106 protein-coding genes and 3 pseudogenes (1 of these 109 cut by a window edge) are annotated in these 112,867 nt (G+C 62.3%); 55 read left to right on the top strand and 54 right to left on the bottom strand.

Annotated features, from left to right (window positions below):
- Window positions 1–229: part of an ABC transporter substrate-binding protein coding region (locus tag NDI72_RS18185; protein ID WP_283801297.1), annotated on the bottom strand (this coding region is incomplete at its 3' end). The annotated region extends 1,085 nt beyond the left edge of the window; the window shows 229 of its 1,314 annotated nt.
- Between the two features lie 320 nt (window positions 230–549).
- On the opposite strand from NDI72_RS18185, the gene NDI72_RS18180 reads away from it, so the two are divergent.
- Entirely contained in the window at window positions 550–1,341 is a 792-nt protein-coding gene (locus NDI72_RS18180) for a GntR family transcriptional regulator (protein ID WP_283801296.1), read from the top strand.
- Window positions 1,342–1,361: 20 nt separating this feature from the next.
- Here NDI72_RS18180 and NDI72_RS18175 read toward each other — a convergent pair whose 3' ends face one another.
- From NDI72_RS18175 to NDI72_RS18150, 6 genes are read right to left on the bottom strand one after another with little or no spacing between them, the layout of a single operon-like run.
- Window positions 1,362–2,234 (bottom strand): polysaccharide deacetylase family protein, encoded by an 873-nt coding sequence (locus NDI72_RS18175; RefSeq protein ID WP_206545022.1) that lies wholly within the window; start codon window positions 2,232–2,234, stop codon window positions 1,362–1,364.
- 29 nt (window positions 2,235–2,263) lie between these two features.
- Window positions 2,264–3,277, bottom strand: a complete 1,014-nt coding sequence (locus NDI72_RS18170) for an ABC transporter ATP-binding protein (RefSeq protein ID WP_283801294.1) — start codon at window positions 3,275–3,277, stop codon at window positions 2,264–2,266.
- Window positions 3,274–4,251 (bottom strand): ABC transporter ATP-binding protein, encoded by a 978-nt coding sequence (locus NDI72_RS18165; RefSeq protein WP_206545020.1) that lies wholly within the window; start codon window positions 4,249–4,251, stop codon window positions 3,274–3,276. The genes NDI72_RS18170 and NDI72_RS18165 overlap by 4 nt, the downstream gene beginning before the upstream one ends.
- Window positions 4,248–5,129 (bottom strand): ABC transporter permease, encoded by an 882-nt coding sequence (locus NDI72_RS18160; RefSeq protein ID WP_283801292.1) that lies wholly within the window; start codon window positions 5,127–5,129, stop codon window positions 4,248–4,250. Before NDI72_RS18160 ends, NDI72_RS18165 begins: the two co-directional genes overlap by 4 nt.
- On the bottom strand, window positions 5,126–6,097 hold the full coding sequence (locus NDI72_RS18155) for an ABC transporter permease (protein ID WP_206545018.1): 972 nt from the start codon (window positions 6,095–6,097) through the stop codon (window positions 5,126–5,128). Before NDI72_RS18155 ends, NDI72_RS18160 begins: the two co-directional genes overlap by 4 nt.
- 39 nt (window positions 6,098–6,136) lie before the next feature.
- A complete protein-coding gene (locus tag NDI72_RS18150) occupies window positions 6,137–6,838 on the bottom strand; it encodes a creatininase family protein (protein ID WP_206545017.1) in 702 nt (233 codons plus the stop codon).
- 142 nt (window positions 6,839–6,980) lie between these two features.
- Here NDI72_RS18150 and NDI72_RS18145 point away from each other — a divergent pair, with 142 nt between their 5' ends.
- The 4 genes from NDI72_RS18145 to NDI72_RS18130 all read left to right on the top strand — a co-directional run bounded on the left by NDI72_RS18145 (window position 6,981) and on the right by NDI72_RS18130 (window position 11,308).
- Window positions 6,981–7,550 carry a MarR family winged helix-turn-helix transcriptional regulator gene (locus NDI72_RS18145; RefSeq protein WP_206545016.1) on the top strand — a complete coding sequence of 190 codons (570 nt, stop codon included), beginning with the start codon at window positions 6,981–6,983 and terminating at the stop codon, window positions 7,548–7,550.
- A gap of 3 nt (window positions 7,551–7,553) precedes the next feature.
- A complete protein-coding gene (locus tag NDI72_RS18140) occupies window positions 7,554–9,143 on the top strand; it encodes an ABC transporter substrate-binding protein (protein WP_283801289.1) in 1,590 nt (529 codons plus the stop codon).
- A gap of 153 nt (window positions 9,144–9,296) precedes the next feature.
- Window positions 9,297–10,265: an isoaspartyl peptidase/L-asparaginase family protein gene (locus tag NDI72_RS18135; protein WP_206545014.1), complete on the top strand. Its 969-nt coding sequence runs from the start codon at window positions 9,297–9,299 to the stop codon at window positions 10,263–10,265.
- Complete coding sequence (locus tag NDI72_RS18130; RefSeq protein WP_283801287.1) at window positions 10,262–11,308, top strand: ketopantoate reductase family protein; 1,047 nt, start codon at window positions 10,262–10,264, stop codon at window positions 11,306–11,308. The genes NDI72_RS18135 and NDI72_RS18130 overlap by 4 nt, the downstream gene beginning before the upstream one ends.
- A gap of 34 nt (window positions 11,309–11,342) precedes the next feature.
- On the opposite strand, the gene NDI72_RS18125 is transcribed toward NDI72_RS18130, so the two are convergent.
- Genes NDI72_RS18125 through NDI72_RS18105 form a run of 5 tightly spaced genes read right to left on the bottom strand, consistent with a single transcriptional unit; the run spans window position 11,343 to window position 15,302 of the window.
- Window positions 11,343–12,416 (bottom strand): ABC transporter ATP-binding protein, encoded by a 1,074-nt coding sequence (locus NDI72_RS18125; protein WP_283801286.1) that lies wholly within the window; start codon window positions 12,414–12,416, stop codon window positions 11,343–11,345.
- A 36-nt stretch (window positions 12,417–12,452) separates the two neighbouring features.
- Window positions 12,453–13,289, bottom strand: coding sequence for a tripartite tricarboxylate transporter permease (locus tag NDI72_RS18120; protein ID WP_283801284.1), 837 nt, complete (start codon window positions 13,287–13,289; stop codon window positions 12,453–12,455).
- Window positions 13,290–13,293: 4 nt separating this feature from the next.
- Window positions 13,294–13,800, bottom strand: a complete 507-nt coding sequence (locus tag NDI72_RS18115) for a tripartite tricarboxylate transporter TctB family protein (protein WP_283801283.1) — start codon at window positions 13,798–13,800, stop codon at window positions 13,294–13,296.
- A 6-nt stretch (window positions 13,801–13,806) separates the two neighbouring features.
- Window positions 13,807–14,760, bottom strand: a complete 954-nt coding sequence (locus NDI72_RS18110) for a Bug family tripartite tricarboxylate transporter substrate binding protein (protein ID WP_283801282.1) — start codon at window positions 14,758–14,760, stop codon at window positions 13,807–13,809.
- Window positions 14,761–14,792: 32 nt separating this feature from the next.
- Window positions 14,793–15,302 carry a MarR family winged helix-turn-helix transcriptional regulator gene (locus NDI72_RS18105; protein WP_206994633.1) on the bottom strand — a complete coding sequence of 170 codons (510 nt, stop codon included), beginning with the start codon at window positions 15,300–15,302 and terminating at the stop codon, window positions 14,793–14,795.
- Between the two features lie 98 nt (window positions 15,303–15,400).
- Here NDI72_RS18105 and NDI72_RS18100 point away from each other — a divergent pair, with 98 nt between their 5' ends.
- Window positions 15,401–17,047, top strand: a complete 1,647-nt coding sequence (locus tag NDI72_RS18100) for an alkaline phosphatase family protein (RefSeq protein ID WP_283801280.1) — start codon at window positions 15,401–15,403, stop codon at window positions 17,045–17,047.
- Here NDI72_RS18100 and NDI72_RS18095 read toward each other — a convergent pair.
- The 3 genes from NDI72_RS18095 to NDI72_RS18085 form a co-directional block, all read right to left on the bottom strand.
- A complete protein-coding gene (locus tag NDI72_RS18095) occupies window positions 17,044–18,384 on the bottom strand; it encodes a sensor histidine kinase (protein WP_283801279.1) in 1,341 nt (446 codons plus the stop codon). The genes NDI72_RS18100 and NDI72_RS18095 overlap by 4 nt on opposite strands.
- Window positions 18,381–18,968, bottom strand: a complete 588-nt coding sequence (locus NDI72_RS18090) for a putative pterin-binding protein (protein WP_283801278.1) — start codon at window positions 18,966–18,968, stop codon at window positions 18,381–18,383. The genes NDI72_RS18095 and NDI72_RS18090 overlap by 4 nt, the downstream gene beginning before the upstream one ends.
- Before the next feature lie 211 nt (window positions 18,969–19,179).
- Window positions 19,180–20,163, bottom strand: coding sequence for a hypothetical protein (locus NDI72_RS18085; protein ID WP_283801277.1), 984 nt, complete (start codon window positions 20,161–20,163; stop codon window positions 19,180–19,182).
- A 222-nt stretch (window positions 20,164–20,385) separates the two neighbouring features.
- Here NDI72_RS18085 and NDI72_RS18080 point away from each other — a divergent pair, with 222 nt between their 5' ends.
- Window positions 20,386–21,471: a response regulator gene (locus NDI72_RS18080; RefSeq protein ID WP_283801276.1), complete on the top strand. Its 1,086-nt coding sequence runs from the start codon at window positions 20,386–20,388 to the stop codon at window positions 21,469–21,471.
- Between the two features lie 327 nt (window positions 21,472–21,798).
- Here the strand turns inward: NDI72_RS18080 and NDI72_RS18075 are convergent.
- Both NDI72_RS18075 and NDI72_RS18070 read right to left on the bottom strand, forming a co-directional pair.
- Window positions 21,799–22,497: pseudogene (locus NDI72_RS18075) on the bottom strand (RES family NAD+ phosphorylase).
- 5 nt (window positions 22,498–22,502) lie between these two features.
- Window positions 22,503–22,916: an antitoxin Xre-like helix-turn-helix domain-containing protein gene (locus tag NDI72_RS18070; RefSeq protein WP_283801275.1), complete on the bottom strand. Its 414-nt coding sequence runs from the start codon at window positions 22,914–22,916 to the stop codon at window positions 22,503–22,505.
- Window positions 22,917–23,120: 204 nt separating this feature from the next.
- Here NDI72_RS18070 and NDI72_RS18065 point away from each other — a divergent pair, with 204 nt between their 5' ends.
- From NDI72_RS18065 to NDI72_RS17995, 15 genes are all read left to right on the top strand, one after another.
- Window positions 23,121–23,870: a GntR family transcriptional regulator gene (locus NDI72_RS18065; RefSeq protein ID WP_283801273.1), complete on the top strand. Its 750-nt coding sequence runs from the start codon at window positions 23,121–23,123 to the stop codon at window positions 23,868–23,870.
- Window positions 23,871–23,942: 72 nt separating this feature from the next.
- Window positions 23,943–24,629, top strand: a complete 687-nt coding sequence (locus NDI72_RS18060; protein ID WP_283801271.1) for an N-acetylmannosamine-6-phosphate 2-epimerase — start codon at window positions 23,943–23,945, stop codon at window positions 24,627–24,629.
- Entirely contained in the window at window positions 24,622–25,509 is an 888-nt protein-coding gene (locus tag NDI72_RS18055; protein ID WP_283801269.1) for an ROK family protein, read from the top strand. Before NDI72_RS18060 ends, NDI72_RS18055 begins: the two co-directional genes overlap by 8 nt.
- Before the next feature lie 14 nt (window positions 25,510–25,523).
- A complete protein-coding gene (locus NDI72_RS18050) occupies window positions 25,524–26,855 on the top strand; it encodes an extracellular solute-binding protein (RefSeq protein ID WP_283801268.1) in 1,332 nt (443 codons plus the stop codon).
- Window positions 26,856–27,022: 167 nt separating this feature from the next.
- Window positions 27,023–27,889 carry a carbohydrate ABC transporter permease gene (locus tag NDI72_RS18045; protein WP_283801267.1) on the top strand — a complete coding sequence of 289 codons (867 nt, stop codon included), beginning with the start codon at window positions 27,023–27,025 and terminating at the stop codon, window positions 27,887–27,889.
- On the top strand, window positions 27,890–28,711 hold the full coding sequence (locus tag NDI72_RS18040) for a carbohydrate ABC transporter permease (RefSeq protein ID WP_283801266.1): 822 nt from the start codon (window positions 27,890–27,892) through the stop codon (window positions 28,709–28,711).
- Window positions 28,712–29,005: 294 nt separating this feature from the next.
- Window positions 29,006–30,028: a Bug family tripartite tricarboxylate transporter substrate binding protein gene (locus tag NDI72_RS18035; protein ID WP_206548502.1), complete on the top strand. Its 1,023-nt coding sequence runs from the start codon at window positions 29,006–29,008 to the stop codon at window positions 30,026–30,028.
- A gap of 125 nt (window positions 30,029–30,153) precedes the next feature.
- Window positions 30,154–31,671: a tripartite tricarboxylate transporter permease gene (locus NDI72_RS18030; protein ID WP_283801264.1), complete on the top strand. Its 1,518-nt coding sequence runs from the start codon at window positions 30,154–30,156 to the stop codon at window positions 31,669–31,671.
- Window positions 31,668–32,705, top strand: coding sequence for a Gfo/Idh/MocA family protein (locus NDI72_RS18025; protein ID WP_283801263.1), 1,038 nt, complete (start codon window positions 31,668–31,670; stop codon window positions 32,703–32,705). Before NDI72_RS18030 ends, NDI72_RS18025 begins: the two co-directional genes overlap by 4 nt.
- Complete coding sequence (locus NDI72_RS18020; RefSeq protein ID WP_206548505.1) at window positions 32,702–33,214, top strand: tripartite tricarboxylate transporter TctB family protein; 513 nt, start codon at window positions 32,702–32,704, stop codon at window positions 33,212–33,214. Before NDI72_RS18025 ends, NDI72_RS18020 begins: the two co-directional genes overlap by 4 nt.
- A gap of 4 nt (window positions 33,215–33,218) precedes the next feature.
- On the top strand, window positions 33,219–34,058 hold the full coding sequence (locus tag NDI72_RS18015; protein ID WP_283801261.1) for a sugar phosphate isomerase/epimerase family protein: 840 nt from the start codon (window positions 33,219–33,221) through the stop codon (window positions 34,056–34,058).
- On the top strand, window positions 34,055–35,533 hold the full coding sequence (locus tag NDI72_RS18010; protein WP_283801260.1) for an enolase-like domain-containing protein: 1,479 nt from the start codon (window positions 34,055–34,057) through the stop codon (window positions 35,531–35,533). Before NDI72_RS18015 ends, NDI72_RS18010 begins: the two co-directional genes overlap by 4 nt.
- Before the next feature lie 4 nt (window positions 35,534–35,537).
- Window positions 35,538–36,566: an NAD-dependent epimerase/dehydratase family protein gene (locus NDI72_RS18005; RefSeq protein WP_206994615.1), complete on the top strand. Its 1,029-nt coding sequence runs from the start codon at window positions 35,538–35,540 to the stop codon at window positions 36,564–36,566.
- The gene (locus NDI72_RS18000; protein WP_283801259.1) at window positions 36,553–37,275 is read left to right on the top strand and encodes a TetR/AcrR family transcriptional regulator; all 723 of its coding nucleotides are present in this window, start codon (window positions 36,553–36,555) and stop codon (window positions 37,273–37,275) included. Before NDI72_RS18005 ends, NDI72_RS18000 begins: the two co-directional genes overlap by 14 nt.
- A 16-nt stretch (window positions 37,276–37,291) precedes the next feature.
- Window positions 37,292–38,344 (top strand): dihydrodipicolinate synthase family protein, encoded by a 1,053-nt coding sequence (locus tag NDI72_RS17995; protein WP_283801258.1) that lies wholly within the window; start codon window positions 37,292–37,294, stop codon window positions 38,342–38,344.
- A gap of 27 nt (window positions 38,345–38,371) precedes the next feature.
- On the opposite strand, the gene NDI72_RS17990 is transcribed toward NDI72_RS17995, so the two are convergent.
- The 8 genes and pseudogenes from NDI72_RS17990 to NDI72_RS17950 all read right to left on the bottom strand — a co-directional run bounded on the left by NDI72_RS17990 (window position 38,372) and on the right by NDI72_RS17950 (window position 48,244).
- Entirely contained in the window at window positions 38,372–39,325 is a 954-nt protein-coding gene (locus tag NDI72_RS17990; protein ID WP_283801257.1) for an oligopeptide/dipeptide ABC transporter ATP-binding protein, read from the bottom strand.
- The gene (locus tag NDI72_RS17985) at window positions 39,322–40,305 is read right to left on the bottom strand and encodes an ABC transporter ATP-binding protein (protein WP_283801256.1); all 984 of its coding nucleotides are present in this window, start codon (window positions 40,303–40,305) and stop codon (window positions 39,322–39,324) included. Before NDI72_RS17985 ends, NDI72_RS17990 begins: the two co-directional genes overlap by 4 nt.
- A 1-nt stretch (window position 40,306) precedes the next feature.
- Window positions 40,307–41,182, bottom strand: a complete 876-nt coding sequence (gene ddpC, locus NDI72_RS17980) for a D,D-dipeptide ABC transporter permease (RefSeq protein ID WP_283801255.1) — start codon at window positions 41,180–41,182, stop codon at window positions 40,307–40,309.
- The gene (locus NDI72_RS17975) at window positions 41,182–42,198 is read right to left on the bottom strand and encodes an ABC transporter permease (RefSeq protein WP_113156750.1); all 1,017 of its coding nucleotides are present in this window, start codon (window positions 42,196–42,198) and stop codon (window positions 41,182–41,184) included. The genes ddpC and NDI72_RS17975 overlap by 1 nt, the downstream gene beginning before the upstream one ends.
- Window positions 42,199–42,293: 95 nt before the next feature.
- On the bottom strand, window positions 42,294–43,853 hold the full coding sequence (locus tag NDI72_RS17970; protein WP_206994610.1) for an ABC transporter substrate-binding protein: 1,560 nt from the start codon (window positions 43,851–43,853) through the stop codon (window positions 42,294–42,296).
- Window positions 43,854–43,883: 30 nt separating this feature from the next.
- Complete coding sequence (dsdA, locus tag NDI72_RS17965) at window positions 43,884–45,167, bottom strand: D-serine ammonia-lyase (protein WP_283801254.1); 1,284 nt, start codon at window positions 45,165–45,167, stop codon at window positions 43,884–43,886.
- Window positions 45,168–45,234: 67 nt separating this feature from the next.
- Window positions 45,235–47,111: pseudogene (locus NDI72_RS22110) on the bottom strand (ABC transporter ATP-binding protein).
- 164 nt (window positions 47,112–47,275) lie between these two features.
- Window positions 47,276–48,244 carry a LysR substrate-binding domain-containing protein gene (locus tag NDI72_RS17950; protein WP_283801251.1) on the bottom strand — a complete coding sequence of 323 codons (969 nt, stop codon included), beginning with the start codon at window positions 48,242–48,244 and terminating at the stop codon, window positions 47,276–47,278.
- Between the two features lie 141 nt (window positions 48,245–48,385).
- On the opposite strand from NDI72_RS17950, the gene NDI72_RS17945 reads away from it, so the two are divergent.
- The 6 genes from NDI72_RS17945 to NDI72_RS17920 all read left to right on the top strand — a co-directional run bounded on the left by NDI72_RS17945 (window position 48,386) and on the right by NDI72_RS17920 (window position 56,203).
- Window positions 48,386–50,311: an ABC transporter substrate-binding protein gene (locus tag NDI72_RS17945; RefSeq protein WP_283801250.1), complete on the top strand. Its 1,926-nt coding sequence runs from the start codon at window positions 48,386–48,388 to the stop codon at window positions 50,309–50,311.
- A gap of 75 nt (window positions 50,312–50,386) precedes the next feature.
- The gene (locus tag NDI72_RS17940) at window positions 50,387–51,424 is read left to right on the top strand and encodes an ABC transporter permease (RefSeq protein WP_113157133.1); all 1,038 of its coding nucleotides are present in this window, start codon (window positions 50,387–50,389) and stop codon (window positions 51,422–51,424) included.
- A complete protein-coding gene (locus tag NDI72_RS17935; protein WP_206544987.1) occupies window positions 51,421–52,293 on the top strand; it encodes an ABC transporter permease in 873 nt (290 codons plus the stop codon). The genes NDI72_RS17940 and NDI72_RS17935 overlap by 4 nt, the downstream gene beginning before the upstream one ends.
- A 9-nt stretch (window positions 52,294–52,302) precedes the next feature.
- The gene (locus tag NDI72_RS17930; protein WP_283801248.1) at window positions 52,303–53,961 is read left to right on the top strand and encodes a serine hydrolase domain-containing protein; all 1,659 of its coding nucleotides are present in this window, start codon (window positions 52,303–52,305) and stop codon (window positions 53,959–53,961) included.
- Between the two features lie 17 nt (window positions 53,962–53,978).
- Window positions 53,979–55,094 (top strand): mandelate racemase/muconate lactonizing enzyme family protein, encoded by a 1,116-nt coding sequence (locus NDI72_RS17925; protein ID WP_283801247.1) that lies wholly within the window; start codon window positions 53,979–53,981, stop codon window positions 55,092–55,094.
- Entirely contained in the window at window positions 55,091–56,203 is a 1,113-nt protein-coding gene (locus NDI72_RS17920; protein WP_283801245.1) for an aminotransferase class I/II-fold pyridoxal phosphate-dependent enzyme, read from the top strand. Before NDI72_RS17925 ends, NDI72_RS17920 begins: the two co-directional genes overlap by 4 nt.
- A gap of 59 nt (window positions 56,204–56,262) precedes the next feature.
- Here the strand turns inward: NDI72_RS17920 and NDI72_RS17915 are convergent, their stop codons facing one another.
- The 5 genes from NDI72_RS17915 to dctP all read right to left on the bottom strand — a co-directional run bounded on the left by NDI72_RS17915 (window position 56,263) and on the right by dctP (window position 61,364).
- Complete coding sequence (locus tag NDI72_RS17915) at window positions 56,263–57,162, bottom strand: hydroxymethylglutaryl-CoA lyase (protein ID WP_283801244.1); 900 nt, start codon at window positions 57,160–57,162, stop codon at window positions 56,263–56,265.
- A complete protein-coding gene (locus tag NDI72_RS17910) occupies window positions 57,159–58,436 on the bottom strand; it encodes a hydroxymethylglutaryl-CoA reductase, degradative (protein WP_283801243.1) in 1,278 nt (425 codons plus the stop codon). Before NDI72_RS17910 ends, NDI72_RS17915 begins: the two co-directional genes overlap by 4 nt.
- Window positions 58,437–58,450: 14 nt before the next feature.
- Complete coding sequence (locus NDI72_RS17905) at window positions 58,451–59,764, bottom strand: TRAP transporter large permease (RefSeq protein WP_283801242.1); 1,314 nt, start codon at window positions 59,762–59,764, stop codon at window positions 58,451–58,453.
- Window positions 59,761–60,264 (bottom strand): TRAP transporter small permease subunit, encoded by a 504-nt coding sequence (locus tag NDI72_RS17900; RefSeq protein WP_283801241.1) that lies wholly within the window; start codon window positions 60,262–60,264, stop codon window positions 59,761–59,763. Before NDI72_RS17900 ends, NDI72_RS17905 begins: the two co-directional genes overlap by 4 nt.
- Before the next feature lie 65 nt (window positions 60,265–60,329).
- Window positions 60,330–61,364 (bottom strand): TRAP transporter substrate-binding protein DctP, encoded by a 1,035-nt coding sequence (dctP, locus tag NDI72_RS17895; RefSeq protein WP_283801238.1) that lies wholly within the window; start codon window positions 61,362–61,364, stop codon window positions 60,330–60,332.
- 128 nt (window positions 61,365–61,492) lie between these two features.
- Here dctP and NDI72_RS17890 point away from each other — a divergent pair, with 128 nt between their 5' ends.
- The 3 genes from NDI72_RS17890 to NDI72_RS17880 all read left to right on the top strand — a co-directional run bounded on the left by NDI72_RS17890 (window position 61,493) and on the right by NDI72_RS17880 (window position 64,529).
- Window positions 61,493–62,899, top strand: coding sequence for an aminotransferase-like domain-containing protein (locus NDI72_RS17890; protein ID WP_283801237.1), 1,407 nt, complete (start codon window positions 61,493–61,495; stop codon window positions 62,897–62,899).
- A gap of 181 nt (window positions 62,900–63,080) precedes the next feature.
- On the top strand, window positions 63,081–63,794 hold the full coding sequence (locus NDI72_RS17885; RefSeq protein WP_283801235.1) for a pentapeptide repeat-containing protein: 714 nt from the start codon (window positions 63,081–63,083) through the stop codon (window positions 63,792–63,794).
- Window positions 63,795–64,529, top strand: a complete 735-nt coding sequence (locus NDI72_RS17880) for a pentapeptide repeat-containing protein (RefSeq protein ID WP_283801234.1) — start codon at window positions 63,795–63,797, stop codon at window positions 64,527–64,529. It abuts the gene before it with no gap.
- 28 nt (window positions 64,530–64,557) lie between these two features.
- Here the strand turns inward: NDI72_RS17880 and NDI72_RS17875 are convergent, their stop codons facing one another.
- Entirely contained in the window at window positions 64,558–65,382 is an 825-nt protein-coding gene (locus tag NDI72_RS17875; protein WP_206546859.1) for an IS5 family transposase, read from the bottom strand.
- A gap of 445 nt (window positions 65,383–65,827) precedes the next feature.
- On the opposite strand from NDI72_RS17875, the gene NDI72_RS17870 reads away from it, so the two are divergent.
- Complete coding sequence (locus NDI72_RS17870) at window positions 65,828–66,565, top strand: hypothetical protein (RefSeq protein WP_283801299.1); 738 nt, start codon at window positions 65,828–65,830, stop codon at window positions 66,563–66,565.
- A 59-nt stretch (window positions 66,566–66,624) separates the two neighbouring features.
- On the opposite strand, the gene NDI72_RS17865 is transcribed toward NDI72_RS17870, so the two are convergent.
- From NDI72_RS17865 to NDI72_RS17830, 8 genes are all read right to left on the bottom strand, one after another.
- Window positions 66,625–67,503, bottom strand: a complete 879-nt coding sequence (locus NDI72_RS17865) for a DUF1684 domain-containing protein (RefSeq protein WP_283801231.1) — start codon at window positions 67,501–67,503, stop codon at window positions 66,625–66,627.
- 65 nt (window positions 67,504–67,568) lie between these two features.
- On the bottom strand, window positions 67,569–68,885 hold the full coding sequence (locus NDI72_RS17860; protein ID WP_283801230.1) for an acyl-CoA thioesterase/BAAT N-terminal domain-containing protein: 1,317 nt from the start codon (window positions 68,883–68,885) through the stop codon (window positions 67,569–67,571).
- A 104-nt stretch (window positions 68,886–68,989) separates the two neighbouring features.
- Window positions 68,990–69,904, bottom strand: coding sequence for an Ldh family oxidoreductase (locus NDI72_RS17855; protein WP_283801229.1), 915 nt, complete (start codon window positions 69,902–69,904; stop codon window positions 68,990–68,992).
- Window positions 69,901–70,620, bottom strand: a complete 720-nt coding sequence (locus tag NDI72_RS17850; RefSeq protein WP_113156766.1) for a GntR family transcriptional regulator — start codon at window positions 70,618–70,620, stop codon at window positions 69,901–69,903. Before NDI72_RS17850 ends, NDI72_RS17855 begins: the two co-directional genes overlap by 4 nt.
- Window positions 70,621–70,641: 21 nt before the next feature.
- A complete protein-coding gene (locus NDI72_RS17845) occupies window positions 70,642–71,457 on the bottom strand; it encodes an ABC transporter permease (RefSeq protein WP_206544974.1) in 816 nt (271 codons plus the stop codon).
- Between the two features lies 1 nt (window position 71,458).
- Window positions 71,459–72,262, bottom strand: a complete 804-nt coding sequence (locus tag NDI72_RS17840; RefSeq protein WP_283801227.1) for an ABC transporter ATP-binding protein — start codon at window positions 72,260–72,262, stop codon at window positions 71,459–71,461.
- Window positions 72,262–73,281: an ABC transporter substrate-binding protein gene (locus NDI72_RS17835; protein WP_283801225.1), complete on the bottom strand. Its 1,020-nt coding sequence runs from the start codon at window positions 73,279–73,281 to the stop codon at window positions 72,262–72,264. Before NDI72_RS17835 ends, NDI72_RS17840 begins: the two co-directional genes overlap by 1 nt.
- 220 nt (window positions 73,282–73,501) lie before the next feature.
- Window positions 73,502–74,338 (bottom strand): LysR family transcriptional regulator, encoded by an 837-nt coding sequence (locus tag NDI72_RS17830; protein WP_283801223.1) that lies wholly within the window; start codon window positions 74,336–74,338, stop codon window positions 73,502–73,504.
- Between the two features lie 145 nt (window positions 74,339–74,483).
- Here NDI72_RS17830 and NDI72_RS17825 point away from each other — a divergent pair, with 145 nt between their 5' ends.
- The 14 genes from NDI72_RS17825 to NDI72_RS17760 all read left to right on the top strand — a co-directional run bounded on the left by NDI72_RS17825 (window position 74,484) and on the right by NDI72_RS17760 (window position 86,205).
- Window positions 74,484–75,314: an MBL fold metallo-hydrolase gene (locus NDI72_RS17825; RefSeq protein ID WP_283801222.1), complete on the top strand. Its 831-nt coding sequence runs from the start codon at window positions 74,484–74,486 to the stop codon at window positions 75,312–75,314.
- Window positions 75,311–76,051, top strand: a complete 741-nt coding sequence (locus NDI72_RS17820; RefSeq protein WP_283801221.1) for a carbohydrate ABC transporter permease — start codon at window positions 75,311–75,313, stop codon at window positions 76,049–76,051. Before NDI72_RS17825 ends, NDI72_RS17820 begins: the two co-directional genes overlap by 4 nt.
- Window positions 76,027–76,233, top strand: a complete 207-nt coding sequence (locus tag NDI72_RS17815) for a hypothetical protein (RefSeq protein ID WP_283801219.1) — start codon at window positions 76,027–76,029, stop codon at window positions 76,231–76,233. Before NDI72_RS17820 ends, NDI72_RS17815 begins: the two co-directional genes overlap by 25 nt.
- Window positions 76,230–77,075 carry a carbohydrate ABC transporter permease gene (locus NDI72_RS17810; protein WP_206544968.1) on the top strand — a complete coding sequence of 282 codons (846 nt, stop codon included), beginning with the start codon at window positions 76,230–76,232 and terminating at the stop codon, window positions 77,073–77,075. Before NDI72_RS17815 ends, NDI72_RS17810 begins: the two co-directional genes overlap by 4 nt.
- A gap of 31 nt (window positions 77,076–77,106) precedes the next feature.
- Window positions 77,107–78,357: an extracellular solute-binding protein gene (locus tag NDI72_RS17805; protein ID WP_283801218.1), complete on the top strand. Its 1,251-nt coding sequence runs from the start codon at window positions 77,107–77,109 to the stop codon at window positions 78,355–78,357.
- A gap of 55 nt (window positions 78,358–78,412) precedes the next feature.
- Entirely contained in the window at window positions 78,413–79,477 is a 1,065-nt protein-coding gene (locus tag NDI72_RS17800; RefSeq protein ID WP_283801217.1) for an ABC transporter ATP-binding protein, read from the top strand.
- Entirely contained in the window at window positions 79,474–80,118 is a 645-nt protein-coding gene (locus tag NDI72_RS17795; protein WP_283801215.1) for an HAD family hydrolase, read from the top strand. Before NDI72_RS17800 ends, NDI72_RS17795 begins: the two co-directional genes overlap by 4 nt.
- A 16-nt stretch (window positions 80,119–80,134) precedes the next feature.
- Window positions 80,135–80,800, top strand: coding sequence for an HD domain-containing protein (locus NDI72_RS17790; protein ID WP_283801214.1), 666 nt, complete (start codon window positions 80,135–80,137; stop codon window positions 80,798–80,800).
- A gap of 313 nt (window positions 80,801–81,113) precedes the next feature.
- Window positions 81,114–82,481 (top strand): NADP-specific glutamate dehydrogenase, encoded by a 1,368-nt coding sequence (gdhA, locus tag NDI72_RS17785; RefSeq protein ID WP_206544963.1) that lies wholly within the window; start codon window positions 81,114–81,116, stop codon window positions 82,479–82,481.
- Window positions 82,482–82,644: 163 nt separating this feature from the next.
- On the top strand, window positions 82,645–83,235 hold the full coding sequence (locus NDI72_RS17780; RefSeq protein ID WP_113156779.1) for a TetR/AcrR family transcriptional regulator: 591 nt from the start codon (window positions 82,645–82,647) through the stop codon (window positions 83,233–83,235).
- Window positions 83,232–84,011, top strand: a complete 780-nt coding sequence (locus NDI72_RS17775; RefSeq protein WP_113156780.1) for an enoyl-CoA hydratase/isomerase family protein — start codon at window positions 83,232–83,234, stop codon at window positions 84,009–84,011. Before NDI72_RS17780 ends, NDI72_RS17775 begins: the two co-directional genes overlap by 4 nt.
- 1 nt (window position 84,012) lies before the next feature.
- Entirely contained in the window at window positions 84,013–85,503 is a 1,491-nt protein-coding gene (locus tag NDI72_RS17770) for a class I adenylate-forming enzyme family protein (protein WP_283801212.1), read from the top strand.
- A complete protein-coding gene (locus tag NDI72_RS17765) occupies window positions 85,496–85,849 on the top strand; it encodes a MaoC/PaaZ C-terminal domain-containing protein (protein WP_283801211.1) in 354 nt (117 codons plus the stop codon). The genes NDI72_RS17770 and NDI72_RS17765 overlap by 8 nt, the downstream gene beginning before the upstream one ends.
- Window positions 85,846–86,205, top strand: a complete 360-nt coding sequence (locus NDI72_RS17760) for a hotdog family protein (protein ID WP_283801209.1) — start codon at window positions 85,846–85,848, stop codon at window positions 86,203–86,205. The genes NDI72_RS17765 and NDI72_RS17760 overlap by 4 nt, the downstream gene beginning before the upstream one ends.
- 4 nt (window positions 86,206–86,209) lie before the next feature.
- On the opposite strand, the gene NDI72_RS17755 is transcribed toward NDI72_RS17760, so the two are convergent.
- From NDI72_RS17755 to NDI72_RS17725, 7 genes are all read right to left on the bottom strand, one after another.
- Window positions 86,210–86,971, bottom strand: coding sequence for an alpha/beta fold hydrolase (locus tag NDI72_RS17755; protein ID WP_283801208.1), 762 nt, complete (start codon window positions 86,969–86,971; stop codon window positions 86,210–86,212).
- 2 nt (window positions 86,972–86,973) lie between these two features.
- Window positions 86,974–88,026 (bottom strand): branched-chain amino acid ABC transporter permease, encoded by a 1,053-nt coding sequence (locus tag NDI72_RS17750; RefSeq protein WP_206544958.1) that lies wholly within the window; start codon window positions 88,024–88,026, stop codon window positions 86,974–86,976.
- A 1-nt stretch (window position 88,027) separates the two neighbouring features.
- A complete protein-coding gene (locus tag NDI72_RS17745) occupies window positions 88,028–89,059 on the bottom strand; it encodes a branched-chain amino acid ABC transporter permease (RefSeq protein ID WP_283801206.1) in 1,032 nt (343 codons plus the stop codon).
- Between the two features lie 97 nt (window positions 89,060–89,156).
- The gene (locus tag NDI72_RS17740) at window positions 89,157–89,879 is read right to left on the bottom strand and encodes an ABC transporter ATP-binding protein (protein ID WP_206544957.1); all 723 of its coding nucleotides are present in this window, start codon (window positions 89,877–89,879) and stop codon (window positions 89,157–89,159) included.
- Window positions 89,872–90,636 carry an ABC transporter ATP-binding protein gene (locus NDI72_RS17735; protein ID WP_206994586.1) on the bottom strand — a complete coding sequence of 255 codons (765 nt, stop codon included), beginning with the start codon at window positions 90,634–90,636 and terminating at the stop codon, window positions 89,872–89,874. The genes NDI72_RS17740 and NDI72_RS17735 overlap by 8 nt, the downstream gene beginning before the upstream one ends.
- 68 nt (window positions 90,637–90,704) lie before the next feature.
- Window positions 90,705–91,877 carry a substrate-binding domain-containing protein gene (locus tag NDI72_RS17730; RefSeq protein WP_206552873.1) on the bottom strand — a complete coding sequence of 391 codons (1,173 nt, stop codon included), beginning with the start codon at window positions 91,875–91,877 and terminating at the stop codon, window positions 90,705–90,707.
- A gap of 382 nt (window positions 91,878–92,259) precedes the next feature.
- Window positions 92,260–94,113: a cation:proton antiporter gene (locus NDI72_RS17725; protein ID WP_283801204.1), complete on the bottom strand. Its 1,854-nt coding sequence runs from the start codon at window positions 94,111–94,113 to the stop codon at window positions 92,260–92,262.
- Window positions 94,114–94,349: 236 nt separating this feature from the next.
- On the opposite strand from NDI72_RS17725, the gene NDI72_RS17720 reads away from it, so the two are divergent.
- Window positions 94,350–95,828 (top strand): serine hydrolase domain-containing protein, encoded by a 1,479-nt coding sequence (locus NDI72_RS17720; RefSeq protein ID WP_283801203.1) that lies wholly within the window; start codon window positions 94,350–94,352, stop codon window positions 95,826–95,828.
- Window positions 95,829–95,871: 43 nt separating this feature from the next.
- Here the strand turns inward: NDI72_RS17720 and NDI72_RS17715 are convergent, their stop codons facing one another.
- The 5 genes from NDI72_RS17715 to NDI72_RS17695 form a co-directional block, all read right to left on the bottom strand.
- Window positions 95,872–97,866: a CocE/NonD family hydrolase gene (locus NDI72_RS17715; RefSeq protein WP_283801202.1), complete on the bottom strand. Its 1,995-nt coding sequence runs from the start codon at window positions 97,864–97,866 to the stop codon at window positions 95,872–95,874.
- A gap of 65 nt (window positions 97,867–97,931) precedes the next feature.
- The gene (locus NDI72_RS17710; protein WP_206552856.1) at window positions 97,932–99,584 is read right to left on the bottom strand and encodes an ABC transporter ATP-binding protein; all 1,653 of its coding nucleotides are present in this window, start codon (window positions 99,582–99,584) and stop codon (window positions 97,932–97,934) included.
- Window positions 99,577–100,410: an ABC transporter permease gene (locus NDI72_RS17705; RefSeq protein WP_206994582.1), complete on the bottom strand. Its 834-nt coding sequence runs from the start codon at window positions 100,408–100,410 to the stop codon at window positions 99,577–99,579. Before NDI72_RS17705 ends, NDI72_RS17710 begins: the two co-directional genes overlap by 8 nt.
- The gene (locus tag NDI72_RS17700; RefSeq protein WP_206994581.1) at window positions 100,407–101,408 is read right to left on the bottom strand and encodes an ABC transporter permease; all 1,002 of its coding nucleotides are present in this window, start codon (window positions 101,406–101,408) and stop codon (window positions 100,407–100,409) included. Before NDI72_RS17700 ends, NDI72_RS17705 begins: the two co-directional genes overlap by 4 nt.
- Before the next feature lie 66 nt (window positions 101,409–101,474).
- Window positions 101,475–103,076 carry an ABC transporter substrate-binding protein gene (locus NDI72_RS17695; RefSeq protein ID WP_283801199.1) on the bottom strand — a complete coding sequence of 534 codons (1,602 nt, stop codon included), beginning with the start codon at window positions 103,074–103,076 and terminating at the stop codon, window positions 101,475–101,477.
- Between the two features lie 203 nt (window positions 103,077–103,279).
- On the opposite strand from NDI72_RS17695, the gene NDI72_RS17690 reads away from it, so the two are divergent.
- Window positions 103,280–104,074 carry a helix-turn-helix domain-containing protein gene (locus NDI72_RS17690; RefSeq protein ID WP_283801198.1) on the top strand — a complete coding sequence of 265 codons (795 nt, stop codon included), beginning with the start codon at window positions 103,280–103,282 and terminating at the stop codon, window positions 104,072–104,074.
- Between the two features lie 10 nt (window positions 104,075–104,084).
- Here NDI72_RS17690 and NDI72_RS17685 read toward each other — a convergent pair whose 3' ends face one another.
- A complete protein-coding gene (locus NDI72_RS17685; protein ID WP_113156813.1) occupies window positions 104,085–105,053 on the bottom strand; it encodes a sugar-binding transcriptional regulator in 969 nt (322 codons plus the stop codon).
- A gap of 207 nt (window positions 105,054–105,260) precedes the next feature.
- Between NDI72_RS17685 and NDI72_RS17680 the strand changes: the two genes are divergently transcribed.
- From NDI72_RS17680 to NDI72_RS17650, 7 genes are all read left to right on the top strand, one after another.
- Window positions 105,261–106,589, top strand: coding sequence for an extracellular solute-binding protein (locus NDI72_RS17680; protein ID WP_113157140.1), 1,329 nt, complete (start codon window positions 105,261–105,263; stop codon window positions 106,587–106,589).
- 67 nt (window positions 106,590–106,656) lie between these two features.
- Entirely contained in the window at window positions 106,657–107,565 is a 909-nt protein-coding gene (locus NDI72_RS17675; RefSeq protein ID WP_222474159.1) for an ABC transporter permease subunit, read from the top strand.
- A 3-nt stretch (window positions 107,566–107,568) separates the two neighbouring features.
- A complete protein-coding gene (locus tag NDI72_RS17670) occupies window positions 107,569–108,492 on the top strand; it encodes an ABC transporter permease subunit (protein WP_283801197.1) in 924 nt (307 codons plus the stop codon).
- Between the two features lie 28 nt (window positions 108,493–108,520).
- Complete coding sequence (locus tag NDI72_RS17665; RefSeq protein WP_283801196.1) at window positions 108,521–109,279, top strand: glycerophosphodiester phosphodiesterase family protein; 759 nt, start codon at window positions 108,521–108,523, stop codon at window positions 109,277–109,279.
- A complete protein-coding gene (locus NDI72_RS17660) occupies window positions 109,276–110,805 on the top strand; it encodes an alkaline phosphatase D family protein (protein WP_283801194.1) in 1,530 nt (509 codons plus the stop codon). The genes NDI72_RS17665 and NDI72_RS17660 overlap by 4 nt, the downstream gene beginning before the upstream one ends.
- On the top strand, window positions 110,802–111,494 hold the full coding sequence (locus NDI72_RS17655; protein WP_206994575.1) for an HAD family hydrolase: 693 nt from the start codon (window positions 110,802–110,804) through the stop codon (window positions 111,492–111,494). The genes NDI72_RS17660 and NDI72_RS17655 overlap by 4 nt, the downstream gene beginning before the upstream one ends.
- Before the next feature lie 65 nt (window positions 111,495–111,559).
- The gene (locus NDI72_RS17650) at window positions 111,560–111,829 is read left to right on the top strand and encodes a DUF1515 family protein (RefSeq protein ID WP_283801192.1); all 270 of its coding nucleotides are present in this window, start codon (window positions 111,560–111,562) and stop codon (window positions 111,827–111,829) included.
- A gap of 23 nt (window positions 111,830–111,852) precedes the next feature.
- Here NDI72_RS17650 and NDI72_RS17645 read toward each other — a convergent pair whose 3' ends face one another.
- Both NDI72_RS17645 and NDI72_RS17640 read right to left on the bottom strand, forming a co-directional pair.
- Window positions 111,853–112,155 carry a hypothetical protein gene (locus NDI72_RS17645; protein WP_283801191.1) on the bottom strand — a complete coding sequence of 101 codons (303 nt, stop codon included), beginning with the start codon at window positions 112,153–112,155 and terminating at the stop codon, window positions 111,853–111,855.
- A 566-nt stretch (window positions 112,156–112,721) separates the two neighbouring features.
- Window positions 112,722–112,867: pseudogene (locus NDI72_RS17640) on the bottom strand (IS5/IS1182 family transposase); the annotation flags it as partial.

Raw genomic sequence — 112,867 nt, 5'->3', positions numbered from 1 at the left:
CCGCCAGCGCGGGGATCACCTGTCCGTCCGCATCGATGGCGGTGAAGCTTTCATACATGTTCGAGATCACCTGACCGGCGATCAGCTCCGAATAGGTGATCGGGTCGATCATGGACGGATCGGCTGCGATGTTGACGCGCAGATCGGCCGCCATGGCGCTGCCGGATCCTGCCAGAATGGCGGTGGCCAGCGCCGTCGCGCCGAGTGCTTTCTTCAGATCGATAGGCATGTACTCACTCCCCTCATTCAAGCTGCCCGATATGTTCAGGCAAAGAGATATCGTCGGCAGAGCCGGTTCGGTCTGCCGCAAATTCCTGTTCATCCAGTTGAGCGTCGTCGCTGCCTGGCGGCCGCCGTTTCGGCAGCCTGCCTTTAGAGCAACAATGTCGAGCCGGTATCGCCCCTCACCGTTTCCGACAACGTCCTCTGATCCTGTCTCCGGTTTGACGTTAGACTCGAAACGCGGTTTTCGCAATATGCATATGCATTATTGCGAAAGGGCGCTCTCGCACCCTCGACAAGGCCGGAAGGGGGAACTAAGGCTGGGGCATGGGCAAGCTCGAAAACACGCCGACAAAGCGAGCGAAGAATGGCGCGGGACGACGCGTCACGCTGCATGAGAAGATCCAGACGGATCTGGAAACCCGCATCCTTTCAGGGCAGTGGCACACCGGCTATCGCATCCCGACCGAAAAGGAGTTGAGCGAGCACTACGCCTGTTCGCGCATCACTGTTTCCAAGGTGCTCATGCTTCTGGCGCAGAAGGGGCTGATCGAGACGCGCAAGCGCGCCGGCAGTTTCGTCCGGCGTCCCATGGCGCATTCGATTATCCTGCAGATCCTCGACCCGGCCAGCGTTGCCGAGCAGATGGGACAGCCCTATCTCTATGAGTTCATCGACCAGGTGGAGCGCGAGGCAGATGCGGATGATTGCGCGCATCTGCGCACGCAGCAGGACGACCGGGACAATGTGCTCGCCGTCCGCTGCCGGCACCATATCGGGGATCGGATCTATTGCTATGAAGAGCGTCTGATCAATCTGGACCTGTTGCCCGAGGCCCGGTCCGTGGATTTTGAGACGACACCGCCCGGCGACTGGCTGATCGACCATCTGCCGTGGCGTTCGGGCGATGTGGAAATCGGTTCTGCGCTTGTCGACGAGACGCTGTCAGACCGGCTCGCGCTCGCCCCCGGCGCTGCGGTCATGAACATCGAACGCGTGATCCACGCCAATGGCGCGGCGGTGTCCTATGGCATGGCCTGGTACGCCGGCGACATGACCAGACTCAAGGCGCAGTACGACACCGCTCCGCTCACTCTGGCTGGATCACCGGCGTCGTAAGCTGCCGGAACCTGGGCTTTTTAATCGGCCACAAAACGCGCAATGTCGGCGTGGGTCGCGCACCACACATCGTCATGCGATTTGATGTGGGCGATGAGCTCTTCAAGGATGAAAATCCGTGATCGATAGCCACTGACATGGGGATGCATCGTCAGGAGGAATAGCCCGCCTTCGGCATAGGCGCGGTCGAATTCGCGCTTGAAGATGTCGAGAACATCCGTGGGCGGCGTATAGGGGCGCAGCGCCTGAAAGCGGTTCATGTTGAAATAAACCGCATCGTCGCGGATCCACTCCACGGGGAGTTCCACGATGCCGGTCGGCTCACCATTCTCCACGATCTCATATGGATCGTCATCGGCCATCAGCGAGCTGTCGTAGAGGAGCCCGAGTTCGCGCTCGATCTCCAGCGTCACATCCGAGAAATCCCAGGAAGGCGTCCGCATGCCCACTGGCCGGATGCCCGTGATCTTCTCCAGCGTGTCGGCGGCGCGCAGATGAAGCTCGCGCTCCTTGTCGGCGGGAACCTTCGTGTTGAGTTCGTGGATCCAGCCATGGAGGCCGACTTCATGTCCTTCGGCGACAACGCGGCGCTGTTCGTCCGGGTAGAGCAGCGCACAGACGGCTGGAACGAAGAATGTGGCGGGAACGGAATTCTTGCCAAGAACATCAAGGATGCGTGGAACGCCGACGCGGTTGCCATATTGTCCCTGCGACATGCGGCCGATGGATTCGCCGCCGTCACGAAGCTCGTTTGTCTCGTGATCGCTGTCGAAGGAAAAGGCGACGGCGCAGCGCGCGCCATTCTTCCAGCTTTGGGGTTTTAGAGAACGGCCTGCGCGGACCTTGTTCACCTTCGAGCGCCAGATTTCCTCGCTCCATTCCCAGGGTTCCATGTTGTTCTCCGATTGAATGATGAAAACGATCAGCAGGCGGTTTCGAGCGCCGGCACGAGATGGCAGGCGGCCCGTCGGCCAATGCCGGTTGTAACGAGCGCGGGGCGAACGCTTTTGCATTTTTCCAGTGCTACCGGGCACCGCGCGTGGAAATGACAGCCGGGCGGCGGGTTCTGCGGTGAGGGAAGCTCGCCTTCGATAGGCTTGAAGACGACATCGATGTCGTCATCGATTTCCAGCTTGGGCACGCTGTCGAGCAGAGCCTGCGTATAGGGGTGTTGCGGCGTTGCATAGACTTCGTCGGTCGCACCTTCCTCCACGATGCGGCCGAGATACATGATCGCCACGCGGTCGCAGAGATGACGCACCACCGAAAGGTCGTGCGAGATGAAGAGAAGCGTCAGATTGAGCTCTTTGCGCAGCTTCATCAGAAGATTGATGATCTGCGCCTGAATGGAAACGTCCAGCGAGGCAACCGGCTCGTCGCAGACGATCAGGTCAGGCTGCATGGCAAGCGCGCGGGCAATGGCTATGCGCTGACGCTGACCACCGGAGAACTGGTGCGGGTAGCGGGTCGCAAAGTCCGGGTCGAGGCCAACCGCCTCCAGCGAGCGGCGCGTGTAATCCGCAGCATTGGCCCGTGTGGTCAGCCCGTGGGCGATGGGCCCTTCCGAAACCGTGTCGACGATGCGCATGCGCGGGTCGAGCGAGGCGAAGGGATCCTGAAACACCATCTGCACGCGCGTGGTGATTTTGCGGGGGCGCACGCCATCGGACATGACCGGCGCATCATCGAGCAGGATGCGCCCCTCGGTCGGCACATGGATGCCCGCGATCATGCGTCCGAGGGTGGATTTGCCACAGCCGGATTCACCCACGAGGCCAACAACCTCGCCCCGCGCAATCGTCAGATTGACGCCGTCGACCGCGTGAACCGAGCGCGGCGGCTTCTGCACGCCAAGCCATGTGGCGACCTTGTCGCCGAAGGTGATGCCGGGGGAAAATCGCTTGGCGGCATCCTCGACCGTGAGAAAGGCGTTCATGCCGCGCTCCTTTGCGTTTCGGGATGATGGCAACGGAAGGTGCGGTCCGCCTCCTGGCTTTCCGGCGGAACTGTTGCGCACAGGGCGTCCGCTCGCGGACAGCGGGGAGCGAAGGCGCATCCTTCCGGCAGGTTGAGAAGCGAGGGTGTCGCGCCGGGGATCTGGGTCAGGGGCTGGCCGGGTTCGGTGCGCGATGGAAGCGAATCCAGAAGCCCTCTGGTGTAGGGGTGTCTGGGCGCACGCAGAACCGCCCCCACCGGACCGGATTCGACAATGCGCCCGGCATACATGACGGCGATGCGGTCCGCGATGGAAGAGACCGTCGCCAGATCATGGCTGATCCAGATCATCGCCATTCCGAACTCGGTCACCAGCGTTTTCATCTCCGCAAGGATCTGCGCCTGAATGGACACATCGAGCGCCGTCGTCGGCTCGTCTGCGATGATGACCTTGGGCCGGTGCAGAAGCGCGATGGCAATGGCGACGCGCTGGCGCATGCCGCCGGAGAACTGGTGCGGGTAGGCGTCGAGACGGGTTTCGGGAGAAGGGATGCCGACGCGGGAGAGCACTTCGATGGAGCGGGCGCGGGCGGCTGCCTTCGATACGCTCTCATGGGCTTCGATGGCGAGCCGCATCTGTGTGGCGATGCTCAGGACCGGATTGAGCGTCATCATCGGGTCCTGAAAGACCATCGCGATCTCCTTGCCGCGGATGCGGCGCAGGCCCTTGGTCGACATGCCGACCAGATCGCGTCCTTCATAGCGCACCGAACCCTCGACGATGCGGCCCGGCTCGTCGACCAGCCCGATCAGGGAGAAGCCGGTGACGCTTTTGCCGGACCCGGATTCGCCGACGAGGCCAAGGACCTCGCCGCGCTGGAGCGCGAATGAAACACCGTCGACGGCCTTGGCGGTGCCCGCCATCGTGGGGAAGTGCGTTTTCAGGCCGGAGACTTCAAGCAGTGGTGCGGTCATCGTTTCAGCCTCGGATTCAGTTGGTCGCGGATCTGATCGCCCACCAGATTAATGGAGACGATGAGAATGATCAGCGCGACACCGGGATAGATCGAGATCCAGTAGCGACCGGACAGCAGATACTGGAAACCGTTGGAGATGAGCATGCCGAGCGACGGCTCGGTGGGCGGCAGTCCAACGCCAAGGAACGACAGCGTGGCTTCGAGCGCGATGGCGCTCGCTACCTGCACGGTGGCCACCACGATCAGCGGCGGAAGCGAGTTGGGGAGGATGTGGCGCAGGACCACGCGCCGCGCGCTGAGCGGTGTCGAGAGTGCAGCCTCCACATAGTCCTTGTGGCGTTCGGCCGAGGCTGCGCCGTGGGCCGTGCGGGCAAAGTAAGCATATTGCGCGAACACCAGCGCCATGATGAGCTGCCATGCACCCTGGCCAAGCAGGGCCGCGATCACGAAGGCAAGCAGGATTGCGGGGAACGATAGCTGCAAATCGATGATGCGCATCACGATCGCTTCGAACCGCCCGCCAAGATAGGCGGCGGATGTGCCGACGACTGCGCCAATGCTGAAGGCGATGGCGCCGGCCAGCAGCCCCATTTGCAGGGAAATGCGCAGCCCATACAAAATCGCGGACAGGAGATCGCGACCCTGAGAGTCCGTGCCAAGCAGATGCAGCATGCCGGTGGTGCCGACATAGCCCGGCGGGCGTCTTGCATCGCGCAGAACCAGACTTGCCAGATCATAGGGGTTCTGGGGCGCTACCAGCGGAGCGAAAATCGCCAATATGGCGATCACGAGCACGACGATTGCCGCGATTGTCGCCGTTCTGTTGCGTGTGAACTCGTGCAGAAAGCGGCCGAGCAGCGTGTTGCGGGACATCATGCGCGCGCCCTCCGAAGTCTGGGGTCGAGCACCGCATAGGCCATGTCGACGAAGAAGTTGATCAGCACGAACAGCAGGGCGACAAGCATCAGATAGGCGACCATCACCGGACGGTCGAGCGAGGTGATGCTGTCGATGATCAGTTTGCCAAGGCCCGGCCACGAGAAGATGGTTTCGGTCACCACGGCAAAGGCCATCGTGGAGCCGAGCTCAAGGCCGAAGATCGTCACGAGGGGAATGGCGATCAGGCGCAGGACGTGGCGCACCAGCACGGTTCTTTCCGATATGCCTGCCGCCCGGGCGAACTTGATCGTGTCTGTGAGCATGATCTCACGCGTTCCGGCTCTGGCCAGACGGATCATCATGGCGAATTTGAAAAGCGCGAGGTTGATCGCCGGCAGCAGCATGTGCTGCAAACCGTCCACCGTCAGGAAGCTCCATTCGATGCCGAAAAGCGATGCCGTCGCGCCCCGTCCACCGGCAGGCAGCCAGCCTAGCTGCACGGCAAAGGTCATGATCAGAACCAGGCCGATCCAGAAGCTGGGAACCGAAAAGCCGAGGATCGAAAGACCCATGATGATCTTGGCGGCGGGCGTGTCGTGCTTGTAGCCCGCATACATTCCAAGCGGAATGCCGATCAGGCTTGCACCGACGACGGCGAACAGAACCAGTTCGAGCGTGGCGGGCAGGCGCGACAGGATCAGTTCCGTCACGGGCATGTTGTAGACGAAGGATTCTCCGAAATCGCCATGCAGCATGCGGCCAAAGAAGGTGAAATATTGTTGCCATAGCGGCTGATCGAGCCCGTATTGCGCGATAACCTGTGCGCGGATTTCCTGCGTGGCGTCGGGCGATATCAGCACGTCGATCGGATTGCCGACCGCAAATACGCCGCAGAACACCAGCACGGACATGGCGATGATGACGATCATCGCCTGCCACACGCGCTGAATGATGAAACCGATCATGTTGCTTTTTGTCCCCTCGCTTTATCGGTTTTGCTTCAGTCAGTCCCAGGCGCCGTCCAGAAGCTCTCTGGCCTCGCTGATGGCCACCTCCCAGATGGCCGTCATCTCCTCGTCTGGGCGCTGGTAGAAACCGTGATAATTGCCGTCGCCAAGGAGTTCGCGCTTGCGTCCGGCATCGACCCGGGCGAGCCGCGCATAGTCGATGCGGGGCTTCTGCGGTTGCGGCATCTCGACGCCCGCAAGGCGGGTCCACGGGAAGTTTTCCATCCATGACGCATGCGATGCGGCCGGGTCGGTTTCCTGAACCTTCGCCCAGACCTTCGGTGCGCGCCACCAGTCATGGAACTTCACGCTGGCGTCCCGATGGGCGTTCAGCCATTCCGAAACGAGCGCCGTGACGGGCGTGTTGCCGCCGTGACCGTTGACGATGAGGATGCGGCGGAAGCCCGAGCGATACAGGCTGTCGAGCAGGTCTTCGACCAGCGCGACATAGGTTGAAAGCCGAAGCGACACGGTGCCGGGATAGTCGGCAAAGCTGGCCGCGAGGCCGTAAGGCACGACCGGAAACACGGGTATGCCGAGAGGAGCGGCGGCCTCTTCGGAAACGCGCTCGGCGAGGATCATGTCCACCGCCAGGCTCAGATAAGCGTGCTGTTCGACGCTTCCGAGCGGCAGAACGCAGCGGTCATCCTTCGCGGCTCGTTCCTCGACCTGCATCCAGTTCATTTCGGCAATGCGCATTGGGCACCTTGTCTGCTTCTTGTTGTTTATGGCTCGGTCCTGTCGACCGCTTTTAGTTTCATACGGAACAATAAAAAGATATTGACGGCGACTAAACGTTGCGTCAAGTTCCATATGGAACAAAAACACGAAAGGAAATTTCGTGAACGATCATCGGGAGGCGGGCTCCGCCACGCGTGGATTTAGTGATTTGGTGATGGGCGGCGGCATGACCGAAAGCGCCACAGGCGCTGTGGACGAGCTGGTCGGCGTCAAGCTGTGGGAGAACCCCTGCTGGTTCTCGTTCCGGCTGAACTACCTCGCCCTCGGGTTCAACATTCCCGTCTACAACTGGATCGAGAAGGAATACGGCCTGCCGCGGCCTGAATTCGTCGTGGTTTACTCGATCGGGCTCAAAAGCGGCATCGCAGCGCGCGACATCTGCTCGTCTTCGGGCTTTCCGCGCAACACGATCAGCCGAGCCGTCCAGAAGCTTTTGGACAAGGACATTATTCTGCGTGAAGTCGCGCCAGACGACCAGCGCAGTTTCGTTCTGCACCTGACTGACAAGGGGCGGAAAATTTTCGACGAAACACTCCAGCCGATGGTGGAGCGCGAGAACACCATTCTCGCCAAACTCACCCAGGCTGAACGTCTGATGCTCTCCGAGCTTCTGGCGAAAATGGTCGTCGATTCAAAGAACTGGCCAACCAGCATCAATCCAGAGGAGTAGGAGATGAAGTTCACACCGCAGTTTCGTGCAGCAGCACTGGCCGCAGCCCTGATGACGGGTGTTTCCGGTCTTGCCATGGCTGACGATCTCACCATTGGCGTGCGCGCCGGACCGCTGTCCATCGATCCGCATTTCACCGCCGCTGGCACCCATGCCGAAGCGATGAAACACATCTACGATACGCTCGTGAAATCGGGCAATGGTCTTGAGCTGGAGCCGGGGCTGGCCGAAAGCTGGACCGCAATTGACGACAGCACCTGGGAGTTCAAGCTGCGGCAGGGTGTGAAGTTCCACGACGGTTCCGACTTTACCGCCGAAGACGTGAAATTCTCCATCGAGCGCATTCCCAATGTGGCCGGTCCCAACCCGACCACCATCTATGTGCGCCGCGTTGCCTCGATCGAAATCGTCGATCCCTACACGATCCGGGTAAAGACGGACGGGCCGGCTCCCACGCTGCCGAATGATTTCATTCGCCTCTTTGTGGTTTCGCACACGGCTGCCGCTGACTTTTCGACCAAAGACACGGCCAATGAGGGCTTCAATTCGGGCAAAGCCGCGATTGGCACCGGGCCTTACAAGTTCGTTTCCTGGACGCCCAAGGAAGAGCTGGTTCTGGAGAAGTTTGACGGCTACTGGGGCGGGACCGAACCCTGGGACAAGGTTGTCCGCAAGGAGATCCCCAACGATGCGTCTCGCGTGGCGCAGCTGAAGGCGGGGCAGGTCGATATCGTTGCGCGCGTTCCGGCCGCAGACGTGCCGGTGCTTGAACGCGATTCAGCGCTCAAGGTAACGCGTGAAAACAGCGTCTACCTGTTCAATGTAGAATTCGACTTCCGTGAAGACAGCCCGCAGATCACGGCGAAGGACGGTTCCAGACTGGACAAGAACCCATTCCTGGACCCGCGCGTGCGTGAGGCCATCGACCTCGCCATCGATCGTGAAACCATCACCGAAATTGCGATGGAAACGATGGGAACGGCGCCGAGCCAGCTCGTGACGCCGAACATCTTTGGCTACAACGATGCGCTGCAGGTGCCGGAGTACAACGTCGCCAAGGCAAAGGAACTCATGGCCGAAGCCGGATATCCGGATGGTTTTGCGGTGACGTTCTCCTTCACCAATGACCGTCTGCCGAGCGACAAGGACGTTGGCACGACGATTGCCCAGATGCTTGCCAGCATCAACATCAAGGCCGACGCCAATGCGGCTCCGGGAGCGGTGTATTTCCCGGCGAAGACCCGTGGCGAATTCTCGTTCACCATGTCTGGCTGGGGCACGCTGACAGGCGAGGCGAATTACACGCTCTCCTCGCTCGTTCACACCAATGATCCCGAGACGAAAATGGGCGCGTTCAATGTTCGCGGCTATTCCAATCCGGATATGGACCGGTTGATCGAGGAAGCGGCAGCCGAGATGGACGAGGGCAAGCGCCGCGAGCTTCTTGAAGAAGCAAACGCACTGGTGGCGACGGATCGTCCGAACCTGCCAATCGCATCGATCGTCAGCGCCTGGGCGATGAAGAAGGATCTTTCGATCACGCCGCGCTCCGATGAGGACACGCTTGCGATGAACATCCGCCCCACCGAATAAGGCGGACAGAATTCCGGCCGCAGACTCCCCTGCGGCCGGTGGCTCTGGGTGCACTTTCGCCATCGCAGTCAACACCAACGTCACCTGCGATGCATTCGCCCCAACCCGGCTGTCTCTTGGCGAGTGGTCGGGTATTTTTTTGAGGAAATGACAATGAAGCCTGTGGCACTGGCGATACATGGCGGTTGCGGCGTCATGGCCAAACTCGATCTGAGTGAAGAGGAGTGGGAAGCAGCGCGCGCGGATCTGGCCGCCTCATTGCGCGCCGGTTGGGCGGTGTTGCAGGCCGGCGGCTCGGCGGTGGACGCCGTGGAGGCAGCCGTGGTGGTGATGGAGGATTCGCCCCATTTCAACGCCGGTTACGGCGCTGCCCTCAATGAGAATGCGGAGCACGAGCTCGACGCTTCCATCATGGACGGGGCGGATCTGGATGCCGGCGCGATATCGGCGGCGAGCCGCGTTCGCAATCCCGTGAAGGCGGCGCGCGCGGTGATGGAGAAAAGCGGAGCCGTGCTTCTCACTGGCGCGGCAGCCGACCGGTTTGCCGAGCGTTGTGGGCTCGACATCGTCTCACCCGATTACTTTACGACCGAACGCCGCCGCAAAGCACTGGCATCGATGAAGGCGCATGCAAAGGCTGGCACCTACGCCGCAGCCTCCGAAGCCGAGAAGCATGGCACGGTCGGCGCCGTGGCGCTCGATGCCGCAGGGCATCTGGCTGCCGCCACCTCGACGGGCGGCTACAACAACAAGCCGGAAGGGCGGGTCGGCGATTCCCCGATCATCGGTGCGGGCACTTACGCGCGCGATGGTGTCTGCGCGGTATCGGGCACGGGCCAGGGCGAGTTCTTTATCCGGCATGTGGTCGGGCACGAGATCGCAAGCCGGATCGCCTATCTGGGCGAGACGCTCGAAACCGCAGCGGACAGGGTCATTCGCGAAGACCTGAAATCCTACGGCATCGGCGCGGGCGCCGTGGCCGTCGACGGCGCGGGCAACATCAGCGCGCCTTACAACACGGACGGCATGTTCCGGGGATGGGTGACGCGCGACGGTGGGCTGCATGTGGCAAGCCATGATGCCGTCTTCTTCATCGAGACGCTGGAGGTAAGCGGATCATGAGCGAGCCGATCCTGATCTGGGGCGCAGGGGCGATAGGGGGCACGCTTGGAGCCTACTGGGCGCGCGCCGGCCATCCGGTTCTGATGGTCGACCTTGTTGCCGATCACGTGCGTGCAATTTCAGCCGAAGGGCTGAGCATCGAAGGGCCTGTGGCGGAGTTCCGCCAGCAGGTCGACGCGGTGACGCCCGATGCACTTACGGGTGTGTTCAAGCGCATCGTTCTGGTCGTGAAAGCGCAGCACACAGCCGAAGCCTGCCGCATGCTCCTGCCGCATCTGGCCGAGGACGGCTTTGTCCTTTCGGCGCAGAACGGGCTGAACGAGCTGGAAATCGCTTCAATCGTTGGCCGCGAGCGGACCATGGGGGCGTTCGTCAATTTCGGCGCTGACTGGATTGGCCCCGGGCGCGTGCTCTACGGCAATCGTGGCGCGGTGGTGGTCGGTGAGGTCGATGGCTCCATCGGCGAGCGCACACGCGCCATGCATGCCCTGCTGCGAGACTTCGACCCCGACGCCATCCTCACGGATGACATCTGGTCCTATCTGTGGGGCAAGCTCGCCTATGGGGCGATGCTTTACGCAACGGCGCTCAACAATGACAGCATGTCGGACAATTTCGCCGATCCGCATCGTTTCGCGGTTTTCAATCGCCTCGGGCGTGAGGTTTGCTCCGTCGCGGCGGTGCAGAATGTGAAACCGAGAGGCTTCAACGGTTTCGACCCGTCTGCCTTCACGGCGGGAGCGGGCGAGGCGGAAGCGCGTCGTTCCATCGCGGATCTGGCCGAGTTCAACCGGTACACGGCCAAAACCCATTCCGGCATCTGGCGCGACCTTGCGGTGCGCAAGCGCCGCACCGAGGTCGATGCCCAGCTCGGCATAATCTGCGAACTGGCGCGCGATTCGGATATCGCCACGCCGGTTCTGGCGGAGATGATTGCGCTGATCCACCGCATCGAAGACGGCAAGCTCGAACAGGGAAGCGAAGCCTTCGATCTGCTTCTGGACGTCGCGAGAGCCGCGGAAGCCGAGAAGCCGGGAGCCTAGTGCACCTTCCCTGTCTCAGGCTCAAGCGACACGATCACCCGACCCTGCGCCCGTCCGCATCGAAGATGTGCAGCGCATCCGGCGCGACCTTCAGAGGTAGGAGCGCGCCGGTTGGCGTGTCGAGAGCAGGGGGCAGGGTTGCGACCACCTTGTGTTCGCCAAGCAGGCCGGAGACAACCACTTCCGGGCCCGTCATCTCTGCAATTTCGGTGCGTGGCGCGAGGGTGGCCTCCTCGGCATTTTCCGCCATATGAAGCGCTTCAGGGCGAATGCCGATGATAATGGGCTGGTTTTCTTCCAGAAGGCCGGAAGATGTCGCGGGAAGATCGAAGGCCGTGTCCGTGCCTTCCACAATCGCCCTGTTCCCGGCAACACGGGCAGGAAGCATGTTCATGGGCGGTGAGCCGACGAACTCGGCGACATATCTTGTCGCAGGCGTGTTGTAGATTTCCGCCGGGGTTCCGAACTGCTCGACACGGCCGTTGCGCATCAGGGCAACCTTGGTTGCGAGCGTCATGGCTTCGATCTGGTCATGGGTGACATAGACCACCGTGGTCTTGAGCATGGCGTGCAGCCGCTTCAATTCGGCGCGCATTTCCATGCGCAACTTGGCGTCCAGATTGGAAAGCGGTTCATCGAACAGGAAGACTTTCGGCTTGCGGACAAGCGCGCGCCCGATGGCGACACGCTGGCGCTGACCACCGGAAAGCTGACCGGGTTTTCGGTCCAGCAGGTTTTCGATCTTGAGCAGGCGCGCGGCCTCCTGAACGGCGGCGGCGCGCTCTTCCTTCGCCACACCGCGCATTTCCAGACCGAACCCGATATTGCGCGCGACGGTCAGGTTTGGATAAAGCGCATAGGACTGGAACACCATCGCGATGTCGCGGTTCTTCGGCGCAACACCCAGAACCGAGCGGTCCTCGATGCGTATGTCGCCGGCAGTCGGATCGGCCAGTCCCGCAATCATGTTGAGCAGGGTGGATTTGCCGCAGCCCGAAGCGCCGAGAAGCACAAGGAAATCACCGCTCTCCAGGCTGATGTCAATGCCCTTCAGGGTCTCCACACTGCCGTAATTCTTGCGGATGTCGACGATTTCGAGTTCGCTCATGGCGAAGTCTCCCTCAAGGCTGTTTCAAGCTGAAAATCATAATTGCGGGGGGTGGTTGAGCACCGAACCCGGCCCCGGCAGGAGGCCGATGAAGGTTCCCAGAACGCCGGAGCGGATAAGGGTTCGCCAGTATCGCAGCGTTCCGATGATGCGCGAAAAATCGAGTGTGTTGCGCCCGAGATCCAGCCGGTCCGTCTTGAGGATGCCCTGCTCGAGAAGCAGCAGAGACTGGCCGATGCCGAAGATGCCAAGCACCAGCGCGACAAGATCGAAGCCGTTCTGCATCGGCCAGAAGCCAAAGGTGAAGCGCGCGCTCAGTGTCGGACCGTCAATGCCGATGGTGGACAGGAAAAGTCCGACGCCGAGGAGAAGAAGGCCGCGTGCCAGTTGATCGCGGAAGGACACGACGACGAGCGTGACGCCGAAAAGTGCCGCGACCAGATATTCCGGCGGCCCGAAGCTTGCTGCCACGTGTGAGAGGAGCGGCGCGAGCATGATGAGGATGACGATGCTGACGAGACCGCCGCCGAGGGAACCCACGAGTGCTGCGGAAAGCGCGGTCTGCGCCTCACCGCGCGCGGTGAGCGGAAACCCGTCAAAGGCGGTGACGATGGAGGAGGGGACGCCCGGTGTTCGCAACAGGATTGCGGGAACCGCGCCACCGAAATAACCGCCGCAGAACACGCCGAGCAGAAGCGAGAGCGCCACGGACGGTTCCAGCGAAAAGGTGAAGGGAAGGAGCACCACCATGCCCACCATCGGGCCGAGCCCCGGCAGAACGCCCACGATGATGCCGACCGTGGTGCCGATGACCAGCGCAACGATGTTTGCGAACGAGAAGGCCTGGCTGAAGCCCTGTGCAAGAAATTCCATGAGTTCAGGCCCCGATCATTTCAAACAGCCAGGGTGCTGGAAACCAGATGTCGAGAAAGGTTTTGAAAGCCAGATGCACGGTCAGGGTCATGATAGCGGCGATGGCGACGGACTGCCAGGGACGCCGATAGACCATCAGGAGCCCGATGAGCACAGCCAGAAAGGTTGCGGCGGAAAGGCCAATTGCAGAAATGCCCAGCGGATAGAGGCACATCAGAACGAACAGCGCCGCGGCGCGTCCGGGGAAGCCATTCCCATCCACATGGAAGGGCAGGCCGACACGGTGGCACAGCAGGCGCAGGATCGCGGGAACGGCCGAGAGAGCCGTTCCCGCCAGAACGATCATCGGGAAGATCAGCGGACCCTTGTAGAAAGGATCCGGACCGGACCGGTCGACCAGCCAGGGCGACAGGATGAGAAGTACGGCGGCTGCCAGGCCGATCCCGGCAGCCAGCGTTTCATGCCCTGACGGCGCTTCTGCCGCGCTGTCTTCGTCCGTCCGGTTTGTCATGGGTGACTATTCCATGATCCCGAGATTTTTCATGGTCGTGCCGAATTCGGCCAGCTCGCGATCCATGCGCGCGCGCGCCTCATCGGGCCCGCTGGAATGCGGCACGACACCGACATCCTCGATCACCTCGGCCACTTTCTCGTTCTTCATCGCGGAGAAGAAGGCCGCGGAGAGCTTGTTGACGATTTCCTTGTCGGTCTGCTTGGGAACAAAAGCGCCGAACCAGATCGAATAGGCGTCACCATAGCCCTGTTCGGACACGTTGGGCACATCGGGATAGGCCGGCAGGCGGTCGGGGACCATGGCTGCCAGGATCTTCATCTTGCCGGCGTCGATGTAATCGGTCAGGCCCGGCGTTGAGAAGGTGATGACATCGGCATCGCCCTGCACGACCAGAAGCGGGTTGAGCTCTGAATAGGCGGTCTCCTTCCACTCGAAGCCGCCGGTTTCGGCCACTTTCATGGCAATCAGGGTCGGCACTGCTCCAAGGCCCCAATGCGCCAGACGCAGTTCGTTCTTCTTGCCGTATTCGGCGAGCTCATCGAGATTGGAATAGGGAGCGTCAGCGCGCGCGGCCAGCGTGAAGGGGCTCGACCACACCAGGCCGAGCGGCTGGAGGTCATCGTTTTTGTATGGCGTCTTGCCGCGCAGCACCTGTGTGATCATCGGGCCAATGGAAACCAGTCCCATCGTGTAGCCATCGGGACGGGCGTTCGCCAGATCGGCAGCGCCAAGCACCGCGCCGCCGCCGGGCTTGTTGACCACCTTGACCGGCACGCCAAGTTCATCCGACATCACCGGCGCGATTGCGTTGGCGACCAGCGTGGACGGATCGTTCGGCGCGGGCCACGGAATGATGATCTGGATCGGCTTCGACGGCCAGTCGGCCATGGCCGCCCCCATCGAGACGCCGAGAACGGCGGTTGCAGCGAGCGCTGCGCGTAACAACTTACCAAACATGTTTTCCTCCCATTTCGTTTTTCAGGCCCGTTTCAGGTTTCAGCCTCCTCGGCCGGGCGGGCAGCCCGGTGGCTCATCATTGGCTGCAGCTTGTCGAGAAGCGAAAACAGGGTTTCAAGTTCGCCCGGCGTCAGCGCCGCCACGACAAGCTGGTTGCGCTCAAAGGCGCGTGCGAGAATGCGCCGGTGCACATCCGCGCCTTCGCCGGTCGTGCGCAGGCGGATCGTCCTCTGGTCGTCCGGATCGGGTTCCGCCTCCACGAGCCCCTTTTTCGCCAGCACATTCACGACGCGGCTCAACTGCCCCTTGTCGATGAGCAGGGCGCGGGCCACTTCGAAGAAGCGCACCGGCTCCGATGCCGCGATGATACCGAGCACCCGCCACTCCACGATGCGAAAGCCGAATTCCGTCGCAAGCCATTGCTGCGCGATGCGGTCGCCCGCCGCGCCAAGCATGGCGACGCGGAAGGTGAGCAGATCACGAATGTCGCCGATCCGTGGATGGAGCGCGACGGTCTCGTCTGGTCCTATCGATGCTGGCATGCTGCCTGCCATTGCTTTCCACTCGATATCGTTGCGTTTGTCAACGATATCGTGTTTAGTTTTGTTGTCTTTGTCAACGGTCTATCGAGCGGAGTCCCATGTCGGGTAAGCCCGGGAACATCCTTTTCATCATGTATGATCAGCTGCGGTTCGATTATCTGAGCTGCGCGGGGCATCCCTGTCTGGAGACACCGAATTTCGACCGGGTTGCATCCATGGGCGTGCGGTTCACGCGGGCCTATGTGCAGTCGCCCGTGTGCGGCGCTTCGCGCATGAGTTTCTACACCGGCCGCTATGTGCATTCCCATGGCGCGAGCTGGAACGGCTTTCCCCTGAAGGTGGGCGAGATCACGCTCGGCGACCATCTGAGGCGGCTCGGCATGGATGCGGCTCTTGTCGGCAAGACGCATATGCGGGTGGACGCCGACGGCATGGAGCGGCTTGGCCTGACGCGGGACTCGATCATCGGCGCACGGGTGGCCGAATGCGGCTTCGACATCTTCGTCCGTGATGACGGCCTGTGGGGTGAGGGGCCGGCTGGCCACTATGATACGGGTCCGCAGCCCTATAACGACTACCTCAAGGAGAAGGGCTACCCGGGCTCAAACCCCTGGCATGACTTCGCCAATTCCGCCGTCGATGACGATGGTGACATGGCGTCCGGCTGGTTCATGGAAAACGCCGACAAGCCGGCAAACATCGCGGAAGAGGATTCCGAGACGCCCTGGCTGACGCGCCGGGCGGAAGAGTTCATCGCGTCGCGCGGCGACAGGCCGTGGCTTTGCCACCTCTCCTACATCAAGCCGCACTGGCCCTACATCGTGCCCGCGCCTTATCACGACCTCTATTCCGCGCGTGACGTTATCGCGCCGGTTCGTTCCGAAGGTGAACGGCAGAACCCGCACCCGCTTTATCGCGCCTTCATGGACAACACGATCGGGAAGGCCTTCCGCCGCGACGAGGTGCGCGCGAAGGTGATCCCGGCCTATATGGGTCTCATCAAGCAATGTGATGACCAGCTTGGGCAATTGCTGGACTTTCTGGAACGGTCCGGCCGTCTGGAAGACACGATGATCGTGATTACCTCAGACCATGGCGATTACCTTGGCGATCACTGGCTGGGCGAGAAGGATCTCTTCCACGAGCAGTCGGTGAAGGTGCCGATGATCATTTTCGATCCTTCTGCGGAAGCTGACGCCACGCGCGGACAGGTCTGCGACGCGCTGGTCGAGTCGATCGATCTGGCGGCAACTTTTGTTGAATTCGCCGACGGCGAGGTGCCTGATCATGTGCTGGAAGGCCGTTCTCTGATGCCGTTCCCCCACGGTGAAGAGCCAGCGGAATGGCGGGATTTCGTGATCTCGGAATATGATTATTCCCAGACTTCGATGGCCGAGGAACTGGGCGTGCCGCCCAAACAGGCGCGGCTTTTCATGGTTGCGGACAAGCGCTGGAAGTTCACGCATGTCGAGGGATTCCGCCCCATGCTGTTCGATCTCGTGAACGACCCCCAGGAGCTGCGTGATCTTGGTGATGATGCGGAGTATGAGGACATCCGGCGTATGATGGCGGAACGCCTTGCGGAATGGGCGCGCAGGCCCTCGCAACGAACCACGAAATCCGACGCGCAGATCATCGCCGGGCGCAATGGTTCCGACGGCAAGGGCATCCTGATCGGCGCCTATGAAGAAGCCGATATAGGGCCCGAGTTCACCGAGCGATACAGGGGCAAGCCGGGGCGTTAGACCCGCGCGGCTGGCCACTCATCGGGAAGCCTCAGCGTGAAGGTGGAGCCGATCCCGGCGGTGCTGACGAAGTCGAGCCTGCCGCCGAGAAGCTCGGCGAGCTGGGCGGAGATGCTCAGTCCAACGCCGGTACCGGGAACCTCTTGGGCGGTGCTCGCCCGGAAGAAGTGGCCGAACATCTTGTCCTGCTCCTCTGCCGGAATGCCGATGCCCTGGTCCTGAACCGAAAAACAGATCTGCCGGTTCTCCGCGCGGACGCCGATCAGCACGGTCTCGGTCTCTGGCGAGTATTTGACGGCGTTGGAGACAAGGTTGGTCAGAACCTGCTCCGCCAGAAACGGGTCCGACACGAAGGAGGGCGGAACTTCGTCGCCGATCACGATGTCGATGGCCCGATCCGGCGTTTCCGTTAGCTGGCGGGCTTTTACCCGTTCCAGAAGAGCGGCGATGTCGCAGTTTCGCGGCTTCATCGCGACCTGACCGGTATCCAGACGGATGACCTCAAGCGTTGCCTCGATCAGTCTGGTCAGATCGCGCACCTCCGAGCGTACCTGAAGCGCGCGGCGTTCGATCTCGGCCTGGTCCATGGCGTCGCCGCTGCGCAGAATGCGCTGCATGGAAGAATCGATCACGGCAAGCGGGGTCCGAAACTGATGCGACACCAGCCCGACGAAACTGCGGTATAGCTCTGCGCTTTCGCGCTCGCGCGAGAGCGACATGCGAATGCGCTGTCTCTCCGCCATGGTCCGGAGCATCATGACCGAAAGGAAGATGCCGAGCGCGATGATCCCCAGGATCGACACGATGACCTGAATGATGGCCGCCTGCTGCCTGTCGAGGCGCGCGCCGGTTGCATCCCAGTGTTTGACCATGGAGCGATTGGCTGCGCGACCGAGATCCCGACTGAGGGTTTCAAGCAGTTCGTGGATCGAGAGCGCCACCGTGGCGTCGCCGAGGGCGAGCGTGTGCAACCCGGTCTCCAGTGCCCGGATGGCGCTGTCCTGCCGGGCAAGGCTCTCTCCCATGCCCAGTTCTTCCATATAGCGTGCCTGCGGACCTTCGGTGAGAAGGGCGAGACGGCTCAGGAGCACGTCATAGCGCCGCGCGATATCCACCTCGCTATCCGGAATGGAGCTTTTCTGCGAGACCGCCACATCAAGCAGCAACGCGGCCGATTGCGCCTGCGATATGGACCACAGCATGTTGTCGCCCTGGCTGCGCCGTATCTCCGCCTCGGTGTCGAGCAGGCGGATGAGGGCGAAGACCAGCAGCACCGCGAAGGCGAGGATCGTGACGCCAACCGTGACATAGGCGAAGAGGTCGCTTCCGCGCTTCATTCCACGTTCAGCCGAACGAGTTGCCAGACCCAGCGATAGTCATAGCGGATGTCCTGCAATGCGTCGTGATCGTCGCGCGGATAAACGATCCACAGAGGACCCTTGTCGCTTGGCTGGAGTCTTTGGCCGTCCATATGCGTCGCGACGAGAACATCGAAGCGCGAGAAATCTTCCATCGGAATGTCGATGATGTAGTCGTTGATGGCGCTTGCCGTCACCGTTTCTCCATCCGCCCCGAGATAATCGAGCAGATCGCGCATCAGGAAACCGTCGAAGCGGCGAACCCCGTCGGTCACAACCGTTGTTGTCTCGACGGATTTCTGCGGCAGCGCCGCCAGCATGGCCTCGTCAAAGAGCGCTCTATCATCGGCATTCGTACGTTTGATACTGCCGGTCACCGTCAGCACCACATCTCCGGTCGGGGAGGAGAGATTGTCTTCTCCGGCAAGGGCTGGCGGCAGGAACGCGACAAGCCCGGCGCCGAGAAGCGCGATGCGCGCAAGTCTTCTGATCTGCCCTGTCCGCGATGCATCCGACCGCGTTTCGCAAGCGCCGGCCATGCCGGCGAAAGTGTTTTGCGACATTGGTGTTCCCCCGTTTCACCGCCCCGCACCATCAAACTCTCAAGGACGCGCGCGTTCAAGGGCCGATGGCTGCAAGAGCGAAGTCTGATCCGCTGAGAGACGGGTTAGCAGGCATGGGTGATGAAGGGGTGAAGGTTTGGCGCGGGCCGAAATGATGCTCCGGGGCGTCCAGCGTGTTGTGGACGCCCCGGAATGGCGCTGCCGCGGGAGGTCAGCCGTTCGCGGTCGCCGGATCGGGGTTGGCGCGCGGCGGCTGATAGGACGCGGCCTTCTCCTTGAGGCTGGAGAATTTCTTCGAAAGCTGTTCAAGCTTTGCTTCCCAGGCAGGGTCCGGAACCTGCCCCTTGATGGTGCGGAAATAGACTTCCATCATGCAGGTGATGGCAAATGGCTCCAGCAGCGCCGCCTTGACCGACCATGCGAAAAGCAGGGCGAAGACAACGCCACCGGCCGACCATGCGCCGGGAATGAGATAGACGGCGAGGCCCGCAGGCGCGAGCATGATGAGGAAGACGAAGAAGGACAGCCCGTAGACGATGAGCGCCAGCCAGGCCGCATTCTTGAGCATCGGCTTGTAGTTCTGGGCATAGAGCACCAGCCCGGTCCGCGCGGATTCCCAGGCATTGTCGGAATTGGTGCGGATCGCGAATGCCAGGATGACTTCATCGATGAAACCCACCGCAATGCGCAGGAAGGCGTGAATGATCGAAACGAACTGCTGTGCGCCCGGGATCGGCAGAATGCTCACCATGCCGCGCACCAGCCCGGTGATTGCGCGCAGCACGCCCTTGACCAGCTGATCGATGCCGAAAAGCACGCTCGCCTGTACAAAGCGCCGCGAAATTTCCTCACGGGCATAGGAAACCTGCGAGCGTCCTTCGGGCAGTTCTTCCCCGTCGAGCAATTTTACAAGCACGGCGATATGGCCGGCCTTGACGACATAGAGAACATATTCCCGCAGCAGATACATCACCGCGGCGACCACGCCGAAGCCGATGACGCCGCCCCACATGGTCGTCGTCGCCTGAAAGTCGGGATCACCGAACCCGCCGATGCCCCAGCCGACGCCGGCGCCGACACCGGTGACGAGAACATAGGCCACGGCAGCGCCGAAATAGACCGCCATCCGCAGCACAATGAACGGCATTGTCCGGGCCATCAGCCCCAATGCGCGCCCTATGGAAAAATCCCACATTCCCTTGTCTCTCCGACGGTTGAATCAGTTTTGCAAAAACTATTGACGATAGGGAAGATGCGCCCCCTTCGTTTGAACGGGGATATGCCGGAGGCTTTCGAACACAACCGGTTGGACAGGCGGCATGGATGCACGGGCGCGTCATTCTTGACGGGGTGTCGTCGGAGGCTCACGCATGTCATTCTATGGGTTGGCGACAGGGAAGGGGGTACACGGGCGGCAATGGCAGGCAACGGATCGAAACCAATTATTCTGTGCGTCGAGGATGAGCGTCATCTGAGGCAGGACATCATCGATGAACTCGGGATCGCCGGCTATGAGGCGCTGGCGGCCAGAGACGGGCGCGAAGCGCTCGCCATGCTGGAGACAAGCCGCCCGGATCTCATTCTCTGCGACATCACCATGCCGCGACTGGACGGCTATGGATTGCTGGAAGCGGTGCGCAGCAGCCATCCCGGTCTGGCGGATGTGCCTTTCGTGTTTCTGACGGCGCTCGACGAGCGTGACGCCGTCATCAATGGCAAGCGTGCGGGCGCTGATGATTATCTGGTCAAGCCGATCGACTTCGACCTGATGCTTGCCACCATCGAGGCGCGGCTGCGACAGGTGGAGCGACTGGGACAGGGCGCGGGGCGCGAACTGGACGCGATGCGTCAGGCGCTGACCGACGCACGCGCCGGCACGGCTGCCGGCATGCGGCGCGTTGTCAATCTTCTCTCCTTCGGTGTCGTTCTGGTGTCGGGCTCTGGTGTTGCATTTGCCAATCGCGCGGCGCAGGCCATTCACCGGGCCGGCGACGGTCTGGTCATCGACAGGGCGCTTCGGCCTGCCTCCTCCAATCTCGCGGCTGAGATGAAATCGTTTCTGGCCGAGGCCTGCGAGGCTGCCCGGCTTGGCCGGGATCACCTTTCGAGCCTGTCGGTGCCGCGCCTCTCCGGTCAGCGCGACTTTCTGCTTACGGCCTGCGCGCTGCCCGATACAAGCGAGGCCATGAATGGAGATGCGCAGGCGGTGGTGTTCATCTCCGATCCCGAGCGCCGGCCTGCGGTTCCTGACGAACTGCTTGCCAAGCTGTTTGACCTGACACCGACAGAGGCGCAGGTCGCGCGCGCTCTGGCGCATGGTCGGCGAACCGATGAGATCGCTCAGGATCTTGCCGTGTCACCCACCACGGTCGCGTTTCATCTGCGCAATCTTTTTGGAAAGACAGGCACCCATCGGCAGGCGGATCTGATCGTGCTGCTTTTGACCGGGCTTGCATCCATCTCGGGGCCGGAATTGGAAGCAGCTCCACAGCCGCAAACTTGAAGCGCCTGGTGTGCTCGGCTTTGGGAACATCGCGGCGACCTTTCCGCGATGCTCCAGATTGTAGGCAAGTTATCGATTGTTGATTGACCCGGCAGCCCCCCGCCCCCGGGCGAAGTGAACCCCAACAGTTTCATCGAGACCACCGGAGAGCGTATCCATCTGGTCGAAGAGCGCGCCCTTCGTTTGAATAGGGCGGCTAACTTTTTTCGAAGCGCCGCCCTGTATGGCGTCAGCCGGCATTGTTGCTGGAAGTGCTGGAAACGCATCTGATCGTTCGCCCGACGACCGGCAAGGCCCCGTAACAGGGCAGTCTTTCAGGGGCGAGTCCTAGACGATCCTGAACACCGCGCCGCTGCCGGCATCGCGGTAGAAATCAACGCGTTCCCCGTTCCAGTGATAGTCGATATGGCGACCCTGCAAGGGGTTTGCCGCGTTGTCGGGGTGGAAGAGGCCGACGCATTCGCCCTCCTCATGACGAACGCTCGGATAGACGACGCCTTCCGAGCCGTCAGCGCGCAGCAAAGCGGCGAGAGACTGGCCCGCTGCATAATCGTCCGGCGCAAGCGCCAGTTCCCAGCCTTCGCCACGCAGATCGTGTAACTCAGCCCCCACATCGAGCACGATCTCGCGAAACTGGGAGGTCCAGCCAGCGGGCTCGTTCGTCGCCGCCATGAAACGGGCGTGGTGGTGGATCGTTTCGAAAAGCGCGGTTTCGAAGCCCTTCGCCACATAGAGAACGCCAAAACGCCCATCGCTGAAGCGGCTCGGCCGGTCCGGGCTCACATGGGTGAAGGGCGCCATCAGCCATGTTGCGCCGGGGCCGGCGACGCGGCGATCCTCCGGCACGAGATCCAGCTTGCCGATGGTCTCCATAATGCGCGGGTTGGTTTTCTGTTCGGCGGAGATGAGCAGCGGTCAGTCGGCAGGGTCGGCGATGTCTTCGAACAGATCGATCGGCGGAAAGATGCTGCGAATGATCCGCACCGCGCCGCGCCATGCGACGGGCGCAAGGGGAGGGGTATTCATTTCGTTCACCAGCCGCCCCGTTCGGCATCGAGATAGCGCCGCACCCGCATGAGGTCGGTCAGTTCTCCACCCAGCATGATCTCGAGCGCGGAACGGCCGCCGAAGGCTTCATTGGGCTTGCCGATCCATTGGTAGGCGCGCTGGGGCTCGCGGAAGATGAGGCGTAGCGCCTTGTGTATGCCTATCAGGTTGGAAAGCCGCGCCTTGCTGTCGCGGTCGATGCGGCCGAGTTCCCCTGCTTTCCAGCGCTGATAGGTGCGCAGCGGCAGGTCAAGCAGGGTTGCGGCCTGCTCGTCGGTGATCTCCCATAGCCGGAAGAGGTTCACCGTGGCGCGGAACATGGCTGCTGCCTCGTCATCCGTGATCGGGGCGGGCCGGAACTCCCTTGAGCGTGTATCGACCGGCTGCAGCTGCGCCATGGTATTTCTCCTTTTGGCATTAAATAGTAGATGTGATGCCAATCGGCAAGATTCATCACCCCGGAGGCATGGAGCAAAGGGAGAATGGCGTTGCCGTAAGGCCGCTCTCGGAGATCAAAAGCAGCATATAAAATAATACCAGTTCAAAACCTGTAGAAATTTTGTCATCATGCGCAGCGGACACAATGACCGAGGCAGAGCGGAATGAATGAAGCGGCACTTCTCGAATTCATACGGGGGCATATCGCCAGCGGAAACGGAGCCGAGCCGCTCTATCGCCAGGTCGAAATGGCGCTGGCGGAAGCCATTCATTCGTCGCGGCTGAAACGCGGCGCCGTGATCCCGAGCGAGCGCACCCTTTGCGCCGCACTCTCCATGTCCCGCGTCACCATCCGCCGCGCCATTGAGGATCTGGAGGCGGATGGTCTGCTGCATCGCAGGCATGGCGCAAAAACGGTGGTTTCGTCGCGGCTGGAGAAATCTCTCTCCACCATGACGAGCTTTTCAGAGGATATGCGTTCGCGTGGTCTGGAGCCCGGATGCATATGGATTTCCAAGGAAACAGGGCGTCCCTCGCCGACGGAAATGATGGCGCTTGGCATCTCGGTTGCCGATGAGGTCGCGCGCCTGAGGCGCATCCGCACCGCTGACAACACGCCCATCGCGATCGAGACGGCGACGCTGCCTCTGCGTTTCCTGCCGAGACCCGCCGAGGTGGGCGATTCCCTCTATAAGGCTCTGGAGGCCAGAGGGGCCATGCCCGTGCGTGCGGTGCAGCGCATGCAATCGACCCCGATCACACCGGAGGAGTCGCGGCTTCTCGAAGCCCCGCCGCAGACCAGCCTTCTGGTGATGGAGCGTCGCTGCTTTCTGGAAGACGGGCAGATCGTCGAGTTCACGGAAACCAAATATCGTGGCGATGTCTACGATTTCGTCATAGAGCTGCACCGCTAATACCAGTTTGAAACTGGTTGTTATCTGGTATTTTGTCTGCCTATGATATCCTCCACAGATGGAGGAGAAAGCGTGCCGAACCGCATCCTAGCGCTCGAAAACGGGCTGATCGTCTCCTGCCAGCCGGTCACCGGCGGGCCGATGGACACAGCGCCCATCGTCGTTGCCTTTGCGCTGGCGGCGCTTGCCGGCGGCGCGCAGGGGCTGCGCATCGAATCTGCCGATTATGTGAAAGCCGTGCGGGCCGCCACCGATGCGCCGATCATCGGCCTGATCAAGCGCGATCTGGACACGTCTCCCGTGCGCATCACGCCGTGGATCGAGGATGTGGAGGCGCTTGCCAAGGCGGGGGCGGACGTCATCGCCTATGACGCCACGCAGCGCGAGCGTCCCGTTCCGACGGCAGATCTGGTCCGGCGCATTCACGCGGCGGGCAAGCTCGCCATGGCCGATTGCTCGATTGTTTCCGATGCCCGGCAGGCGCTTGACGAAGGGGCCGACATGGTTGGTTCCACGCTCTCCGGTTACACGGACGGGCCGGAACCCACGGAGCCCGACCTTGAACTGATCAGCGCCATGCGTGCGCTCACGCCTCATGTGGTGGCGGAAGGCTGCATTCGCCTGCCGCGTCATGCGGGCGAAGCGCTGCAGGCCGGGGCGCGGCTGGTGGTCGTCGGCTCCGCGATCACGCGGCCCGAGCATGTCACCTCCTGGTTCCGGGCCGATATGGATGCCGGGGCGGGAGCGCGTGATGCGTGAGGCTCCGACGGTTCTGGCGCTCGACATTGGCGGCACGAAAATGCTTGCCGCGCTCGTGCGTGGAGAGACCGTTGTCGACAGCCTGAAAGTGCCGACCCCGCGCGATATGGGCGGACCCGCCCAATGGCTCGAAGCGCTCTTTGCGCAGATCGAGCACTGGAAGGGCGCCTATGGATGTGTCGGCGTTGCCGTAACGGGCATCGTGGATGACGGGCTCTGGTCCCCGCTCAACCGCAGGACGCTGGATTTTCCCGACCGCTTTCCGCTGCTTGAAACAGTTGGCGTGCTTTCCGGCACGCCAACCATCGCCGCCAATGATGCGCAGGCTGCTGCATGGGGCGAATATCGCTTCGGCGAAGCCGAGGGCAATCTCGTCTTCCTGACCGTTTCCACGGGCATTGGTGGCGGCATTGTCATGGATGGGCGGCTGAGAACCGGACTTGCCGGGCATTTCGGCCTCCTGCGGGGGCAGGACTTCGAAGGCGCCGGCGGGGATGACAGCGCGCTGGAGGATCACGTTTCGGGCAATTTCATCGCCGCTTCCGCGGCGGCGCATCAGCCGGGCGCAACGTCGAATGACGTTTTTGACGCGGCGGCCAGGGGCGCGGTCTGGGCGAACGAAATCATCGACCGTTCGGCCCGGCGCGTGGCCATTCTGTGCCGCAACATTAAGCTCAGCTTTGACCCGGACCGCATTGTCATCGGCGGCGGCATCGGGCTTGCCCCGGGGTATCGCGCGCGCATTGAAGCGCAGCTGGATCACGTTCCGGAACGGCTGAAGCCACGGCTCGTGGCGGCCCGGCTGGGGGAGAGGGCCGGCGTTGTGGGCATCGCTGATCTCGCACTTCAAAACACGACACAAAACCAAGTCAAACAATGAATGGGAGAATGGATATGAGACCTGTTGCACGATTTGCGGCCATGTTGGCAGGAAGCGTTTTTGCTGCGGGCCTGTGGGCCGGCGTGGCAAGCGCCGAGGTCACCGTGCTCGGCTGGCCGGGCGGCCCTGAAGAAACGGCGCTGCGCGCCGCAGCCGAAGCCTATAACGCGAAGGACGATGTCAGCGATGAGAACAAGGTCGAACTCCTGTTCTTCAACCGCGACGGCTTCTGGGACAAGCTGCAGGCAGATCTCGCTGCAGGGTCCGATGCGTTCGATCTGAACCTGCTCGCCACCTATTCGATCGGCCGCTATGCGCCGTTCATGGAGCCGGTGGAACTGCCCGACGGGGCGCAGGCGCTTTATGGCGATGCCGTTCTTTCGACCATGCAGTTCGAGGGCAAGCAGTATGGCGTGCCGACCGATCTTTCTCTGCATTTCATGTATTACCGCAAGGATCTCATCGATGCGCTGATGAGCGATGACAGCGCCAGGGCACGGTACGCGGAAATCAGCAAGGAGCATCTCGGCCAGCCGCTTGAGCCCAAGAACCCGGATGACTGGACCTGGGACGATTATGCGGCCACCGCGCTTTATTTCACCAAGGCGGTGAACCCGGACAGCCCGACCCGCTACGGCACCGTTCTGCAGATGAAGAACCTGCTGTTCAACATCATGGTATGGCAGTCGACCGCGCGTTCCCATGGTGGTGACTGGATGGATGCCGAAGGCAACATCACGGTCAATTCGGATGCATTCCGCGAGGGGCTTGAGCTCTACAAGATGCTCTACGACGCCGGCGCAACGCCGCGCGACTCGCTTTCCTACGAGTTTGCCGAAGCCAATGCCGCCTATGCGGCGGGGCAGGTGGCCGCCATGGTGCAGTGGAACGCGGCTGCCGCCGATCTCACCAATGCGGAAAAATCACCCGCAGTGGGTGACGCGACCGCCACCATCGCTCCACCCGCCGGGCCTGAAAGCCGGGCCACGCATATCCATGGTCTCGGTCTTGGCCTCAACAAGAACGCCGGCAACAAGGACGGTGCGAAAGCCTTCCTGAAATGGCTCTCCACCGAAGAGGCAGCCCTCATCTATGCCCGTGCGGGCGGTGCGCCGGCACTGTCGGCCGAGGCTGTCGCGGCAGTGGCGGAAGAGCGGCCGGATCTGGTGCAGCTCGGCGAATATGCCGGTGCCTATGGCTACGTCATGAATGGCGGCGCATCGGCAAATGCGCTGGCCATCTACGAGCTGCAGGCAAAGGAGTTTACCGGCTACTGGTCGGGCCAGCAGGACCTCGACGCCGCACTTGCCAATGTCGAGAAGGGCATGGCGGATCTCCTGAAATAAAGCTGGCGTCAGCCCCTCATCCTCCCCTTCTCCCCGCACGCGGGAAGAAGGGGAGGTAGACGTTGCCACTTCTTTCTTCTCCCCGTGTGCGGGGAGAAGGCGCCGGTAGGCGGATGAGGGGCAGCGCCGACCACCAAACCGATCTGGATCACAGACCAAGAAGCACCATGGAAACGACCCATCGCACCGAATGGACGCTGCTTGCCACGCCGCTGATGGCGTTTCTGCTGGTCTGTCTCGGCTTTCCGGCCATCGTCAATCTGATCTACTCGGTTTCCGAAATCAGCTTCGAGACGCTGCGCAGTCCGCAGATCTCCGGTTTCGGCAATTTCGTCGCTGTTCTCACCGATGAGGCGTTCTGGCGCGCCAATTGGTTTTCCCTGCGCTTCGGCCTGCTGACCGCTGTTCTGGAATGTCTGATCGGGCTTGGGCTGGCTGTTTTTCTGGCCCCGCTTTTCAAGAACCGCAGCTGGCCGATTGCCATTCTCATGCTGCCGCTCATGGTGGCTCCGGCCTTGATGGGGTTGATGTATCGCCTCGTTCTGCACGAGTTCGCCGGCCCCGTGCCGCATTATCTCTGGGCCTGGTTTGGAAACAGCCCGGCCTTTCTCGGTGCCAATTCGGCTTTCTGGACGCTTATCGTGGTCGAGACGCTGCAGTGGACGCCCTTCGCCTTCCTGCTGTTCCACATGGCCTATCAGGCAATTCCGGAGGAGCTTCGGGAAGCCGCTGCAATCGATGGTGCGACCGGGTTTGCCCGTTTCTGGCGCATCGAGCTACCGCTGATGTTGCCCACACTGGCGGCGGCGCTTCTGATCCGCTTCATCGATGGCTTCCGGGTTTTCGACAATGTCTACGTGCTGACCGGCAGTGGGGCCGGCGGCTCCACCACTTCGCTGTCGATCTACATTTACGAAGCCTTCTTCAAGCAGGCTGCCATCGGCAAGGCGGTCGCGGCTTCGGTCGTCCTTTTTGTGGCATCGTTCATGGTGCTTTACGGCCTCAACCGCTTTGCCCGGCGCAGGAGACGATAGATGCTCAACGCGCTCCGCTGGGCCGTGTTCGCCCTTGCCGCCTTTGCAATGAACTTTCCGCTCATCGTCACGCTTGTGACCTCGTTCAAGAGCGCGCGTGAGATCTCGACCAATCCGGGGCTGTGGATCAATGCGCCGACGCTTGAGAACTATGTGACGGTGCTCACGGTTTCGGACCGGCTGAACATTTTCCTCTATCTTGCCAACAGCTTCGCCATTGCCGCGATGGGCACGCTTCTGGCCGTTCTTCTGGCGCTGCCGGCGGCCTATGCAATCGTGCGCGGCCGTTTCGGCGAGAAAACGCTGCTGCCGCTGATCGTCAATCTGCGGGCGGTTCCGCTGGTGATCTTCGCGATCCCCATCTACATGATGTTCCAGTTTATGGGGCTGCTCGACACGCGGTTCGGCCTCGGCCTTGTGATGACCATCGTCAACATCCCGCTGGTGCTGATCATTCTCGTCAACGCCATATCGGATGTGCCTTTCGAGCTCGATGAAGCGGCCATGATCGACGGCGTGAGCCGGCCGGGGATTCTGGTGAAGATCATTGCGCCCGTCATCCGTCCGGCAATTGTGACCAGCATGATCTTCGGCTTCATCACCGCGTGGAACGAGTTCCTGTTCGGCCTGATGCTGACGACCTCGAAGGCTGTGCCCGTAACGGTCGGCGCATCGTTCTTCTTCGCCGCTTCCGGCGGCGGCGTGCAATGGGGCGTGGCCGCTGCCGTGATGATGGTCGGCGCATTGCCGCCCATGCTTCTCGGACTGGTCATGTACCGCAAGATCAGCGGAACGATGATGGCAGGCGCCGTTAAGGGATAGAGAACGGGCTAGAAGTTCCGCTCGTTCCGATGCGCCATCAATAGCCGGGACACGCCGTCTTGTCTGTCTTGCCGCTCTCTCGCCGAGGCGCGCGGGCTGCTTCATCACGCATTTTTTCCAGAGCGGGGCAGGGGGCTGTCTTCGGCCCCAGCCGCGGGCCATTGCGGGCGGGTTTGCATTCGTTTGCCGGCACATATGGCGCGCGCGTCTCGGCAGCCTGCGACAAAAGCGCTTGACAGAAAGCCAAAAGACATCACTAATTATCTAACCGTTTGGTTAGTTAGGGGAACAAAAATGAAGAGCAAGACACTTGCCGCACGCTTGATTTCTGCGGCTTTCGGAGCGTCAGCGCTGCTTGCCGCTCCGGCTTTCGCCGAGGAGTGGAAGCCCACTGAACCGGTGACGATCATCGTCCCGTGGTCCGCTGGCGGCTCCACCGATACTGTCACCCGCGTCGTCGCGGGAGAGCTGAGCAAGGCTTTCGGCCAGAACTTCGTCATTCTCAATCAGCCCGGCGCATCGGGCTCCGTTGGCACACGCGCCGTCTGGGAAGCGCCGCATGACGGCATGACCATGGCCGCCGGCGCGGCTGCCGATCTCGGGGCCTATCCCGTTTTCGGAACGCTCGACGCGAACCTCGATCAGTGGCGTCTTTACCTCCACGTGGCCAATCCGGGCCTCGTCTCGGTACGCGCCGACAGCGAGTGGGAGGATTTCGGCGATCTTCTGGAAGCCATGAAGTCGGGAAGCGAGCCGATCACGGTTTCTTCCGGCGGGCTTTCCTCCGCCACGGCGATCTCCATGCAGGCGCTTGAGAAGGCCGCGCCCGGCATCAAGTTCCGCCAGATCGTCTATGAAGGCGGCAACCCCGCCGTAATCTCCACGGTTTCGGGCGAGACGCAGTTTACCGCGCAGACGGCGACCGAGCAGGTGGACATGATCCGCGCCGGGCGTCTGCGTCCTCTCGCTGTCATTGCCGACCAACCGCTTGAGCTTCAGGGCTATGGCACGGTTCCGCCGGTCACCGACTGGCTGCCGGAGGTTGCCAGCGCGCCGAACTTCTTCGGCATCTACATTCCTGCCGATGCGCCCAAGGAAGTGCTCGACGCCATGGACAAGGTCTGGGCGGAAAAGATAGCCAATTCCGACGTCATGAAGAAGCACGCCGCCGAGCGCGGTGCGCTGTTCAAGGCGACCCATGGCGAGGAAGCCGCGAAGACCGCGCTGCCCTTCCTCTCGATCAATGCCTGGCAGCAGTTCGACAGCGGCGCTGCGCCGAACGATCCGAGCAAATTCGGCATTCCGCGCCCCGAATAGGGCTGGAATTGCGGCTCCCCCTCCTGTGAGGCGGGGGAGCCTTGACGTTTCGCCTATACGCAACCGGAAGGTATCCGCTGCCAGCTTCCTGGCCGCGCTGATCCCTCCTGTCGACAAGCATGGCCATGGACGGACTCACTCATTTCCTGAGCGCGATCGCCGAGATCGGTTTTTCCGCGCAGATCATCGTTGTTTTCTGGGCAACGCTCCTCGGCATCACCGTTGGCATGATCCCGGGCCTCACGGCCACGCTGGGCGTTGCCCTTGTGACCACGCTGACCTTCGCGATGGAGCAGAACACGGCGATCCTGGTTCTGATCTGCGTTTACATCGGCGCGATCTATGGCGGCGGACGCACGGCCATTCTGCTCAACATTCCCGGCACGCCGGCCAATGCGGCTTCCGCTCTGGAAGGTTTCCCGCTTGCCCGGAAAGGGCGCGCAGGCGAGGCGATGGCCGTTGCGACCACCGGCTCCTTTCTGGGGTCGGTCGTGGGAATGGTCGGACTGGCGCTGGTTGCCCCATGGCTTGCGGAATTCGCGCTTGATTTCACCTCCTTCGAGTTTTTCTGGCTTGCCGTCTTCGGCATTGTCCTTTGCGGCCAGCTCACCGCCATGGATGACGCGCTGAAAGGCTGGATCGCCGGTTTCTTCGGTCTGCTCGTCGCCATGGTCGGGCAGGAGAGCATCCATGCCTATGCCCGCTTCTCCTACGGCATTCGTGACCTTGAAGGCGGCTTCGGCCTTCTCCCGGTACTCGTCGGCGCGTTTGGCTGCACGGAAGTCTTCATCGTCATGCGGCAGGAAGCGACCCGCGCCGTCGCCGGCAAGGTGACGGGCGTCTTCCGCTCCGCGCTTTCCTCCTTCGGCCATGCGCGCACCTGGCTGCGGTCCGGCTTCATCGGCACGTTCATGGGCGTTGTTCCCGGTGTCGGCGAGGATATGGGCGCGTGGGTTTCCTACGCTGCCGCAAAGCGCGCTTCCAAGCGCAAGGAAGAATACGGGCAGGGCTCGACCGAGGGGCTGCTCGCCGCCGAGACCGGCAACAACGCCGCCGTGCCCGGTGCGCTGATCCCGGTTCTGACCCTTGCCATTCCCGGTTCCGCGCCGGCTGCTGTTCTGCTCGCCGCCATGATCATCCATGGCCTGCGCCCCGGACCGCTGATCATGATCACGCAGGCCGACTTCTTCTATTCGGTTGTCGCCATGGTTTTCTGGGCGAGCTGCGCCATGCTGACCCTCGGCCTTCTTCTCACGCGGCCGCTGCTGCTCATCCTGCGCGTGCGGCGTGAATGGCTGATGGGCATCATCTTCGTGCTGTGCACCGTCGGCGCATTCGCCATTGCCGGCCGCATCTTCGATGTCTGGGTCATGATCGGTTTCGGCCTGATCGGCTTCATGATGCGCGAGGCCGGTTTCCCGGTCGCGCCGATGATCCTCGGTGTCGTGCTTGGGCCGATCCTCGACAACAATCTGCGCCGCAGCCTCGCATTGACGCAGGGCGATCCGCTGCCCTTCGTAACGCGCCCGATAAGTGCGGTAATCGCTTCGCTGGTCTTTCTCATCATTATTTTCAGCCTGCCGCCCGTGCGTCGCCGCGTCGCCGCCTTCCGTGCGCGGTTTGCGCGGGGAGGTGCACAATGACGGTGCGAAACGTTCTCCTGTGCGGCTTTGGCGCGTTCGGCGCGCAGCATGCCGCCGCCTGGCGGCAAACCATGACGGCCCCGCGCCTGTTCATCAGCGATCCCGATCCGTCTGCCCGCGAAAGGGCGCGCGCCCTCGGCCTCGGGTATGTTGCGGAGGATCCGTCCGTCTATCTGGATCAGGTCGATATCGTCGACATCGTCACGCCGCCGCGTTTGCACCTGCCCGTGGCTCTGGCGGCTCTCGCGCGTGGCAAACACGTTTTCATCGAGAAGCCGGCAGTCACGTCGCTGGATGAGGCGCGGCAGCTGATGGCTGCGGTTGATGCCTCAGGCTGCGCCGTCCAGATCGGCTTCGTTCTGCGCTGTCATCCGCTCGTCGAAAAGGCGAAGGCGCTTATAGCGTCGAGGGCCATCGGCCGCCTGCTGGCGGTCGAAGGCGACTTCTCGGGATGGAAGCGCATGCGCGACGATTCCACCATCATCGAAAATGACGGCGTGCATTTCCTCGATCTCATGCGCCATCTGGCAGGCGTTCCCGTGCGCTCGGTCGAGGCCCGTGGGGTAAGCCTGCTCGGCGCGGACAAGGACGATGACATCCGCATCGATCTTGCTTTCGAGGAAGGCATATCCGGCAATCTGCGGCTTGGCGTCCTTGCCTGTGGCGAGGTGGAAGACGGGTTCATGCAGGGCGCGGTGACCACAAAGCGGCTGCGACTGATCGGCGATGCCGGCAACATCGTCATCGATTTCAACCGCAATACGCTCACGCAGGCGCAGGTTTCCTACACACCGTCGGCCGGGGGCTGGAAGGTTTCACCGGGCGCAATGACCAGCGAACAGGTGATCGGGGTTACACCGTCATCTCTTCTGGCAAAGAGCTTCGATCTGTTCGCATCCGTCATCGAAAGCGGTGGGCCGACCCTGTGCGCCGCCGATGAGGGCGCTCTGGAAATGGCGGCCCTTCTTGAAGCCATCGACCGCGCGCTTGTGCGGGAACCGCTGCCGCAGATCGCACTGGAGAAGGGAGCATGAGCATGCGCACCATCAACAGGACCGATTTCATCTCCGGCATCGTGGTGGCGGTGATGGGCGCTGCCGGGCTGGTCGGCTCGCTGCGCATGCCGCGTTTCGAGGCGCGGGGCGCAGACCCTTTCACCGTGCCCGGTCTCACGCCGGGGCTTCTGAGCGCGGTTCTCTGCGTTCTGGGCGTCGTGCTTCTGCTGCGCGGCATGTCGGGCCGGGTGTTGGCTGAAGGTGCGCGGCCAAGCATCACGGAATGGACCCGCGCCAGCGCGGCCCGCACGATCTTCACCATCGTGATGGTGCTTCTTTATGGAACGCTTCTGTTCGGCCACATGCCGTTCATCCTGGCCACGGCGCTTTTCATCTTCGTCTTCACGGTGGGGGCGGAGCTGATCGACACCGAACGAAGCCTGCCCATCTGGAAGCTCGTGATCGGTGGTCTGGTGCTGGCCGGAGTTGCGGCGTTCGCCATCGACTTCGTTTTCACCGATCTCTTCCTCGTTCGGTTGCCGGGGTGACGTGATGAAACTTTCTCTGTGCAATGAAGTGCTGCGCGATCTCTCTTTCGAGGAACAGTGCCGGTTGGCCAGCGCGCTGCGTTATGACGGGCTGGAGGTTGCTCCCTTCACCCTGTCGGATGAGCCTGCCTCCGTTCCCGCCGCCGAGCGTCGCCGTTTGCGGCAGATGGCTGCCGACCATGGCCTTGAAATCACCGGCCTGCACTGGCTTCTGACCGCCCCGGAAGGGCTCTCCCTTACGAGCGACGATGCCGCTTTGGCCGCGCGCACCCGCGATCACATGCTGGCGATGGTCGAGCTCTGCGCCGATCTGGGCGGCAGCGTTCTTGTTCACGGTTCGCCCGGACAGCGCCAGTTGCGCGACGCGGCTTCGCCCGAGCATGCGCGCGACATTGCCATGGCGCATCTCGCTGCAGCAGCGGATGCGGCGGCGCATGCCGGTGTTCTTTACTGCATCGAACCGCTTGCACCCTCAATGGACGATTTCGTGAACACGGTTGCCGAAGCGGTGAAGCTTGTCGAAGCCATTGGCTCGCCCGGCTTTGCGACCATGCTCGACACCTATGCGGCGGTGGGCGGCGAAGCCGAACCCGCAGAAGCGGTTCTGGACCGTTTTCTGCCCGGCGGCCATGTGCGCCACATCCATTTCAACGACCGCTCCAAGCGCGGGCCGGGCCTTGGCGCAGACCGGTTTGCACCAATCGTCGATTGCCTCGTCCGGCATGATTATGACGGCGTCATCGCCGTGGAACCGTTCGACTACCACCCCGATGGGCCGGGTGTTGCGGCCTTCGCCGCAGGCTATGTCCGGGGACTTTTGGAAATGCGGGAGGAGTGTGCATGAGCACGACCAAACTCAAGGTCATCGGTGGCCGCATCGGCATTGCCAATGCCTTTGCGCGCATGCCGTTCCGCTTCGGCGTGGTGACCATGGAAGCCGCTGCCAGCGCGACGCTGGAGCTTGAGGTTTTCGTCGATGGCAAGCCGGTTCTGGGCTATGCCTCCGACCTTCTCGCCTACAAATGGTTCGACAAGCGGCCGGAAAAGACGCCAGCCGACAATGTTGCAGACCTCCTCTGGGTGGTCGAGGAAGCACTCGCCGTCGCCAGAAACCTGCCGGAGGGCTCCCTGTTCACGCTCTGGCGGCAGCTTGATGAAGAAGTCGACCGTCGCGCTGTCGCAGCCGGTTTCAACAGGCTTGGCGCTTCCTTTGGCGTCTCAATGGTGGAGCGCGCCATCATCGATGCGCTGGGCAGGTCAACCGGGCAGAGCTTCTTCGGCATGGTGCGCGGCAATGCGTTCGGCATTGATGGCGGCGCGGTCTTTCCCGAGCTTGCGGGCATGCCGCCGGCCTCGATCCTTCCCGAAAAGCCACTGGAGCGCATCGGACTGCGCCATACGGTCGGTCTGGTCGATCCGATTGAGGCTGGCGACATCGCGTCGGCTGACCGGCTTGATGACGGCCTGCCCGAAACGCTTGCAGACTATATCGAGCAGGACGATCTCAGCTATCTCAAGATCAAGATTTCCGGTGATCCGGCATCGGACATGGCGCGACTGGAGCGCATCGCAGGGCTGATGGATCGGACCGGCAGGACATTTGCCCTGACGCTCGACGGCAATGAGCAATACAGCCGGCTTGAGGAGTTCGCCGCGTTGATGGACGCCATTCGCGGCAATCCGGCGCTTGATCGCTTCTATGATGCGATCCTTTTCATCGAGCAGCCGCTGGAACGCTCGGTCGCGCTTTCCGCGCCGCTCGATCCCAGGGCTCTCAAGACAATCGGAAAGCCACTTCTGATCGACGAGGCCGATGGCTGGACGAGCGCCTATCATGAGGCGATTGCGCTTGGCTATCACGGTGTGAGCCACAAGAACTGCAAGGGCGTCATCCGCTCCCTGCTGAACGCGATGATTGCCGAAACGCGCAATCGCGAAGCGGGGCCGGGCGTCTACTTCCAGTCGGCGGAAGATCTCACCTGTCTGCCGGTGGTGTCGCTTCAGGCCGATCTCGCGGTCGTGGCGGCGCTTGGCATCACGCATGTGGAGCGCAACGGCCACCACTATTTCCATGGCCTTGAGCATTTGCCCGCCGGTGAGGCGGAGGCCGCTCTGGCCGCCCATCCCGATCTTTATCGGCGCGAGGGTTCTTCCATCGTCACCGCCATCAATGGCGGCGCGCTCGACATTGCCTCATTGCAGGTCCCCGGCATGGGGTTCGCCTGCCTGCCCGACCTCGGTCAGCGCACACGCGCTGCCGACTGGACTTTCGATAGCCTCAACAAAAGCGATGCCGGACATGCCGGCACAGGAGACTGAGACCATGACCCGATCCCTGCCTGACACCGTTCTGGATGAAGCCCAGCTCGAAGACCTGCTGTCGCAGCCGAGCGACCGCCTTGTTTCCGTCCTCGCCGAGCTGGATGGCGACATCACCATTCTTGGCGTTGGCGGCAAGATGGGGCCGACGCTTGCGCGCATGGCCAAGCGCGCCGCGCCCCACAAGCGCGTCATCGGCGTCGCCCGTTTCTCCGAGCCGGGGCTGAAAGAAAAGCTGGAAGGCTGGGGTATCGAGACCGTTTCATGCGATCTTCTCGACCGCGAAGCGGTGGAAAGCCTCGAAAAGACGGAGAATGTGCTTTTCATGGCTGGCCGCAAATTCGGTTCCAGCGGCAATCAGGGCCTGACCTGGGCCATGAATGTTCAGGTTCCTGCGATTGTCGCCGAGGCGTTCAAGGACTCGCGCATCGTCGCCTTCTCGACGGCCTGCGTTTATCCGTTCGTCAAGATCACCGAGCAGGGCGCGCGTGAAGATGTGGTGCTCGACCCGCCCGGCGAATACGCCAATTCCTGCGTGGGCCGCGAGCGCATGTTCGAGCATTTCGCCAGCGTGCATGGCACGCGCGTGGCGCTGATCCGTCTCTCCTACGCAATCGACATGCGTTATGGCGTTCTGCACGATGTCGCCAATGCGGTGCAGCAGGGCGAGCCCGTGCAGATCGACAGCGGCCATTGCAATGTTATCTGGCAGGGCGATGCAAACGACATTGCGTTGCAGTCGCTGGCATACGCGGATAATCCGCCCTTTGTGCTCAACCTTTCGGGTCCGGAACTGGTCAATGTGCGCAGCCTCGCGCAGAAGTTTGGCGAGTTCTTCGGCAAGGAGCCGGTTCTGGAAGGTTCCGAGCAGGAGCGGGCATGGATCGTTGACACGAGCCTGCAGCAGAAACTCTTTGGCTATCCCTCCGTCCCGCTGCCGCGGCTGATAGAGTGGACGGCAGATTGGATGAAAGAGGGCGGCCGCTCGCTTGGCAAGCCGACCCATTTCGAGGTGCGCGATGGAAAATACTGACCGGCCCACGGCCGGCGCCGGGGCAGCGAAGAAAAACGGGTCCGGAACGGGCCAGAAGGCGACGCGCGACGCAGCGGCGACGCGCGCCCGCATTCTCAACGCTGCCTCGAAGGAGTTTGCGAAGAAAGGACTGAAGGGAACGCGCATCGACGCGATCGCCAAGCGTGCGCGCTGTAACAAGGCCCTGATTTACCACTATTTCGGTAACAAGGAGGCCCTGTTCAGCACTGTTCTGGAGAGGAATTACGAGGCCATCCGCAGCGCCGAGCGTCAGCTCGACCTGGCCCACCGCGAGCCGGTGGCTGCCATGCGGGAGCTTATCGGTTTCTCTTTCGACTATGTGAGCGCGCACCCGGAGTTCATATCGCTCATCAATGATGAGAACATGCACGGTGGCGTGCATGTGGCTCATTCGGTCAAGGCGCGGGACCTCAACAGCCCGCTCGTGGCGATGATCGAGACGATCCTGGAGCGCGGGCAGGGCGAGGGCAAGTTCCGCTCCGGCGTCGATCCCGTGCAGCTCTACATCTCCATCGCAAGCATCTGCTACTTCTTCATTGCCAACCGGTCGACACTGTCGGCGATCTTCGGCCTGCCGAAGACGTCCGAAGTGCTCGCGCAGCGCCGCGAGCACGTGATCGAGGTCATTCTGGGTTATCTGCGCCCGGAGGCCGGCGGACAGGACCTGCCTTCCATGCCGAAGGCCTGACAACGAAAGTTTCAACATGAAAATCAGCGATCTTCCCGCAACGCCGCTTGCCGCACTGCGCAAGGGAGGCGTGATCCCGGCGCATCCGCTGGCGCTTGATGCCGACCGCCGGCTCGATGAACGCCGTCAGCGTGCGTTGTCGCGTTACTACCTCGATGCGGGCTCCATCGGGCTCGCCGTGGCGGTTCACACCACGCAGTTCGAGATCCGCGATCATGGTCTTCTGGAGCCGGTTCTTTCGCTGGCGGCGGAAGAAGCGAACGCCCATGCGAGCACCCCCTTCATGGTGGCCGGCGCGGTCGGCAAGACCGAACAGGCCGTGCGCGAGGCCGAGCTTGCACGCTCCAAGGGGTATCACGCCGTGCTTCTCAGCCTGGCGGCGATGCGCGATGCGAGCATGGACGAACTGATCGCTCATTGCCGCGCCGTTGCCGGTGTCATCCCGGTGGTGGGCTTCTATTTGCAGACCGCCGTTGGCGGGCAGCCTCTGCCCTATGCATTCTGGCGACGTTTCGCCGAGATCGAGAATGTGGTGGCGATCAAGATGGCGCCGTTCAATCGCTACCGCACGCTCGACGTGGTGCGCGCGGTGATCGACGCCCGCGCGGAAGACCGCATCACGCTCTACACCGGCAATGACGATCACATCGTCTCCGATCTGATGACGAAGTTTACCTTCATGCGCGATGGTGAGCCGGTCAGCGTGCGGATCAAGGGTGGGCTTCTGGGGCACTGGTCGGTCTGGACGCGCAGGGCCGTGGAGCTGCTCGAAGAGATCCATGAGCGCCCCGACGGCAGGAGCGCCAGCGAGTGGCTGGAGTTCGACGCCCGCACCACCGACGCCAATGGCGTTCTGTTCGACGTGGCAAACGATTTTGCCGGCTGCATCGCCTGCCTGCACGAAGTCCTGCGTCGGCAGGGCCTGCTTGAAGGAACCTGGTGCCTCAATCCGGACGAGACCATGGGGCCCGGCCAGATGGAAGAGCTCGAGCGCATCTGCCGGGATTATCCCGAACTCAACGACGACGCCTTCGTTGCCGCCAATCTGGAGCGCTGGCTGACGGCCTGACTATTTGGCAAAACGGCAGGCGGCCGGCTATCCGGCCGCTGTCAGGGCAAGCTCTTCCGCGCGGCAGCATCGCACGCCGTCGATGAGCTGTTGCGGCTGCCGGCACGCCTCGGTGGCGAAGGAACAGCGATCAAAGAAGAAGCAGCCACTGGGAAGCCGGCGGTTGCTCGGCAATTCGGTGTCCTCGATCAGTTCGTCAAGCCCGTCTTCATCGAGCGTGGGAACACTGCCCAGAAGAAGCTGCGTATAGGGGTGGCGCGGGTGCGTCAGCAGGCTTGCGGCGTCGCCGATCTCGACGATCTGGCCGAGATACATAACTGCCACGCGGCGGCACATATGGCTGATCACCGATATGTCGTGCGAGATGAAGATGTAGGTGAGACTGCGTTCACGCTGCAGCTCATCGAGCAGGTTGAGGATCTGCGCCTGAACCGAAATGTCGAGCGCCGAGGTTGGCTCGTCGAGCACGATCACATCGGGATCGGAAGAGAGCGCCCGGGCAATCGCTATACGCTGTCTCTGACCACCCGAAAACTCATGCGGGTATCGGTCCAGCGTCTCCTCGCGCAGCCCCACCTTGGCGGCAAGCTCCACGGCCAGCCGCCGCAGTTCCGTCGTCGATTTGCGCTGTCGCGCGAAGACCGGCTCGGTGATCACGCGCCAGACGCGCATGCGTGAATTCAGGGATGACTGCGGATCCTGAAACACGATCTGCAATGCGGACTCGTCGCTCGCGGCCGCGCCTGAAACAAGGCCTTCGCTCGGCTGAAGAAGCCCAAGCAGCACCTGCGCGAGCGTGCTCTTGCCGCAGCCCGATTCCCCGACAATGCCCAGCGTTTCGCCGCGCTGAACATCGAGATCCACCCCATTCAGCGCGTGCACATGCGATGTGGGCCTGCCCAGCCAGTCGGAGCCTGAGGGAAAGCGGACGCTGATGTCGGAAAGCTCCAGCACGGTGTCGTGTGTTTTGCCGGCGCTCATGCCGCATGCTCCTTCTCACACAGCCAGCAGGCCGATGCACGGTTGTCCTCATCAAGCGAAAACAGCGGAGGAATGGCGCTGCAGGCCTCGAAAGCGCTGTCGCATCTTTCACGGAAGGCGCAGCCGGTCGGCATGCCGGTCAGGTTTGGAACGACGCCACGGATCGACCGCAGCGGTTGTCCCGGCTTCGCGCTCTCGGGCAGGGCGCGGATCAGAGCCTGCGTATAGGGGTGTTTCGGCGCGCGCAGCACCTCCCGTGTAGGCCCTGTTTCCACCACCGATCCGGCATACATCACATAAAGCCGGTCGCAGAATTGAGACACGACGGCCAGGTCATGCGAGATGAACAGAATGGCCGTGTTCAGCTCCCGGGCCTTCTGGCGCAGCAATTGCAGCACCTGTTTCTGAACCGTCACATCGAGTGCGGTGGTCGGTTCGTCGGCGATCAGGAGTTTGGGCGAACAGGCGAAGGCCAGCCCGATGAGAATGCGCTGTCGCATGCCGCCGGACAGCTCGAATGGATAGCGTTCGAGAATTTCCTCGGCATCGTTGATGCGCATGTCCGTCAGCAGCTTGATCGCGTGGAGCCTGGCCTCACGCTCGCTCAGCTTTGTGTGCAGCCGGATGACGCCGAGCATCTGTGCGCCGACCTTTTTGGTCGGGTTCAGGGCGGTCAGCGGTTCCTGAAAGATCATTGCAACATCGCGGCCACGCATTGATGCAAGCTTCTGCTCGCTGAGAGCGAGCATGTCCTGGCCGAGCAGGGTGATGCGGCCAGAACGAATCCTGAAGGATTCGCTCGGTAGCAGGCGCATCGCGGTCATGGCGGTGACGGATTTCGCGGAGCCCGATTCACCGACAATACCGACGATCTCTCCCTCCTGCACATGGAGGGAGACGCGGTTCACCGCGCTGACCGTGCCCTTGTAGACAGGGAATTCGAGAGACAGATTGTCGATATCCAGAACGGTCTTGCGCATGTCAGCGTGCTTTCTGGCGCGGGTCGAGCATGTCGCGCACGCCGTCGCCGAAAAGATTGAAGCCGGTGGCGGTGAACAGGATCGCAAAGCCGGGGAAGCCCGAATACCACCACTGGTCGAGAATGTAGTTTCGCCCCGTCGCTACCATCGCGCCCCACTCGGCCGTGGGCTGCTGCGCACCAAGGCCAATGAAGCTGAGCGCCGAGGCGAGGAGGATCGTGCTGCCGAGGTCCAGCGTGCCCTGCACGATCACGGGAGAGAGCGTGTTCGGCAGGATATGCCATCGCAATATGTGCAGCCGCCCCGCGCGGAACGTGTGGGCCGCCTTCACATAGGCCATCTCGCGAACGATAAGCGCCTGTCCGCGCACGAGCCGCACATAGAAGGGTATCCGCACGATCGCGATGGCAAGCGCCGCGTTGACCAGGCTGGGGCCAAGCGCTGCGGCAAGCGCCAGGATCAGCGCCAGCGAGGGAACGGAAAGAACCACGTCCATCAGGCGCATGATCGCCGTATCCGTGCGTCCGCCGATCAGGCCGGACAGCGCCCCCAGAACCGTTCCTGTGAGGCCGGCCAGAAACACGACGAAGAAACCGACGGCGATGGACTGTCGGCCGCCAAAGAGTATGCGGCTATAGATGTCGCGACCGACTTCGTCCGTACCGAAGAAGTGCGCCATCGAGGGCGGTGCCAGCCTTGCGCGCAGGTCGATGGCGTTGGGGTCGTGCGTGGCGAAAACAGGCGCGAATATCACCACGATGAGAACCAGAACCACCATGATCAGGCCTACCATGGTGAGAGGGCTGCGCTTCAGCTGGTAGCCGAAATATCCGAAGTCGAATCTGGACCTTTTGGCCGTGCTTTGTGCTTCCGCCATCAGTTGACGCTCCTGATGCGAGGATCGATCACCATGTAGAGGAGGTCGACGGCCAGATTGACGAGGACATAGGCGAAGGACACCACGACGGTGAAGCCCATCACGGCCGGGAAATCCAGTGCCTGAATGGAATTGACCACATAGGCACCCATGCCGGGCCAGGCGAAAACCGTCTCAGTGAGAACCGCCCCATAGAGAAGATCGCCGAGAGCCAGCCCCATGACTGTGACCGACGGGATGAGCGCATTGGGCAGCGCCTCCCGGAAGATGACGCTGCGGCGGCTGAGGCCATTGGCGCGCGCGGTGCGCACATAGTCCTGCTGCAGCTCTTCCAGCATGGCCGAACGGATTTGCCGGGCGACCACGCCCAGATGCACGAAGCCGAGTGTAAGTGCTGGCAGGATGATGTGGCGGAGGGCGCTGGTGAAGGCCGTCATGTCGCCGGCAAGGAGAGAGTCGATCAGAAGAAAGCCGGTTATCGTGGGTGGGCGGGGTATGTCAGGATTTATCCGTCCGCCACCCGGCAGAATTCCCAGGTCGCCATAGAACAGGACAATCAGAAGAAGCCCGAGCCAGAAGGCCGGCGTGGAAATGCCCGTCACCGCCAGTGCGCGGACCAGATGGTCGATGGGCTTGTCGCGCCATACGGCCGAGGCAACGCCAAGCGGAACACCAACGGCTGTCGCCAGCATCAGCGCCACAAGCGCCAGTTCCATCGTCGCCGGAAAATAGAGTTTGAGGTCTTCTGCAACGGGCCTGCGTGTGCGCAGGGAGGTTCCCAGATCGCCGGAGAGAATGCCCTTGAGATAGATCCAGTATTGTTCGGGCAGAGGCTTGTTGAGCCCCATGTCTTCACGAACACGCTCGACGATTTCAGGGGTGGCCCGGTCGCCCGCAACCAGCATGGCTGGATCGCCGGGGATGAGATGCGAAATGGCGAAGGTGATCATCGACACGCCGACCACCACAAGAGCAAGGAAAAGCAGTCGTTTCCTTATCACATTCAGATATTGCACAGTTCACCTTCACCTGAATTCTGCTGGACGTGACCCGTGCACCGCCCCGGAACGGCCATTTGCTCCCGGGCGGTGCATGTCGTTTCAGCCGTGCATCACTTGCTCATGCCGGCGATGTTGTAGATGTCCAGGAGCATCGGGTTGAAAACGAACCCTTCGACATTGTCGCGCATGGCGATGCGGTAGTCTTTCTGGAAGAGATAGACGTAAGCCGCTTCGTCGGTGACGATCTTCTGCACCTCGGCATAGAGCTTCTCGCGCTCTGCCTGATCGCTGCTCAGCGCCGCTTTCCTCAGGAGCTCGTCGACCTTCTCGTTCGTGTACCAGGACCGGTTGCCGGCAAGGCCGTGGCGATCGGAATCGAACCAGTAGCTGGTGAACATGTAGGGATCAGCGAAATCCGGGGTCCAGTTGCCTGTCGCCATGCCGAAATCGCCCGTGTCGAAGCGTTCGCGCATGGTGGCGTTGGCAAGCTTCTCCAGTTTAACGTTCAGCCCGATCTCGGCCAGATTGGCCTGGGTTGCGATGGCGATGGGCTCCCAGTTCGGGTCGACATCGGAGTAGAGGAAGGTGATCTCCGCGCCATCGGCCCCGGCGCTTGCGAGCAGTTCCTTGGCCTTGTCGACATTGCGGTTGTACTGGATGACGCTCTCGTCGCGTCCCCACATGCCATCCGGGATCGGGCCGTGCATCTGCTTGCCATTGCCATTGAGAATGCCGTCGATCAGCCCCTCATAGTCAACCGCATAGGAGATCGCCCTGCGCACGTCGGCATTGTCGAGCGGCGCCTTCTGGTTGTTCATGTAGAGATAGGTGACGCGCAGGCTCGGATAGTTCTGGACCGCGATGCCGTCCTTGCTCTCCAGCGCCTCGAGCTGGTCTTCCGGCAGGGCTTCGGCAATGTCCACATCGCCTGCCTCAAGCTGCAGTCGCCGTGCGGAAGCCTCACCGATGATGACGATGCGCATCTTGTCGATGGCGGGCTTGTCGCCGCCATAATGCGGATTGGGCTCCATCGTGATGGTCTGGCCGCGTTCCCAGTTGGCCAGGCGATATGGGCCCGAGCCGGCGGTGTTGGAGGCGAGATACGCCTTGCCGTCATCGTCTCCCTGTTCGGCAACCTTTGGGTTGACGATGGCAGCGCCATTGTTTGCCAGTGCATAAAGGAAGGGAGCGTAGGTCTCGCCCAGCTTGAACGAGACGGTCATCGGATCGACAACGGTCACTTCCACACCGCTCGGCAGCGCTTCCGAGGGGCCCTGACCAATGCGAAACAGCCGGTCGAAAGAAAACTTCACGGCATTCGCATCAACGGCAGTGCCGTCATCGAATTTCTGCCCGTCCTTCAGCTTGAAGGTCCAGGTGAGGCCGTCTTCAGAGGCTTCCCAGCTGTCGGCCAGGTCGCCTGTCACGCTGGTCAGTCCTTTCCCGTCCTTCGTCTCATATTTCATGAGGCGCTGATAGGCCGGGTAAGTCACGGTCCAGTCGTTGTTGTCCATCGTCACGGCAGGGTCGAGCGACTGCGGATCGGCCGGCTTGGCGATGACAAGCGTGTCGGCCGGCGCTGCCGCCAGTGTCGCGGTCGAACCGCCTGCCAGAACGGACAGGGCCGTTGCGCCGGCAAGAAACACCCTGCGCGATAATGTCAGGTTCATCATTTGCATACCTCCCAGAAATGCGTGCTTTTACATTGACGAAATCAGATCGTTTCCTCGTGCCAGAGCGACTGCGAACTCCGTTTCGGGCTGATACGCGCCGCCGGTCGTCCAGATCACACGCGTGATCTCCCTGTCGCTGTCCGGCACTTCTATCTCCCCCCCGAATTCGACAAGTGCAGCAAACCCCGAAGCGGCCGAAGGTTCAAGTCGCATCTTTTCAAGACCCCACATATGCGTGAGCCAGACCAGCAGGGAATTGTCGCTGACGGTGGCTATGCCTTCGACCATGTGCCGGGTCTCGCGGGCCACGAGCTGGGAAGCCTGCGCGACGGCCAGACCATCGGCGATTGTCCGGTTGTCCAGGCCGAAATCATAGACGCTGACCGGACGGTCCGTGCCAAGCGCCAACTGCACCAGCATGCAGGGCGATGCGACGGGCTCGACATAAATGCAGCGCACGGCGTCTCCAAAAACGCGTTTCAGACCAAATGTGACGCCACCGGGCGCGCCGCCCACGCCGCATGGCAGATAGACATGCAGCGGGTGATCGGCGTCCACGGGGATGCCGGCCTCTTCAAGCTGGTCTGCAAGTTCGCGCGCGGCCGCTGCATAGCCCATGAACAGCGTGATCGAGCGTTCATCATCGACAAAATGGCTGTCGGCCTTTCTGTCCGCCGCCTCGCGCGCGGCGCACACGGCCTGCGAGAAATCGCTGCCATGCTCCACCACGCAGGCTCCAAGCGCGGTGAGCCGGTCTTTCTTCCACTGCTTGGCGTCGTGCGACATGTGCACTTCGACGTCGAAACCGAGCCTGCACCCGGCCAGACCGACGCTGTAACCCAGATTGCCCGTCGAACCGACGAGAAGCCGGTGCCTGGCAAAGAACGCTTTCGCCTCCGGCGTCGCGAGCTTCGAAAGGTCGTCGCCATCCTCCACAAGTCCGGCTTCCCGGGCTATGTCGACGGCGTGTGTCAGTACCTCGAACACACCGCCGCGCGCCTTGATGCTGCCGGTGGTCTGCAGGGCGTAATCGCATTTTGCGAGAAGTCGCCCGCGTTTCAGCCCGATCATCCCGGCTATCCGGGGCAGTTCCCGCAGGTCCGAACGATTGCGGCCGCCATCGGCCCTGGTTTCAGGAAACAGCTGCGCCAGAAGCGGGCCATACCATTCCCACGCGTCTTCGGCCTCTTTCACCATTTCGCCATCAAGCGAGCTTCGCGCCATCGCAGCGTCGACGGGGAGGGCGTCCGGATTGCGCCACCATACCGGTGTGCCGTTCGGGAGACCGGGGGGCAAAGTCCCATCGTTCATGAGTTCTAGACCTTTCATCATTTGTCACACGGGCCGCCGGCGGGCGTTGCTCTGCTTCCCCGGACAATCAGGCCGCATGGCTTTCCGCGCGCACGAAATGCGTGTCGGAAATCCTGTGCATGGGCCGTTGCACGGGCGTGTAATCGGGAGGGCGTACGGCGCTTGGAATCTCATCGACCATCAGGGTGCGCCGTTCCGGCCGGCGGCGCGGATCGGCCACCGGAACCGAGCCCAGAAGCTTGCGGGTATAGGGGTGCTGCGGGTTTCCGAAGACGGAGCGCCTGTCGCCAATCTCGACGATCTCGCCGAGATACATCACCGCAACCCGGTGCGCCACGCGTTCCACCACCGCCATGTCGTGGCTGATGAACAGGAGCGAAATGCCGAGTTCCGCCTGCAGGTCCATCAAGAGATTGATCACCTGCGCCTGAATGGTCACGTCGAGCGATGCCACTGCTTCGTCCGCTATCAGGAGCTTTGGATCGAGGGCGAGCGCGCGCGCAATGCAGATGCGCTGCCGCTGGCCTCCGGAAAAGGCGTGCGGATAGCGGTCGAGATGGGTTTCGTTCAGTTCCACCCGTTTCAGAAGTTCCGCTGCCTTCCTGCGCATGTCTGCGCGGGACCCGCCCGCACCCTGCACCAGCATCGGGTCGATCAGCGCGCGGGCGATGGTCATGCGCGGGTTCAGCGAGGCGAACGGATCCTGAAACACCATCTGCACGTGACGGCGAAATGATTGCAGCTTCTGCGACGATACGCCGACCGTTTCCTCGCCTTCAAAGCGGATAGAGCCGGAGACGGGGCGGTCGAGATGCATCACGGTGCGCGCGATGGTCGATTTCCCGCAGCCGGATTCTCCGACAAGCGCGAGGGTTTCGCCACGCGCGATGGAGAATGAAACATTCTCGACCGCGTGAACGCGCTCGGTGACCCGGCCAAACAGGCCCGAGCGCAGGTCGAAGCGGGTGACGAGGTTCTCGACCTCCAGAAGCGGCCGGGCATCTTGGTTTTGCGAAGGCCCGGTCATGCGCCTGCTCCGGCATTGCGGTTCCGCGAGAACTCCACGAGCGGGAACTTGGCGGGCATGTCCGTTTCCGCCATGCTGCCAAGCTGTGGAACGGCGGCAATCAGTGCCTTGGTGTATTCATGCCGGGGCGCCTCGAAAATCGAGAAAACGTCGCCCTGTTCCACAAGCGCTCCGTTGTACATCACGCAGACGCGGTCGGCGACTTCTGCAACAACGCCCATATCATGCGTAATGAAGAGGGCGGACATGCCGATTTCCTCCTGAAGCGAACGCACCAGATCGAGAATCTGGGCCTGAATGGTGACATCAAGCGCGGTGGTCGGTTCATCCAGGATGAGAAGCGACGGCTTGCAGGAGAGCGCCATGGCGATCATGACCCTCTGGCGCATGCCTCCGGAGAACTCGTGCGGATATTGCTTCATCCGCCGCGCGGCATCGGGCACGCGAACGAGCTGCAGCGTTTTCAGCGCGATCTGTTCGGCCTCGCGCATCGACTTGCCCTGATGCTGGACGATGGCCTCGCATATCTGCTCGCCGACGGTGAAGACCGGGTTGAGGCTGGACATCGGGTCCTGAAAGACGATGGAGACATCCGCCCCGCGGACATCGATTATCTTGTCCAGCGGGATGCGCGTGATCTCCATGACCCGTCCCTCGCGTCCCCGCAGCCTGATCGAACCTTCGGTGATCGTGGCCCCGTCATGCTCCGTGAGGCGCATCAGGGTCATGGCCGTCACGGATTTCCCGCTGCCCGATTCCCCGACGAGGGCCAGAGTCTCGCCCCGGTCGATGTGAAACGAGACGCCGCGCACGACTTCGATCGGCGTCTTGCTTTGCGCCGCAAAGGCGATCCTGAGGTTCTCCACCTCCAGCACCCGTTCGGCCGGCATTGCCGGTTCGGCGTCAACATGGCTCATCTTTCCGCCACCTCCCCTGGACAGGTCGCATCGCGTGATCGAGGGACCGTTTTGGCCAGATCGGGAGGCGAAGAGCGGGGCTTGTCAAGAGAGCCGGAAACGGGCGCGGGCGGGAAAGTCAGGCTTTGTCAGCGTTTCCGGGCGTTATGTTTTTTTTGCATAAATCATTCTGCCGCAGCTGGCCCGGCCAAATCCTGCCCGTCGGCCGTCTGTCGTGTTTCCCATGGCGTGATGGCAGGTTCGATTCCGTGCCAGAATGTTTCGAGATGCGGGCTGCGGGAGCCCTGTCGCCGGAACAGCCTCACCTCCATGTCGAGCTGAAGTTCCGGCCCGCCGATCTGGCAGAGTTCGCCGCGTTCGATGGCGTCCCTGACGCAGCACAGCGGCAGCCAGCCCACGCCTTCGCCGGCCATCACCATGCGCTTGATGCCTTCGGAAATCGATGTCTCATACACGGTTGCCAGTGGCAGGGGGCGTTCCTGGCGCGCATGGATGAGCGAAACCAGCTTGCCCAGATAGCCATCGTTCCAGGAGTAGGCGAGATAGGGAATGCGGCTTTCCTGATCGTGGTCCAGTGAATAAAGCGGCCTGCTTTCCGCATCGAGTGCGGAGACAGGAACCAGCGGATCAATGCCGAGACACACGGATTCGAAAGGTCCGGCGGTCAGAACCGGCGGGCCCTCAGGGTGGCTGTAGACGATCGCGAAATCACTCCTGCCCATGGCGAGGGCTTCGACGCACTCGTAAAAATCGGTCGCCTGCATGCTCACCGGCAGCAGTGATCTGGAGGCATCCGCGCCCTTGATCCATTCGGGGAAAAAGAACAGCGCGATTGTGTGCAGCGCGCTGAAAGAAACCGGGTTCTGGCGGGTGCCCGCCTGCTGCTGGCAATCGTTGCGCAAGCGGTATAGCTCGCGAACCAGTTCCTGGCAGCGCGGCAGGAAGAGTGTCCCGGCCTTTGTCAACTGGACCGGATAGGTGCTTCTGTCGATGAGTTCCACGCCGACCCAGCGTTCCAGTGCCTTTATGCGGCGGCTGAAGGCCGGTTGAGAGATGTTTCGCGCTGCGGCTGCGGTCGAATAATTCCGCGACGCGACAATCTCAAGGAAGTCTTCCATCCAGATGAGTTCCAAGATGCCCTCCATGCAGTTTTTGCATAGTTCATCTATAAAGAGTATTAGACAGCCTGCAAAGCTCCCCCTACCGTTTGCGCAAAAATAAGCCCGCCCAAAGGGCATATGGTTCAGCGCAGAATCTGAATTGAGGGGAATCCAATGCTCAAGAAAATCGCCCTGTTGGCCGCCTGTGCCGTGTTTGGCCCGGTCGGAATCGGCAATGCGCAGGTCAACAATCCCGGAACTCTGGTCTTTCTCTGGACTGACGGGATCCAGTCTCTCGACCCTGCCTATATCGGCAACACGCCGAGCACCTATGCTTCCTTGAACATGTACAACCGGCTTCTTGGCTATGACGGATCGAACATTTCCGAGTTCGTTCCTTCCATCGCCTCCAAGGTGCCGTCGCTTGAAAATGGCCTGATCGAGACGGGTGAAGACGGTTCGGTCCGCTACACGTTTCCGATCCGCGAGGGGATCTACGCGCACAAGGTCGGCCTCAAGGGCGCCGACGGCAAGATCGAGTGGCGCTACTACGACGAACTGAACGAGGAGGAGCGCGGGCGCATCGAGCCGGGTTACGGTGAGATCACCGCAGAAGATGTTCGCTACAGCTTCATGCGGGCGATCCTGCAGGGCGAATCCTGGATGGCCAATGCCGTGACGGAGATGGTGACGGCAGGGACCTATCCCAATATCCGCGCCTGGGCGACGGCGCTCGCCGGTGTCGAGAACTTCGATGATCTGGACGAGGCCGGCCTTGTCGCGGTGCATGATGCGCTTGCCGAGAAGATCACCGTCGAGGACGGCAAGCTCGTTCTCACGCTGGAGAAATCCTTTCCTGCCACGCTGGGCGTGATCGCCTTGCCCTACGCCACCTCGGTGATCGACAGGGAATGGGCTGTCGACCATGGAGCCTGGCCGGGCACGGCCGACAGCTGGGTGGAGTTCCACAAGCCGGACCTTGGCGAAAGCGCCTTGTTCGAACAGGTCAATGGCAGTGGCCCGTTCATGCTTGAAGAGTGGGATCAGGGTGAAAAGCGCCTCGTGATGAAGCGTTTCGAGGGCTATATGGATGGCCCGGCGCAGCTGGAACGCGTCGTGCTGCGCTCTGTGCCCGAGTGGACCACGCGACGCCTGCAGCTCGAAGCGGGTGACGCCGATGTGGTTGCAACGCCGGTCGAATTTCTCAAGGAGATGAAGACCCGCCCGGGCATCAAGGTTCGGGAGGGGCTGCAGAACATCTTCGGGCGCAGCCTGTTCTTCATGTGGCCGGTTCAGGCCGATGGCAATCCGGCAATCGGAAGCGGCAAGCTGGACGGGGCCGGCATACCGCCGGACTTCTTCGGCGACATCGATGTGCGCAAGGGCTTCAACTACGCGCAGAACTACCGGCTTCTTCTCGAGCAGGTGAACCTCGGCAACACGGTGCAGCTGCGCGGCCCGACGGTTCGTGGCCTGATGGGCTATCGCGACGACAGTCCCGTCTACAGCTTTGATCCCGAGAAAGCCGAAGAGCATCTCCGCAAGGCCTTCGATGGCAAGCTGTGGGATGTCGGCTTCGAGATGACTGCGTATATGACTGAGGGCACGCAGTTGGCAAACGCAGCGCTTTCCGTTCTCCAGCAGAATCTGGCGCGCATCAATCCCAAGTTCCGCCTCAAGATCCAGGCGCTGCCCTGGGCCACGATCTCCGACCAGATCTACACGAACAACAATCCGAGCCTGCCCATGGCCTATATGGGCTGGGGGCCGGACTATTCGGATCCGGGTGGTCCGCTGGGCGCCGCCACCTACTATCTGGCCAGCACGGGTCTTGTTGCAGGGTTCAGCGGTGAGGGCTATCGCGAGCTGATGCGCAAGGAGTTCGACGGTCTGCTCGCAGAGGCGTGGGCGCTGAACGATCCTGACAAGCGCCGGCCAATCTATGAGCGGCTGCAGGAAATGAGCCATGAATATGCGACCACGCAGTTCCTGTGGGAGGACTACACGCATGTGGTCTCGCGCGACTGGGTGGATGGCTACGTGCACAACATGATGCTGTACGGCGCATGGGATTTCTACAAGGTCACCAAGTCTGAATAGACGCCACGATCCATGAGCCTCCGCGCGTTCAGCGCGGAGGCCGCCCGGTTTCGCTCTCCCGAACACATGGATGCCATGCTGTATTATCTCCTGCGCCGAGCGGTGTTCATTCCCGTGGTGCTGCTTGCTCTCACCCTGATGATCTTCTCCCTGCAGATGATGTTGTCGCCCGTGCAGCGGCTCGCCGCTTATGCGCCCGGGCCGGAATTTCTGAAGGGGGGCAGCGCACAGATCGCCGCTCTCATTGAGAAATACGGTCTCGATGAGCCATTTCTCGTTCAGTACAAGGAATGGCTCGGCAATGTCCTGTCGGGCAATCTCGGCTGGTCGGAGACCGCGCGTGCGCCTGTATCCGAGGCGCTGCTGGACCTGTTTCCGGCAACGGCGGAGCTGGTCTTCTTCGCCTTCATCCCCAGCCTGTTGGGGGCCATCTGGCTTGGCACCAAGGCCGGCGTTCACCTGAACAAGGGCATCGACCATGCCATTCGCATCTTCACCATCATTGGCTGGTCGTTTCCGGTGTTCGTGTTCGGCCTGATGATGCTGCTGATCTTCTACGGCACGCTGAACTGGTTTCCGCCCGGCCGTCTCAGCCAGTGGGCGGAAGTGGTCGTGGCTGGCGACGCCTTCACCCGCTACACCGGTGTGAACACGCTGGATGCGCTACTCAACGGCAATATGGCGGTGTTCTTCGACGCTATACGGCATCTGATCGCGCCGGTCATAACGCTCACCTATGTCAACCTCGCCAGCATGACGCGGGTGATGCGCACCAGCATGCTGGAGACCCTGCGACAGGACTATATACGCACGGCGCGCGCCAAGGGGCTTCCCGAAAAGGTCGTTCAAAACAAGCATGGGCGCAGCAATGCGATGCTGCCCGTGGTCACCATCGCCGGCATGGAGCTGGCCTACATGATGGGGGGCGTCGTGATCACCGAAACGATCTTCGACTATCATGGCATTGGCAGGTTTGCCGCCGATGCCGCGTCCAATCTGGATTTTCCCGGCGTGCTCGGCTTCGCGCTCTATTTTGCGCTCGTTCTGGTCGTCATCAATCTGGTCGTGGACCTGCTCTATCCGCTGCTCGATCCGAGGGTGAAGCTGGCATGACCGTGCTCCGTTATCTCCTGCGCAATCCGCTTTCAATGTTCGGCATGGTTCTGTTGGTCGGCTTTGTCGTGGTGGCGCTCTTTGCGCCGCTCCTGGCGGTTCCCGAACCCTATCAGATCAGCCCTTACGACACGCCGCGCGCCGGCTTCTGGGCGCAGCCGCAGCCACCCTCCGACGAACATCCGTTCGGCACGACGCAGGGCCAGTTCGATATCTATTACGGCCTGGTCTGGGGCACCCGTACGGCTTTCAAGATCGGCCTTGGCGTCGTTCTCATTTCCGTTTTCGTCGGTGTACTCATCGGCTCTGTCTCCGCGTTCTACGGCGGTCTGGTCGATGAAGTGCTGATGCGCATCGTCGACGTCTTCATGGCCGTTCCCATTCTCATCGCTGCAATGGTGCTCACGGCGCTGCTCGGCAAGGGGCTGGTGCCCATGATCATCGCGCTGAGCGCGTTTGGCTGGATGAATTATGCGCGTGTCGTGCGAAGCGAAATCCTTCGCGTGAAGGAGATGGATTTCGTGCATGCGGCGCGTGCCTATGGCACGAGCGACAGGCGTCTTATCCTCCAGCACATTCTTCCCAACACCTTCTTCCCGGTTCTGGTTCTGGCAACCATGGCGACCGGCTCCATGGTTCTGGCCGCCTCGGCGCTCAGCTTTCTCGGGGTCGGAACGGAAGAGGGCTATGCGGACTGGGGCCAGTTCATCGCCTATTCGCGCAACTGGATCGTTGGGCAGGGCGATAACCCCTTTGCCTATTGGTACACGCTGTTTTTCCCGGGCATGGCGATCTTCCTCTTCGTTCTCTCCTGGAACCTGGTCGGAGACGCATTGCGCGACATTCTCGATCCGCGGATCGCAAAATAGGGGGCAATCTTGAGTTCAGATGTGACATCGCTCGCGGAGCGTTTTGAGAAGTTCGTCGCCCATGAAGTGGAGGACAAGGCTCTCCCTTCCGTGTCCTATGTGCTTGTCGACCGGGATGGCGTCCTGGCGAGCGGGCATGTCAGGCGCAGCGATCTGGACCATGCGATGGGTGAGGATACGGCCTTTCGCATCGGCTCACTGACGAAAATGTTCACGGCGCTTGCGCTGATGCAGCTTGCAGAAGCGGGCAAGGTCGATATCGATGCCGATATCCGGGAGTATCTGCCGGAATTTTCACCGCACAATCCCTTCGACAACGACCCGTCCGGGCCGCATGGCAACAACATCACGCTGCGCAAGCTGATGAGCCACACCTCCGGTCTGGTGCGTGAGCCGAAGAGCGGTCACTATCTCGATTCCCAGCGCCCGGTTCTGTCCGAAACGGTGCGCGAACTGGCGGAATCCACCCTGAAGGAAGACCCCAGCGCGGGCGTTTTCCGCTATTCCAACGCCGGCATTGCGGTCGTCGGGCGGGTGGTCGAACTCGTGTCCGGCTGCGATTTCAACACCTATGTTGCGGATCATCTCTTCCGCCCGATCGGTATGTCGAACAGCGCCAACACCGTATCGCCGGAACTTCTGGCGCGGCTTGCGCCTGCGTGGATGTGGACCATGGAAGCGGATGTTCCCGCACCCGTCTTTGATCTCGGTGGTTCGCCCGCCGGCAACATCTATTCGACGCTGTCCGACATGGGGCTCTTCGCCCGAACGCTCCTTCGTGGTGGCTTTACGTCTGATGGCGCCTCGATCATCTCGCCTGGAAGCCTGACGCGGATGTGGATGCCCGTCGGAGAACGGCCGCCGGGCTATAGCGGTGACCTGAAGGGTTATGGCCTTGGCTTCGGGCTGGGAGAGGTGGATGGCTGGATGTCGATTGGCCATGGCGGCGCGGTCTATGGTTTTGCGACCCAGATGACGCTTCTGCCGGCTGCCGGACTCGGTGCGCTGATTTTCTCGACACTGGATTTCAGCAACCAGATCGCCAGCCGGTTGACCGTGAAGGGGCTGCAACTCGCACTGGCTGATCGCAAGATGGGGGCGGCGCCGGTGCCGCCGAAGCCACGCACGCCTCTGGCTCCCGAAGAGCTGGAGGACCTCGTTGGCCATTATGCCGAGCAGGATGCTACCGAGGGCGAGGCCGTGGAAGTGCGCGCAAGCAATGGGCGGCTTTACCTTATGGGTGATGGCGTGCCGCTGGAACTTCGCCGCGTCTCAGGGGGCGATTTCCGGATCGATGGCCGCATCTACGGAGAGGGCGCGGATTACGCACATATGGATGTCGCTTTCCCGGCGCAGGACGAAATGCGCTGGAAAGAGAAGGAATGGCGGAAAACCCAACCCTGTCGAAGTGAAGTTCCGGCAGAAATCGCGCCGCATCTTGGCGATTATGGGCCAGACTTTAACGTCACCAACCTGTTTTACGCCAATGGCGGGCTCAAATGCCTGATCGAATATTTCTGCACGCATGCGTGCGAACCGGTTGGTCCGGGGCGCTTCAGGATGCACGGCATACTCTATGACAATGAGCTTCTGGAACTCGATGCCGTCAATGAGGAAGGCAGGCGGGGCATTCGTGTCGGTCAAATGTTTCTGGAGCGGCGACCCTGAGCGGTCACGAGGGTATCATGTCCATTTCGCATATCGAGATTTTCAAGGCGGGATTGCCGCTCAAGCGCCCGTTCCGGATCGCCATTGGCGAGACGAGCGTTACCGAGACGATTTTCGTCAGGGTGCATACGGATGACGGCCTCTATGGGCTCGGGGAGGCCAATCTCTTTCGGCCCGTGGTGGGCGAGACCCGGGAGGCCGCGCTGGCCAATGCGCGCGATCTGGCGCAATGGCTGATCGGCCGGGACCCGCTGGATATTGACGGTTGCGTCGCCGGCATGCGCGCCTTCCTGCCGAACAACGCCACGATCCGTTCGGCTTTCGACATGGCGCTTTACGACCTTCTGGGAAAGACGGCGCAATTGCCGCTATACGCGGTTCTGGCGGGGCCAAGGCGAGAGATCGTCACCGACAACACGGTGGGCATCGATACGCCCGAGACCATGGCTGCGCACGCTCTTGAGTTCCGCGAACGCGGCTTCACGGCGGTCAAGGTCAAGCTGGGCGCGGGCGTTGCGGAGGATGTGGCGCGCGTCGCGGCGATCCGTGACGTTCTGGGGCCGGACATCGCCATTCGGATCGACGCCAATCAGGGCTGGGACCGGGTGGAGGCGCTTCAGGCGCTCAGGCGATTGTCGGCCTTTGACATCCAGTATTGCGAACAGCCCGTTGCAGCCTGGGATTTCGAGGGTCTCGCCGCCGCACGTTCTCTTGGAGCCATCCCCATCATGGCCGATGAGGCGCTTTTCGACGAGCACGACGCCATGCGCCTCGTCACGACCGGAGCCTGCGATTATTTCAACATCAAACTGGCGAAGTCTGGCGGAATTCACGTGGCGCTGAAAATCAACGCCCTGGCTGAAGCGACAGGCATAAAATGCATGGTCGGCTGCATAACCGAGACCCGTCTGGGGCTCACCGCTGCCGCGCATCTGGTCTCGTCACGCGGAAATATCGTTTTCGCGGATCTGGACGGCGCAGATATGCTGCGTGAAGATCCGGTCGTTGGCGGCATGGTCTATGGCGAGGGCGGGCGCATTACGGTGCCCGATGCTCCGGGACTTGGCGCTGATCTGGATGCCGGTTTCATCGCCGGTCTTGAATGCGAAACCATTGGGCGGAATGCAGAATGATTGTTGAGGAGCCACTGGACGCGCAGGACAGAATGGATTCGCCCATCGGCGCGCGTATGCGCATCGGCGGCCGTGACGTCGATTACTTTTGCGGAACCAGTTACCACGCCCTGCATGGGCATCCCGTCGTCATTGAGGCGGCGGTGCAGGCATTGCGGACGTATGGGCTTGGCCCGGCAACGCGCGCCGACATGCCGGTCTATACGGAGACCGAAGCGCTGGTCTGTCAGCATTTCGGCTGCGATGCCGCAGCCTATGTGGCTTCCGGTTATCTCTCCATAATGGCGCTTCTGCTCGCCCTGCGTGACGACTACGATGTGGCCTTTGCCGATGAACGATCCCATTTCAGTGTGAATGACGCGCTGAAATGCGCCGAGCGGCCGGTTGTCCGTTTCAAGCACCGCGATCCGCAGCATCTTTCAGAGCAAATGCGCCGTCATCTAAAGCCCGGGCAGGTGCCTGTCGTGGTCAGTGATGGCGTGTTCCCGTCAACCGGTGCTCTGGCTCCGCTCGATGCATACGCCGATATTCTGGAAGCCTGGCCGGGCGGGCTGCTCTGCATTGACGATTCCCATGGTGTCGGAGTTCTCGGCGGCACGGGGCGTGGAACGCTCGAGCATTTCGGCCTTGAAGGGGACCGTGCGTTTTGCGCCGGCACGCTCAGCAAGGCGTTTGGCGGTTTTGGCGGCGTCGTGCCGGCAAGCCGGGCGCTTGCGGAGAAAATCGCGACCAAGGGCGGCGTCGTCGCAGGCGCTTCGCCTCCGCCTGTTCCGGCTGCGGCTGCTGCCGGCGCTGGGTTGCGGCTTTTCATGGAAAGCCCGGCCATGCTCCAGTCACTGCGCGCGAACGTGGCGCATATGCGTGCTGGCCTCGCCGAGCTGGGGCTGGCTGTTCCGCAGACGCCCGTGCCGATCTTCAATGTTCAGGCGTCGGTCGATCTGAAGCAGGTGAGCGAGAAGCTTCGCGCGCGCGACATCGTGGTGAAGCATGTGAGCGCCGGCGGTTACTCGGATGCGCCGCCGGTGGAAACGCTCAGGATCGCGGTCTTCTCCAGCCATACGCCGGAGCAGATCGATGGTCTGCTCGCCGGCCTTGCCGCGTATCTTTGACGCTGTCTTGTTGACGAGAGCGAAAGCCAGCCAGCTTTAGCACAGCTGGCTTTCCATCATCAGCACTCGGGCGCGCGGAGCGCCTTGTAGACGCGACTGGTCGGGGCGATGCCCATCGTGTCCGCGCAGAAGGAAACGGCGTCGAGAAGCGGACCGAGCCCGATGCCGGTCTCCATGCCCTGACCGTTCAGAAGATAAACGACATCTTCCGTCGCCACATTGCCGGCTGCGCCGGGGGCAAAAGGGCAGCCGCCGAGGCCGCCCGCTGCCGCATCTACGGTGCGAACGCCGAGCCTCACCGCTTCCCAGACATTGGCGACGCCCATGCCGTAAGTGTCGTGGAAATGGGCCGCGATTTCATCCATTGGAACGTTTTTCGCGACCGCTTCGACCACGGCGGCAATGCGCGCCGGTGTCGCCTTTCCGAGCGTTTCGCCAAGGGCGATTTCCTGGCAGCCCATCTCGCGCAGGGCCTTGGCCACCGGGGCGACGGCCCCGGGTTCAATCGGGCCGGCATAGGGGCAGTCGGTGATGGTGGAGATGTAGCCACGCACGAACACGCCCGCGTCACGCGCCCGCGCGACAATGGGTGCGAAACGCTGAAGAGAGGCGCTGACCGTGGAGCCGATGTTCTTTTCCGCAAAAGCATCGCTTGCCGCCGTGAAAACGGCGATGGCGCGCGCGCCTTCTTCAAGCGCCTGTTCCAGCCCCCGCTCATTTGCAACCAGCACCATGTCGCCGCCGCGTTCTGGCGCGCCGACGGCTTTCATGACATCCGCCGTGTCCGCCATGCGCGGCACGCGCTTTGGCGAGACGAACGCGCCCACCTCCATCCGCGCAATGCCGGCGCGGCGCAGCCGCTCGATCAGCGCGATGCGGTGGGCGGTTTCGATGTGTTCCCTGCGCGCCTGCAACCCGTCACGGGGTGCAACCTCGACGATTGAGACGCGCGTGGTCACTTGTCGCCCCGGATGCGCTTCAAAATCTCTTCGGCCAGATCCTGCCGCACCTTGCCGAGGGTCTTGAGTTCGCTCGCGACCAGATCGATCTCATCACCGACCGCGCCGACCATCAGGGCGACATTCTGCGCATGCAGCGCCATGTGTCCCTTCTGGATGCCGGTCGTGGCAAGCGCGCGCATGGCGGCGAAGTTCTGCGCAAGACCGATGGAAACCACGATGCGGGCCAGTGCATCGGCCGTTTCGACGCCGAGCAGCTTCAGATTGGCCTGGGCGGTCGGGTGGATTTTGGTTGCGCCGCCGATCAGGCCCACGGCCATCGGCATTTCCAGAATGCCGACCAGATTGCCGTCTGCATCCTTTTCCCAGCGCGACATGGAGCGATAGCGTCCATCACGCGCGGCGAAGGCATGTGCGCCGGCCTCGATGGCGCGGGTGTCATTGCCGGTTGCCAGCACGACAGCGCTGACGCCGTTCATGATGCCCTTGTTGTGGGTCGCGGCGCGGTAGGGGTCTGCATCGGCGAAGCGGTAGGCGGACAGCATGTCGTCGCGCACCTGTTCGCCGCCGATCTCTTCGAGCTTCCATACGGCGCGGGCGCGCACCACGCGCCGGTCTGCCAGATTGGTGAGAATGCGCAGCAAGGTGCGGGCGCCGGTCCATTCGGCGAGCCGGGGGGCCAGCGCCTCGGCCATGCTGTTGACGGCATTGGCGCCCATTGCGTCGCGCGTGTCGACGATGATGTGCACGATGGTCATCGGCCCTTCATCACTCGCAATGACCCGCACATCGATATCGCGGAAACCGCCACCGAATTTCACCAAAAGCGGGTCGGTTTCGTCGCAAATGGCTCGGATTTCTTCGATTTTCTCGTAAACCTTCAGGCGCACATTTTCGGGGTCGCTTGCGCCCAGAAGCTGGATCTGCGCCGCCATGACGGGGCCGCTGCCGGAGGTGAAGAAACCACCGGTGGAGCGGCAGCGCTTGGCTGCGTTGCAGACGGCGGCGACGACGGAGGATTCTTCCGTCGCCATCGGCACCAGCATTTCGCGCCCGTCGACAATCATGTTGGTGGCGATGCCCACCGGAATGGCCATGGTGGTGATCGCGTTCTCGACCATACGGTCGGCGAGTTCGATCTGACCTTCGGCTGCTGCGGTGAGGCTTGAAATGGCCTCGTTTCCAAGCTGCGCCTGCCGGGCAACGGCCTGGAGGCGCTCTGCCGGGGTCATCTTGTGAAGGCCTTCAATACGGGACGATTGGACGTCGCTCATCATGTGTCCTGTTGTTACTGAATCATGGTTTTGGGGAGCCAGAGCACCAGCTCCGGGAACAGCGCGCAGATCAGGATGCCGAACGCCTGAAGAAGCATGAAGGGAATGATGGCCCGATAGACCGTTCCCATGCCGATACCGGCCGGCAGAACGCCTTTCATATAGAAGAGCGTGTAACCGAAGGGCGGCGAGATGTAGGCCATCTGCGCCGACACGAGGAACAGGATGCCGAACCAGAGCCTGTCGAAATCCAGAAAGTCGATGACCGGCAGGAAGACGGGCACGCAAAGGAGAATGATGCCGATCTCATCAAGGAACATGCCGAGGAAGAACAGGATCGCCAGCATGACGGCCAGCACGACCCAGCGATCGGCGTCCATGTCCTGAATGAAGCCGAGCAGGAAATCCGCGCCGCCCGTTCCGGTGAAGATCGCGACGAAGGCGCGCGCACCGATGGTGATCCAGAGGATCATGGTCGTGACCTTGACCACGTCCATGCCAACCCCGCGCAGAAGCTCCCAGCCGAAACGGCGTTCGATCAACGCTGAAACGAAGGCCAAAGCAACGCCCACGGCGGCTGCTTCGGTCGGCGTGGCGATGCCCATATAGATGGTGCCCAGAACGCCAACGATGATGAGCATCGGCAGGACAAGGGACTTCAGCGCGGCTATGCGCATGGCCCAGGTGATGTCTTCATTCTCTTCCGGACGCGGGGCAATCGACGGGTTGAGCGCTGCACGCAGCACGATGTAGCCGATATAGAGCGAGGCGAGCAGAAGGCCCGGTATCACGCCGGCGATGAACATCTGCCCGATCGAGGCCTGCGCGGTGACCGCGTAGACAATGGTGATGACCGATGGCGGGATCAGGATGCCCAGCGTGCCGCCGGCGCAGATCGTGCCAATGGCGAGTTCCGGCTGGTAGTTGCGCTTGAGCATTGAGGGCAGGGCAAGCATGCCCATGGCGGCAACGGCTGCGCCAACAATGCCGGTCATGGCGGCGATGATCGTGCAGATGGCGATGGTGCCCACGGCCAGCCCGCCGGGCAGGCGGCGCGACCACAGTTCCATCGCCTTGTAGAGGCTCTCGATCACGCCCGAACGCTGCAAAACGCTGGCCATCATCACATAGAGCGGAATGGCGAGCAGCGATTCCGACTGCATCGTGTCAAAGAGATTGAGAACGGTGACGGAAAGGGCCGCCGGTCCCCAAAGGGTGATCGTGAAGACAAGGGCGAGCGAGCCCAGCGTGAAGGCGAGCGGAAGACCGGTCAGAAGCAGTCCGACCAGACTTGCGAACATGATCACCAGAACGAGTTCGGAGCTCATGGGCGCGCCTCCGTCCGTGCATCATTGCGCAGGGCGGACACCGCCTCGACCAGCGCCTGTGCGCACAGCATGACAAAGGCGAAAGGCACTACGAATTTCAGCCACCAGATGGGTGGGTTCCAGGCAGAAAAGCTCGTCTCTCCGAGCGACCATGCATTGACGGCCAGAGGCCAGCTCACGGCGGCGAAGACGGCCGCAAACACGGCGATCACGAGAAAGGCGAACACATTGAGCATGCGCTGAACGGGGGCGGGAGCCTTCTCGCTCACGATGTCGACCGCCACATGTCCGCGCAGATGCAGCAGATAGGGGCCGGCCAGCATGAAGTGTGGGCCGAAGACGAGCGTACTCGCTTCCATGGCCCAGACGGTGGGCGCATTGAAGGCGTAGCGCGCGATCACCTCATAGAGGAGCATCGGCACGACGGCGAAGATGATCACCGCAGCGATAACGAAGAGAACCCGGTTCACACCGGTGACGAAGGCGTAGACTGCCTGCATGGAAATGACATTGAGCCTGAGGGTCGATAGCGGGCGGCGCTGTGGCCGCCCGCCTGGAACAAGGGTCAGATAAGACCGAGCGACTGCATGAAGCCGATCTGGCTGTCGACGATCTTGGTCGCCAGCGGATCTTCCTTCGTTGCGGCTTTCCAGGATGTGACGGCCTTGGAACGGGCCTCTGCGACATCCGCCGGATCGAGGTAGATGACCTCGACGCCCTGCTCGCGATATTTGTCGAGCACCTGGCTGTTCTGCACGATGATGCGCTGACGCAGCGAACCCGAAATCTCGCGGGCTGCGACGGCAAGGGCTGCCTTGTAGCTTTCCGGCAGTGCGTCATAGGCGGCCGAATTCGCCACATAGCTGGTGGCCGTCGTGGGCTGGTGAACGCCCGGCAGGATGATGAACTTCGCGACTTCTGCGAGGCCGGCCTCGTAATTGGCCGTAAGGTCGCCACGGTCTGCAAAGTCGATCAGGCCCTTTTCAAGACCGGAATAGACTTCGGCCGTCGCCATCGGCGTGACCGCAACACCCAGATCGCCCATCACCGCAGAAGCGAGGCCCACAAAGCGGCCCTTCTTGCCGGCCATGTCGGCAATGCTCTCGATCTTGACGGTCGAGTGCATCGGCTCTTCGCCATAGACGGTCGGCGCGATGTAGGTCAGGCCGGCCTTGCCATAGGCTTCACGGGCCATTTCAAGACCGCCGAGCTCATAGAACCAGGCTTCGTACTGGTCGGGATCCGGGAAACCGAAAGGAATGGTCGAGGTGAAGGCGAAAGACGGGATTTTGCCGGCTTCATAGCCGTCAAAAGTCTTCATCAGCTGGAATGCGCCGCTGCGAACCGCATCGAACGCCTGATTGGCCGGCACGAGCTGGCCCGCCGAGAACAGCTTGATCTCGAACTGGCCGTCGGTCAGCTCCGAGACACGCTCGACAAACTTCTTCTCGAACTCAAACGGCGTTGTTCCGCCGTCCCAGAGCGCCTGCATGCGCCACTGGACTGCTGCTTCTGCGCGCGCCACTGCGGGCATAGCCAATGCTGCTGCACCGCCCAATGCGGAAGCCGTCAGAAAACGGCGTCTTTTCAAATCGGTCATTGCTTCCTCCCAAGACAGCATGTTTGTTCATAAGCGCAAATTGTCCTAAAATGAATTGGGACAATCAAGGGACAGTTTGACGCAAATTGGCGATGACTGTCCCAGCAGGAGGAATGGGACAATAAGCGATGACTGAAAGCGATACGCGCCTCTCTCGCGTCGACCGCATTGTCCAGCATGTCAGCGGGCTGCTCGCCGCCGGAGCCTATAAATCCGGTGAGCGACTGCCTTCCGTGCGCCAGGCCGCGCGGGAGCATGGTGTTTCCAAAAACACCATGGCGGAGGCCTATGACAGGCTGGTTGCGCGGGGGCTGCTGGAGGCACGCGCCGGGTCTGGCTATTACGTCGCGCAGTTTCAGATCGACCGCCCCGCACCGCCCGCCCCGCATGTGGCTGCGGCGGTGGATGTGGTCTCGCTCCTGCGCGAACAGCTCGACCAGCACTATGAGGTGCGGCCGGGCGACGGCAGACCGCCGGCCTCGTGGATGGAGGGGGCAGAACTCAAACGGTATTTTTCCAGTTTCAGGACGGCGGATCCGGCTGCGGTGGATTTCGGCTATGGCAGTTCCTGGGGCTATGCGCCGCTGCGCGAGCGCCTTCGGGTTCTGCTTCTGGAACGTTCGATCACCGCCCAGCCGGACGGGCTTCTTCTCACGCATGGGGTCAATCACGGGCTCGACCTGATCATCCGGCATCTGATCGAGCCGGGTGACACGGTGTTCGTTGATGATCCGGGCTATTATCCGCTTTTCGCAAAACTGACCCTCGCCAAGGCGCAGATCATCGGCATTCGCCGCAGCCATGACGGACCGGATCTGGAAGATCTGGCCGCGAAGCTGGCGCTGCATCGGCCCAAGGTCTTTTTCACGCAGTCTCTCGCCCACAACCCCACCGGCAGCACATTGTCGCCGGCGGTTTCGTTCGGCCTCATGCAGCTTGCGGAACGCTGGGGCTTTCTGCTTGTGGAGAACGATGCCCTGGCCGACATACTGCCCGCGACATTGCCGCGGCTTGCCTCCCTCGATCAGCTCAACCGTGTGCTCTATGTCGGCACCTTCTCGAAAACGCTGTCGGCCAGTCTGCGCTGCGGTTTCGTCGCCGGTCATCCTTCCATTGTCGGGGCGCTCGGCAATCTGAAGATGCTGACCACGGTGGCCACTTCCGACTATGTGGAACGATTCGTGTTTCATCTCATTCAGGGCGGGCAGTATCTGCGGCATCTTCGAAAGCTGAAATCGCGCGTCGAGGAAGCGCACAAGACCTCGCTTGCGCGGCTTGAGGCGCTGGGGCTGACAGTTCGCAAGAGTGTCTCGCCGGGCTTTTATCTCTGGGTGGAGTTCCCCGACTCGATTGACGAGATGGCGCTCTGCCGTGCGGCCTCTGAGGAGAGCATATTCCTTGCGCCGGGCAGCGTCTTTCGGCCGGGCAGGCCGACGCAGGGCAGGGCGGCGATCCGCGTAAATGTCGCTTACGGGACGCATCCGCGCTTCCTTGCGTTTCTTGCGGATCAGCTGCAAAACGCTCCGCGCGCGTAAAGACGATGTGAGCCGGACTGTCAGGAGTGTCCTGGGGCCAGAGCCGCTTCCGATTGCAAGTTCGCGGCGCGTCTTCGATAAGGGCGCATCAAGATGCTTCGGCCTCGCCGCAAATGCATCTCCCGTCAGTATGGCGGGAGCGCGGTGGGAACAGGACAACGCTGGTTCAGAGAGTTCTTTCATGGAAGGCCGCTTTGAGATGATCTCAACAGGCGAAGGTTCCGCCACGCTCGCCGATCAGGAACTCGGTCGGGATGCGCTACGCCAGCTCACCGGGTCGGGTGCGCCGGTGGTGCTGCGGAACTGCGTTCTGGAAGACGCCGATCTCTCGCGGCTGGACATGGAGGGATGGCATTTTGAGGAATGCAATCTTACCCGGACCTGTTTTGATGGCGCGCAGCTGGATGATGCCGCTTTTGTTGGTTGCCGGGCTGCGAAGGCCAGTTTCGTTGGCGCAAAAATGACCGACGCCCGGATTGAGGGTAGTGATTTCAGCAATACAAACTTTCGGCGCGCAACGCTCACATCGGCGGTCATCACTGGCTGCAAGATGCTCGGCGCGGACCTGACGGAAGTGCGCAGCCTTGAGCTTCAGCTCGAGGAAGTGCTCCTGAGAATGGCCACCCTGCCATCGTTCTCGTTTCGCAAGAAGGTGTTGAAGCGGGTCGATTTCGGCGAGGCGGACCTGCGGATGTGCGACTTTCGCGGGGCGACATTCGAGGGCTGTTCTCTGCGGGGCGCGAATCTGGCGGATTGCCGTTTCGAGCTTGCGGATCTGCGCGACACCGATCTTGGTGAGATAAAGCTGACCGACGCCCGCCGCTTCAGGGGGGCGATGATCTCAAGGCAGCAGGCCGCCGAGCTTCTGGAACAGCTCGGGCTGCTGGTTTTCTGAATGGTCCCGATGAGCCTGGAAGAAGCCGCAGGGTTGCAGAACGTTTCGGAGAAGAGCTTCCGCGATGAGGTTCTCGACGACCTTGCGATCTTTGAAACCACGTTTTTTCGATGTGAATTCGTGAACTGCATTTTCGATGGCGGCCGGATCGGCCTGTCCACCTTTCACGACTGTCAGTTCATCGGCTGTTCGTTCCGTGACGCAAAACTGCAATCCTACCGTCTCAGCGGAGAGGAGGAGACGCAGCGCTGCACCTGGTCGCGCTGCGACCTGTCGAATGCGGTTCTGTTGAAATGCGATGTCTCGCACAATGTGTTTGGCGACTGCCTGGGCTTCATGCTGCGTCTGGAAGACTGCGATGCGGGTGAGGCGCAGCTGAAGCTCGACGTTCAGCGGCAGATCAACCATCGGCACATCATGGGCGGCTTTTCTTGCGTGCGCACGAAACTTCAGGACGCTGATCTGAATGGCCTCAATCTTGAAAGCAGCACGTTCGAGTTTTGCGATCTGCGTGGTGCGAACCTGACCGGCTGCAATCTCTCGTCCGCCAGTTTTGCAGGCTCCAATCTCAATGGAACCCGGCTGACGCGTGCGGTTTTGACGGGGGCAAGCATCGCGCATGCGCAGATCGATGAACTGGATCTGACCGAGGCGCTGACGACTGATGATCTGACCATCAGCCGTGACCAGCAGGAAAAGGTGCTGGCGCAATTCCGGATCAGGGTGCTGAATTAGAGTCTGAATCATAACGAACGCCATGTTTTCAATGTCTTGCAAGTCTGCGGGTGAGAAGGCGGATGTTGGCGATCAGGACCCATGCCTCGGCGGAAGCGATGGTTCGTTCGAAGTCCTTTGCGAGCCTGCGGCAGCGTCCGAGCCAGGCGAATGTCCTCTCGACCACCCAACGGCGCGGCAAGACCTCGAAGCCTTTGGCGGTGTCCGAGCGTTTGATGATTTCCAACGTGAACTTGCCGACCTTCTGCAATGCTCCCCTCAGCTTCGGCCCGGCATAGCCGCCATCGGCGAAGACATGACGCAGCCACGGCCAGCGCTTGAGGATCGATTTCAGGACGGCGGGCGCGCCGTCGCGGTCCTGAATGTCGGCGGCGTGAATGACCAGCCCGACCATGAGGCCGAGTGTGTCGACGACGATATGGCGCTTGCGGCCCATGACTTTCTTGCCGGCGTCGAAGCCCCGTATTCCGCCGCTTTCGGTGGTCTTGACCGACTGGCTATCGATGACGCCGGCACTGGGACTGGCCTCCTTGCCTTCGCGTTCGCGAGCCGCCATCACCAGTTCATTGTTGATGGCGCGAAGCCGACCCTCGTCACGCCAGCGGTAGAAGTATTTCTGTACCGTCGAGAACGGCGGAAAATCCTTCGGCAAGAGCCGCCACGCGCCGCCCGAGGAGGCCATATACAAAAGCGCGTTCACCACCTCGCGCAGGGCCGTCTTGCGCGGCCGACCAATGCGGTTTGGCGACGGCATCAGCGGTTCGATCAGCGCCCACTCCGCGTCGGTCAAATCGCTTGCGTAGCGGGGGCAGCGCCGCTCATAGTGCCGGCGAGTGGTTTCGGTCCAGGCCATCGTGATCTCCGTCGAATCTCAGAAATCCGACTGAATCATAACCCGCTGAAATCACTCGCTCCTTTTTGGAACGGACACTTAGGGTCAGGACCCAGTAATATTGATCATCTGAAAAATACTTTTACCGCTCCGGTGAGAGTTGATGGAAACGATGCAGGAAATGGCCAAAATCATCTGGCGTATGTTTCGGCTTTCGCGACGCTTTCGGAAAAAACCAGTTCACTTGCCCTGTATGATGAAATAAATGTTTGTGAGTTCTGAGTTTGGCGAAGTTTTACGCTGAATCCCAGGGACAAGGGGTGGCCGGTGTCTGCCGGAGCGAGGGGGGAATATGACCGAACATTGTGCGGGCAAGAGTGGTGGTTTCTCAGCTGCGCGCCTCTTCAGGGCCGCGCTGGCGGGTTTTGCCCTGTGCTCTGCGTCCGCTGCGGCGCAGGCCAGCGACATGCTTGGCGCGACAGAGGCCGAAATCCAGGATCAGCAGCGATGGCGGGTGATTTTCAGCCCCTATGTTTGGGGCGCGTCGCTCAACGGCACGGCGGGCGTTCTTGGATATAGCACTGATGTGAAAATGCCCTTTCATGAGATCTTTAAGAATCTCGATGTCGGATTGATGGGCAATCTGGAAGTCACGAATGGCCCGTTCGGCGTCTATGTCGACGGCCAGTACGTCAAGACCAGCCAGGATGAAGACATTCTGGACAATGAACTGGCGTTGCAGGTCATCAACACCACGCTTGCCGCCGGCGCCTATTATCGCGTTTACGAGCAGGAGTTGGGTGGCGCGACGCTCTTTGGCAGGCCGCGCGTGTTCGCAATCGAGCCGACGCTTGGTGTTCGCTGGACACAGATAGACGCCAAGGTCGAAGTCGGACCGATGACCGCTCGCCGGAAGGTGCAGTGGACCGACCCGTTCATCGGCGCGCGGATGATCTACGACATTGATGACCGGTGGAATTTTGCGGCGGAAGCAGACATTGGCGGCTTTGGCGCCGGCACTGATTTCAGTGCGCACGGTCAGGCCTATCTCGGCTACCGGACCATGATCCGCGACGTTCCGACCATGTTCCGCGTCGGCTATCGCGTTCTGTATCAGGACTATGATGGCGGCGACAATGTCAGCGACTTCAAGTATCGCGTGACCCAGCATGGCCCGGTCGTTGGGCTTTCCATCACATTTTAGGGTGTTGTGCCGCCAGGGGAAACACTTGGCGGCACATGCCTGAAGACTGTGGAGGCCGGTCAGTCCTTGGGCTGATAGGTCATGGTCCGCGCAATGTTCTGTGCAGGGCGTTTTTCGCCGGCCAGAACCTCGAAGTCGAGGTGGTTTTCCGGCGGAACCAGCGGGCAGGTCACGAAGTTCGTGAAGGCGCAGGGCAGTGCCACAGCATAGTTGAAATCGATCCAGTCGATGCGGCTGTTGGTCTCGTCGGTGAACTGAAGTTCAATGACGCGGCCGGCGCCATAGCTCACGGGACCATTGGTCTTGTCGCGCACATGGGCGACCGGCTGTACGCCGTCCGGCGTGTCCTTGCCGATGAGAACGAGTTCGTGGCTCTTGCCTTTGTACTCGAAGGTGAAGGTGCCCATGCGCGGCGTGGATTCACGCACGCCTTCTTCCACGGTTTCGGCCTCGTAGTCGGTGCGTTCGCTCGGCGTGTAGACGCCGCGAATGCGCCATTCGGGATCGTAATCGAAAGCGGTGACGCCGGCGTCTTCCAGACGTGTGGCCTCAAGCGGGTCGCGCACGCGCACGCCGAAAAGCGGCTGGCCGTCATGCGTCGTGCGCAGAAGCGTTTCCACCTCGTTGCGGCCGAAATAGACCGGAAGGCTGTCGCCATGACCATAGGTCTGGTTGCGGCCCGGAATGATCTCCACCGGGCCCGTGGGGTATTCGCCGTCCACCGACAGGTTCGGGCCTTCGGCGGGCGGGGTGAACATGATGCGTCCGTCTTCCACCGACCAGGTGCCCGGCAGAAGGTCAAAGGTGACGCCCTGATCGTCTTTCTCCAGCCAGTACTGCGCAACCAGCGAAGTCCAACCATACGGGCGGAACATCTTGGCGACGTGGGCATAGCGCCACTCGCGCCATTGACCTTCCAGGTGTTCTGTCGTGGGCATGTTCATCTTCCTTTCGAAGGATTCAGTTGTCTGCTTGCGCAAAAGAAAGTGGATGGACCGGCGCTTCAGCCGGCCGGGCGTGTGAGCTCGTCGAGGAATGCGAGGACACCGCGCCAGGAGCCTTCATCCGCCCGTGCGTTGCCCGATGGCGTGCCGCCATTCGTGTAGGGCACTTTCGAAACCGGGTGCTCGCGGCTCAACTGGGTTGAGGGCACGAAGGGCAGGTTGATCGCATGGCCGGCGTCATCGAAATCGAGGTGACGAACGAGGTGCGGGTGGTCGTGCCGGTTGAGGGTCGAAACCACCATCTTTGAGTAGAGGCTCGATGGCCAGGCGCGGTCGTCGCGGCCCGAAACGAGCAGGACGGCGGCCTTCGTGTTCTCGATCGGAATGCGCGCGCGTGCGGCCAGATCGGTGTCCTTCAGGCCCTCGAAGAAGACGGAATGATGCCGGGTCGGTGGTGCATCGCCGCCCCAGGGGTGCCAGTGCACGGCCTTGTTGTCCTGCCAGAGATGGGTAAGCGGCTCACCACCCCGGGTCCAGGTCACGCCCTGCCAGCCGCCACGCGCGGGATCGCCGGCACCCTGTGCGCCATGCACCATGGCGCCCGGCACATAGGCGATCACGGCGGAGATGAGATCGGGGAAGGTCGAGCCGAGAAGCAGGGAGAGTTCGCCGCCGCGCGACTGCCCGGCCACCGCCACGAAACCGTCGCGCGGCTTGAGCGTGCGGTGCGCCCAGTTGAGGCCGGTCTCCAGATATTCGAGCGGGGTTTCGGTGATGAAGGGCGACAGGCCCGGAGCCTTGAAATAGCCGAGCGCAAAAGCCTGATAGCCATGGGAGGCGTAAAGCGCGCCGCGCGGCTCGTTGATGCCGCCGCCGGAACCATTGAGCACCACCACGACGGGATGCGGGCCGGGGCCTGCGGGTGTGAACAGCGTGCCGACCAGTCCGTCTTCGCGGATTTCCTGCCGTTCCACGCCTTCCGCTGCGAGACGCTGGAGAAGCGCACCCTCTGCCTTGACGCCAGCGGCGGTTTCCGCCGTCAGCGCCGTCTTCAGCGGCTGCATGACGTCGTCGGGGAAGAGCTCCTGACTGTTGCTGTCGACCGGCTTCTGGCTCCAGATGAGGCCCATTGCCGAGATTTCCGCATAATCGCCGCCAACGGGCGCATCGCGGGTCAGATCCACGACGCCATCGGCATCGGCCATGAATGTCGCCTGGCTGTACCAGACAACGCCGCCCGCCCGCACCGTCCGCGCGGAGATCGCGACGAGTTCATCGGGCGCGAGGCCCGAGACGACGATGCGGCGGGGCTCGTCGATCAGGCCGTCAGCGGGGGTGACGGAAACAACGGGCGCGGAAGCAGGATTTGTCGTCATCTAGAGCACCATTTCTGCAAGAGGGGTGGTCAGCCATTTCCGGGCATTGGCGCGCAGAGGGGCTGAGCCGGAGGCACTCCGGCCGTGTCGGGAAAGGCGTGGCATTATCGGTTTGCCTCACCTGTCATGCGTGCGAGCTGAGCATCGAGGCGTTTGGCAAAATCATAGCCCAGCGCGGCTTCGGGCGAGCGTGCGCCGCCGCGCGGCCAGTGACCGCCGCTTCCGGTCCAGTCGCTTTTGAGGGCTGCAAGCCGGGCCTGCCAGTCGATGCTGTCTCCGGCTGCTTCAGGGTCGAAGGCGAGCAGGAACACGCCCCGGCCTTTCGGATCGTCGCGGCCACCGCCGGCGACACCGGCCAGAAGTTCGACCACGAGGCCAAGCAGAGAGCCAACCTGTCCGCCGCGCGGCAGAAGTGCGGCAACCTCGGAGGCGATTGTGGTCGGCTGCCCTTCACCATTCAGCGCAATACCCTCCGGCAGGGGAGCGCCGGTGCTGCGGGCGTTGCGGATGTCGGCCATGGTGGCGGTGCTGCTTGCCACGTCGATCACCACGCGGTCCGCGCCGGTGCCCATGGCGAGGGCGAACGGATTGGTGCCGATGACGGCGCGCGTGCCGCCATGGGCGGCGACGAAAGGCGGGCCTTCGGCCCCGGCGATCCCGACAAGGCCGGCATCGGCGAGATGGCGCACGAAGGGAGCAAGCCGGCCGAAGCCCCTGACGCCACGCAGAAAGACGGCGGCGATGCCCTTCTCGCGTGCGGCATGGTTGAGGTCCAGCGTGGCGCTCGCAACGGCAAGCGGTGCAAAGGAGGCAGAGCAGTCGAGCCAGCTTACGGTCTGCGGGGTTTCGGCAGTAGGGACGGGCGCGGCGTCGGCCGTCCACTCATCCAGCATGGCAATGCCGAAGCGCGACAGGTTGAGCGCGTCGGCCTCGATCAGTGCTGCTGCGGCAAGTTTCGCTGCCGGAGTGTCGCCAAGCGCTGCCGAGAGCCGCGCAACTGCGTCGGGAAATGCGATCATTCGTCCATGCCCCGCGCTGCATTGCCGATCTGGACTTCGCCAGCGGACAGATAACCGAGCGTCATCAGGCGTTCGATCAGGAACGCCCGGCTGCTCTTGATGTGTTCGGCCTCGATGGCGGCGGCCCTTTCGCCATCGCCGGCCTCGATGGCGTCGACAAGCGCCGTGTGCTCGTCCGAGTGCTCGCCGATCTTGACCGAGAAATCGATTGCGAAGCGCAGAAGGCGTTCAAGCTCGTCGAACAGGGTTTCCGAGAGAGCGACAACGCGCTTGTTGCGGCTGCACTGCGCGATGGCGACGTGGAAGCGCCGCGCCACCTGCTGCATGGCCCCGATGTCGAGCGGCGTTGCATATTCGGCAACGATTTCGCGCAGCTCGGCGATGTCGGCCGGAGTGGCGTAGCGCGCTGCCTGCCGTGCGGCATGCGGGCCGATGGCCGCGCGCAGGTCCAGGATTTCGTGGACGGCCTGAAACGTGATGGTGGCCACGCGATAACCGCTGCGCGGAAGGATCGTCACGAGCCCGTCGGCCGCGAGCTTCTGCATGGCGTCGCGCACCGGCGTTTTCGAAACGTCGTAGTCACGCGCAATGGCGTTGGTGTCGAGCGTGGTGCCCGGTGCGAGTTCGCAGCGCACGATTTTCTGCCGGAGCGCAAGATAGATGCGCTCCGAGACGGGTGTGTGGGCGTTGGGGGCCGGGCCGGTGTCGACGGTCATGAGCCTCTTTTCCTCAGCCGATCAGTTCTTCGCCCAGGCTACGAAGTGCCGCTCCAGCGCCTCAAGGGCGAGGATGGTGAGATAGCCCATGACCGAAATCACGACGATGCCGACGAACATGCGCGAGACCGCAAAGGTCTGCCACGATGCCCAGATGAAGAAGCCGACGCCGCTGCGCGCACCGAGGAACTCGGCGGCTGCGATGATGATGTAGGACGAACCTGCAGCAAGCTTCAGGCCGGTGAAGATGCTTGGCAGCGCAGCCGGGAAGGCGATGCGCGTGAAGGTCTGGAACCGGCTCGCGCCTGCGTTCTTGGCGACATCCATGTAAATCTGCGGGGTCTGCAGGACGCCGCCCATGGTGTTGTAGAACATCAGGAAGAACACGCCGATGGCGATGACGACGAATTTGGATGCATCGCCGACGCCGAAGATCAGCAGGATCAGTGGGAGGATGGCGATCTTCGGCACCGGATAGAGTGCCGAGAAGATCGGACCGAGGATGCGGCGGGCAGGCTGGGACAGGCCCAGAATGAGGCCGAGCGTGATGCCCGGAATGGCGCCCATCATGTAGCCGATGCCCACACGGCGCAGGGTTGCGCCCATATGCTCGAAAAGCTCCAGGCTCACGATCATGCGCCAGGCGGTTTCGGCGATGGCGCTGGGAGCCGGGAAGAAACGGCGGTCGATCAGGTTGAACTGGCTCGACAGTTCCCAGATCAAAAGGAGCAGAAGCGGGCTGAAATAGGACGCGAAGCGGAACAGTTTTTCACGCCGTGCCGGCGCTTTGAGCCGGCGGAGTTCGTCTTCTGTCAGTATCGTGGTCGCAGTGCTCATCTCATGCCTCCGCAGGAGAGGCCAGCAAGCGCCAGACCTCGTAAGTCATATCCCAGAAACGCTTGTCGCGGCGCATCTCCACAACGTCGCGCGGACGTTCGAAGGGGACACGCATGTCGGCGACCAGCCTGCCGGGGCGCGGCGACATGACGAGAACGCGATCCGCCAGCGTCAGCGCTTCATCGACACTGTGCGTGATGAAGACCACGGTCTTGCCGGTTGTTTCCCAGATACGCAGCAATTCCTGCTGGAGGACCAGGCGCGTCTGCTCATCCAGTGCGCCGAACGGCTCATCCATCAAGAGGATGTCGCGGTCGTCGACAAGCGCGCGCGCCACGGAGACGCGCTGCTTCATGCCGCCGGAAAGCTGATGGGGAAGGGCGTTCGCGAAGTCGGTCAGGCCCGTCAGCGTCAGCATTTCGCGCACACGCGTCTCCTGCTGTGCACGGGGCGCGCCTTTGAGGCTCAGAGGGAACGCGATGTTCTGCGACACGGTCAGCCAGGGCAGCACGGACGCTTCCTGGAAAACCATCGCCGGCGGCGTCGAACTGTGCAGCTTCACGGAACCGCTCAGCTCGTCCTCAAGGCCGGCGAGAATGCGAAGAACCGTGGTCTTGCCGCAGCCACTGGGGCCAACGATGCACACGAATTCGCCGCGCTCGACCTCAAAGCTGACGTCGGAGACGGCCACGGTCACGCGGTCGTCCTGGCTGTCGTAGAACGCTTTGGTCAGATGGCTGACCTCGATGGCCGCTCCGGCGGTCTTCGCCGGAGACGGACGCACTTTTTCCTGCACGGCCTGCATCACTTCTTGCTTGCGAGGAGTTCGTTGGCACGCTGCAGAAGATCGCGGCGATAAACGCTGTCGATGTCGGAATTGCCCTCATATTCGAGCGCGCCGCGCTGACGGAAGAACTCTTCCTGTTCACGCACCGATTCCATGTCGATGGCGCCGTCTTCGGAGCGGACCGTATAGGGAATGCCGCGCAGGGCGTCGGGCTCGGTGCCGGTGTAGTTCGACACGATCTCGAGGATCTTGTCGTCTTCCCAGCCGCCATTGTCGAGCTGGCGTGCAGCTTTCAGATAGGCTGCCATGAAACGCACAACCGCGTCCTCGTTCTCTTCGACGAAGTCCTGGTTGAAGGCGATCAAGCCAAGCTCGGTGCCAAAGGTGTGATCCTCGACCAGACGGCGGCCAAGACCCTGCTTTTCAAGCTGGTGGGCGAAGGGCTCGATGCTCCAGCCCGCTTCAAGCCCGCCATTGGCGAAGGCGGCGGCGGTCGCGGGCGGCGGCAGGTAGACCGGCTCGACGTCGTCGATGGTCAGGCCACCCTTTTCGAGCGCCTTTGCGACCGAATACATGCCAAAGCCGCCGGGGCCGGGAATTCCGATGCGCTTGCCCTTGAGGTCGGCAACGGTGCGGATGCCTTCATCCCAGGCCGTTTGCGACACCATGAAAGGCGACGGGGAGGGAACCGTGTTCGGCATGCGCGCCGAGGTGGCGATGATGGAAACCGTGGCGCCGCGATCAAGCGCGTTGAAGAGGCTGGAGGCCCAGGTGGCGGCACCCGCTTCAATGTTGCCGGAGGCGAGCATCTGGATGGTCTCGGCCGTGTTGCCCTTCGGCGAGAGCGTCACGTCGACGCCGAACTCATCGAAATATCCCAGATCTTCCGCGACGAAGAAGGGCGCATAGTCGGCAAAGGGAGAATAGAGGAACTCGATCTCCGGCAGGTCTTCGGCCTTTGTTGGCAGGGTGGCTGCCGGTGCCAAAGCGACAGCAAACGCGGCTGCCATGAGAACACGACGACTGACTGAGGGCATGCGTGAGACTCCTCCTTCTCCGCAAGGAAAACTGGCCGGCGCCTGACATTTCCGCCCCTGTCCGAAGCCTTTCCGGGCCGTGGGCAGGGAGAACGTCATGCCGGAAATGAAACCGTACAACTGATACATCAGTGGCGCAACCTGATATTTTCATTTTGGTACTGTTGTATCGATTGAAGCAATTTCGCCTGTGCCGGGCGGGGTAAATCGGGGGAGGTGCCTAGCCGAAACGCCGGGCGCAATTGCAGAACTCCCTGAGCAGCGGGTTCTGGTTCGCCGGCGACCAGAAAAGCGCGAGCTCGTGGTCTGGCAGCGCCGGCTCGGTGGGCTTCAGAACCAGTTCGGGGCTCATGGAGAGCGTGTCCGGCGAGATCAGGCAGACGCCGACACCCGCCGTTGCAAGCGCCATCTGGGACTGCGCGGTGCTGACCTGGGTGTGGACGATGCGCGGCGTGAAGCCCAGCGCATGAAGGCCGGCCATCTGATAATCGTAATGCGCGCGGTGATAGTTTCGCGGCGCGAGAATGATCTCCAGATGCGCCAGATCCTCCGACAGGCGCGGCGGCGTCGGAATGGTCAGGAAGGCAGCGTCCAGCTCGCCTTCGTTCAGCTTCTGGCTCAGCTCTTCGGCGGAAAGTTCGGTGAGGAAGAAATCGCTTGCCGGATGGCTTTTGCGAAACCGCTGCAGCAATTGGGTGGTTGCCGGATAGGACATGTAATTGGGAATGCCTATCTTGAGCTCCCGCGCATTGCGCCGCCCTTCGAGTGTTTCGATGGCCTCGCCGAAAATGTCGAGCACCCGCTGCGCCTGTCCGAGCAGAAACTGCCCTTCCGGCGTCAGCCTCAGCAGCCGGTTTCCGCGTTCGACGAGACGCACGCCCAGTGTCGTTTCAAGCTGCGAAATCTGCTGGCTCAGCGTGGGCTGGCTGATGGCGAGCGACTTTGCCGCGCGGTTGAAGCCGCTCAGGCGGGCCAGTTCGTCGAAATAGATGAGCTGGCGCAGGCTCACATTGCGCATGCGGCGCAGAATGGACGGTTCGATGGGATTGCCGGACATGCCCTGACACTTTCGCGTTTGATCACGGCACCCCGCCTATAGGTTTTATCTATCAGTCGGATGACATTCGAATTGAACTGTCATGCAGGTGAAATGCAGCCGACTTAACCGTCGCCGCCATCGCGTTTCGGTTCAGGCGGTTTTTGTGTCACTTGCTCTAAAAGTTCTGGGTTCGTCGGGTGGGTATCCCGTGCGGGGGCTTCCCTGTTCGGGTTATCTGGTTACGGCCGATCAGGAAAACATCCTTCTCGATTGTGGTCCCGGCATCGCAACCGCTCTGCTTGCCGATGGCAGGCATTGCGGGCTGGATGGGGTGGTCATCAGCCATCTGCATCCCGATCACGTTCTGGATCTCGTGCCGCTTGCCTATGCGCTTCTGGCCGAATGGCTCGTGGATGGGCGCACCGCTCCGCTGCCGCTTTGCATTCCGCAGGGCGGTTTGCAGTTTCTTCAGCGGTTCTCCGACCTGTTCGGTCACCGCAACTGGCAGTTCCCGAGCGATGTGGACGAACCCGGAAAGCGGGCGCTTGCCGCCTCGGTTCAGGAGCGGCACGACTGGCTTCTGACGGTTTTCGATGTTCGTGAGTATGCCATCGGAGACACGCTCAGGCTTGGCGCGAACCTCATCGAAACGCATGCGGTGGATCACAATGCGCCGACGGCCGCGATGCGGATCGAGAAGGACGGCGCGCGCATCGTCTACTCGGCAGATGCGCGTTTTGACCCGACCCTGGTGGGTTTCGCCGCTTCCGCCGATCTTTTTCTGGTGGATGCGCATATGTCCGGCCCGCTTGCCGGCGGCGCGCATATGAGCCCTGTCGAGGCGGGCAGGCTGGCCGCTCTCGCAAAGGCCCACGAACTGGTGCTCTGCCATCTCGCAGCGCCTGAAGACGGGCCGAGCGCGCGCGCCGCGGCAGCGCAGCATTTCAGCGGTGCAATCCATCTCGCCTTTGAAACGCGTGAGTATCGCCTGTGACCGTTTCTCCCGCAGCGCTTCTGACACCCATTCCGGCAGCGCCCACAGGCATCGGGCAGCGCATTGCGCCCTATCTGCTGGTCGGCCCGCTGATGTTGCTCCTGTTCGTCTTTGCGATCCTGCCGTGTCTTCTGACGCTGCTGCTCGCCTTCTTCGACGTGGACATTCTGGCCGGTACCATTCGCTTCGTCGGGTTCGAGAATTTCACCCGGGCTGCCGCGCGCGGCGAGGTGCTCAACAGCCTGCGCGTCACCTTCACCTACATTCTCCTGACCGTGCCGCCATCGATGATCCTCGGCCTTTTGATCGCGCTCGCGATCAACAGTCTGCGGCGCGGGCGCGCATTCTGGCAGGCGGTCTACTTCCTTCCGGTCGCGGCCACGCTGGTTGCCATGTCGATCGTGTGGCGCTGGATGTTCGTCGGGCGTCGCGGCATCGTCGACCAGACGCTTGGTCAGATGACCGGCCTGGTCGACTGGCTGAACTCGCCCGTGCTTTCCCTGCCGGCGGTCGCCATTGTCGGCAACTGGCAGCAGGTCGGCTTTGTCGTCGTTCTTTATCTCGCGGCGCTTGCCGCCGTGCCGCGCCACCAGATCGACGCCGCGCGGGTGGATGGCGCGGGTGCATGGCACCGCTTCTGGCACGTCACCTGGCTGCCATCGGCCCGACCACGGTGTTTGTCGGCATCATCACTTCAGTCAATGCGCTGCGGGTGTTCGACACGGTTTCGACGATGACCGGCGGCGGCCCTTCGCGCAGCAGCCAGACGCTCGCTCACCTCATGTGGGAACGGGGCATCTACTTCTTCGACATCGGCGGGGGATCGGTGGTCACGCTCGTTCTTCTGGCGCTCGCCATCGCCGCAACCGCGCTCCAGCGCATCATGACCGCACGGCTCGAGAAGGCTGGAACGCGATGACCCAATCAATCGACACGACCCGCGCCCGCCTGGTTGCAGGCGGCACCCATCTGGCGCTCGCTGCAGGCGCGGTTTTCATGCTGCTGCCTTTCTGGCTGATGCTGCGCACCTCGTTCACCGCGCCGGATCAGGTCTTTGCCGGGAACATTCTGGCGCTCAGTGATTTCAGCCTCGAGAACTATCGCCGCGTTTTCGCGGAAGTGCCGCTGCTTCGCTATTATCTGAACGGCATTTTCGTGGTGACCGCCATCTTCATCGGGCAGGTGATCGTCTGCGTTCCCGCAGCCTATGCGCTGTCGCGGCTGCGCTTTTCCGGGCGCGAAGTCGGGTTGTGGCTGGTGCTGGCCGCGATGATGGTTCCCTATCACGCCACGGCCATTCCGATTTACGTGCTTTTGTCGCGCTTCGGCATGATCAACACGCATGGCGCGCTCATCCTGCCGTTCATCGGTTCGGCCTTCAGCGTTTTTCTGCTGCGGCAGTTTTTCCTGTCGATCCCGCAATCGGTTTTCGAGTCGGCGCGGCTCGATGGCGCGTCCTCGCTGCGCACGCTGGTGCACATCGTCTTCCCGATGGCGCGGCCGGCCATCGTCACTTTCGGCATCCTCAGTTTCGTGTCGCACTGGAACGACTATTTCTGGCCGTCCTTCGTGCTGCGCAACGATTTCGCCGCCACGGTTCCCTTCGGCATCGTCAAGTTTCTCGATCAGGAGCTTGGTGCGGATTACGGGCCGCAAATGGCGGCTGCAACCCTGACCGTCCTGCCTCTTCTCGTCGGTTTCCTCATCGCCCAGCGGCAGCTCATCGCCGGCATCGCGATGACCTCCGGGCAGGTCGACTGACATCATCTCACATCACATCTGGAGCCAATTCATGAAACGCCTTCTCACCACCACCGCACTTCTCGCCATGATCAGCGCGACGCCTGCACTCGCCCAGACCGAGCTGCGGCTGGTCTCCGGTCAGGAAAAACAGAACGGCGCAGTTCTGAAACAGGTCTTCGAGGCCTTCAACGCCGGCCAGAAGGACGTTTCGGTCAATCTGGAACTCGACAACCAGTCAGATCTCGACACCACGCAGAAGGTTCTGGCCGACATCGTTGCCGGCTCCGCTCCGGATGCGGTTCGCGTGACCGGCGCCGTGCTGCGGGCCTATGTGGATTCTGGCCGCGCGCAGCCGCTGGACGAATGTCTTGCCTCGGCTCCCGAACTGGCGGCGCAGCTCGACAAGGGACTGGTCGACAATTTCCGTGTCGACGGCAAGCTCTATGCCATGCCCTGGTATGTCACCCTGCCTGCGCTGTTCGTGAACGCGGATGCATTTGTGGCCGCAGGCCTCGACCCGCAGAACCCGCCGCGCAACTGGAGCGAGCTTGAGGCCGCTGCCGCCAGGCTGAGCGATGGTTCAGGCAACCGTTTTGGCGTTCTGATGTACATGCCGAACACCTATGTCTACGAAAGTCAGCTTCTCTCGTCGGGCGGCGGGATGGTCGATGGCGAGGGCCGGTCCGGCGTTGCCAGCAAGGCTTCGGTCGAGCTGATGGCGTTCATGCGGGGCCTCGTCGAGAAACAGCAGATGCCCGCGCTGGCGCCCTCGACCTTCTGGGGTGAGGCTTCGCGCATGTTCCAATCGGGCGAAGTGGCGATGCTTCTGAGCTCGTCCTCCGCCTATAACAACGTCTCCAGCAACATCGCGTTCGATCTGGCGGTTGCACCGATGCCGGCCCGTGACGGCGAGGAGGCGCTGACGGCGGCTTCCGGCAATGGTTTCGTGATGCTCGCGACGGACCCGGAGCGCCAGAAAGCCACCTGCAAGGCGCTCCTCTCACTCGTTGCGCCCGAGAGCGTTGCCGCCACGGTGAAGGCGACGGCCTCTTCGCCGATCAATGTCACTGCGGCGCAGACGCCGGAACTGCTCGGCGACTTCTATGCGGAAAACCCCGCGCTCATGGCTCTGAACGGCCAGGAAAACCGCCCCTGGTACACGCTGCCGGGCCGCGCCAACAATGAGTTCCAGAGCAATTTCGGCGATATCCAGCACCAGATCCTGACCGGCGCTGTCGAACCGCAGGAGGGCATGAGCCGCCTTGCCGACATCATGAACGAGCTGAACGAAGCCCAATGATCGCACGCAACGGATCGGCCCGGAAAGCAGGCCCGCAGGCATGGGGGAGAACCCCATGCCCGTCGCGGTTCGCAATCTCACAAAGCACTGGCCGGGCGCGGAGCGTCCGGTTTTCTCCAGTCTCGATATCGACTGCCCGGCAGGCGGCATCACGATCATCGTCGGCCCTTCGGGCTGCGGGAAGACAACGCTGCTGCGTTGCCTGAGCGGGCTTGAAACGCCCACATCGGGCAGCATTCTGTTCGGTAAGCAGGATGTCACGCAGGTGGATTCCCAGCATCGCGGCGTGGCCATGGTGTTCCAGAACTATGCGCTCTACCCGACCAAGACGGTGTTCGAGAACATCGCTTTTCCGCTGCGCATGGCGCGGCTTGATGCGCAGAGCATTCGCACGCGGGTCAGGGCCGCAGCCGCATTGACGCGCATGGAGCCATATCTTGACCGCTACCCGGCGCAGCTTTCCGGCGGCCAGCGGCAGCGCGTGGGCATTGCGCGCGCCATGGTGCGCGGCCCGGCGGTTCTGCTGATGGATGAGCCGCTGTCCAATCTGGACACCAAGCTGCGGATCGAGATGCGGGCGGAACTGGGCGCGTTGCAGCGCCAGATCGGCTCCACCACCGTCTATGTGACCCACGACCAGACGGAAGCGCTTGCGCTTGCCGACCATCTGATCGTCATGCGCGATGGCCGCATTGAGCAGCAGGGCGCGCCGGAAGACATTTTCACGAGCCCGGCAAACACCTTCGTCGCCGATTTTCTTGGCTCCATGAACCTTGTCGATGTGACACGTTCCGAAGACAGGGTTTTCGTCACATCGGGCGCGGTGCGGCTGGACGGGCTGCCGAAGGCCCCGCTCTCGCCAATGTTCCGCCTCGGCTTCCGCGCCGAAGACGTGCAACTGGGACCGGTGGACGGCGAGAAGGCCACATTGCCGGTCACCGTCAGGCGTTCGGAACTGATGGGCTCGGAACGCCTCGTTCATATGGAATGCGGCGGGCTTGCACTGCGCGCCCGGCTGAAAGAAGTGGTGCGGCCGGACGATCGGCTCGAACTCCACATTCCGGCCGGGGCGCTTCACTATTTCGATGAGACAGGAAAACGCGTGGCGGGTGCAGTATGAAAAACAACCACGTGATCTGGGACTGGAACGGCACTCTGCTGGACGATTTTGCCATCACGGCGCAAATCACCGCCGATGCCCTTGCAGAGCTTGGGCGGCCGGGCGTGACGCCCGAAATGGTGCGGGAACATTACCGGCGTCCGTTGTCGGAGTATTTCAGTGCGCTTCTGGGGCGGATTGCACGTCCAGACGAGCTTCGCCATCTTGGCGAGGCCTATGAGCGCAATTACGATCCGGCGATGCACGGACTTCCGCTCGCCATCGATGCGCTGGACGCGCTCTCCACACTGGCAGAACGCGCCAACCAGTCGCTTCTGTCCATGGCGCCGCATGGCCAGATCGAACAACTGATCGAGCATCACGGCCTCGGGAGCCATTTCACGCTCGTGGAGGGCTTTACGGGAACCGGACACCCGACCAAGCGGGAGAGCCTCGAACGTCATTGCGAGACGCTTGATGTGAACCCGCGAGCGTGCTGGCTGATCGGCGACACGGTTGACGACTTCGCGGCGGCTGCGCCGCTCGGCGTCAGGACCGCGCTGGTGACGACCGGCATGCAGGGGCGGGATGCGCTGCTTGCAACGGGCGCGCCCGTTTTCGACAGTCTGGCGGACGCCGCCGAACATATTCTGAATGCCTGAAAAGAGAACGAGTTTCATGCCGCATAGCAAACTGATCGCTGACCTCGAAGCCGCCTTCGAGGCGCATGACGACAGCAGCGACAACAGCCACGACATCAACCATGCACGCCGCGTGATGCGTTCCGCTCTTGAGATTGCTGCGGGGGAAGGCGGCGGCAATCAGCGCGTGATCATCGCCGCAGCCTATCTCCATGACTGGATCAACCTACCGAAGAATCACCCGGATCGCGCGCGGGCCTCCGCCCTGTCGGCCGAGGCCGCACGGCCCATTCTCAAATCCCTGGGTTTTGACGAGGCCGAACGCGAGGCTGCATGTCACGCCATCGTGGCGCACAGTTTCTCGGCGGGCATTGCGCCGGAAACGCTGGAAGCGAAGGCGCTGCAGGATGCAGACCGTCTTGAGGCGCTGGGGGCCATCGGCCTTGCGCGCACCTTCGCCATTTCCGGCCAGCTCGGCTCCAGCCTGTTCGACGGAGAAGACCCCTTTGCCGTCAATCGCCCGCTCGATGACAAGCGCTACTCGGTGGATCATTTCGAGGTGAAGCTGCTGCGCCTTCCCGAGACGATGCAGACCTCCATGGGGCGTCAGCTCGCGGACCGGCGCGCCGATGTGCTGCGCCGTTTTCTGGCGGATCTGGCGGAAGAGCTTGGCGCTGCCCTTCCTCAGGGTGCAAGGGGCTAGTCTGCGTTCGCGCGGCCGGAAGGCTGCAATCCCGGGCGTCGCGGCGTTCTGCGGCGCTCAAAACATGTTCATCCACTTCCAAATGCTCAGAGTGTGGAAATCCAACACGCATGGGTTGAAATTCAAATTCGCCTTGTCGGATGGCGGATAAGCGAATATTTCTCCAGTCGAGTTCGCTTCGATACTGCTTTTCCGGGGCAGGTCTACTGAATTCTCTTTCTCGATGAGGGATGATGCCGCGCCAGCGTGTGCGGGGTCTTTCATCGTCAATGCTTTGAGTAAAACGGCGACGCGGTTTTTGCGTCGGGGGGAAATGAAAAGGGATGAATTTTTGAGTACGGTTGACGAAAAACTTGAGCCTATTCTTGCAGACGTATTACGCCGTAGCGCAGGAGAAACGGAATTTCACCAGGCAGTGGTGGAAGTTCTCCAGAGCATTGGCCGGGTGATCGCGAAACACCCGGAATATGCCGACAACGCGCTGATCGAGCGCATCTGCGAACCGGAGCGCCAGATCATTTTCCGCGTTCCATGGGTCGATGATGCCGGCAACGTGCAGATCTCCCGCGGCTTCCGGGTTCAGTTCAACTCCGCACTCGGCCCCTACAAGGGCGGTATCCGCTTTCATCCCACCGTCAATCTCGGCATCGTCAAGTTTCTTGGCTTCGAGCAGATCTTCAAGAACGCACTGACCGGTCTTCCGATCGGCGGCGGCAAGGGCGGTTCGGACTTCAATCCGCGCGGTCGTTCGGATGCGGAAGTGATGCGCTTCTGCCAGTCCTTCATGACCGAGCTGCACCGTCATATCGGCGAGTACACCGACGTGCCGGCCGGCGACATCGGTGTCGGCGGTCGCGAGATCGGCTATCTGTTCGGCCAGTACAAGCGTCTCACCAACCGCTATGAGGCAGGGGTTCTGACCGGCAAGGCGCTTTCCTATGGCGGCTCGCAGGCGCGCAAGGAAGCGACCGGTTACGGCGCGGCCTATTTCGTCGACCGCATGCTGCGCACCCGCAAGATGGATTTCGAAGGCAAGCGCGTCAGCGTTTCCGGTTCGGGCAATGTGGCCACCTACGCGATGGAAAAAATCATCGAGTTCGGCGGCGTCATCGTATCCTGCTCGGATTCAGGCGGCTACATCGTCGATGAAAACGGCATCGACCTCGATCTGGTCAAGGAGATCAAGCAGAAGCGTCGCGGCCGTATCTCGGAATATGTGAAGCTCAAGGGCGCCGGTGCGCACTTTGTCGAGAAGGGCTCCATCTGGGATGTGCCCTGCGATGTCGCCATGCCTTCGGCCACGCAGAACGAGCTGACCGGCAAGGACGCGCAGACGCTGGTGAAGAACGGCCTCATCGCCGTTGGCGAAGGCGCAAACATGCCGTCGACGCCCGAGGCCGTGCGCGTGTTCCAGGAAGCCGGCATCCTGTTCGCCCCGGGCAAGGCGGCCAATGCAGGCGGCGTCGCCACCTCGGCGCTGGAAATGCAGCAGAACGCATCGCGTGCCAGCTGGACCTTCGAGCGCACGGAAGAGCGCCTGGCCGAGATCATGGCGCATATCCATGACACCTGTGCCGAAACCGCCGATGAATACGGCTCGCCCGGCGACTATGTTCTGGGCGCTAACATCGCCGGTTTCGTGCGTGTTGCAGAAGCCATGGACGCGCTTGGCGTCATCTGACGCCCTCTATCGGCATTCCAGAGAAACGAGCCCGCGCGACCTGTTTCGCGCGGGTTTTTCGTATGGGTTTCCGCTTTTTGGGGCTCAAAATCTGCAAACGGAGGAAAATCGCAGCCGGATCAAGTGCGGATTTTGCTTGAAACTGAAACATGAATCATTATTCATGTATGTCATGGCAGAACCGAAGACGAAACGCGGCCAGATAAGGCGCGCCAAGATCCTTGCAGCAGCCGAGACGGTCATGGGCGACCAGGGCTTTTCCGCCGCGTCCATTGCCGAGATCACACGGCTGGCGGATACGGCGCTCGGCACATTCTACGTGTATTTCACCAGCAAGGAACAGGTTTTCCGCGAGCTGGTGCTGGAGATGGGGCGGATCACGCGCGCGATCGTAGGTGAGGCGATCAGCGATGCGCCCGACCGTCTGAGCGCGGAGCGGGCCGGGCTCGAAGCCTTTTTACGCTTCGTCGCCGAAAGGCCGCAGCTCTACCGGATCGTTGAGGAGGCGCGGTTCGTCGATCCGGAGGCCTATCGGGACTATTTCTGGCATTTCGGGCAGGCCTACACGCTTGGCCTGCGCGAGGCGCAGAAGCGCGGCGAGATTTCTGCGGGCGATCCGGAGGTGCGGGCCTATGCGCTGATGGGCATCTCCAAGGCGCTCGGAGACCGTTACGTGCTGTGGGAGGAGACACCCGACATTGAGCGGGTGGTTGAGGAGGCGCATAAGATGATCTGTCACGGGCTTGCCCCATGAGTTCGCACGAACCCTCGTTCGTCCGAACTGAAATTCGCAGCGCGCCCGGCGGGTGCGACTGTTTCGTGATCACCCTGGCCGCGCCCCGCGCCAATGCGCTGGAGCCGGATTTTCTGGCCGCAATTGAGGCCGCTCAGGAAGATTTCGAGGATACCGGCCTCCGCCGTGCACTGATCTGCGGCGGACGCAATTTTTCCACTGGCGGCGATGTCGGCCGGTTTCTGGAAGCGGCCTGCGACGGGCAGGCGGTAGCCTATGCCGAGCGGGTCGTGCCGCTTTTACAGCGCTGCGTGCTGCGGATGATCGGCCAGAAGGCCATTGTCGCTCTGGCTGGCCGGGGTGCGATTACCGGCGGATCCGCCGGTTTCCTGTTTGCTTCCGACTTGGCCGTTCTGGCTCCTGATGCATTCGTGCAGCCCTATTACGGGGTAATGGGCTTTGCGCCTGATGGCGGTTGGACGGCCACGCTGCCGGAGCGGATCGGCGCGGGTGCCGCACAGGACTGGCTCCTGAACGACCGGCGGTTTGGAGCGGAGGAACTCATGGCGCGCGGGCTCGCCTGCGCCGTCGACCCTGATCCGGAAAATGCTGCGCTCGCCCGGCTGGCCGCGCTCGACATCGATATGGCGCTCGCCGGCAAGGCGCTCATCTGGGATGCCGCAAGACGGGCGCAGGTGGAGGCGCGGCTTGCAGCAGAGACCGAAGCCTTTCGCACCCTGATCCCGCTTGAGGCGACACGGGCGAAGATGGCGGCATTTCTTGGCAAGGAGGCTTGAGATGTTCGAGACCGTTCCCGACATGGCCTGCAAACGGGCCGAGATTTCACCCGATGCACTGGCCTTTCGCGATGCCGAAACAGGCCGCGCGTGGACCTTTTTCGATGTGAATGCCGCAGCCGATGGCATTGCCGAGGGGCTGCGCCGGGCCAGATTGGGCGAGGGCGACCGGCTGGCGATCCTCTGTCTGAACCGGGTGGAGTTCTTCCTCACGCTGTTCGCCTGCCAGAAGACAGGCATCATCCTGTGTCCGCTGAACTGGCGGCAGCCGGCACCCGAACTGGTTGAAACGCTGGAGCCGGTGAATGCAAAGGCCATCCTGCATGATGCGATGCATGCCGGTCTGGCGGCGGATGTGGCCGCGAAGATCGGCGCGGCGCTGTTCGGTTTCGACGATGCGCTTCATGGCTGGATCGCGCAGGGTGGTCCGGCGCTGCGCGCGGCGGTGCCCGCGACGCGCCCCTGGTATCTCCTGTTCACATCGGGCACGACCGGACGGCCCAAGGCGGTGATCCAGACTGCGCGCATGGCCTGGGCGAATGCGATCAATATCGGGCAGGCCATCGGCCTTACGGCAGAGGATCGTTCGGTGAACTTCCTGCCGCTGTTCCACACGGCCGGGATCAATCTCTACACGCTGCCGGTCTTCCTGAACGGCGCAAGCTCGACGGTCCTGCCGAAATTCGATGCCGAAAGGCTGCTCGCCATGCTGCGCGCGGGCGAGCTGACACAGGTATTCGGCGTGCCGGCCATCTATCAGGCGTTGTCGCTCATGCCGGGCATCGAAGACGTCGACTGGACCGCCATTCGCTGCGGTTGCGGCGGCGCGCCGCTGCCGGAACCGCTGATCCGTTTCTTCGCCGAACGCGGGGCTTATGTGTTGAATGGTTTCGGCATGACGGAAACCGGGCCCACCGTGTTCCTGATGGATGCCGCCCGCGCTGCCGAGAAGATCGGTTCGGTCGGGCGGGCGCAGATGATGACGGATGTGCGCCTTGCAGGCGTCCCCGATGGCGCGCCCGGTTCCGGGGAGATCCAGTTGCGCGGCCCCAACATCACGCCCGGCTATTTCGAGAACCCGGAAGCGACGGAAAAGACTTTCACGCCCGATGGCTGGCTGCACACCGGCGATGTGGGGCGGCGCGATGCGGATGGCTATTACTTCATCGTTGACCGGATCAAGGACATGTTCGTCTCTGGCGGCGAGAACGTGTATCCCGCAGAGGTCGAGCGTGCGCTCAACGCGCATCCCGCCGTGCTGGAGGTGGCCGTTGTGGGCTGCGCGGACGAGAAATGGGGTGAGGTGGGCGTCGCCTTTTTGGTTCTGCGCCCCGACGCCGAGCTTGATGTCGAGACGCTGCGGCCATGGTGCCGCGAAAGGCTCGCCGGTTACAAGGTGCCGGTGCGCTTCTGCGTGCTGGAGGATTTTCCACGCACTGCCGCCGGCAAGGTGCGCAAACCCGATCTCAGAGAGTTTTTGACCGATGCTTGACCTGTCCGCCCGCTGGTTGCCCAGCCAGGAGGAGTTCGACGCCTTTGCTGCGGTGTCGGGTGACGACAACGCGATCCATGTGGACCCCGAATTCTCGGCCCGCACGAGCTTTGGCCGCACCGTCAGCCACGGCATGCTGATCTATTCCAAGCTCTGGGGCCTGTTGCAGAAGGCTGAGCCCGGCGCGCGCCAGGTCAGCCAGACAATGATGTTTCCCAACCCCGCCTTTGCCGGTGAGGCGGTTGCGCTGACGGTTCGTGAAACCGCGCCGGGAACGCTTGAAATGAAGGCGGTGCGGGTTGCAGACGCCGCAGAACTGCTTGTCGGGGAGGCAAGGATCGCATGATGGAGACCGGACAGAGCGCCACCGTGCGCCGCACCTATTCCGCTGCCGATCTTTTGGCCTATGCAGCGCTTTCCGGCGCGGCCCCGGAAAGCCAGGTGCCAGAACCGCTGATCGCGGCGCTGTTTTCCTATCTTCTGGGCGTAAAGCTTCCGGGCTCGGGCACCAACTATCTCAAGCAGGAACTGGCTTTCAAGGCACCGGCGCCGCTCGACACCGAACTGACGGCGACAGTCGAGATCACCCGTCTTCGGCCGGAAAAGCATCTGGTCGATCTATGGGCGCGCTGCACCGCACCTGATGGCACGGTGATCTGCGAGGGCCGTTCGCTGGTCAAGGCAAAGGATGTCGGGGCCTGACGGTTCAGGCGTTGAGGCCTGCAGCGAAATCGATAATCGCCTGCGCGAAGGCCTCTTCTTCTTCCAGATGCGGCGAGTGGCCCGAGGCTGCGAAGACATGGCGCTTCGCGTTCGGGGCCGTCTGCGCAATCCAGTCGGAGGCCGAGGCCGGGTAGACCCGGCTTTTTGCGCCTGAGCAGACGAGCCATGGCAGGTTCAAATCGGGTGCCAGTGCGCGCGCATCCATGGCCACGAGATCATCCCACATGGTGCGCATCTTCTCCGGATCCTGACTGAGGATCACGCTGCGCGCGTCTTCACGCGAAAAGCCGGGTGCGCCTTCGGGTGTGGCAAACATGGTGGCGGCGATGCCGTGCGTTGCGCCATCCCAGTCGGTGCGGAAGCGCCGGGTCGACTGCGCCACGCTCTCAGCCGTCTGCCCTTTCAGGCCGTGCGGCCAGTCCGCAGCCGGCACGATGTGTGTGCTCATGTCGACGGTGACCAGCCCGCCGATCCCGGCGCTGCCATGGCGCGCGAGATAGCGCCAGGCGGCGGCTGCCCCCATCGACCAGCCCACCACCAGCGGTTTCCTGTCCGGCAGGGCGTTGAGCGCCTCGCCGATCATCTCCGCGCAGGCATCAAGCGTCGGCGGCAGGTGGGCGGCTCCGGCATGGCCGGGCATGTCGGGTGCGTGGCAGTCGAAGCCCGGGCCGATGCGGGCGATCAGCCGGTCGAACACGGCTCCGCGCATCGTCCAGCCATGCAGGAACAGGATGGAGCGCGTCACGTTCAGCGTCCGGCCCGCAGCCTGCCGACAATGCCGGTGGGGAAGAAGTAGACGCTGAGAATGAAGAGGATGCCGAGCCACAGAAGCCAGCGGTCGGGGTCCAGCAGCTGCGGCAGAAGCGGCACGCCGCCCGTTGCCTCAGAGGCCGCGCCCATCAGCGTCTGCAGATAGTTCTGCGCCAGCACGAAGATGGTCGCCCCGATGACCGCACCATACATGGTGCCCATACCGCCGATCACCACCATCAGGAGAATGTCGAGCATGATCTCGAAGGAGAGCGTCGTGTCGGGGCCGACATAGCGCAGCCAGATCGCAAACAGGCTGCCGGCCACGGCTGCCGTCGCGGCGGAAAGGCATGTGGCGATGGTGCGGTACCAGACCACATTGTAGCCGATGGATTCGGCGCGGAAATCATTCTCGCGAATTGCCTTGAGCACGCGCCCGAAGGGCGAGTTGACGACCCGCAGCATCAGGAGGAAGAGCCCCAGAGACGCGAAGAAGACGAGATAGTAGTTGAGCACCTTGCCATTGATGCGCACGCCGAACAGTTCGCCCAGCCGGAAGGCCGGCGTCAGCTCGCGCGGGATCATGTAGTTCAGGCCGTCTTCGCCGCCGGTCACACCGGACATCTGCGACACCAGAACCGCCACAGCCGAGGCAACGGCGAGCGTGATCATGGCGAAGAAGATCGCCCGAACCCGCAGCGAGAACATGGCGATCACAAGCGCCAGAAGGGCGGCCGCCAGGGCTCCGAGAACGGTGCCGGTCAGGAGCGCGTCATAGCCGCGCCCCATATGGATGGAGGCGAGCGCCACGCCGTAAGCGCCAAGCCCGAAGAACATCGTATGAGCAAAGCTCACAATGCCGGTATAGCCCAGAAGCAGGTCGTAGCTCGCCACCAGCACGATGAAGATGCAGATGCGCGCCGCCGTTTCCAGAGACCGCACGCCGGGAAACAGGAACGGGGCAAGCGCCAGCGCGACGAGGATCGCCAGAAGGATCAGGGTCAGCGCCAGCGAGCGGGGTTTGTCACCGGAGAGAAGCTTGACGAGCATCTTATTTGGCCTTCACGACGGGCAGCATGCCTTGCGGCCGCCACATGAGGATTGCGGTCATCAGCGCGATGTTCGACACCAGCGCCAGCTTGGGCTCGAGAAAGGCGACATAGTTCTGCAGGAGACCCACCAGAAGCGCACCGATGAAGGCTCCTTCCACCGAGCCCAGCCCGCCGATGATCACCACGATGAAGACGAGGATCATCAGTTCTTCGCCCATGCTGGCGGTGATGACTTCCTGGTAGAGGCCCCACATCACGCCGCCGAGACCGGCAAGCGCCGAACCGGCGATGAAAACGCCGATGAAGACGCGGCTCAGGCGATAACCCAGCGCCTCGACCATCTCGCCATTCTCGACGCCGGCGCGCACGATCAGGCCGATCTTGGTGCGGCGGAACACGAGCCGCATGGCGACGAAGAGGCCAAGCCCCACGGCCACGGCCAGGATGCGGTATTTCTCGAGCGCGGCGCCCCAGAAGGTGAAAGCGCCCTTCAGCGTTTCGGGACGGGAGAAGAAGATTTCTTCCGGTCCCCAGACAACGGCGATGAGCTGTTCGATCACGATCAGCCCGCCGACGGTGACGAGGATCTGCTTGAGATGCGCGCCATAGACGGGGCGCACGATGACTTTTTCGAAGGCCCAGCCGAGACCGCCGGTCACGATCATGGCGGCGATCACGGCCAGAAGCACGACCAGAAGGTTGAGCAGGAGCGAAGGCGCGCCGGCCCAGCCGCCAAGCGCCAGAAGCACGGAAATGCCGACGAAAGCGCCGACCGAGATGAACGCGCCATGGCCGAAATTGATGACATCCATCAGGCCGAACACGAGCGTCAGGCCCGAAGCGATGATGAAGATCATCATGCCCATGGCGAGGCCCGATACGGTGAGCGTCAGCCAGCTCGACGGATTGCCGATGGCGGCAAGCCCGACCAGAACCAGAAGGGGCACCAGAAGAAGCGGTGTGGCTTTCGCCAGCCGCTCCGACAGCGGAATGTCGGCGAAGGTGGGTTTGTGGGTCGGTGCAATGGTCATGTGCGGGCCTCGCAGGATCGAAGCGGTTTCTTCGCGGCGCAGGACGGCTGATTGAGCCGCTGCCGGAAACGGGCGGGCAGTTGCGAGAGAACGGTCTTCATTGCATTTCCATGCTCAGGCCCATCAGGCGTTCCTGAAGGGTCGCGTCGTTGGCCAGTTCCGCCATGCTGCCGGTCCACACGATGCGGCCGTCATCCATCACCGCTGCGTGGTCGCCCAGCGCCTTTGCGACGGCGAAATTCTGTTCCACCATCAGGATCGAGGCGCCCTGCGCCTTCAGTTCGCGCAGCGCTCCGACCATGGTTGAAATGATGGCGGGGGCGAGGCCCTTGGTGGGCTCATCGATGAGATAGAGCGTGCGGCGTTCCGCCATGGCTCGGGCGATCGACAGCATCTGTTTCTGGCCGCCGGAGAGATTGCCCGCCGCCGCGTTCCAGAAGGTGCGCAGCGGGGGGAAGACGGAAAACAGCCAATCGCGCCGGGCCGCATCGAGCGGGCCGCTGATGGCGGCGAGGATCATGTTTTCCTCCACCGTCAGGTCGGCGAAGATGCCCATGTCTTCCGGCACGAAGCCGATGCCCGCGCGGGCGCGGTCGGGCACCGGCAGGCGGGTGATGTCGTTTCCGTCGAAAGTGATGGAGCCGGCCCGCGCCTGCCAGTGGCCGATGATGGTGCGCAGCGTGGTCGTTTTGCCCACGCCGTTGCGCCCCAGAAGCATCGTCACCGAGCCGCGCGGCACGTCCAGATCGACCTTCTTCAGGATGTGATACTGGGCGATGTCGGTTTCGACGCCCTTCAGTTTCAGCACGGGCTCAGACATCTTCCAGCTCCCTGCCCATATAGGCTTCCTGCACGATGTCCGAGGCCATCACCTCTGCGGGCGGGCCGTCGGCCACCAGCGCGCCGTTGTGCAGCACGATGATCCGGTCGGCGAGGGTGCGGATCACGTCCATCTTGTGCTCCACCAACAGAATGGTGCGGTTGGTTTCGGCTTTCAGTTCGGCGATGAGATCGAGCACCACGGGCGCTTCGTCCACACTCATGCCGGCGGTGGGTTCATCGAACATGTAGACCATCGGGTCGAGCGCGATCAGCAGCGCCACTTCCAGTTTGCGCTGGTTGCCGTGGCTGAGTTCGGCGGCGGTCTGGTCCTTCCACGGGTCCAGCCGCACCCGTTCGAGGATCGCCATCGCGGCCATCGTGATTTCAGTGTGGCTGTCGGCCATCGAAAAGAGGCTGAAGCCCTTGTTCTGCTTTGCCTGGATCACCAGACGCACATTCTCCAGAACCGAGAGGTCGGGAAACAGGTTGGTGAGCTGGAACGCCCGTCCAATGCCTTTCTTGCAGCACTCGGCGATGCCCGCGCGGGTGATGTCCTCGCCCATCAGCCGGACCCGGCCGGCCGTGGCCGTGATCTGACCCGAAATCAGGTTGAAATAGGTCGTCTTGCCGGCCCCGTTCGGCCCCACAATGGCGGTGAGCTCTCCGGCATGGAAGCTGCATGTCACGGCGTCCACCGCGACATGGCCGCCAAAGCGCACGGCAAGCCCGTCGGTTTCCAGAAGTGGCTGGGTCATCAGGAAGGTCGCTCTTGGTCGAGAAAGGTGACGGGACGGTTTTCGCCGCCCCGTCCGGGGTCAGCGCATCAGTTGCGGACAGGGATGTTCATGTCCTCGATGCCGATCTCGCGAACGAGAACCGGAACGCCGTAGTCCTTGTCTTCCTGAACCTCGGTGCGGAAGTGATACATGGTCTGCAGCGCCTGATGGTCTTCCGGGCGGAAGCGCATCGTGCCTTTCGGCGTCTCCCACTCCATGCCTTCCATCGCCGTGATCAGCGCTTCGGTGTCTTCAGCACCACCGGCCTTGCGGATGGCCTCGACGATGGCCATGCCGGCGGACATGCCGCCTGCGGTGAAGAAGTCCGGCGGCGTGCCGTAGCGCTCGAAATGGGTCTTTACGAGCCACTCGTTCACCGGGTTCTGCGGGATCTCGTAGTAGTAATAGGTCGCGCCCTCCATGCCCGGCAGCTCCTTGTGGGCGGTCAGCGCTGCGAGGATATTGCCGCCGGTCGCGATCTCGATGCCGAAGCGCGACGGGTCCATGGCGTTGATCTTGCCCATCGGGTTGCCCCCGCCGGCCCAGATGATGAAGAGCTTCTTCTCACCCTCGATGTCACCCATGGCCTGGAAAATGCGCTCGGCTGCAGCGGTGAAATCGGTGGTGTCGGTGGGCACATATTCCTCATGCGCCACGGTTGCGCCGGTGGCTTCCAGCGCTTCCTTGAACGCCGCCACGCCATCGCGTCCGAACGCGTAATCCTGCGCCAGTGTTGCCACGGTCACGCCTTCACCGCCAAGGGCAACGGCGTTGGAGATGGCGTCCTGCGAGGAGTTGCGCCCGGTGCGGAAGATGTAGCGGTTCCAGTTCTCGCCCGTGATCGAATCCGCCACGGCGGGCTCGACGATCAGCAGCCGCTCATATTCCTGCGCCACCGGCAGCATGGCCAGCGCGACGCCGGACGAGACGGGGCCGACCGCGATATGCGCGTCATCGTCGCCATAGGCCTCGGCCAGAAGCGCCTTGCCGATATCGGGCTTCAGCTGGGTGTCCTTCTCGATGACGACGATTGGCTCGCCGTCGATCTCCATCGTGCCGTCGGTGGCGTATTCGAGGCCCAGCATGAGGCCGTCATGGGATTGCTTGGCATAGGCCTCGAGCGGCCCGGTCTTGCCATAGACATGCGCGATGCGGATTTCCGCCGCCAATGGCGTCGCCGCCAGCGAAGCGGCCAGAGCCAGAGCGATTGTCCGGTACATGAGAATGATCCTCCCGATTTTCTCGTCTGGCAAATATGAAACCTGAATCAATATTCATGTCAAGCGCGAGTTCTGTCACAAACGCGCAATAGCCTCGGGGCTCGGGGAAGGTGGAGGAACATGGAGATCACACCATTTTCGATGTGCTGCTTGCATCGCCCGTTACGGGGATGCCGGACGTTCTACTGCACTGAAGCTACGGGTGACCCTGAATGTGTCAAATCTCGATTGCCATCGACATCCCCTGTCTGGGGGTCAGGACCCATTAATATGGCCGCAATGGTCGGTCACATTAACGGGGCCTGACCCTCGGGGAGCGGATCGAAAAGTGGAATCCGGCTTTCAGGCTGTTTCGACTTTCCATCAATCATTTGGACCACCTTCACTCCGGCTCGGCGGTCGAAGCGGATTTCTCTTTTGATTTCTTCGCGCTGCCGTTGCGTTCGCCGAGGTGATCCTTTGCCGGCGTGAAGCTGATGATGCGGTCATCGATGGAAGGCGTGTTGGCCGCGTCGCTTGCGAAAACCATTGCGCCGGAGGGCTTTACCCACAGGAGAACGATTGCGTCTTCCGGGCGGCTTTCCAGATAGGCGTTGTAGTCGAAGGCCTCGGTCAGCCGGGTCGCCTGGAAAGTCCAGCCCTGCCAGTGCCGTTCGCGCAGGGTGCGGAACTCCAGCCCGTCTTTGGTGAGCGGACGCCCGCCCAGCGTGAAGTTCAGGGACATGCGTTTTGGCTGATCTCCGCCGCGTCCGAGCTGAAACACGTGAGAACGGCCGAGTTCCGGCGCAAAATCGGTGCAAACGAGAGAATTGTAAGCATCGTTGTCGGTGACGGCGATGAGGTTGGAGAACCGCTTGGGATCGATCGTGTGATGAGCCTCTTCCGACAATATGTCTCCGAAGAATACGGGAATGTCGGCAAGCCGCGCTTCTGCGATGTGATTCCAGTTCGGATCGGCGATCATCACCGGAACTTCAACGCTTTTGAGCTTCTTGGCGAGATCGATTGCCCAGCGCGGACCGCCAACGATGAGAAGGCCGGGCTTCTCTGAACTCTTGAGCTTTAGAAGCGAGGCGAGGGGGCCGAGCGTAAAGCCGTGCAGAACGATTGTGGTGACAACCACCGCAAAGGTGAAGGCGACCATGCGATCCGCATCGATGATGCCTGCTTCTTCAAGAGCAGCGCCGAACAGGCCTGAAACCGCGACGGCGACCACGCCGCGTGGCGCGATCCAGCTTGTCAGAATGCGCTCGGGCATTGTTGCGCCGGAGCCGGTGGTGGCGATCATGATGGCCAGCGGGCGCACCACGAAGAGAAGCGAGGCGACGAACAGCGCGGCGCGCCAGTCGAGGCTTCGGAAATCCTCGATGGTGAGCGAGGCGGTCAGCAGGATGAAGATGCCCGAGACCAGGAAAACGGTGATGGTTTCCTTGAAACGGCGCATCTCCGCGAGGCTCGCAATGCGGGTGTTTGCAAGCACGATGCCCATCACGGTGACGGTCAGGAGCCCGGCTTCTTCGAGCACCAGATTGGTGAGCGCATAGGCCAGAAGAACGGCGGCCAGCAATATGGGGGCTTTCAGGAATTCGGGCACATAGCCGCGCACGAACGCCCACTGGATCAGCTTGGCGGCGGCAAAACCGCCGGCGACGGCGACCACGAAGGCCGCAACCACCACATAGGCCAGGCTGCCGCCCTGATGCAGGCCGAGAAAGACGAGAATGACCTCGAAAGCCACCACAGCAAAGAGCGCGCCGATGGGGTCGTTGACGATTGCCTCCCATTTGAGCAGCGAGGCGGGCCGCGAGGCAAGCTGCGCCTGGCGCAGGAGCGGCGTGATGACGGTGGGGCCGGTGACCACGAGAATGGCGCCGAGCACTATGGCTGTCGGCCAGGTGAGGCCGCCGACATAATGAGCGGAGAGGGCGGTCATCACCCATACGAGCGGTCCTGCGATCAGGATGATGCGCCGCACGGCGGTTGAGGTTTCGCTGATTTCCTTGAAGTTCAGCGTCAAACCGCCCTCAAACAGGATGATTGCCACGGCGAGCGACACGAGCGGGCGATAGATTTCGCCAAAATCCATTTCCGGATTGATAAAGCCGGTGGCCGGGCCGGCGACCATGCCCGCGATCAGGAGCAGGACGATGGCCGGCAGGCGGAGCCTCCAGGCAAGCCATTGCGCGCCCATGCCCATGACGCCGATAAGCGCGATCTTCAATCCGATGTCATGCATGCAACATATCCGTTCAAACGTTTCGGCGTTTTGCAATGTGCCGCGTGGGAGCAATTGGGTTCGCGCTTCAGCGGATCATCCAGTTTTCGGGCTACAGAAGCGGGAGCCTGTTGAAAAGACCTGTGGTTGTGAAATCTGCTTGATTGTCGCGCGTGTAGCGGCAAAGCCAGTGTCCATGAACCGCAGGGATGTCGCGAAAACGGACGATGTTCGCGGACGATCAAGGGAGAGGACAAATGGCTGAACGCGACTGGGCTGCGGCGGAGAATGCTGCTCTTGAAGGGCTCGGCATCTGGCCGGCCGATGGCCCGGGCGGCGTGGTGCTTGGCATGGAGCGCGGCACGATCCGTTTCGTCGCTTCTGCCGGGCATGCTGGCGTCGGAGGCGCGCCACTTGGCCCGGACAGCGTGTTTCGCTGGGCGTCTGTCACCAAGCATGTGTTTGCGGCCTGTCTTATCGAAAGCGGTGTGTTGCCGCTCGACATGACGCTGGGCGAGGCGCTGCCGGAACTCGCTGCGGCCCCGGCATCCGTAACGGTTGCGCAGGCGCTTGCCATGCAGGGCGGCTTGCCCGACCCGCGCGAGAGCCTGACCCTTCTTGGGTTCGGATCGCACACGCGCACCGAGGCCGCGCCGCTTCACCACTGGATGGCCGGCTTTGACTGGTTGAACGCCAGGCCCGGCCATGAGGTCGCTTATTCCAATGGCGGCTACCGTCTTCTGGAAACGGCGCTGGCGCGGCGCGATTTCGTGTTCTCCGAAATGGTGTCGGATCACGCACGAAGGCTGGGCATCGGCATGCGGGCGTCCGAATACTGGACTGATCCGGTGGCGGGGCTTGTGCCCGGCCATGAACCCGCATCACCCGGCTGGTCGGAGGGCTTTCAGGGAATGCATCTTTCCGCAGCGGGATCGCTTTCGGGCTCGGCGCGGGATCTGGCGGTCTGGCTATCGGATCTCATGGCGCGAGACGTTTTTGCGCAGATCGCCCGGCCTCTGCCGCTCGGTTCAGGCGAGGCGACCGGTTACGGGCTTGGCATTGCGCTGACGCAGATCGGCGCGGAGCGCGTGCCGGGCCATGGCGGGGCGCAGGCCGGCTATCGCGCGGGCTTTCTGTGCGCGCCGGAGGAGGGCATCGCGCTCGTGGCCCTGAGCAACCGCGACGATGGCGATGCGACCGGGCTTGCGGCGCGCGTGTGGGCGCGGCTGCGTGGCGTGCCGCAGGCGCAGATGCCGAAACCCGCCGGCGATTGGGCTCCGTCCGGTCTCTATGTGGCGGAAGAGGGGGACCTCTGGGCCGAAGTGAAAAAGAACGCCATCGTGGTGCGCGATGCGGAAGAAGCGCTCTTTGCAGGCGATGACGGGCGGTTCGTCTCTGCAGCGCCGCATGCGCGTATGCGACTGGCGTATACGGACGGAGCGCTGAGCGGCGATCTGTTCCATCAGCCCGTCCGGCTGTTGCCGGTGAGGGGTTGCGATGAAGAGCCGGAGTTGGACGGGCGCTGGATGAGTGACGGCGCGATTGTGACGATCCGGGGCCGAACACTCCATTGGGGGGCGGGGCCGCTTCAAACCGAAGCGACCCTCAAGCCGCTTGGCAATGGACGCTGGCTGTTCAACGCGATGGGGCGTCGCATCTGCCTTCAACGCCTTTCGCCGGATCGTTTCATTCTCTCTTTGGCAAGGGCGCGCGGCGTCGAATACCGCAGGCTCTGAACAAGAGCCCAGCTTCCGGAGAAGCGGGACCCGAACTCGGCGCTTACATGAAATCGCGGGGAATGGATTTCTCGTAGGTTTTCGAGAACAGGGGCTGGCCGTTCTCGAAAGCGCTCACGCGTGCGCTGACAAGCCATTGATCGCGCGTGCAGGAGAGTGTCGACGTGATCTTCGTGACGGCTTCCCAGCCCGGCCGCGACTGGATCGTGGTCCATTTGATGTCGGCGCGCATGGATTGCGGATCGTCAGGCGAGATGGACCAGTCCTCGTCGCGGATTTCCTGCATCTGAAGCCCGTGGACCGGATGCACTTCCGCGCCGGTGTCTTCCTTGAGCCGGTAGTGCGTGACGCCGGCAATCAGATCCCTGACCACTTCGCGCCTGCTCTGTGCCGGGGAGGGCATGTCGTATTTTGGCAGGGGATCGGGGTTGGCCGGTTCGGGCAGGGTGATGCGCTCATGCGCGCCGAGAAGGGGCATGGAAAGACGCAGGCTGCCCGTGTCGATCGTCAGGCCCGGCGCATCCGGCGAAGGCAGGATGAGCGGCCAGTACGATGTCGAGAGTGCAATCTTGATCCGGTGGCCGGGGCCAAAGCGATAGCCCATATTGTCGAGCTGCATGCGGATGCGGGTGGGCTCGTCATGCGGCATGGCTTCCGGCGCGGCATTGCCATTGCGGTGGGCAAGATTGAGAACGCCATAGCACACACGGGTTTCCGTGCCATCGGGATGCACGTCGATGATCCGCGCGGCGAGGTTCTCCCAGTCGGCGCTGCACCGCACGTCCAGAACGAGTTCCGGCATGCCGAGATAGACCGCCTCTTCCTCAAGCGGCGCAGTCTCGAAGCACAGCGAACCGCCATTGTCGGGCCGCTGATCGCCGGCGAGCTCCGGGCCGGGCGCGGTGGTGAACCAGTCGCCGGACGCAGTGCCCGTGTCGAGCGGGGAGCGCAGGAAGTGCAGGCCCGTTCCCTCGTTCTCTTCGCCGGGCGCAAGGGCGCCGCCAGCCGAGACGCCGTAAAGGTCGTTCTGAGGCGTCTCCCAGCGTTGCTTGGCGACCCAGAAACCGGGGTCCACTTCGCGGCGCAGCAGCGGGCGGGCGCCGTCAATGATGTAGGCGCGCATCTGCGGCAGGGTCTCCGCACCCGTGTCGCCATCCTCAAGCCAGTGTTTCCACCAGGCGATGGCCTCGGCGTGGAAATCGACGCGGGGTCTGGGCCATGCGAAGTGCGGGTATTTGTGAACCCAGGGGCCGATCAGCGCCTTGGCCGTATCGCCGATGCCCTCGATCGCCTTGAGCGGGGTGTTGCGATACCCGTCGGCCCAGCCGGCGATGACCAGCGAAGGAACGGTGACGTCGGCAAAATTCTCGCAGATGGAGCCCTGCTGCCAGTAGGCGTCGCGGCGCTGATGCGCGAGCCATTCGGCCATGAAGAAAGGTTCGTTCTCCAGCCGGTCCAGCCACATCTCGCGCCAGCTCTCGCCGGCCACGGCAATGTCGGGCGAACGGGACTGGTAAGCGAGCATGGTTCCCGCCCAGGAGGCCTGCGCGGAAAGCTGCGTGCCATTCTTGTAGTGGATGTCGTCGTTGTAGCGATCCGTGGTGGAGGCAATGGAAATCACCGCCTTGAGCTGCGGCGGCCGGAGCGCTGCGACCTGAAGGCCGTTGAAGCCGCCCCAGGAAATTCCCATCATGCCGACATTGCCGTTGGACCAGGGCTGTGCGGCGATCCATTCGAGGATTTCGCAGGCGTCGGACAGCTCGCGCGGCGTGTATTCGCCGTCGATCACGCCTTCGGATTCGCCGGAACCACGAATGTCGACGCGCACGCCGGCAATGCCTGCTGCGGCAAAGACCGGATAGGTGGATTCATCGCGTGCTTCCGTGCCGCCCCGCTTGCGATAGGGCAGATATTCGAGAACCGCCGGCACCGGGCGGTCCTGCGCGCAATCGGGCATCCAGATGCGGGTCGCCAGACGCGTGCCGTCCCTGAGGGTGATCCAGTGATCTTCGGATGTTGTGAAGCCTTGTTGCGACATGATGAACCTTCTTGAGTTGGGTATGCGTGTCGCCCGGTGATCTCCTTGATCGCCCGGGCGACGGGTCAGTTGTCGGCGCTCTCGATCTGACGGGTGGAGAGCACCTCTTCGAGCCAGCCAAGCCGCATCTCCGGCACGGATTTGAGCAGGAGATCGGTGTAGGCGTCGAAGGGAGGGCTGAGCGCCCCGGATTTCGGTCCGAAGCGGACGAGGCGGCCGCGATGCATCACGGCGACGCTGTCGGCGATGGCGCGCACGATGGCGATGTCATGGGTGATGAAAATGTATGACAGGCCCCGTTCGCGCTGAAGCCCGGTCAGCAGTTTGAGGATGCCGTCCGCCACCAGCGGATCGAGCGCCGAGGTGGGCTCGTCACAGATGATCAGGTCCGGTTTTGCCGCCAGCGCACGGGCGATGGCCACACGCTGTTTCTGCCCGCCGGAAAGCTCTGCGGGATAGCGGTCGATGAAGCCCTGGCCCATCTCGATCTGATCGAGCAGCTCACCGACGCGCCGGCGCTGCCCGGCACCGCGCAGCCCTTCGTAAAAGCGCAGCGGACGGCCGATGATCTGACCGACGGTCTGGCGCGGATTCATGGCCGTATCGGCCATCTGGTAGATCATCTGCATGCGGCGCAATTGCTCGCGCGTGCGGTGCTTCAGCTGCGGCGGCAGTGTTTCGCCATCGAAGCGGACGTCGCCCGTATTCGGGGCGAGGAGGCCGGTCGCGACACGGGCAAGCGTCGATTTGCCCGAACCGCTCTCGCCAACGATGGCGAGCGTCTGCCCTCTGGGCACGTGAAGGGACACATCATGCAGCACGGGTGTCGGGCCATAGGCGGCGTTGATGCCCGCCATTTCGAAGAAGCGGTCCGACTGCTCCGCAGCCTCGGTGTGACGCACCGCACGCACATTCACCAGATCGCGCGTGTAGTCTTCATCCGGGTTCTCGATGATCTTGCGCGTGTCGGCATGTTCCACGGTTTCCCCATGGCGCAGCACCATGATGTCGTCGGCCACCTGCGCGACAACGGCAAGGTCGTGCGTGATGTAGAGGGCCGCCGTGCCGGTCTGCTCTATGGCGCTCTTGATGGCAGCAAGCACGTCGATCTGGGTGGTCACGTCGAGCGCCGTGGTGGGCTCGTCGAACACGATCAGTTCCGGCTCGGGGCAAAGCGCCATGGCTGTCATGGCGCGCTGAAGCTGACCGCCGGAAACCTGATGCGGGAAGCGGTTGCCGAAGGTTTCGGGTTCCGGCAGACCCAGCAGGCCGAAGAGGCGCACCGCACGGGCGCGCGCCTCGTCTGCGGTGGCAAGGCCATGGCGCAGCGTGGCCTCGATCACCTGATCCATGAGCCGGTGGGCCGGATTGAACGAGGCTGCCGCCGACTGCGAGACATAGCAGACCCGCGCACCGCGCACGCCGCGTATGCCCCGGCGGCCGAGCCCCAGAATGTCTTCTCCATCGAGAAGAACCCTGCCGCCGGTGATCTTCACGCCGCCGCGCCCATAGGCGAGTGCGGCGAGGCCGATGGTGGACTTTCCGGCACCCGATTCACCGATCAGGCCAAGCACCTTTCCGCGTTCCAGATCGAAGCTCACGCCCTTGACGATCTCGATTTTGCGCGGCGGCTCGCCCGGCGGGTAAGCGGTTGCGCCGATGCGCAGATCGCGCACCTGCAACAGGGGCCTTTTGTCGGTTTCGAGGGGCTTATCCATCGCCGCGCCCTCCTTTCAGGCTTGATGTGCGCTTCAGGAGCCAGTCGACCACCAGATTGATGGAGACGGTGAGCACGGCAATCGCCGCGCCCGGCACGAGCGCTGCGGAGACACCGAAAATGATGCCATCCTTGTTGTCCTTGACCATGCCGCCCCAGTCGGCGGTTGGCGGCTGAATGCCGAGACCGAGAAACGAGAGGGTGGAGATGAACAGAACCGCAAAGGCGAGCCGCAAACCGAACTCCGCCAGAAGCGGGGTCAGGGCATTGGGCAGGATTTCGCGGAAGATGATCCACAGCGTGCCTTCGCCCCGCAGCCTTGCGGCCTCCACGAAGTCCATCGTGGAAAGATCGAGCGCCAGCGCGCGGCCGAGACGGAAGACGCGGGTGGCGTCGAGCACGGCCATAACCAAAATGAGAACGGTCATGTTCTGGGGCAGCGCGCTCAGGACGATGAGAGCGAAGATCAGCGTCGGGATCGACATCAGGAGATCGTTGATGCGCGACAGGCCGACATCGACCGGGCCGCGCATGGCGGCGGCGGCGAAGCTCAGGAACGAGCCGAGCGAGAAGGCCAGCACCGTGGAGACGAAGGCGACGAAGAGCGTCGTGCGCGCGCCGTAGATCAGGCGGGACAGGAGATCCCGACCAAGATTGTCGAGCCCGAGCAGATATTCCGTACTGGATGGGGCCCAGGGATCGCCGACGATCTGGTTTTCGCCATAGGGCGCAAGCCACGGCGCGAAGAGGGCGCAGATCACGGCAACGGTGATACCCGCCATGCCGATCCACGCGGAGACCGGAATAGAGCGCAGCGTCTGTTTCATCGCGGGTGCCTCAGACGGGGATTGGCGAGGACTGAGAGAATGTCCGCGGTCATGTTCAGGAGAATGTAGATGGCGGCGAACACCAGCCCGCAGGCCTGCACGACGGGCAGGTCACGCACGGTCACGGCATCGACCATGTATTGCCCCATGCCCGGGTAGACGAAGACCACTTCGACCACCACAACACCGACGATGAGATAGGCGAGGTTGAGCGCCACCACATTGATGATCGGCGCAAGCGCGTTTGGCGTTGCGTGGAGCAGGATGGCGCGCCAGTGGCTGAGCCCCTTGAGCGCGGCCGTTTCCATATAGGCCGAATCCATCACGTTGATGATCGCTGCGCGGGTCATGCGCATCATGTGGGCGATGACCACGAGCACCAGCGTTGCAACGGGCAGGGCGATGGTCACGAGTTTCGCGCCAAGCCCCATGCTCGCATAGACGGTCGCGGGGAAGGCGGCGACGGGGTTTTTGACCACCAGCCACAGGATCAGCAGATAGGCAACGAAGAACTCGGGCAGCGACACGGCGGCGAGCGAGAACAGGTTGATCAGCCTGTCGATGAGGCGGTCGCGATAAAGCACGGCGATGAGGCCAAGCCCGATGGACAGGGGCACCGCGATGATAGCGGCTGCGCCGGCGAGCAGCAGCGAGTTGCTGAGCCGGCTGCCGAGCTGCGCGCCGATATCCTGGCCACTGGCCCAGGAGTGCCCGAAATCGCCATGCAGAAGGCCGGCGACCCAGTCGAGATAGCGCGCATAGGCGGGCGCATCGAGGCCCAGTTCCGCGCGGATATTGGCCACGGCCTGCGGTGTTGCGGCCTGTCCGAGATAGGTTGTTGCGAAGTCGCCGGGCAGAGCTTCAATCCCGCCGAAGATCAGCAGGGAGCTGGCCACGAGGAGGACAAGGCTCAGAAGGAACCTTCCGACGATGCGGGTTGTCAGCGGATAGCGGCCATGCAGCCGCGCGAGGGGAAATACCGGAATGTGATCATTCATGTGTCTGATTGGTCGGACGCGCGCAGGCTGCTGGAAGGAGCCCGCGCGGCGTCTCCGTTTCAGGGATTAGGCGGCAAGCCAGAGGCGGCTGGCGATCTGTCCGTTGGACAGGTCGTTGCCCAGATCGTCGACCCAGCCCTTCACGTTCTTGGCCTGCGCGTTCAGATAGTTGTTGAACACGGGCAGGATCAGACCGCTGTTGTCGCGCACCATCATCGCCATCTCCTGGTAGAGCGCGGCGCGCTTTTCCTGATCGGTCTCGGCGCGCGCCTCAAGCAGCTTCCTGTCGAAATCCGGGTTCTTGTACCGGGTGTCGTTCCAGGTGGAGGTGGAAAGCTGCGTGGTGGTGTAGCGAATGTCCTGTGTCGGACGACCGCCCCAATAGGAAGCGCAGAAAGGCTTCTTGTTCCAGACATTGGACCAGTAGCCATCATCGGGCTCGCGCTTGATGTCGAGCGTGATGCCGGCTTCCTTGGCTGTCGACTGGAAGAGCACGGCGGCATCCACTGCGCCGGAGAAGGCTGCATTGGAGGTGCGCAGGCTGATGGGGCCTTCGTGGCCGGATTTCTTGTAGTGGAACGCGGCCTTCTCGGGATCGTATTCGCGCTGCGGGATGCCCGTGGGCGAAAGCGCGTAGGCGTCGTTCACCGGGTAGTCATTGCCGAGCGTGCCATAGCCGCCAAGGATGTTGTCGAGCATTGCCTGACGGTCGACGGCGAGCTTGAGCGCCATGCGCAGGTCGTTGTTGTCGAACGGCGCGGTGTCGCCATGCATCAGGAAGGAATAGAAGCCCTTGCCCGGTGTGCTGAGGGTTTCGACATTCGGCGCGCGCGACAGGAGCTTCATCGTCTTCGGGTCGAGCGAATTAATGAAGTGTACCTTGCCAGAGGAAAGCGCTGCAATCCGCGCCGTGTTGTCGTTGATGACGAGTATCTCGACACTGTCGACGAAACCGCGGTCTTCATTCCAGTCATCTTCGTTGCGGGTGAAGGTGATGCGGACGCCGGGCTCGAAACTCTCCAGCTTGTAGGGGCCGGTGCCGATCACGTTCTCCGGGTCGTCCATGCCGCCATTCTGCTGGATCTGGAGATGGTAGTCGGTCAGGAGAAGCGGCAGGTCGGCATTGCCGTTCTTGAGGGTGATCACCAGATCGCCATTCTGCTCTTCGATCCGCTCGATGTCCTCGAGAAGGCCGAGGGCGGCGGATTTGGAGTCCTTGTCGGAATGGCGGCGCAGCGTCTGCACCACGTCGTTCATCGTAAGCGGGCTGCCGTCATGGAAGCGCACATCCTGGCGCAGTTTGAAGGTCCAGACTTTCGCGTCTGCGGACGAGCTCCAGCTTTCAGCAAGCGAAGGCAGCGCCTCGCCGCTCTGGGGATCGGTGGTCACCAGACGGTCGCCCCAGGTGAAGCCGACCACGAACATGGTGCTGCCGGAATAGGTGCCGGGGTCGAGAATGTCGGTGGTCTGGCCGCCGTCGAGGCCGAGCTTCAGATGCCCGCCGCGCTGGGGCTTTTCATCGGCGGCACGTGCGTTTGAAGGCAGAAGGAGGCCGGAAGCGCTCAGCACGAACCCTGCAGCGGCAGCAGAACCCAGAAAACGGCGTCGGCCGAGGTCTTGCACGTTGTCGTGAGATGTCTTGCAGGTGGCGGGTATGCGATTTTTCATCCGAGCGATTTTCCTTCGTTTTTCTTGTCGTCGTGCGGTCCCGGCGGCGATTTTCATGGCAAAACCGTCCCCGGTGCATGAAATGCGGACGGGGATTCGCGCTGGGATTGTTTGAGGTGGGACGTGTGTAGGAGGGTTGCGATTGCGTCTCAATTTCGTATGTTGACGCTAACTGACGCTAGTTGAAGCTATTTCGCCTGTTTATGTTCACTGACCGTACCAATTTTGCCGCGAACCTGCGCTTCGCATGCAGCACGCATCCATCCGTTGCGGGCGTGTGCCGCGAAATCGGGATAAACCGGCAGCAATTCAACAGATATCTTTCGGGCCAAACCCTGCCATCTGCGTACAATACGGGCCTTATCGCGCGTTATTTCGGCATTTCGGCGGAAGATTTCGAATTGTCGGAATTGCGCTTCAGGGCCATGTTCGAGTCCCCCGATGGCGCCGGTCCGCGCGCGGCGGACACGCCTCTGAGCGAGGCTTTTCCGGGTGACATGCGCCTATTGCGCGCATATCTCGGTTATTACGAACTTTTTCACAAAAGCCTGTCCTGGCCGGGCAAAATCGTGCGCAGTTGCGCCCGGCTGCGTGAGCGCGACGGTCAGGTGGAGGTGAAAACCGTCGAGCGCATGTACGATCAGGAACAGGAGTTCCGGCAGGTCTCCAAATATCTGGGACAGGCCGCTTTCTGGCGCAACCGGCTGTTCATCGTGGAACGCGGGCTGGGGCAGCAGCCCATTGTCTGCGAAACGATTCTGATGCCGTTCGGCGAATATCAGCGCAACTATCTGCGCGGGGTTACCATCGGCGTGTCCTGGCGGCGCGAAAACCTGCCTTATAGCGGGCGAACGATCTGGCGTTCCGTCGGCTCCGACCCGGATCTGCGGCGGCTGTTGCAGAGCTGCGGTGTCCTGTCGGAGAAATCACGCAAGCTGCCGCTTCCCGTCCGGCGTTATCTCAACGAAGTGGAAAACGAGGCCGTGACTGCCTCCTGAGGCTGGGCGGCTAGAGGCCGGACAGAGCGAGAATCTCCTCGGCTGTCGCTTCATTCGTGATCAGGCAGTTTACCAGCCTGCCGCGTAGCGCGGCGCGAATGGCCGTAACGCGGCTTGATCCCGCCGCCAGACAATAGACGCGCCGTCCCTTCCGTCTTGTGAGCGGCACACTGTTCACCCGGTCATTGGCCAGACCCTCGATCAGGCGGCCTTCCGCGTTGAAGATCCAGCCGGTCATCTCGCCCACCGCCCCGGCCGCGATGTAGCTGTCGACCTCCTTCTGCGACATGAGCCCGTCGACCAGAAGCGGGGCATCGGGGCCGATATTTCCAAGCCCGACAAAGGTGACTTCCGCCTCCCGTGCAAGCCGGTGTATCTGCTTCACCGTATCGAGCTCACGATAGACTTCACGCTCCCGCGCCGAGCGGGCATAGATGGGGAGCGGCATGGGGTAGTGCCCGGCATTGATCCGGTCTGCCAGCCGCACGACCACGTTGAAGCGGGTCGAGAGGCCGCCGGGCATCATGTGCCCGAGCAGGGCCACCACTGTGTGGTCCGGGCGGTTCATCGGCGTCAGCTCTTCCACGCAGGCGCGCAGGGTGCGGCCCGTGCCGACGGCGATCACCCGCCCGCGCACGGCGGAGAGTTCGCGCTCCATGGCCCGCGCGCCGGCTTCGGCCAGTCCCGCAACCGGGCTCGTCTCGCCGGGAGCGGAGGGAACCACGTCGCAGGCTTCCAGCCCGAAGGCGCGGGTCAGCCGGTCCGCCAGTTCCATGCAGCGCATGATGGGATGTTCCAGACGAATCCGGATCAGTTTTTCGCGCAGGGCCATGGCGACGAGACGCTGTGCCGTCTGCCGCGAAACACCCATGGTTCTGGCGATCTCGTCCTGCTTGTAACCGGCGATGTAATAGAGCCAGCCGGCCCGCGCGGCGTCGTCCAGCCGTTCCGAATAATTGTCGCCTGTGGAATTTCTCATTTTGAAAAACGCAGCCTTTTCAATTCTTTGGAATGCGTCATCGGCCGCACGAAGCAGCTGGTGAGCATTTGCCCAGCATGACCGACAAATGTCTCAGGCCTGTAACAATGGACGCCTAATTCCTCGGCCATGTCGCTGCCCGGCAAACCAGCCACCGATGTTCTGGGGCGCAAGTGGCGACGTCACCAGATCCCGATGGAGAACGACATGCCGACCTTTTTCCGAACCGCAGCCGCCCTCGGCCTTGCCGGGCTGCTGACCACAGTGGCCCAGGGCGCGCTCGCTCAGGACAAGACCTCGATCGAGTGGTGGTACGCCAATGGCGGCCGCATCGAAGAGGCCATCCAGACGATGATTTCCGACTTCAACGAGAGTCAGGACCAGTATGAGGTCGTCGGCGTCCGCAAGGGCAATTACGAGGAAACCTTTGCTGCGATGATCGCGGCCTACCGGGCAGGCAAGCATCCGGCGATCATTCAGGCGACCGAGCGCAGCGTTCTGACCATGCTGCACTCCAACGCCATCGTGCCGGTGAACACGCTGATGGAAGACAATGGCATCGACATGAAGAAGGATGATTTCCTTCCTTCCGTCGCCGCCTATTACGTGGTCGACGACAAGGTGAACGCACTGCCGTTCAACTCGTCCACCGGCATCATGTGGTACAATGCAGACCACTTCAAAGCCGCCGGTTACGACGCCCCCGCCGAGACGTGGGACGCCTTCGAAGAGCAGCTCTACGCCCTGAAGGACAAGGGTGTCACCGAGTGCGCGATGGTTCTGAACTCGGATTATGTCTGGTCGCTGATCGAGGCCTATTCCACCATCAACGATCAGCCTTTCGGCACGCAGGCCAATGGCCGCGACGGGCTCGACACCGAGTATGTCTATAACACCACCATGGTGACCAAACAGGCCGAGCGTCTGAAAAAGTGGGTCGATGACGGCATCGTCCAGCTTTCGGGGCAGGGCGCATCGCCAAGCCAGCTCTTCAACTCCGGCACCTGCTCCACCTGGTCCGCTTCCACTGCAAGCCATGCAGGCGTGGAAGCCGAGGCGCAGTTCGACTGGAGCGCGACGATGCAGCCCTACGAGGCCGGTGTCGAGCCGAAGAACTCGAACCTTGGCGGCGCTGCCCTGTGGGTTCTGAAAGGCAAGGAAGACGCCGAATACGAAGCGGCGGCTGCCTTCCTGGAATATGTCGCACAGCCTGACACGCAGGCCTGGTGGAGCGCAACGACCGGCTACATTCCGGTGACGCATGCAGCCTATGACAAGCTGAAGACGGACGGCTTCTTCAAGGAGCACCCGACCCGCGAGATCGCCCTCTTGCAGCTCACGCGCGGCGGTGAGCCGAGCGACAATTCCTGGGGCATGCGCTTCGGCAATTCCAACCAGTGGTGGGCGGTGATTCAGGAAGAACTGCAGGCTGCCTTCACCGGCCAGAAGACCGTTCAGGAAGCGCTTGATTCCTCCGTTGAACGCGGCAACAAGATCCTGCGTCAGTACGAGCAGCTCAATGCCGGCGTCAATTAATCCGGCACATCAAGGAGGGTGCCTTGCGGCGTCCTCTCTTCCCGCCTCGCGGCAGCTGCTCGCCCGGATGCTCCGGGATGATGGTACGGGGCTGAAGAAGGCGCATTACACCCAGACCTGGCTCGCCGGGCTTCTATTGTCGCCGCAGCTTCTGATCCTGCTGTTCTTCTTCTTCATCCCCTCGTTCAAGGCGCTGTCTCTGGCCTTTGTCCAGGTCGACCCCTTTGGCGGGCGGGAGATCTTTGTCGGGTTGCAGAATTTCGTCGATCTCTTTTCCGACCCCTCTTATCGCAAGAGCGCCTGGCTGACCCTCTGGTTCACCATCGTGCAGAACATTGCGACGCTCGGGATTGCTGGCGTTCTGGCTTTCGCCACGGACCAGATCATTCGCGGGCAGGTCGGTTATCGCAGCGTGCTTCTTCTGCCCTACGCCATTGCTCCCGTGATTTCCGGCGGCATCTGGGCCTATCTGTTCAATCCGGCCATCGGTCCGGCGGCCTCGGCCCTGCATGCGATGGGCGTGCCATGGGACCCGAATCTGCGCCCCAGCGATGCGTTGATCCTGATCACCATTTCGGCGGTGTGGAAACACATCTGCTACGACTACATCTTTCTGGCCGCCGCAATGCTCGCCGTGCCGCAGAGCCTGCGCGAAGCCGCCGCCATTGACGGCGCGGGGCCGCTCGAACGTTTCCGCACGATCAGCCTGCCGCTGATTGCGCCGGTGGTGATGTATCTCTTCATCATCAACATGGTCTACGGCCTGTTCGACACGTTCAGCATCATTGATGCGGTGACCGCCGGTGGACCCGCTGGCTCGACCTCCACCCTTGTCTACAAGGTCTATCAGGACGGCTTCATCATGATGAATCTCGGCTCTTCGGCCGCGCAGAGCATCGTGCTCATGGTGCTGGCGGTGCTGTTCACCGTGCTGCAGTTCCGCGCCATGGACCGCAAAGTCAATTATCAGGTGTGATCCATGATCGAACGCAATCCCGTTCTGAACGTCATCTGCCACCTTATCCTGATTGCCGGCGCGCTGATGGTCTGCGCGCCGCTCTACTTCGCCTACGTCGCAGGCTCGCACACCGGCGCGGAAATGGCGCAGGTGCCGCAGCCCATGCTGCCGGGCTCCAGCTTTGTGGATAATCTCGTCACGGCCTGGGAAAAGGCGGATTTCGGCCGCGCCTTCGTGAACACGCTGATCGTCACGATGGTGATCGTCGTGGGCAAGATCGTTCTGTCGATCCTGGCCGGTTTCGCCGTCACCTATTTCCGCTTTCCCTTCCGCATGACCGCATTCTGGCTGATCTTCATGTCGCTGATGCTGCCGGTGGAGGTGCGCATCGTGCCGACCTATGAGGCGGTTGCCGATGTGGCCGGTCCGCTGCGCTGGTTCCTCGATGTGACGGGGCTTTCCGCGCTCATCAACTGGACCACCGGCATCGAGATCAATGCCGGCCTGGATTTCAGCATGATCGACACCTATGCGGGCCTGACCCTGCCGCTGATTGCCTCGGCGACGGCCGTGTTCCTGTTCCGGCAGTTCTTCCTTACGGTGCCGGACGATCTGTGCGAAGCCTCCAAGCTGGATGGGGCGGGGCCGATCAAGTTCCTGTTTGATGTCGTGCTGCCGCTCTCGGTGCCCAACATCGCAGCACTCGCCATCATTCTCTTCGTGTTCGGCTGGAACCAGTATCTGTGGCCGCTGCTGTTCACCACCAAGACCGAAATGACGACCGCGATCATCGCCCTGAAGGGGCTTCTGCCGGGGCCGGACGATCCGTCCGACTGGTGGAGCTACGCCATGGCGGCGTCCTTCATCGTGATGCTCCCGCCGACCGTCGTCATCCTCACACTGCAACGCTGGTTCGCACGCGGACTGGTGGATGCCGGGAAGTGATCCCGAACAATTCCTGAAAGGACAAATCATGACTGGACTGATCGGCCACCGGGGCGGCCGCAATGTGTGGCCTGAAAACTCGCTCGACGGTTTCCGCAGGCTTCTCCATGTGCCTGTCGAAGGTGTCGAGTTCGATGTTCACCTGTCGGATGCGGGCGAGCTTCTCGTCATCCATGACGCCACGCTGGACCGCACGACCGAGGGCAGCGGCCCCTCCCGTGCGCTGACGCCGGAGGCGCGCGCCACGCTGCGTCTGCGCGACAGCAATGAAGGCGTGCCGGTGCTTTCCGGAGTGCTGCAAATCTACGCCGACAGCACGCTCGATCTTCACGTCGAGCTGAAAAATGACGGCGAGGGAAAGGCGTATCCCGGATTGCCGGCTCTTGTGCTCGCCGAGATCGACCGGCTGGGTCTGCGCGATCGCTGCTGCCTGACGAGCTTCGATCTCGATGTGCTGCGTGAATGCCGGGATCTCGCCCCGCAGATGCGCCGGCTCTGCTCCGTCAATGACAATTCGGCGCAGAAGCTTGGCGTGCGGGAGACCATCTCGGCAGCGGCTGAACTGGCCGATTATGTGGCGGTTCACAAGGACATGCTCTCCACGCACTGGGACGCGATCACCACGCTGGTTCCGCTCTCCCGGCTTGGCGCGTGGGTTGCCAACACGCCGGAAGAGATAAACCGCTGGCTGGAGGCCGGCCCTGCCTTCATCACCACCGATGAGCCGGTGCTCGCCGACCGGCTGCGCCGCGCGCGTCTGGATGCCGGTGAGGCCGCGCAGGCATGATCGACCGCAATCGACGCAGTCTGATCGCTGGCGGGCTGGCCGCCGCCGCGGTGTGGCCCGGCATGGGCCGCGCCCGTGCGGCGCGGTTCGAGGCGTACCCGTTTTCGCTGGGCGTCGCCTCCGGTTGTCCGCTGCCGGAGGGCGTGATCCTGTGGACGCGCCTCACATTCCCGGAACCACCGCCACCGGCCGATCCCTTTGCGCCGCTGGAGGTGATCCAGCGCGCGCCGGTGGACGTTTCGTGGGATGTGGCCGAGGACGAGCATTTCACCCGTCCCGTGCGTTCCGGAACCGTGCGGGCCGTGCAGGAATTCGGTCATTCGGTGCATGTTCCAGTTACGGGGCTGCGCCCCGGTCGCTGGTATTTCTATCGGTTCCGCGCAGGCGATGCGGTGAGCCCGGTGGGGCGCACCCGTACAGCGCCCGCGCAGGAAACCATGGCCGACAGGCTTCGTTTCGCCTTCGCCTCGTGCCAGCAATATGAGCAGGGCTATTACGCTGCCTACCGGCATATGGCCGATGAGGACCTCGATCTCGTCGTGCATCTCGGCGATTACATCTATGAGCGCAGCTGGGGCGGAAACCTTGTGCGCCACCATGGAAGCGGCTGGCCGGCGCGGCTTGACGAATACCGCGCGCGCCATGCGCTCTATCGCTCTGACCCGAACCTGCAGGCCACCCATGCGCGGTTTCCCTGGCTGGTAATCTGGGACGATCATGAGGTCATCAACAATTATGGCGATGATGATGCACCCGATGCGCCTGCCGGAGAGCGCTTTCTTGAGCAGCGCCGCGCCGCCTATCAGGCCTGGTATGAGCATATGCCCGTGCCGCCGCATGGCGGTGGGGACTTCAGCGAGTTCCGCATCTACGGGCAGCATGGTTTTGGCCGGCTGCTGGGCATCACCCTTCTGGATGTGCGCCAGTATCGCACGCCGGCAATGGTCGCCGGGCAGGGGGCAGCGCAGGCGGATGCGAACTCGATGCTTGGCGCAGAGCAGGAGCGCTGGCTGGAAGAGACGCAGCCGGGCGCACGCGCCAGATGGAACGTCATCGCGCAGCCCACACTTCTGTCCGAGCGTGATCTCAAGCAGGGGGAAGGCACGCGCTACAGCCTCGATGGCTGGGACGGATACCGCGCCTCGCGCCGGCATCTGCTTGAGAGCATCGAGGCGGCGCGGCTGGAAAACCCGCTGATCATTGGCGGTGATCTTCATGCCTATTTCGCTGCCGACGTGAAGCGCGATTTCGCGCAGCCGGAGAGCGAGACCGTGGCGACCGAGTTCGTAACCGGAGCCATCTCCTCCAATGCGCCAAGCCAGAAGAGCCTCGATGTGGCGCTTGCGGAAAACCCGCACCTCAAGCTGGCCTCACGCGCGCACGGCTATGCGACCATGACGCTGACGCCCGATGGCGGACAATGCGACTTCGTCACCATCGAAGACCGCAAGAACCCGGCGTCGCCTGCTGGCACCACCTACAGTTTCGCCCTGACCTGCGGGCAGCCCGGAGTGAACCGGATATGAGCACTTTCGACCTTGTGATCTTTGACTGCGACGGCGTTCTGATCGACAGCGAGCCGCTGGCAAGCCGTACGCTGGCCCGCGCCATGACCGCTGCGGGCATGCCCATCTCATCGCAGCAGGCGCTGGTGGATTTCACCGGCAAGAGCCTTGGCGACATTCGCCAGACACTGCTCGAACGCGGGCTTGAGGATTTCGACCGCCTGCACCGGGACTGGCAGGCGGAGCTTTTCGGCAGTTTCGCCTCCGATCTGCGCCCGATGGCGGGCATTGAAGATCTGCTCGAGCGGCTGGATGCGCCGATCTGCGTGGCGTCAAACTCCGGGCATGAGCGGCTGCGGGCAAGCCTTGGCCTGACGCCGCTCTGGCAGCGCTTTGCGCCTCGGGTCTTCAGCGCTGATGATGTGCCCCGGCCAAAGCCCGCGCCGGATCTGGTGCAACATTGTCTGGAGCGTTGCGGCGCGCGGCCGGAACGCAGCGTCATGATCGATGACAGCGCACATGGCATTGCCGCCGCCCGCGCCGCCGGTGTGCTGCCGATCGGGTTTGTCGATCCCGCCGACATTCGCCCCGATCGCGCCGAGCGGCTGGCGGAGGCCGGTGCGCACCACATCGTGACCGGGGCAGGCGCGCTTTCGGCGCTGCTCGATCCGATGATCATCGCTGAAAGAAAGGTGGCGAGTCCCGCCTGATNTGGGATACACCTTAGCTGACTGTCCGATTTTCCGGGACCACTTCAGGTATCGATGACCGCTTGATGCGCGCGGATGACAGCCGCGCCGTGGTGCATCGCCGGTTGGATGAGATGAGCGAGCGGCTTTCGCATGTCGAGGGCGAGGTCGAAGCGACGAAGAAAACGGTCGATCAGATCCAGCCAGTGGCAGACGACATGGTGAAGCTTCGCACTCAGGCTGTCGGGGCGGGCACTGTGGGGCGTTGGCTCATCCGCATCGGGATCGGGGTGGTAACGCTCGCGAGTTGGATCGTTGCCGGCTACACTTGGCTGACAGGGCGTCCGCCCCCTTAGTGCAGCGGTCTCGTCGCTCGGTCTTACTGCGACCGATCTTCTTGAAGCATTGCTGCTTCCAGGTCTTCGACGCGTACCAGATTTAGGCTGAGCGCCCATCTGATCAGTGCCTCATTGACAGCCTCGTCCCGCGAAACGCCTTCTTGTTCTGCGTAGCTGTCCATGAATGCCGCAACGCTGTCTATGAGGATTGCGATTTCCTGCTGGGAACTCGAGTTGTTAAGCAAAAGCGCTGCGCGGTATAAGAGTGCGCGCGTCTCGGATTGCGAGAGATCCTCGAGGTTTTCACAGGCGTCAAAAAGTTTTGTGGAAAAGTTCTTTTTCATAACCTTACAAAATTTTGAATTTCCGAACGCCTAAATTGTAAATTATTTGCGGTGTCTGATTCTGAATTTGTGGAAATTTACTTGTTTTTCTTAGCTGACCAACTGTCACTGTCACACTCAATGGTGTGATGACGTAGGTGCATTGGAGGCTCTGGCATCGGTGCCGTCGGCCAGCATTCCGGCGAACGAGCGCTGTTGCTTCACGCAGCCAAACAAGCTGTACCCGCAAACATTACTATCCATGTATGGCGAGGCTGATAAATGCATATGGTTTTGAAATCTCAGCACGGTGCTGATTGGAATTTTTGAAGCGATGTTTCATCTGGAGGGCGGTGGCCAGAGCTCAATCCTGGCCTTATTTGCCTTCCATCGCCCGAATTGCCGCCTTGATCTGCTCTTCGATCCCCTCGGCTACATATGCCAATTCNATCGCGCCGAGCGGCTGGCGGAGGCCGGTGCGCACCACATCGTGACCGGGGCAGGCGCGCTTTCGGCGCTGCTCGATCCGATGATCATCGCTGAAAGAAAGGTGGCGAGTCCCGCCTGATCCTAGGGCTGAGACTCAATCATAGCCAGAATGCGACGAGTGTTGCGAGGGCGACGGCGGACAGGAAGTTCCTGGCGAGTTTGTCGTAGCGAGTTGCGACGCGTCGGAAGTCCTTCAGGCGGCAGAAGGCGTTTTCGATGAGATGGCGGCTCTTGTAGCGTCTGG

Origin of the sequence: Nitratireductor sp. GZWM139, assembly GCF_030068685.1 — a bacterium.
GTDB lineage: Bacteria > Pseudomonadota > Alphaproteobacteria > Rhizobiales > Rhizobiaceae > Nitratireductor > Nitratireductor aquimarinus.
Note: the sequence above shows the minus strand (reverse complement) of the source record. Positions and strands in the feature narration are given on the sequence as shown.

What these genes read in the sequence shown, in the direction of transcription:
- NDI72_RS18180 (WP_283801296.1), top strand. Translation starts at nt 550, where the DNA reads ATGGGCAAGCTCGAAAACACGCCGACAAAGCGAGCGAAGAATGGCGCG.
- NDI72_RS18175 (WP_206545022.1), bottom strand. Translation starts at nt 2,234, where the DNA reads ATGGAACCCTGGGAATGGAGCGAGGAAATCTGGCGCTCGAAGGTGAAC.
- NDI72_RS18170 (WP_283801294.1), bottom strand. Translation starts at nt 3,277, where the DNA reads ATGAACGCCTTTCTCACGGTCGAGGATGCCGCCAAGCGATTTTCCCCC.
- NDI72_RS18165 (WP_206545020.1), bottom strand. Translation starts at nt 4,251, where the DNA reads ATGACCGCACCACTGCTTGAAGTCTCCGGCCTGAAAACGCACTTCCCC.
- NDI72_RS18160 (WP_283801292.1), bottom strand. Translation starts at nt 5,129, where the DNA reads ATGATGTCCCGCAACACGCTGCTCGGCCGCTTTCTGCACGAGTTCACA.
- NDI72_RS18155 (WP_206545018.1), bottom strand. Translation starts at nt 6,097, where the DNA reads ATGATCGGTTTCATCATTCAGCGCGTGTGGCAGGCGATGATCGTCATC.
- NDI72_RS18150 (WP_206545017.1), bottom strand. Translation starts at nt 6,838, where the DNA reads ATGCGCATTGCCGAAATGAACTGGATGCAGGTCGAGGAACGAGCCGCG.
- NDI72_RS18140 (WP_283801289.1), top strand. Translation starts at nt 7,554, where the DNA reads ATGAAGTTCACACCGCAGTTTCGTGCAGCAGCACTGGCCGCAGCCCTG.
- NDI72_RS18135 (WP_206545014.1), top strand. Translation starts at nt 9,297, where the DNA reads ATGAAGCCTGTGGCACTGGCGATACATGGCGGTTGCGGCGTCATGGCC.
- NDI72_RS18130 (WP_283801287.1), top strand. Translation starts at nt 10,262, where the DNA reads ATGAGCGAGCCGATCCTGATCTGGGGCGCAGGGGCGATAGGGGGCACG.
- NDI72_RS18125 (WP_283801286.1), bottom strand. Translation starts at nt 12,416, where the DNA reads ATGAGCGAACTCGAAATCGTCGACATCCGCAAGAATTACGGCAGTGTG.
- NDI72_RS18120 (WP_283801284.1), bottom strand. Translation starts at nt 13,289, where the DNA reads ATGGAATTTCTTGCACAGGGCTTCAGCCAGGCCTTCTCGTTCGCAAAC.
- NDI72_RS18115 (WP_283801283.1), bottom strand. Translation starts at nt 13,800, where the DNA reads ATGACAAACCGGACGGACGAAGACAGCGCGGCAGAAGCGCCGTCAGGG.
- NDI72_RS18110 (WP_283801282.1), bottom strand. Translation starts at nt 14,760, where the DNA reads ATGTTTGGTAAGTTGTTACGCGCAGCGCTCGCTGCAACCGCCGTTCTC.
- NDI72_RS18105 (WP_206994633.1), bottom strand. Translation starts at nt 15,302, where the DNA reads ATGCCAGCATCGATAGGACCAGACGAGACCGTCGCGCTCCATCCACGG.
- NDI72_RS18100 (WP_283801280.1), top strand. Translation starts at nt 15,401, where the DNA reads ATGTCGGGTAAGCCCGGGAACATCCTTTTCATCATGTATGATCAGCTG.
- NDI72_RS18095 (WP_283801279.1), bottom strand. Translation starts at nt 18,384, where the DNA reads ATGAAGCGCGGAAGCGACCTCTTCGCCTATGTCACGGTTGGCGTCACG.
- NDI72_RS18090 (WP_283801278.1), bottom strand. Translation starts at nt 18,968, where the DNA reads ATGTCGCAAAACACTTTCGCCGGCATGGCCGGCGCTTGCGAAACGCGG.
- NDI72_RS18085 (WP_283801277.1), bottom strand. Translation starts at nt 20,163, where the DNA reads ATGTGGGATTTTTCCATAGGGCGCGCATTGGGGCTGATGGCCCGGACA.
- NDI72_RS18080 (WP_283801276.1), top strand. Translation starts at nt 20,386, where the DNA reads ATGGCAGGCAACGGATCGAAACCAATTATTCTGTGCGTCGAGGATGAG.
- NDI72_RS18070 (WP_283801275.1), bottom strand. Translation starts at nt 22,916, where the DNA reads ATGGCGCAGCTGCAGCCGGTCGATACACGCTCAAGGGAGTTCCGGCCC.
- NDI72_RS18065 (WP_283801273.1), top strand. Translation starts at nt 23,121, where the DNA reads ATGAATGAAGCGGCACTTCTCGAATTCATACGGGGGCATATCGCCAGC.
- NDI72_RS18055 (WP_283801269.1), top strand. Translation starts at nt 24,622, where the DNA reads ATGCGTGAGGCTCCGACGGTTCTGGCGCTCGACATTGGCGGCACGAAA.
- NDI72_RS18050 (WP_283801268.1), top strand. Translation starts at nt 25,524, where the DNA reads ATGAGACCTGTTGCACGATTTGCGGCCATGTTGGCAGGAAGCGTTTTT.
- NDI72_RS18045 (WP_283801267.1), top strand. Translation starts at nt 27,023, where the DNA reads ATGGAAACGACCCATCGCACCGAATGGACGCTGCTTGCCACGCCGCTG.
- NDI72_RS18040 (WP_283801266.1), top strand. Translation starts at nt 27,890, where the DNA reads ATGCTCAACGCGCTCCGCTGGGCCGTGTTCGCCCTTGCCGCCTTTGCA.
- NDI72_RS18035 (WP_206548502.1), top strand. Translation starts at nt 29,006, where the DNA reads ATGAAGAGCAAGACACTTGCCGCACGCTTGATTTCTGCGGCTTTCGGA.
- NDI72_RS18030 (WP_283801264.1), top strand. Translation starts at nt 30,154, where the DNA reads ATGGACGGACTCACTCATTTCCTGAGCGCGATCGCCGAGATCGGTTTT.
- NDI72_RS18025 (WP_283801263.1), top strand. Translation starts at nt 31,668, where the DNA reads ATGACGGTGCGAAACGTTCTCCTGTGCGGCTTTGGCGCGTTCGGCGCG.
- NDI72_RS18020 (WP_206548505.1), top strand. Translation starts at nt 32,702, where the DNA reads ATGAGCATGCGCACCATCAACAGGACCGATTTCATCTCCGGCATCGTG.
- NDI72_RS18015 (WP_283801261.1), top strand. Translation starts at nt 33,219, where the DNA reads ATGAAACTTTCTCTGTGCAATGAAGTGCTGCGCGATCTCTCTTTCGAG.
- NDI72_RS18010 (WP_283801260.1), top strand. Translation starts at nt 34,055, where the DNA reads ATGAGCACGACCAAACTCAAGGTCATCGGTGGCCGCATCGGCATTGCC.
- NDI72_RS18005 (WP_206994615.1), top strand. Translation starts at nt 35,538, where the DNA reads ATGACCCGATCCCTGCCTGACACCGTTCTGGATGAAGCCCAGCTCGAA.
- NDI72_RS18000 (WP_283801259.1), top strand. Translation starts at nt 36,553, where the DNA reads ATGGAAAATACTGACCGGCCCACGGCCGGCGCCGGGGCAGCGAAGAAA.
- NDI72_RS17995 (WP_283801258.1), top strand. Translation starts at nt 37,292, where the DNA reads ATGAAAATCAGCGATCTTCCCGCAACGCCGCTTGCCGCACTGCGCAAG.
- NDI72_RS17990 (WP_283801257.1), bottom strand. Translation starts at nt 39,325, where the DNA reads ATGAGCGCCGGCAAAACACACGACACCGTGCTGGAGCTTTCCGACATC.
- NDI72_RS17985 (WP_283801256.1), bottom strand. Translation starts at nt 40,305, where the DNA reads ATGCGCAAGACCGTTCTGGATATCGACAATCTGTCTCTCGAATTCCCT.
- ddpC (WP_283801255.1), bottom strand. Translation starts at nt 41,182, where the DNA reads ATGGCGGAAGCACAAAGCACGGCCAAAAGGTCCAGATTCGACTTCGGA.
- NDI72_RS17970 (WP_206994610.1), bottom strand. Translation starts at nt 43,853, where the DNA reads ATGAACCTGACATTATCGCGCAGGGTGTTTCTTGCCGGCGCAACGGCC.
- dsdA (WP_283801254.1), bottom strand. Translation starts at nt 45,167, where the DNA reads ATGAACGATGGGACTTTGCCCCCCGGTCTCCCGAACGGCACACCGGTA.
- NDI72_RS17945 (WP_283801250.1), top strand. Translation starts at nt 48,386, where the DNA reads ATGCTCAAGAAAATCGCCCTGTTGGCCGCCTGTGCCGTGTTTGGCCCG.
- NDI72_RS17940 (WP_113157133.1), top strand. Translation starts at nt 50,387, where the DNA reads ATGCTGTATTATCTCCTGCGCCGAGCGGTGTTCATTCCCGTGGTGCTG.
- NDI72_RS17935 (WP_206544987.1), top strand. Translation starts at nt 51,421, where the DNA reads ATGACCGTGCTCCGTTATCTCCTGCGCAATCCGCTTTCAATGTTCGGC.
- NDI72_RS17925 (WP_283801247.1), top strand. Translation starts at nt 53,979, where the DNA reads ATGTCCATTTCGCATATCGAGATTTTCAAGGCGGGATTGCCGCTCAAG.
- NDI72_RS17920 (WP_283801245.1), top strand. Translation starts at nt 55,091, where the DNA reads ATGATTGTTGAGGAGCCACTGGACGCGCAGGACAGAATGGATTCGCCC.
- NDI72_RS17910 (WP_283801243.1), bottom strand. Translation starts at nt 58,436, where the DNA reads ATGAGCGACGTCCAATCGTCCCGTATTGAAGGCCTTCACAAGATGACC.
- NDI72_RS17905 (WP_283801242.1), bottom strand. Translation starts at nt 59,764, where the DNA reads ATGAGCTCCGAACTCGTTCTGGTGATCATGTTCGCAAGTCTGGTCGGA.
- NDI72_RS17900 (WP_283801241.1), bottom strand. Translation starts at nt 60,264, where the DNA reads ATGCAGGCAGTCTACGCCTTCGTCACCGGTGTGAACCGGGTTCTCTTC.
- dctP (WP_283801238.1), bottom strand. Translation starts at nt 61,364, where the DNA reads ATGACCGATTTGAAAAGACGCCGTTTTCTGACGGCTTCCGCATTGGGC.
- NDI72_RS17890 (WP_283801237.1), top strand. Translation starts at nt 61,493, where the DNA reads ATGACTGAAAGCGATACGCGCCTCTCTCGCGTCGACCGCATTGTCCAG.
- NDI72_RS17885 (WP_283801235.1), top strand. Translation starts at nt 63,081, where the DNA reads ATGGAAGGCCGCTTTGAGATGATCTCAACAGGCGAAGGTTCCGCCACG.
- NDI72_RS17880 (WP_283801234.1), top strand. Translation starts at nt 63,795, where the DNA reads ATGGTCCCGATGAGCCTGGAAGAAGCCGCAGGGTTGCAGAACGTTTCG.
- NDI72_RS17875 (WP_206546859.1), bottom strand. Translation starts at nt 65,382, where the DNA reads ATGGCCTGGACCGAAACCACTCGCCGGCACTATGAGCGGCGCTGCCCC.
- NDI72_RS17870 (WP_283801299.1), top strand. Translation starts at nt 65,828, where the DNA reads ATGCTTGGCGCGACAGAGGCCGAAATCCAGGATCAGCAGCGATGGCGG.
- NDI72_RS17865 (WP_283801231.1), bottom strand. Translation starts at nt 67,503, where the DNA reads ATGCCCACGACAGAACACCTGGAAGGTCAATGGCGCGAGTGGCGCTAT.
- NDI72_RS17860 (WP_283801230.1), bottom strand. Translation starts at nt 68,885, where the DNA reads ATGACGACAAATCCTGCTTCCGCGCCCGTTGTTTCCGTCACCCCCGCT.
- NDI72_RS17855 (WP_283801229.1), bottom strand. Translation starts at nt 69,904, where the DNA reads ATGATCGCATTTCCCGACGCAGTTGCGCGGCTCTCGGCAGCGCTTGGC.
- NDI72_RS17850 (WP_113156766.1), bottom strand. Translation starts at nt 70,620, where the DNA reads ATGACCGTCGACACCGGCCCGGCCCCCAACGCCCACACACCCGTCTCG.
- NDI72_RS17845 (WP_206544974.1), bottom strand. Translation starts at nt 71,457, where the DNA reads ATGAGCACTGCGACCACGATACTGACAGAAGACGAACTCCGCCGGCTC.
- NDI72_RS17840 (WP_283801227.1), bottom strand. Translation starts at nt 72,262, where the DNA reads ATGCAGGCCGTGCAGGAAAAAGTGCGTCCGTCTCCGGCGAAGACCGCC.
- NDI72_RS17835 (WP_283801225.1), bottom strand. Translation starts at nt 73,281, where the DNA reads ATGCCCTCAGTCAGTCGTCGTGTTCTCATGGCAGCCGCGTTTGCTGTC.
- NDI72_RS17830 (WP_283801223.1), bottom strand. Translation starts at nt 74,338, where the DNA reads ATGTCCGGCAATCCCATCGAACCGTCCATTCTGCGCCGCATGCGCAAT.
- NDI72_RS17810 (WP_206544968.1), top strand. Translation starts at nt 76,230, where the DNA reads ATGACCCAATCAATCGACACGACCCGCGCCCGCCTGGTTGCAGGCGGC.
- NDI72_RS17805 (WP_283801218.1), top strand. Translation starts at nt 77,107, where the DNA reads ATGAAACGCCTTCTCACCACCACCGCACTTCTCGCCATGATCAGCGCG.
- NDI72_RS17800 (WP_283801217.1), top strand. Translation starts at nt 78,413, where the DNA reads ATGCCCGTCGCGGTTCGCAATCTCACAAAGCACTGGCCGGGCGCGGAG.
- NDI72_RS17795 (WP_283801215.1), top strand. Translation starts at nt 79,474, where the DNA reads ATGAAAAACAACCACGTGATCTGGGACTGGAACGGCACTCTGCTGGAC.
- NDI72_RS17790 (WP_283801214.1), top strand. Translation starts at nt 80,135, where the DNA reads ATGCCGCATAGCAAACTGATCGCTGACCTCGAAGCCGCCTTCGAGGCG.
- gdhA (WP_206544963.1), top strand. Translation starts at nt 81,114, where the DNA reads ATGAAAAGGGATGAATTTTTGAGTACGGTTGACGAAAAACTTGAGCCT.
- NDI72_RS17780 (WP_113156779.1), top strand. Translation starts at nt 82,645, where the DNA reads ATGTATGTCATGGCAGAACCGAAGACGAAACGCGGCCAGATAAGGCGC.
- NDI72_RS17775 (WP_113156780.1), top strand. Translation starts at nt 83,232, where the DNA reads ATGAGTTCGCACGAACCCTCGTTCGTCCGAACTGAAATTCGCAGCGCG.
- NDI72_RS17770 (WP_283801212.1), top strand. Translation starts at nt 84,013, where the DNA reads ATGTTCGAGACCGTTCCCGACATGGCCTGCAAACGGGCCGAGATTTCA.
- NDI72_RS17765 (WP_283801211.1), top strand. Translation starts at nt 85,496, where the DNA reads ATGCTTGACCTGTCCGCCCGCTGGTTGCCCAGCCAGGAGGAGTTCGAC.
- NDI72_RS17760 (WP_283801209.1), top strand. Translation starts at nt 85,846, where the DNA reads ATGATGGAGACCGGACAGAGCGCCACCGTGCGCCGCACCTATTCCGCT.
- NDI72_RS17750 (WP_206544958.1), bottom strand. Translation starts at nt 88,026, where the DNA reads ATGCTCGTCAAGCTTCTCTCCGGTGACAAACCCCGCTCGCTGGCGCTG.
- NDI72_RS17745 (WP_283801206.1), bottom strand. Translation starts at nt 89,059, where the DNA reads ATGACCATTGCACCGACCCACAAACCCACCTTCGCCGACATTCCGCTG.
- NDI72_RS17740 (WP_206544957.1), bottom strand. Translation starts at nt 89,879, where the DNA reads ATGTCTGAGCCCGTGCTGAAACTGAAGGGCGTCGAAACCGACATCGCC.
- NDI72_RS17735 (WP_206994586.1), bottom strand. Translation starts at nt 90,636, where the DNA reads ATGACCCAGCCACTTCTGGAAACCGACGGGCTTGCCGTGCGCTTTGGC.
- NDI72_RS17730 (WP_206552873.1), bottom strand. Translation starts at nt 91,877, where the DNA reads ATGTACCGGACAATCGCTCTGGCTCTGGCCGCTTCGCTGGCGGCGACG.
- NDI72_RS17725 (WP_283801204.1), bottom strand. Translation starts at nt 94,113, where the DNA reads ATGCATGACATCGGATTGAAGATCGCGCTTATCGGCGTCATGGGCATG.
- NDI72_RS17720 (WP_283801203.1), top strand. Translation starts at nt 94,350, where the DNA reads ATGGCTGAACGCGACTGGGCTGCGGCGGAGAATGCTGCTCTTGAAGGG.
- NDI72_RS17715 (WP_283801202.1), bottom strand. Translation starts at nt 97,866, where the DNA reads ATGTCGCAACAAGGCTTCACAACATCCGAAGATCACTGGATCACCCTC.
- NDI72_RS17710 (WP_206552856.1), bottom strand. Translation starts at nt 99,584, where the DNA reads ATGGATAAGCCCCTCGAAACCGACAAAAGGCCCCTGTTGCAGGTGCGC.
- NDI72_RS17705 (WP_206994582.1), bottom strand. Translation starts at nt 100,410, where the DNA reads ATGAAACAGACGCTGCGCTCTATTCCGGTCTCCGCGTGGATCGGCATG.
- NDI72_RS17700 (WP_206994581.1), bottom strand. Translation starts at nt 101,408, where the DNA reads ATGAATGATCACATTCCGGTATTTCCCCTCGCGCGGCTGCATGGCCGC.
- NDI72_RS17695 (WP_283801199.1), bottom strand. Translation starts at nt 103,076, where the DNA reads ATGAAAAATCGCATACCCGCCACCTGCAAGACATCTCACGACAACGTG.
- NDI72_RS17690 (WP_283801198.1), top strand. Translation starts at nt 103,280, where the DNA reads ATGTTCACTGACCGTACCAATTTTGCCGCGAACCTGCGCTTCGCATGC.
- NDI72_RS17685 (WP_113156813.1), bottom strand. Translation starts at nt 105,053, where the DNA reads ATGAGAAATTCCACAGGCGACAATTATTCGGAACGGCTGGACGACGCC.
- NDI72_RS17680 (WP_113157140.1), top strand. Translation starts at nt 105,261, where the DNA reads ATGCCGACCTTTTTCCGAACCGCAGCCGCCCTCGGCCTTGCCGGGCTG.
- NDI72_RS17675 (WP_222474159.1), top strand. Translation starts at nt 106,657, where the DNA reads ATGCTCCGGGATGATGGTACGGGGCTGAAGAAGGCGCATTACACCCAG.
- NDI72_RS17670 (WP_283801197.1), top strand. Translation starts at nt 107,569, where the DNA reads ATGATCGAACGCAATCCCGTTCTGAACGTCATCTGCCACCTTATCCTG.
- NDI72_RS17665 (WP_283801196.1), top strand. Translation starts at nt 108,521, where the DNA reads ATGACTGGACTGATCGGCCACCGGGGCGGCCGCAATGTGTGGCCTGAA.
- NDI72_RS17660 (WP_283801194.1), top strand. Translation starts at nt 109,276, where the DNA reads ATGATCGACCGCAATCGACGCAGTCTGATCGCTGGCGGGCTGGCCGCC.
- NDI72_RS17655 (WP_206994575.1), top strand. Translation starts at nt 110,802, where the DNA reads ATGAGCACTTTCGACCTTGTGATCTTTGACTGCGACGGCGTTCTGATC.
- NDI72_RS17650 (WP_283801192.1), top strand. Translation starts at nt 111,560, where the DNA reads ATGCGCGCGGATGACAGCCGCGCCGTGGTGCATCGCCGGTTGGATGAG.
- NDI72_RS17645 (WP_283801191.1), bottom strand. Translation starts at nt 112,155, where the DNA reads ATGAAAAAGAACTTTTCCACAAAACTTTTTGACGCCTGTGAAAACCTC.